This is a genomic window from Mycobacterium sp. SMC-11 (genome assembly GCF_046250095.1).
GTDB lineage: Bacteria > Actinomycetota > Actinomycetes > Mycobacteriales > Mycobacteriaceae > Mycobacterium > Mycobacterium heraklionense_A.
This window is the reverse complement of sequence record NZ_CP176430.1, coordinates 4,675,735-4,791,077: the sequence shown is the minus strand read 5'-3', so window position 1 is coordinate 4,791,077 and position 115,343 is coordinate 4,675,735. Positions and strand designations below refer to the sequence as shown.

General features: G+C 67.0%; 97 protein-coding genes and 1 riboswitch (2 of these 98 only partly in view). Of the genes, 42 read left to right on the top strand and 55 right to left on the bottom strand.

Going from position 1 to position 115,343, the window contains the following annotated elements; all coding sequences use genetic code 11:
- Both rplI and dnaB read left to right on the top strand, forming a co-directional pair.
- Positions 1 to 97: the 3' end of a 50S ribosomal protein L9 gene (gene rplI, locus ACKY0X_RS22240; protein WP_064888812.1), read on the top strand. The gene continues 362 nt to the left of window position 1, outside the view; the window shows 97 of its 459 coding nt (coding positions 363–459); the start codon falls outside the window, past its left edge; it ends in the stop codon at positions 95 to 97.
- Between the two features lie 498 nt (positions 98 to 595).
- The gene (gene dnaB / locus ACKY0X_RS22235; protein WP_409427754.1) at positions 596 to 1,972 is read left to right on the top strand and encodes a replicative DNA helicase; all 1,377 of its coding nucleotides are present in this window, start codon (positions 596 to 598) and stop codon (positions 1,970 to 1,972) included.
- Between the two features lie 115 nt (positions 1,973 to 2,087).
- Here dnaB and ACKY0X_RS22230 read toward each other — a convergent pair whose 3' ends face one another.
- On the bottom strand, positions 2,088 to 2,456 hold the full coding sequence (locus ACKY0X_RS22230; RefSeq protein ID WP_409427753.1) for a hypothetical protein: 369 nt from the start codon (positions 2,454 to 2,456) through the stop codon (positions 2,088 to 2,090).
- Between the two features lie 440 nt (positions 2,457 to 2,896).
- Between ACKY0X_RS22230 and ACKY0X_RS22225 the strand changes: the two genes are divergently transcribed.
- From ACKY0X_RS22225 to ACKY0X_RS22215, 3 genes are all read left to right on the top strand, one after another.
- Positions 2,897 to 3,130, top strand: coding sequence for a type II toxin-antitoxin system Phd/YefM family antitoxin (locus ACKY0X_RS22225; protein ID WP_046285285.1), 234 nt, complete (start codon positions 2,897 to 2,899; stop codon positions 3,128 to 3,130).
- Complete coding sequence (locus ACKY0X_RS22220; protein WP_409427752.1) at positions 3,127 to 3,516, top strand: type II toxin-antitoxin system VapC family toxin; 390 nt, start codon at positions 3,127 to 3,129, stop codon at positions 3,514 to 3,516. Before ACKY0X_RS22225 ends, ACKY0X_RS22220 begins: the two co-directional genes overlap by 4 nt.
- A 154-nt stretch (positions 3,517 to 3,670) precedes the next feature.
- A complete protein-coding gene (locus tag ACKY0X_RS22215; protein ID WP_409429744.1) occupies positions 3,671 to 4,549 on the top strand; it encodes an alpha/beta fold hydrolase in 879 nt (292 codons plus the stop codon).
- Between the two features lie 25 nt (positions 4,550 to 4,574).
- Here the strand turns inward: ACKY0X_RS22215 and ACKY0X_RS22210 are convergent, their stop codons facing one another.
- The 4 genes from ACKY0X_RS22210 to ACKY0X_RS22195 are packed head-to-tail and all read right to left on the bottom strand — an operon-like array spanning position 4,575 to position 9,253.
- Positions 4,575 to 5,591, bottom strand: a complete 1,017-nt coding sequence (locus ACKY0X_RS22210) for a CobW family GTP-binding protein (protein WP_409427751.1) — start codon at positions 5,589 to 5,591, stop codon at positions 4,575 to 4,577.
- A gap of 58 nt (positions 5,592 to 5,649) precedes the next feature.
- Positions 5,650 to 7,167 (bottom strand): serine hydrolase domain-containing protein, encoded by a 1,518-nt coding sequence (locus ACKY0X_RS22205; protein WP_409427750.1) that lies wholly within the window; start codon positions 7,165 to 7,167, stop codon positions 5,650 to 5,652.
- 44 nt (positions 7,168 to 7,211) lie between these two features.
- Positions 7,212 to 8,210: a PE-PPE domain-containing protein gene (locus ACKY0X_RS22200; RefSeq protein ID WP_409427749.1), complete on the bottom strand. Its 999-nt coding sequence runs from the start codon at positions 8,208 to 8,210 to the stop codon at positions 7,212 to 7,214.
- A 44-nt stretch (positions 8,211 to 8,254) separates the two neighbouring features.
- Positions 8,255 to 9,253 (bottom strand): PE-PPE domain-containing protein, encoded by a 999-nt coding sequence (locus ACKY0X_RS22195; RefSeq protein WP_409427748.1) that lies wholly within the window; start codon positions 9,251 to 9,253, stop codon positions 8,255 to 8,257.
- A 289-nt stretch (positions 9,254 to 9,542) separates the two neighbouring features.
- On the opposite strand from ACKY0X_RS22195, the gene ACKY0X_RS22190 reads away from it, so the two are divergent.
- The 4 genes from ACKY0X_RS22190 (at position 9,543) to ACKY0X_RS22175 (ending at position 12,904) form a co-directional block, all read left to right on the top strand.
- Positions 9,543 to 10,526 carry a PE-PPE domain-containing protein gene (locus ACKY0X_RS22190; protein WP_409427747.1) on the top strand — a complete coding sequence of 328 codons (984 nt, stop codon included), beginning with the start codon at positions 9,543 to 9,545 and terminating at the stop codon, positions 10,524 to 10,526.
- A 63-nt stretch (positions 10,527 to 10,589) separates the two neighbouring features.
- Positions 10,590 to 10,922, top strand: coding sequence for an ArsR/SmtB family transcription factor (locus ACKY0X_RS22185; RefSeq protein ID WP_409427746.1), 333 nt, complete (start codon positions 10,590 to 10,592; stop codon positions 10,920 to 10,922).
- Between the two features lie 12 nt (positions 10,923 to 10,934).
- The gene (locus ACKY0X_RS22180) at positions 10,935 to 11,420 is read left to right on the top strand and encodes an SRPBCC domain-containing protein (RefSeq protein WP_409427745.1); all 486 of its coding nucleotides are present in this window, start codon (positions 10,935 to 10,937) and stop codon (positions 11,418 to 11,420) included.
- A 104-nt stretch (positions 11,421 to 11,524) separates the two neighbouring features.
- On the top strand, positions 11,525 to 12,904 hold the full coding sequence (locus ACKY0X_RS22175; RefSeq protein ID WP_409427744.1) for an acyl-CoA dehydrogenase family protein: 1,380 nt from the start codon (positions 11,525 to 11,527) through the stop codon (positions 12,902 to 12,904).
- Positions 12,905 to 12,916: 12 nt separating this feature from the next.
- Here ACKY0X_RS22175 and ACKY0X_RS22170 read toward each other — a convergent pair whose 3' ends face one another.
- On the bottom strand, positions 12,917 to 14,416 hold the full coding sequence (locus tag ACKY0X_RS22170) for a bifunctional phosphatase PAP2/diacylglycerol kinase family protein (RefSeq protein ID WP_409429743.1): 1,500 nt from the start codon (positions 14,414 to 14,416) through the stop codon (positions 12,917 to 12,919).
- Between the two features lie 197 nt (positions 14,417 to 14,613).
- Between ACKY0X_RS22170 and ACKY0X_RS22165 the strand changes: the two genes are divergently transcribed.
- The 3 genes from ACKY0X_RS22165 (at position 14,614) to ACKY0X_RS22155 (ending at position 30,637) form a co-directional block, all read left to right on the top strand.
- Entirely contained in the window at positions 14,614 to 16,260 is a 1,647-nt protein-coding gene (locus tag ACKY0X_RS22165; RefSeq protein ID WP_409427743.1) for a PfaD family polyunsaturated fatty acid/polyketide biosynthesis protein, read from the top strand.
- 259 nt (positions 16,261 to 16,519) lie between these two features.
- A complete protein-coding gene (locus ACKY0X_RS22160; protein WP_409427742.1) occupies positions 16,520 to 23,278 on the top strand; it encodes an SDR family NAD(P)-dependent oxidoreductase in 6,759 nt (2,252 codons plus the stop codon).
- Between the two features lie 21 nt (positions 23,279 to 23,299).
- Complete coding sequence (locus ACKY0X_RS22155) at positions 23,300 to 30,637, top strand: beta-ketoacyl synthase N-terminal-like domain-containing protein (RefSeq protein ID WP_409427741.1); 7,338 nt, start codon at positions 23,300 to 23,302, stop codon at positions 30,635 to 30,637.
- 253 nt (positions 30,638 to 30,890) lie between these two features.
- Here ACKY0X_RS22155 and ACKY0X_RS22150 read toward each other — a convergent pair whose 3' ends face one another.
- Together ACKY0X_RS22150 and ACKY0X_RS22145 are read right to left on the bottom strand one after the other, a co-directional pair.
- On the bottom strand, positions 30,891 to 31,685 hold the full coding sequence (locus ACKY0X_RS22150; protein ID WP_065041909.1) for a DUF1906 domain-containing protein: 795 nt from the start codon (positions 31,683 to 31,685) through the stop codon (positions 30,891 to 30,893).
- Between the two features lie 55 nt (positions 31,686 to 31,740).
- A complete protein-coding gene (locus tag ACKY0X_RS22145) occupies positions 31,741 to 31,983 on the bottom strand; it encodes a hypothetical protein (protein ID WP_409427740.1) in 243 nt (80 codons plus the stop codon).
- Here ACKY0X_RS22145 and ACKY0X_RS22140 point away from each other — a divergent pair.
- A complete protein-coding gene (locus ACKY0X_RS22140) occupies positions 31,982 to 32,698 on the top strand; it encodes a carotenoid biosynthesis protein (RefSeq protein WP_409427739.1) in 717 nt (238 codons plus the stop codon). The genes ACKY0X_RS22145 and ACKY0X_RS22140 overlap by 2 nt on opposite strands.
- Here ACKY0X_RS22140 and ACKY0X_RS22135 read toward each other — a convergent pair.
- Both ACKY0X_RS22135 and ACKY0X_RS22130 read right to left on the bottom strand, forming a co-directional pair.
- A complete protein-coding gene (locus ACKY0X_RS22135) occupies positions 32,695 to 33,903 on the bottom strand; it encodes a PPE family protein (RefSeq protein ID WP_409427738.1) in 1,209 nt (402 codons plus the stop codon). The genes ACKY0X_RS22140 and ACKY0X_RS22135 overlap by 4 nt on opposite strands.
- 14 nt (positions 33,904 to 33,917) lie before the next feature.
- The gene (locus ACKY0X_RS22130; RefSeq protein WP_409427737.1) at positions 33,918 to 34,217 is read right to left on the bottom strand and encodes a PE family protein; all 300 of its coding nucleotides are present in this window, start codon (positions 34,215 to 34,217) and stop codon (positions 33,918 to 33,920) included.
- Between the two features lie 289 nt (positions 34,218 to 34,506).
- A riboswitch (M-box (ykoK) riboswitch) is annotated at positions 34,507 to 34,679 on the bottom strand.
- 470 nt (positions 34,680 to 35,149) lie between these two features.
- Here ACKY0X_RS22130 and ACKY0X_RS22125 point away from each other — a divergent pair.
- The 4 genes from ACKY0X_RS22125 to ACKY0X_RS22110 all read left to right on the top strand — a co-directional run bounded on the left by ACKY0X_RS22125 (position 35,150) and on the right by ACKY0X_RS22110 (position 38,810).
- Positions 35,150 to 36,121 (top strand): acyl-CoA thioesterase, encoded by a 972-nt coding sequence (locus ACKY0X_RS22125; RefSeq protein ID WP_409427736.1) that lies wholly within the window; start codon positions 35,150 to 35,152, stop codon positions 36,119 to 36,121.
- Between the two features lie 211 nt (positions 36,122 to 36,332).
- A complete protein-coding gene (locus ACKY0X_RS22120; RefSeq protein ID WP_409427735.1) occupies positions 36,333 to 37,253 on the top strand; it encodes an LLM class F420-dependent oxidoreductase in 921 nt (306 codons plus the stop codon).
- Positions 37,254 to 37,281: 28 nt separating this feature from the next.
- A complete protein-coding gene (locus ACKY0X_RS22115; protein ID WP_409427734.1) occupies positions 37,282 to 38,082 on the top strand; it encodes a DUF1906 domain-containing protein in 801 nt (266 codons plus the stop codon).
- Positions 38,079 to 38,810, top strand: coding sequence for a hypothetical protein (locus ACKY0X_RS22110; RefSeq protein ID WP_409427733.1), 732 nt, complete (start codon positions 38,079 to 38,081; stop codon positions 38,808 to 38,810). The genes ACKY0X_RS22115 and ACKY0X_RS22110 overlap by 4 nt, the downstream gene beginning before the upstream one ends.
- Here the strand turns inward: ACKY0X_RS22110 and ACKY0X_RS22105 are convergent.
- Both ACKY0X_RS22105 and ACKY0X_RS22100 read right to left on the bottom strand, forming a co-directional pair.
- Positions 38,760 to 39,377, bottom strand: a complete 618-nt coding sequence (locus ACKY0X_RS22105) for a TetR family transcriptional regulator (RefSeq protein ID WP_409427732.1) — start codon at positions 39,375 to 39,377, stop codon at positions 38,760 to 38,762. The genes ACKY0X_RS22110 and ACKY0X_RS22105 overlap by 51 nt on opposite strands.
- Entirely contained in the window at positions 39,377 to 40,198 is an 822-nt protein-coding gene (locus tag ACKY0X_RS22100) for an SDR family NAD(P)-dependent oxidoreductase (protein ID WP_409427731.1), read from the bottom strand. Before ACKY0X_RS22100 ends, ACKY0X_RS22105 begins: the two co-directional genes overlap by 1 nt.
- Positions 40,199 to 40,319: 121 nt before the next feature.
- Here ACKY0X_RS22100 and ACKY0X_RS22095 point away from each other — a divergent pair, with 121 nt between their 5' ends.
- The 4 genes from ACKY0X_RS22095 (at position 40,320) to ACKY0X_RS22080 (ending at position 44,170) form a co-directional block, all read left to right on the top strand.
- A complete protein-coding gene (locus ACKY0X_RS22095; RefSeq protein ID WP_409427730.1) occupies positions 40,320 to 41,177 on the top strand; it encodes an LLM class F420-dependent oxidoreductase in 858 nt (285 codons plus the stop codon).
- Positions 41,174 to 41,668, top strand: coding sequence for a nuclear transport factor 2 family protein (locus ACKY0X_RS22090; RefSeq protein WP_409427729.1), 495 nt, complete (start codon positions 41,174 to 41,176; stop codon positions 41,666 to 41,668). The genes ACKY0X_RS22095 and ACKY0X_RS22090 overlap by 4 nt, the downstream gene beginning before the upstream one ends.
- Positions 41,669 to 41,813: 145 nt before the next feature.
- Positions 41,814 to 43,046, top strand: coding sequence for an acyl-CoA dehydrogenase family protein (locus tag ACKY0X_RS22085; protein ID WP_409427728.1), 1,233 nt, complete (start codon positions 41,814 to 41,816; stop codon positions 43,044 to 43,046).
- The gene (locus ACKY0X_RS22080) at positions 43,046 to 44,170 is read left to right on the top strand and encodes an acyl-CoA dehydrogenase family protein (RefSeq protein WP_409427727.1); all 1,125 of its coding nucleotides are present in this window, start codon (positions 43,046 to 43,048) and stop codon (positions 44,168 to 44,170) included. Before ACKY0X_RS22085 ends, ACKY0X_RS22080 begins: the two co-directional genes overlap by 1 nt.
- A gap of 5 nt (positions 44,171 to 44,175) precedes the next feature.
- Here ACKY0X_RS22080 and ACKY0X_RS22075 read toward each other — a convergent pair whose 3' ends face one another.
- From ACKY0X_RS22075 to ACKY0X_RS22030, 10 genes are all read right to left on the bottom strand, one after another.
- Positions 44,176 to 44,496 carry a DUF732 domain-containing protein gene (locus ACKY0X_RS22075; RefSeq protein ID WP_409427726.1) on the bottom strand — a complete coding sequence of 107 codons (321 nt, stop codon included), beginning with the start codon at positions 44,494 to 44,496 and terminating at the stop codon, positions 44,176 to 44,178.
- A 57-nt stretch (positions 44,497 to 44,553) separates the two neighbouring features.
- A complete protein-coding gene (locus tag ACKY0X_RS22070; RefSeq protein WP_409427725.1) occupies positions 44,554 to 45,729 on the bottom strand; it encodes a sodium-dependent bicarbonate transport family permease in 1,176 nt (391 codons plus the stop codon).
- A 48-nt stretch (positions 45,730 to 45,777) separates the two neighbouring features.
- Positions 45,778 to 47,097, bottom strand: a complete 1,320-nt coding sequence (locus tag ACKY0X_RS22065) for a PPE family protein (RefSeq protein ID WP_409427724.1) — start codon at positions 47,095 to 47,097, stop codon at positions 45,778 to 45,780.
- A gap of 68 nt (positions 47,098 to 47,165) precedes the next feature.
- Positions 47,166 to 48,434, bottom strand: a complete 1,269-nt coding sequence (locus tag ACKY0X_RS22060) for a PPE family protein (protein ID WP_409427723.1) — start codon at positions 48,432 to 48,434, stop codon at positions 47,166 to 47,168.
- A 475-nt stretch (positions 48,435 to 48,909) separates the two neighbouring features.
- Positions 48,910 to 49,938 carry a fused (3R)-hydroxyacyl-ACP dehydratase subunits HadA/HadB gene (locus ACKY0X_RS22055; protein WP_409427722.1) on the bottom strand — a complete coding sequence of 343 codons (1,029 nt, stop codon included), beginning with the start codon at positions 49,936 to 49,938 and terminating at the stop codon, positions 48,910 to 48,912.
- A 108-nt stretch (positions 49,939 to 50,046) separates the two neighbouring features.
- On the bottom strand, positions 50,047 to 51,753 hold the full coding sequence (cydC, locus tag ACKY0X_RS22050; protein WP_409427721.1) for a thiol reductant ABC exporter subunit CydC: 1,707 nt from the start codon (positions 51,751 to 51,753) through the stop codon (positions 50,047 to 50,049).
- A complete protein-coding gene (cydD, locus tag ACKY0X_RS22045) occupies positions 51,740 to 53,353 on the bottom strand; it encodes a thiol reductant ABC exporter subunit CydD (RefSeq protein WP_409427720.1) in 1,614 nt (537 codons plus the stop codon). Before cydD ends, cydC begins: the two co-directional genes overlap by 14 nt.
- A 56-nt stretch (positions 53,354 to 53,409) precedes the next feature.
- Positions 53,410 to 54,462 (bottom strand): cytochrome d ubiquinol oxidase subunit II, encoded by a 1,053-nt coding sequence (gene cydB, locus ACKY0X_RS22040; protein WP_409427719.1) that lies wholly within the window; start codon positions 54,460 to 54,462, stop codon positions 53,410 to 53,412.
- 20 nt (positions 54,463 to 54,482) lie between these two features.
- Entirely contained in the window at positions 54,483 to 55,952 is a 1,470-nt protein-coding gene (locus ACKY0X_RS22035) for a cytochrome ubiquinol oxidase subunit I (protein WP_409427718.1), read from the bottom strand.
- A gap of 234 nt (positions 55,953 to 56,186) precedes the next feature.
- A complete protein-coding gene (locus tag ACKY0X_RS22030; RefSeq protein ID WP_409427717.1) occupies positions 56,187 to 56,789 on the bottom strand; it encodes a TetR/AcrR family transcriptional regulator in 603 nt (200 codons plus the stop codon).
- Between the two features lie 81 nt (positions 56,790 to 56,870).
- Here ACKY0X_RS22030 and ACKY0X_RS22025 point away from each other — a divergent pair, with 81 nt between their 5' ends.
- The 3 genes from ACKY0X_RS22025 to ACKY0X_RS22015 are packed head-to-tail and all read left to right on the top strand — an operon-like array spanning position 56,871 to position 60,119.
- Positions 56,871 to 58,634 (top strand): N-acyl-D-amino-acid deacylase family protein, encoded by a 1,764-nt coding sequence (locus tag ACKY0X_RS22025; protein WP_409427716.1) that lies wholly within the window; start codon positions 56,871 to 56,873, stop codon positions 58,632 to 58,634.
- Between the two features lie 36 nt (positions 58,635 to 58,670).
- On the top strand, positions 58,671 to 59,174 hold the full coding sequence (locus ACKY0X_RS22020) for an SRPBCC family protein (RefSeq protein ID WP_409429742.1): 504 nt from the start codon (positions 58,671 to 58,673) through the stop codon (positions 59,172 to 59,174).
- The gene (locus ACKY0X_RS22015; RefSeq protein ID WP_409427715.1) at positions 59,175 to 60,119 is read left to right on the top strand and encodes an oxidoreductase; all 945 of its coding nucleotides are present in this window, start codon (positions 59,175 to 59,177) and stop codon (positions 60,117 to 60,119) included.
- Here ACKY0X_RS22015 and ACKY0X_RS22010 read toward each other — a convergent pair.
- On the bottom strand, positions 60,088 to 60,708 hold the full coding sequence (locus ACKY0X_RS22010; protein ID WP_409427714.1) for a TetR/AcrR family transcriptional regulator: 621 nt from the start codon (positions 60,706 to 60,708) through the stop codon (positions 60,088 to 60,090). The genes ACKY0X_RS22015 and ACKY0X_RS22010 overlap by 32 nt on opposite strands.
- Positions 60,709 to 60,859: 151 nt before the next feature.
- Here ACKY0X_RS22010 and ACKY0X_RS22005 point away from each other — a divergent pair, with 151 nt between their 5' ends.
- A complete protein-coding gene (locus ACKY0X_RS22005) occupies positions 60,860 to 62,317 on the top strand; it encodes an aldehyde dehydrogenase family protein (RefSeq protein WP_409427713.1) in 1,458 nt (485 codons plus the stop codon).
- 3 nt (positions 62,318 to 62,320) lie between these two features.
- On the opposite strand, the gene ACKY0X_RS22000 is transcribed toward ACKY0X_RS22005, so the two are convergent.
- The gene (locus ACKY0X_RS22000) at positions 62,321 to 64,369 is read right to left on the bottom strand and encodes an MMPL family transporter (protein WP_409427712.1); all 2,049 of its coding nucleotides are present in this window, start codon (positions 64,367 to 64,369) and stop codon (positions 62,321 to 62,323) included.
- 67 nt (positions 64,370 to 64,436) lie between these two features.
- Between ACKY0X_RS22000 and ACKY0X_RS21995 the strand changes: the two genes are divergently transcribed.
- Positions 64,437 to 65,063 (top strand): hypothetical protein, encoded by a 627-nt coding sequence (locus ACKY0X_RS21995; RefSeq protein ID WP_409427711.1) that lies wholly within the window; start codon positions 64,437 to 64,439, stop codon positions 65,061 to 65,063.
- 79 nt (positions 65,064 to 65,142) lie between these two features.
- Positions 65,143 to 65,760: a hypothetical protein gene (locus ACKY0X_RS21990; RefSeq protein WP_409427710.1), complete on the top strand. Its 618-nt coding sequence runs from the start codon at positions 65,143 to 65,145 to the stop codon at positions 65,758 to 65,760.
- 1 nt (position 65,761) lies between these two features.
- Here the strand turns inward: ACKY0X_RS21990 and ACKY0X_RS21985 are convergent, their stop codons facing one another.
- From ACKY0X_RS21985 to ACKY0X_RS21965, 5 genes are all read right to left on the bottom strand, one after another.
- Positions 65,762 to 66,433, bottom strand: coding sequence for a maleylpyruvate isomerase family mycothiol-dependent enzyme (locus tag ACKY0X_RS21985; protein WP_409427709.1), 672 nt, complete (start codon positions 66,431 to 66,433; stop codon positions 65,762 to 65,764).
- Positions 66,426 to 66,875: an SgcJ/EcaC family oxidoreductase gene (locus ACKY0X_RS21980; protein WP_409427708.1), complete on the bottom strand. Its 450-nt coding sequence runs from the start codon at positions 66,873 to 66,875 to the stop codon at positions 66,426 to 66,428. The genes ACKY0X_RS21985 and ACKY0X_RS21980 overlap by 8 nt, the downstream gene beginning before the upstream one ends.
- Positions 66,872 to 68,221 (bottom strand): hypothetical protein, encoded by a 1,350-nt coding sequence (locus ACKY0X_RS21975; RefSeq protein WP_409427707.1) that lies wholly within the window; start codon positions 68,219 to 68,221, stop codon positions 66,872 to 66,874. Before ACKY0X_RS21975 ends, ACKY0X_RS21980 begins: the two co-directional genes overlap by 4 nt.
- Positions 68,222 to 68,306: 85 nt before the next feature.
- The gene (locus ACKY0X_RS21970; protein WP_409427706.1) at positions 68,307 to 71,261 is read right to left on the bottom strand and encodes an RND family transporter; all 2,955 of its coding nucleotides are present in this window, start codon (positions 71,259 to 71,261) and stop codon (positions 68,307 to 68,309) included.
- Positions 71,258 to 71,704, bottom strand: coding sequence for an MmpS family transport accessory protein (locus ACKY0X_RS21965; RefSeq protein WP_409427705.1), 447 nt, complete (start codon positions 71,702 to 71,704; stop codon positions 71,258 to 71,260). The genes ACKY0X_RS21970 and ACKY0X_RS21965 overlap by 4 nt, the downstream gene beginning before the upstream one ends.
- A 123-nt stretch (positions 71,705 to 71,827) precedes the next feature.
- Here ACKY0X_RS21965 and ACKY0X_RS21960 point away from each other — a divergent pair, with 123 nt between their 5' ends.
- Positions 71,828 to 72,445: a TetR/AcrR family transcriptional regulator gene (locus tag ACKY0X_RS21960; RefSeq protein ID WP_409427704.1), complete on the top strand. Its 618-nt coding sequence runs from the start codon at positions 71,828 to 71,830 to the stop codon at positions 72,443 to 72,445.
- Between the two features lie 211 nt (positions 72,446 to 72,656).
- Here the strand turns inward: ACKY0X_RS21960 and ACKY0X_RS21955 are convergent, their stop codons facing one another.
- Both ACKY0X_RS21955 and ACKY0X_RS21950 read right to left on the bottom strand, forming a co-directional pair.
- A complete protein-coding gene (locus ACKY0X_RS21955; RefSeq protein WP_409427703.1) occupies positions 72,657 to 73,106 on the bottom strand; it encodes a hypothetical protein in 450 nt (149 codons plus the stop codon).
- A 53-nt stretch (positions 73,107 to 73,159) separates the two neighbouring features.
- Positions 73,160 to 73,801 carry a class I SAM-dependent methyltransferase gene (locus ACKY0X_RS21950; protein WP_409427702.1) on the bottom strand — a complete coding sequence of 214 codons (642 nt, stop codon included), beginning with the start codon at positions 73,799 to 73,801 and terminating at the stop codon, positions 73,160 to 73,162.
- Between the two features lie 65 nt (positions 73,802 to 73,866).
- On the opposite strand from ACKY0X_RS21950, the gene ACKY0X_RS21945 reads away from it, so the two are divergent.
- The 4 genes from ACKY0X_RS21945 to ACKY0X_RS21930 all read left to right on the top strand — a co-directional run bounded on the left by ACKY0X_RS21945 (position 73,867) and on the right by ACKY0X_RS21930 (position 81,103).
- Positions 73,867 to 74,667, top strand: coding sequence for a rhomboid family intramembrane serine protease (locus ACKY0X_RS21945; protein ID WP_409427701.1), 801 nt, complete (start codon positions 73,867 to 73,869; stop codon positions 74,665 to 74,667).
- Positions 74,668 to 74,813: 146 nt separating this feature from the next.
- Positions 74,814 to 76,889 carry an acyltransferase family protein gene (locus tag ACKY0X_RS21940; protein ID WP_409429741.1) on the top strand — a complete coding sequence of 692 codons (2,076 nt, stop codon included), beginning with the start codon at positions 74,814 to 74,816 and terminating at the stop codon, positions 76,887 to 76,889.
- A gap of 154 nt (positions 76,890 to 77,043) precedes the next feature.
- On the top strand, positions 77,044 to 80,571 hold the full coding sequence (gene car, locus ACKY0X_RS21935; RefSeq protein WP_409427700.1) for a carboxylic acid reductase: 3,528 nt from the start codon (positions 77,044 to 77,046) through the stop codon (positions 80,569 to 80,571).
- 355 nt (positions 80,572 to 80,926) lie between these two features.
- On the top strand, positions 80,927 to 81,103 hold the full coding sequence (locus ACKY0X_RS21930) for a hypothetical protein (protein WP_165607569.1): 177 nt from the start codon (positions 80,927 to 80,929) through the stop codon (positions 81,101 to 81,103).
- A gap of 84 nt (positions 81,104 to 81,187) precedes the next feature.
- Here ACKY0X_RS21930 and ACKY0X_RS21925 read toward each other — a convergent pair whose 3' ends face one another.
- The 3 genes from ACKY0X_RS21925 to ACKY0X_RS21915 are packed head-to-tail and all read right to left on the bottom strand — an operon-like array spanning position 81,188 to position 84,606.
- A complete protein-coding gene (locus ACKY0X_RS21925) occupies positions 81,188 to 81,943 on the bottom strand; it encodes a L,D-transpeptidase family protein (RefSeq protein WP_409429740.1) in 756 nt (251 codons plus the stop codon).
- A 48-nt stretch (positions 81,944 to 81,991) separates the two neighbouring features.
- The gene (locus tag ACKY0X_RS21920) at positions 81,992 to 82,474 is read right to left on the bottom strand and encodes a hypothetical protein (protein ID WP_409427699.1); all 483 of its coding nucleotides are present in this window, start codon (positions 82,472 to 82,474) and stop codon (positions 81,992 to 81,994) included.
- A gap of 20 nt (positions 82,475 to 82,494) precedes the next feature.
- Entirely contained in the window at positions 82,495 to 84,606 is a 2,112-nt protein-coding gene (locus ACKY0X_RS21915; RefSeq protein ID WP_409427698.1) for an elongation factor G-like protein EF-G2, read from the bottom strand.
- A gap of 219 nt (positions 84,607 to 84,825) precedes the next feature.
- On the opposite strand from ACKY0X_RS21915, the gene ACKY0X_RS21910 reads away from it, so the two are divergent.
- A complete protein-coding gene (locus tag ACKY0X_RS21910; RefSeq protein ID WP_409427697.1) occupies positions 84,826 to 85,872 on the top strand; it encodes a S1C family serine protease in 1,047 nt (348 codons plus the stop codon).
- Positions 85,873 to 85,887: 15 nt separating this feature from the next.
- Positions 85,888 to 86,565, top strand: a complete 678-nt coding sequence (locus tag ACKY0X_RS21905) for a YoaK family protein (RefSeq protein WP_046282853.1) — start codon at positions 85,888 to 85,890, stop codon at positions 86,563 to 86,565.
- A 128-nt stretch (positions 86,566 to 86,693) separates the two neighbouring features.
- Here ACKY0X_RS21905 and ACKY0X_RS21900 read toward each other — a convergent pair whose 3' ends face one another.
- The gene (locus tag ACKY0X_RS21900) at positions 86,694 to 87,686 is read right to left on the bottom strand and encodes an esterase family protein (protein WP_409427696.1); all 993 of its coding nucleotides are present in this window, start codon (positions 87,684 to 87,686) and stop codon (positions 86,694 to 86,696) included.
- 201 nt (positions 87,687 to 87,887) lie between these two features.
- Here ACKY0X_RS21900 and ACKY0X_RS21895 point away from each other — a divergent pair, with 201 nt between their 5' ends.
- Positions 87,888 to 89,111 (top strand): CoA transferase, encoded by a 1,224-nt coding sequence (locus ACKY0X_RS21895; RefSeq protein WP_409427695.1) that lies wholly within the window; start codon positions 87,888 to 87,890, stop codon positions 89,109 to 89,111.
- Between the two features lie 17 nt (positions 89,112 to 89,128).
- Positions 89,129 to 89,584 (top strand): MaoC family dehydratase, encoded by a 456-nt coding sequence (locus ACKY0X_RS21890; RefSeq protein WP_409427694.1) that lies wholly within the window; start codon positions 89,129 to 89,131, stop codon positions 89,582 to 89,584.
- Here ACKY0X_RS21890 and ACKY0X_RS21885 read toward each other — a convergent pair.
- Together ACKY0X_RS21885 and glnA are read right to left on the bottom strand one after the other, a co-directional pair.
- Entirely contained in the window at positions 89,572 to 90,627 is a 1,056-nt protein-coding gene (locus ACKY0X_RS21885; RefSeq protein WP_409427693.1) for a MinD/ParA family protein, read from the bottom strand. The genes ACKY0X_RS21890 and ACKY0X_RS21885 overlap by 13 nt on opposite strands.
- 120 nt (positions 90,628 to 90,747) lie before the next feature.
- On the bottom strand, positions 90,748 to 92,172 hold the full coding sequence (gene glnA / locus ACKY0X_RS21880; protein WP_046282848.1) for a type I glutamate--ammonia ligase: 1,425 nt from the start codon (positions 92,170 to 92,172) through the stop codon (positions 90,748 to 90,750).
- 273 nt (positions 92,173 to 92,445) lie between these two features.
- On the opposite strand from glnA, the gene gltB reads away from it, so the two are divergent.
- Positions 92,446 to 97,050 (top strand): glutamate synthase large subunit, encoded by a 4,605-nt coding sequence (gene gltB / locus ACKY0X_RS21875; RefSeq protein WP_409429739.1) that lies wholly within the window; start codon positions 92,446 to 92,448, stop codon positions 97,048 to 97,050.
- Positions 97,043 to 98,494, top strand: coding sequence for a glutamate synthase subunit beta (locus ACKY0X_RS21870; protein ID WP_409427692.1), 1,452 nt, complete (start codon positions 97,043 to 97,045; stop codon positions 98,492 to 98,494). Before gltB ends, ACKY0X_RS21870 begins: the two co-directional genes overlap by 8 nt.
- A gap of 16 nt (positions 98,495 to 98,510) precedes the next feature.
- Here ACKY0X_RS21870 and ACKY0X_RS21865 read toward each other — a convergent pair whose 3' ends face one another.
- Genes ACKY0X_RS21865 through ACKY0X_RS21845 form a run of 5 tightly spaced genes read right to left on the bottom strand, consistent with a single transcriptional unit; the run spans position 98,511 to position 102,787 of the window.
- Positions 98,511 to 99,332, bottom strand: a complete 822-nt coding sequence (locus ACKY0X_RS21865) for an ABC transporter permease (RefSeq protein ID WP_409427691.1) — start codon at positions 99,330 to 99,332, stop codon at positions 98,511 to 98,513.
- A complete protein-coding gene (locus tag ACKY0X_RS21860) occupies positions 99,329 to 100,498 on the bottom strand; it encodes an ABC transporter substrate-binding protein (RefSeq protein ID WP_409427690.1) in 1,170 nt (389 codons plus the stop codon). Before ACKY0X_RS21860 ends, ACKY0X_RS21865 begins: the two co-directional genes overlap by 4 nt.
- Entirely contained in the window at positions 100,495 to 101,235 is a 741-nt protein-coding gene (locus ACKY0X_RS21855; protein WP_409427689.1) for an ABC transporter ATP-binding protein, read from the bottom strand. Before ACKY0X_RS21855 ends, ACKY0X_RS21860 begins: the two co-directional genes overlap by 4 nt.
- Positions 101,211 to 102,257 carry an acyl-CoA dehydrogenase gene (locus ACKY0X_RS21850; RefSeq protein WP_409427688.1) on the bottom strand — a complete coding sequence of 349 codons (1,047 nt, stop codon included), beginning with the start codon at positions 102,255 to 102,257 and terminating at the stop codon, positions 101,211 to 101,213. The genes ACKY0X_RS21855 and ACKY0X_RS21850 overlap by 25 nt, the downstream gene beginning before the upstream one ends.
- Positions 102,254 to 102,787 (bottom strand): DUF4242 domain-containing protein, encoded by a 534-nt coding sequence (locus ACKY0X_RS21845; RefSeq protein WP_409427687.1) that lies wholly within the window; start codon positions 102,785 to 102,787, stop codon positions 102,254 to 102,256. Before ACKY0X_RS21845 ends, ACKY0X_RS21850 begins: the two co-directional genes overlap by 4 nt.
- Positions 102,788 to 102,875: 88 nt before the next feature.
- Here ACKY0X_RS21845 and ACKY0X_RS21840 point away from each other — a divergent pair, with 88 nt between their 5' ends.
- Complete coding sequence (locus ACKY0X_RS21840; RefSeq protein WP_409427686.1) at positions 102,876 to 103,484, top strand: TetR/AcrR family transcriptional regulator; 609 nt, start codon at positions 102,876 to 102,878, stop codon at positions 103,482 to 103,484.
- Positions 103,485 to 103,835: 351 nt separating this feature from the next.
- Here the strand turns inward: ACKY0X_RS21840 and ACKY0X_RS21835 are convergent, their stop codons facing one another.
- On the bottom strand, positions 103,836 to 104,684 hold the full coding sequence (locus ACKY0X_RS21835; RefSeq protein WP_409427685.1) for an LLM class F420-dependent oxidoreductase: 849 nt from the start codon (positions 104,682 to 104,684) through the stop codon (positions 103,836 to 103,838).
- Positions 104,685 to 104,763: 79 nt separating this feature from the next.
- On the opposite strand from ACKY0X_RS21835, the gene ACKY0X_RS21830 reads away from it, so the two are divergent.
- Entirely contained in the window at positions 104,764 to 105,186 is a 423-nt protein-coding gene (locus ACKY0X_RS21830) for a hypothetical protein (RefSeq protein ID WP_409429738.1), read from the top strand.
- A 22-nt stretch (positions 105,187 to 105,208) separates the two neighbouring features.
- On the opposite strand, the gene ACKY0X_RS21825 is transcribed toward ACKY0X_RS21830, so the two are convergent.
- Complete coding sequence (locus ACKY0X_RS21825; protein WP_409427684.1) at positions 105,209 to 105,844, bottom strand: TetR/AcrR family transcriptional regulator; 636 nt, start codon at positions 105,842 to 105,844, stop codon at positions 105,209 to 105,211.
- Positions 105,845 to 105,920: 76 nt separating this feature from the next.
- Between ACKY0X_RS21825 and ACKY0X_RS21820 the strand changes: the two genes are divergently transcribed.
- Positions 105,921 to 107,390, top strand: coding sequence for a flavin-containing monooxygenase (locus ACKY0X_RS21820; RefSeq protein WP_409427683.1), 1,470 nt, complete (start codon positions 105,921 to 105,923; stop codon positions 107,388 to 107,390).
- Positions 107,391 to 107,407: 17 nt separating this feature from the next.
- On the opposite strand, the gene ACKY0X_RS21815 is transcribed toward ACKY0X_RS21820, so the two are convergent.
- The 11 genes from ACKY0X_RS21815 to ACKY0X_RS21765 form a co-directional block, all read right to left on the bottom strand.
- Complete coding sequence (locus ACKY0X_RS21815) at positions 107,408 to 108,127, bottom strand: YggS family pyridoxal phosphate-dependent enzyme (RefSeq protein WP_409427682.1); 720 nt, start codon at positions 108,125 to 108,127, stop codon at positions 107,408 to 107,410.
- A gap of 13 nt (positions 108,128 to 108,140) precedes the next feature.
- Positions 108,141 to 108,614: a ribonuclease E activity regulator RraA gene (gene rraA / locus ACKY0X_RS21810; RefSeq protein WP_046301938.1), complete on the bottom strand. Its 474-nt coding sequence runs from the start codon at positions 108,612 to 108,614 to the stop codon at positions 108,141 to 108,143.
- Between the two features lie 4 nt (positions 108,615 to 108,618).
- A complete protein-coding gene (locus tag ACKY0X_RS21805; RefSeq protein WP_409427681.1) occupies positions 108,619 to 109,098 on the bottom strand; it encodes a hypothetical protein in 480 nt (159 codons plus the stop codon).
- Between the two features lie 102 nt (positions 109,099 to 109,200).
- The gene (locus tag ACKY0X_RS21800) at positions 109,201 to 109,689 is read right to left on the bottom strand and encodes a copper resistance protein CopC (RefSeq protein ID WP_409429737.1); all 489 of its coding nucleotides are present in this window, start codon (positions 109,687 to 109,689) and stop codon (positions 109,201 to 109,203) included.
- Between the two features lie 44 nt (positions 109,690 to 109,733).
- Complete coding sequence (locus tag ACKY0X_RS21795; protein ID WP_409427680.1) at positions 109,734 to 110,411, bottom strand: YcnI family protein; 678 nt, start codon at positions 110,409 to 110,411, stop codon at positions 109,734 to 109,736.
- Positions 110,408 to 111,067 carry a DUF6474 family protein gene (locus ACKY0X_RS21790; protein ID WP_409427679.1) on the bottom strand — a complete coding sequence of 220 codons (660 nt, stop codon included), beginning with the start codon at positions 111,065 to 111,067 and terminating at the stop codon, positions 110,408 to 110,410. Before ACKY0X_RS21790 ends, ACKY0X_RS21795 begins: the two co-directional genes overlap by 4 nt.
- 64 nt (positions 111,068 to 111,131) lie before the next feature.
- Entirely contained in the window at positions 111,132 to 111,530 is a 399-nt protein-coding gene (locus ACKY0X_RS21785; RefSeq protein ID WP_065042198.1) for a helix-turn-helix transcriptional regulator, read from the bottom strand.
- Positions 111,531 to 111,871: 341 nt separating this feature from the next.
- The gene (locus ACKY0X_RS21780; protein WP_409427678.1) at positions 111,872 to 112,561 is read right to left on the bottom strand and encodes a TMEM165/GDT1 family protein; all 690 of its coding nucleotides are present in this window, start codon (positions 112,559 to 112,561) and stop codon (positions 111,872 to 111,874) included.
- 203 nt (positions 112,562 to 112,764) lie between these two features.
- Positions 112,765 to 113,301, bottom strand: coding sequence for a peptidase (locus ACKY0X_RS21775; RefSeq protein ID WP_065042196.1), 537 nt, complete (start codon positions 113,299 to 113,301; stop codon positions 112,765 to 112,767).
- A 309-nt stretch (positions 113,302 to 113,610) separates the two neighbouring features.
- On the bottom strand, positions 113,611 to 114,231 hold the full coding sequence (locus ACKY0X_RS21770; protein ID WP_046282829.1) for a superoxide dismutase: 621 nt from the start codon (positions 114,229 to 114,231) through the stop codon (positions 113,611 to 113,613).
- A gap of 205 nt (positions 114,232 to 114,436) precedes the next feature.
- Entirely contained in the window at positions 114,437 to 114,595 is a 159-nt protein-coding gene (locus ACKY0X_RS21765) for a hypothetical protein (protein ID WP_165607708.1), read from the bottom strand.
- A 504-nt stretch (positions 114,596 to 115,099) separates the two neighbouring features.
- On the opposite strand from ACKY0X_RS21765, the gene ACKY0X_RS21760 reads away from it, so the two are divergent.
- Positions 115,100 to 115,343, top strand: the 5' portion of a protein-coding gene (locus ACKY0X_RS21760) for a DUF4328 domain-containing protein (RefSeq protein WP_409427677.1). It continues 833 nt past the right edge of the window; only the first 244 of its 1,077 coding nucleotides appear in the window; it begins with the start codon at positions 115,100 to 115,102; the stop codon falls past the right edge of the window.

The following is a 115,343-nucleotide window of genomic DNA, read 5'->3' as shown; positions in this document are numbered from 1 at the left end:
GGCTCACATCAAGGCCGTCGGCAGCCACCCGGTGTCGGTGCACCTGCACCCCGAGGTGAACGTCGACGTCACCCTCGACGTCGCCGCGGCAAACTAAGCACGTACCTCAGCAGCCCCGGCAACGCCTCATTGGCGCTGCCGGGGCTTTGCTGTGTTCGGATAGCAGCCAGCCCGGGTTAGTGCTGGCTAACTTTTGGACCCGTCTGTCGGGGTGTGGGTGTTTACCTTGATGTGGAATCGCGTCTACCTGTCTGCAAAGCAACACGCCCAAGACGGCAACCTATGGCGACACGCCGAAGGGATTGTCTTCCACAATCAAAACACCCCTAGCTACCGCCCTCACCTGCGGGGATGACGTTGCTGGGAAGCGCAATCCACAAGTCTTCCCCACCGTCCCAAACAAATGGGGGACCGGTGTGCACACTTAATCCACACCTTTGTTCACAAGCTCGTTTTGTCCGGCCGCCAGCAACGCCTACCGTCAACGCGGCACGGCACAACGGGGGCGGCTGGAGATGTCACAGCCACCGGATATGTTCGGCGCTGATTAGCACCGAATAATCATTCGATCGTGCCAGTGGAGGAGGAGGGGCGCATGGCAGTAGTCGACGACCGTGGGCACTCTGAGCTTGAGGAGCCGCCGCGCGAGGACGTCGGACGCCAACCGCCCCAGGACATGGCCGCAGAGCAGTCGGTGCTCGGGGGCATGCTGCTGAGCAAGGACGCCATCGCCGACGTGCTGGAGCGGCTGCGGCCCAGTGACTTCTACCGCCCGGTGCACCAGAACATCTACGACGCGATCCTGGACCTCTACGGGCGCGGTGAGCCGGCCGACGCGGTCACCGTGGCCGCCGAGCTCGACCGCCGCGGCCTGCTGCGCCGGGTGGGCGGTGCCCCGTACCTGCACACGCTGATCTCCACGGTGCCCACCGCGGCCAACGCCGGCTACTACGCCACGATCGTCGCCGAGAAGGCCATCCTGCGCCGCCTGGTGGAAGCCGGCACCCGGGTGGTGCAGTACGGCTACGCGGGCGCAGAGGGCGCCGATGTCGCCGAGATCGTGGATCGGGCCCAGGCCGAGATCTACGAGGTCGCCGACCGGCGTGCTTCCGAGGACTTCGTCCCGCTCGAAGACCTGCTGCAGCCCACCATGGACGAGATCGACGCGATCGCTTCGCACGGCGGGGTGGCGCGCGGTGTGCCGACCGGCTTCACTGATCTCGACGAGGTGACCAACGGGCTGCACGCGGGCCAGATGATCATTATTGCGGCGCGGCCGGGTATGGGGAAGTCAACGCTCGCTTTGGATTTCATGCGATCCTGCTCGATCAAGAACCGGCTGCCCAGCGTCTTCTTCTCGCTGGAGATGGGCAAGTCCGAGATCGTCATGCGGCTGCTTTCGGCCGAGGCCAAGATCAAGCTCGGTGACATGCGCTCGGGCCGGATGACCGACGACGACTGGACCCGGCTGGCGCGCCGAATGAGCGAGATCAGCGAGGCGCCGCTCTACATCGACGACTCGCCCAACCTGACCATGATGGAGATCCGCGCCAAGGCCCGCCGGCTGAAACAGAAGGCCGACCTACGCCTGGTGGTGGTGGACTATCTGCAGCTGATGTCCTCGGGCAAGAAGGTCGAGTCCCGTCAGCTCGAGGTCTCCGAGTTCTCCCGGCAGCTCAAGCTGCTGGCCAAGGAGCTGGAACTTCCGGTGATTGCGCTCAGCCAGCTCAACCGTGGGCCCGAGCAGCGCACCGACAAGAAGCCGATGCTGTCCGATCTGCGTGAGTCGGGTTCCCTGGAGCAAGATGCGGACATGGTCATCCTGTTGCACCGTCCGGACGCCTTTGAGCGCGACGACCCGCGCGGTGGTGAAGCGGACCTGATTTTGGCCAAGCACCGTAACGGGCCGACGAAGACGGTGACGGTGGCACATCAGCTGCACTTGTCGCGTTTTACGAATATGGCGCACTGACGGAACGGGAGTTGTAGGGTCTCACGCTGCGTGTCACTTTCTCAGTGGCGGTGTCATGCCCTTGTCATATGTCTCACCAAGGTGTCATACAGACATGCGCATAGGACGATGACGATTACGCCTGACCCAAACTCGGCCGGTAATCAGTCGCCTCAGACTCGGCAGCAAGCAACCCACCCAGCTCACCCTCCTGCTGGGCGACAAACACACCGATCACCTGCCGGCATACCTCCGGCACGCTCACCCCACGTATATCCGCAATACGTTTCAACCCGAACAGCATTGACGTAGACACATGGAACTGAACAGCGAACTGACCGCATGAACCATCCTCAGGCGGCAACCCCGGACCCACCACCACAGGTTCGTCAACCCCGTATTGGCCCACCTCAGCACGCCGAGCTCGCTCGACAACCCCACCACGATCGCCGCCACCAATGCCGTCGGCCGGATCCCGGAACTCCTCATGACTGAACAAACCCATTCCGCCTACGCTAGACCTCGCAGAATTTCACGCAGCCTCACGCGAAGCGCCGGCTTCAATTGCGCGACCCCTCAAGACTTGACCGCGAACAGCAGATGCGGCCAGAGGCTTCCATCGCCGAACAGTCCGCATCCGACGAGGCCTTGTGCTCCGTCGATGCGCTGGTAGCGGTCGTTCCTCGGGGTCCCGAAGAAATGACACGACTTTGAGACAAAGTTCGGGTGACACCACGTGAGACACCCGGTATCCGCCAGCGCACAACCTCGTCGTATGACATGCAGCGTGAGACCTACAGGTGCCTTGTAAGGTCCTCGCCGCTAATCGCATTTTCGCAGCGGCGGCGGCCTCTCCTTGTCATGTGTCTGAACCGATGTCCTACAGGCAGGCGATCGCGCTAGTAACGCTAGCGCGATCGGCCTAATCTCGATACGATGCAACCGATGGAGACGATCAGCAGCACGGACGCTAAGAACCAGCTCAACCGGCTTTTGAATGACGTCAAGGCCGGCGCGTCATTCACCATCACCAGCCACGGTCAGCCCGTCGCGCAGCTCGTGCCGATCAGCGCTGTACCGCGCAGGTTTGGCCAGTTGCCGAGCCTCGTCGTACCGAGCGACTTCGATGACGCGCTACCGGCAGCAGAACTCGCGGCCTGGGAAGACGCCGAGGCGTGAACGTCCTGCTCGATACCCACACCCTGCTGTGGCTGGTCAGCAAGCCCTCGAACGTCGACGCCGACACGCTCGCGATCTTGAGCGATCCGGGAACCTCGGTGTGGGTTACCGCTGCCTCGGCATGGGAGATCGCGACCAAGACCAGGCTGGGCCGCCTCGACGGGGGAGCGCTGCTGTCGACCTGGACCGACGTCATCGCCGACATGAGCAGCACGGAACTGGCGATTGACTCCGCTGATGCGATCCTCGCCGGGCGGCTTCCTTGGGAGCACCGCGACCCGTTCGACCGCATCATCGTCGCCCAGGCGTTGCGCCGCAATCTGACCGTCGCCACGCGCGATACCTCGATCCTCGATGCGGCGATCACGCCAACCCTCAAGGCCTGAACCAGTGCCAGCTCGATGTTGGCTACCGACCGCATCACCTCGCTAACCTCGACATGTGCCGGAGTCAACGAACCCCTCGGCCGCTCGACAGGGCCTTCGCCGAGATCAAGCCAGTGCCGAGGGCGGCGATTCTCCCAGCCCGAGCGTTCTCGATGTGGAGGGCTCCGGTGTCCAACCGCCGGTCAGCCCGCGGGTGCGTCGGCTGTTCTGGCTACTGGAGCGAGTCGCGCCCGCCATCGGGTCGCGTTGGGCACTGGAACTGTGGTGCACCCCGCCGGTCCTCGAGTCGAGCCTGCGTATGCCGCCCGGCGTCCCACCCGGCCAGCCGCTGGAAGCGCACTGGGACGGGCACCGGATCGTGGGCGAGTCCTGGGGTGAGGGGCCGCCGGTCTACCTCGTGCACGGCTGGGGCGGGCGCCGGCCCCACCTGGGCATGTTCATCAAACCCCTCGTCGAATCCGGGCACCGCGTAATCGCGTTCGACCTGCCCAGCCATAACGAGTCCGAGCCGGGCGTACTGGCACCCGGTCGCACCACCGCCATCGAATGCGCCGAAGCGGTGGCAGCCATGATCCGGACACACGGGCCGGCCCGCGCGGTGGTCGCCCATTCCCTCGGGGCCAACGCGACCGCCTTCGCGGCGTCGTGGGGCACGACGGTCGGACGGTTGGTGTTCCTTGCGCCGATGGGCGAGTTCCCGATCTATCTGGATCTGTTTGCCGCCCGCCACAACTTCGGCCGGCGGATACGCGCCGGCCTCCATCGACGCCTGGAACGCCGTATCGGCATGCCGCTCGAGGACACCAACATGGTCCGGATCGCCGAGAAGACCGACTATCCGCCGCTGCTGCTTATCCACGACCCCGATGACCCCGATACTCCGTATGTGACGAGCGAGAAGGTCGTCGCGTCCTGGCCAGGCGCACGCTTGATGACGACGGCGGGCCTGGGCCGGTTGGCGCATTTCCGAATCTTGCGGCATCGCCCCGCGATTCGCGCGGGCATCGATTTCATCGGACCCGCAACGGAGTGAAGAACCCTGGTTGTACGGCTGCGGCCTAGATGCTGTATTGCCGCAATCGCTGCAACCGCCGCATGCCCGCGGCGGACACCTTCTCCCCGGCGGGCCGCAGTGCCTCCACGAGTCGGGCGCGAACGTCCGCGGTGTCGAGGTGTGTGCCGATCGCGACGAGGTGGCTGGCGCTCACGCTCGCAGGCGCGGTCACCACGTGCACCGACGCGCCGACGACGTTGACCAGGTAGTGACGCTTGCCGATCGCGACGGTGCCCTTGATCCGGTAGACGCCCTGCGGCGGCTGTTCTAGCAGGTCGATGAGCGGTCCCGGGTCAACGGCGCCGTCGCCGACGACGGTTACCGAGTCTGCATGCACGTGATCGTGGTGCTCGCCGGCGTCGTCGAGGAGCAGCTCCCGAAACGACATCTGTCCGGACTCCCCGCCGTCGCTGATGTCGTACAGCAGCCGGGGATCCACGCGTCCGGCCATCGCACCCACCACGTGAGCGTGTGGATTGAGTTCGCGCACACGGGCTTCCACCCGAGCAAGGGCCTGTTCGCGGGCGTCTTCGGCGATCCGATCCAGTTTGTTGACCACGACCAGGGAGGCCACGCCGTAGCGCTGTGGCGGGGCCGACTCGGTATCGACCGTGTCGAAGTGTTCCGCTACGTCGATGACGTCGACGACACCGCCGTGGCGTATTCGCTCCACCCCGCTGAACCGAATCACCCGCGAGACATCGGCGGGTTCGGCCACCCCGCTTGCCTCGATGATGATCGCGTCCAGCGCTAGCTTCGGGTCGGCCAGCTTCTCCAGCGCCTCGTCCAGTCCGCCCTCATCCGGCAGGTGGCAGATGCACCCACCGGCGATGGACACCGGCTCGTCGACCTGGCCCGTGACCAGGCCGGCGTCGACATTGAGTTCGCCGAAGTCGTTGATAATGACGCCGATTCGAGCGCCAGGCGCTCGCAGCACGTGGTTGAGCAGCGTGGTCTTTCCCGCCCCGAGGTAACCCGTCAGCGCGATGACGGGGATAGCGGGAGCGTTGCGATCGGCCACCCGGCCATTATCGCCAGGTGCGCGCGGCCGGTTGTGACCACGGGTAGAAGTTGACCCGTCAGCTGCCGTACAGATGCAGCGCCCGGCCGGTCACGGTGGCCACGTCGCCGCTGAGCCCTGCGATGGGCGGTCCGCCGCGCTGATGGATCACGTTGGCGAGCACGATCACGTAGGTGTTGGACCCCGGGTCGATCCACAGCGTCACTCCCGTGAACCCGGTATGCCCGAAGCTGCCGATCGGAAAGACCATCCCGCGCGGCCGGGAGTGCGGCGTATCGATGTCCCAGCCGAAACCGCGGAGATCCTGCCCGGCGATCGCCGGATAGTGCGCGGCGAGCAGGGGATCGGGCCGATTGGGCGACGTTGCATTCTCCTGTTGCGCAGCGGCGTTCGCAGCCACGAGCTGGGCTGGGTCGTGCCCGGGTTGCTGGGGTGTCGTCATCAATTCCAGGGTCGATTGCCGCAGCGGAAAGGGGCTCGGGCGCCCCGCCAGCCGATCAAGTAGGGCCTGGGCGTACCTGCCGATATCGGCGGCGGTCGAGAACACGCCGGCGCTGCCGGCCACCCCGCCCATGCGGCGCGCCGTCGGGTCGTTGACCGTGCCGCGCAGCAGCTGATCGAAGTCCGGGTTGTTCTCGGGGGTGTCTTCGTCATGCGACGTCGGCGCTATGCGGGCCAGCAGGTCGGTGCTCCAGCTCCCTACCGGGCACTGCCCGTCCTGGGATGCCCGCGCGTCGAGTGCAATGGCGGTACCGCGGACCTGGTGTGGGCCACAGGCTTTGGTGGCGGGCAGGTAGCGGGTGTCGGCCATGCCCAGCGGCGCAAAGACGTTGTCCTGCACGTAGGTGTCCAACGGTTGGCCGGTCATCGTCTCGACCAGCACGCCCAGGATGATGAAGCCGATGTCCGAGTAGTGAAAGATCTCGCCGGGACCGAACTCCAGCGGTGCGGTCAGTGCCCGATGAACACCACTCGCCTTGTCCGCCTCGGTCAGGCCCCACGGGCCCTGGTGGCTCAGATCGCCCCCGATGCCCGAGGTGTGGGTAAGCAGCATGCGTAACGTCACCTGGGCGCGCCGCGGGTCGTTGGTCTCGTTGAACTCCGGCAGGTAGGTCTGGACGGGTTCGTCGATTCCGACCCGGCCCTGTTCGTACAGCTGCAGGACCGCGACGGTCGTCGCGAGACACTTCGTCAACGACGCGATGTCGAACATGGTGTCTTCGGTCATCGGTTCGGCCGGCGAGAGTATGCCGTCGAGCCCCGGTTCGTCTGCGAGTTTGCGCGCGCCGAACGCCTGGCTGAAGACGATCGTGCCGGCGTGCCCGATCCGGACCACCGCACCCGGCAGCCGGGGAACTGCAATCGCGTCGTTGATCAATGTGGAGACCGGCGCAATCAGCTCCTCGCGGGGTGCGTAGGGCGCGTCCGGGCGAGGGATGACGGGCACCGTGGCGGACGGGGTGCTGGCCGGCGGCGGCGGATGCCCCGGCTGGCTGCACGACGGGACCGCCCCAAGTACGAGCGCGACGCTTCCCACTGCGCAGGCGTGGGTGATGCGCGATCTCGACACCGTCACAGCATCGACGGTAGCCAGCTGGGAGGAGCGTCGCGACGGCCGCGTTAAACCTCCGCCGGGAACCAGAAGTCGAGAGTGTCTTCCACCCCGCCCCAGTCGATGCCCAGCCAGTCACCGAAGAAGTCCTCGATGTTGCCGAAGACGCTGTAGAAGGACGCCACCAGCGAGTAGAACAGGCCCTCCCACCAGCCGCTGTCGATCAGGCCGTGGGGCCACGCGTTGAGCCAGGCGCCGAACTGGTCGAAGGCGCCGGAGATGTTGATGTCGGTGAGCATGCCGTCGATGGTCGCCGCGTGGTTGGCCACCTGATCGGGGGTGAGCCCCAGGTACATCATGTGCTCGTAGAGGATCCCCAACGCCGAGGTGGAGTTGGGGTCGGCGACCGGGTCGCCGGGGATCGTGTACACCGTCGTGGTGAACGCGTCGGTCGGGGTGTGGACGCCGGACAACAGGCCGGTGTCGAAGAAGTCGCCGGATGAGGAGCCTCCGCCGAGATCCGGTATCGCGGCGCCGGAGCCCACCGGGTTGCCGATGAACACGAAGTGCAGCAGCGACGGGTCGATGCCCTCGTGGGCCAACTGGGCCATCGCGATCGAACCGGCGGTTGCACCCTGCGACCAGCCGAACACCCACAGTGGGTGCTCGGCGTCGTAGGCGTCCGGGTTGGCGGCGAGTTGGGCGTGCACCTCGCGCACGATCTCGGCCGCCCCGACGAAGCTGCTGTGGCCCTGCTGAACCAGGGCAGGGGTGGACAGCAGCAGCAGCGGCGCGTCACATCCCGCGGAGCCGACCACGCATGCGCTCGCGTCGTCATCGAGGTCGAAGCCCAACGGGCGCAGGAAGAGATCGGCCGCGGTCCGGGCGAATGTCGCAGACGGTGTCGACAGGATCGTCGGACCGACGAAGATCGCGGTGTCGGCCAGCAGGTTCACGTCGACATGCGTGGCGTGCACTACCGGCGTCGACAGCACACCGCCCGCCACCGTGCCGGCCACCGCGATCGGCGCCAAGGTCTTGGTCAGCATCGTGGGACGTCCGTTCACCACTGGCCTGCCGCCTTTCCAAATCATTTGCGAAGCGCGATGTTTCAGACCGTCGGGAACCAGTAGTCCAGCGTTTCTTCGACCCCGCCCCAGTCCAGGCCCATCCAGTCGCCGAAGAAGTCCTCGAGCTTGCCGAAGGCGCTGTAGACGAACGCCACGGCGGAGTAGAACAGGCCATCCCACCAGCTGCTGTCGGCCAGTCCGTGGCCCCACGCGTTGAGCCAGGCGCCGAACTGGTCGAAGTCAGTAGAGATGTTGATGGTGGTGAGCAGGTCGTCGGTGGTGGCGGTGTGGTTGGCCACCTGATCGGGGGTGAGCCCCAGGTACATCATGTGCTCGTAGAAATCGCCGTACGGCGAGGTGGAGGTGTGGTCGGCGTTGGGGTCACCGGGGATGGTGTAGATCGTGGTCGGGAAGGCGTCGTTCGGGGTCTCTTTGCCGTACAGCATCCAGGTGTCGGAGAAGTTGGTGTGCGGCGACCCGTCGTCGACCGCATTCGGATACTTGCCGTCGGGAGCGGTCGGGTCGCCGATGAACACGAAGTGCAGGGCCTGCGGGTCGACGCCGTCATGGGCCAGTTGGGCCATCGCGATCGAGCCGGCGGTGGCGCCCTGGGAGTAGCCGAAAATCCACAACGGATGCTCGGCGTCGTAGGCGCCGGGGTTGGCGGCGAGTTCGGCCTGTACCGTCCGCACGATCTCGGCCGCACCGGCGAAACTGCTGTGGCCGACCTGGATGAGGCCCGGGGTGGCCAGCAGCTGCAGCGGCGCGTCACACGTGCCCGAACCGATCAGGCATGAAGCGGGGTCGTCGCCACCGTCGAAGCCCAGCGGCCGCAGGAACAGGTCGGCCGCGGTCCGGGCGAATGTCGCAGACGGCGTCGACAGGATCGTCGGACCGACGAAGATCGCGGTGTCGGCCAACAGGTCGACGTCGACCTGCAGGTTGACATCGGTATACGCGGCATGGACTAGCGGGGCGGCGAGCACACCGCCTGCCGCGATGCCGGCGATCGCGATCGGTGCGCAGAGCTTGGTCAGCATCGCGGGGCGTCCTTCACCACGGGCATGCCGCCTTTCCGAATCATTCGTGCCAGACCCACTCCGATGGTCATAGCTAAAAATCACACGAGTAAATCGAAAGCTAAACCTGAGGGCGATCATGGCAGGGTTAATCGGAGCAAGTCAACGGCTCTCGGATCAGATCGAACGTGGTGGGCAACGGCGTTCTCCCGGAGCGGTATGCCGATTGACGTGTCTGCGGCGAGACTGCCACTATGGGATCTTCAGGATTTCTTCCCTACCTCATACATAAACCTTAGGAGACTCGGGCATGAACGCAACCAAGGTTTTCGCGCCGCTTGCTGCCGCAAGCGTGATCGCGGCCGGTGTCGTCGGAACCCCGGTCGTCCAAACGGCGCACGCGCGCCAAATAGCCCTGCTGTCGGACACCGCGATCTTCGTCGGCGGGACCATGTTGACCACGCCGTCGGCGCAGTTCGCCCACACTGCGGCCGATCTGTTCCTGCGGCCGCTGGGCTTCGACGCCGGCGACGACGCGAGCGTGTGCGTGATCGGCTCCGCCGGCTGCGATTCTGCGCTTCAGGTGCTGACCACCCCGCAACTCATCCTGCAGGGGCACAGCAGTTTCGCCGGGGCGGCACTGATCGTCCAGGCCGTGGAGGCCGAATTTGCCGCCAACCCCGGCGCCTACGACGAAGAGCACCCGCTGTGGGTCTTCGGCTACTCGCAGGGCGCCACCGCCGGCTCGATCGCGATGGCCCAATTGGCCCATAACGATGTCATCCCGTCGGGGGCGTTGCACTTCGTTTTCATCGGTGATCCGTCCAGTACGACCGGCGTGTGGTCGGATCCCTCCGGCGCCACCAACACCTCCGACCTGTACCCACTGCTGAACGGCTTCCATACCCCCAACGACGCCTTCACCACCACGATCTACGAGTTCCCCGGTGACCCCGTTGCCGACTACGCGTCGAACTCCATGCTCGGCTTGCTCTGGGAGCACGTCATGTACTTGGGCCTAACGCCGGAAGAGGTCGCCAACCACACCTTCAGCACCGACGGGTTGATCACCAACATCGACCTCTCCGGTGATATCGACGAGTTCAGCACCTGGATCAGTGCGCTGACAAGCGGCGGGTTGATCGAAAGTGGTGTGTTCGTAGGACTGTTCAACTCGATCGTGGAGATGATCTACAACGCTTTCGGCAAGATCGAGGAGTTCTTCACCGACTGGATGGGCATCGACTGGGGAGGTGTCGAGGAGACTCTCGACTACTGGTTCCCGTTGGTCTGATCCGATCCCGGCTTCGCCGGCCCCCCTTGACAATCTACAACCAATCGGTTGTACGATTATTGGGTGATCACGCTCGACGACGACCGGGTGGACGCCCTGTTCCACGCACTTGCCGACCGCACTCGGCGTGACATCATGCGCCGGGTGCTGGCCGGAGAGCACTCGGTCTCCGACCTCGCGGTGAAGTACGAGATGAGCTTCGCCGCGGTGCAGAAGCACGTCGCCGTGTTGGAGAAGTCCGGCCTGCTCACCAAGCGCCGCAGCGGCCGCGAGCAGTTGGCCCGCGGTGACGTCGCCGCGGTGCGGTCGGTGGCGGCCATGCTCACCGAGTTGGAACAGGTTTGGCGTGGTCGCATCGCCCGTATCGACGAACTCATCTCGTCCGAGGAGACCTAGGAGGTCCGCACCATGCCTGTGATCGACGTCCAACACGACATCGAGGCCTTGACCTTGACCATCACCGCCGACTTCGCCGCGCCGGTGCAACGAATCTGGCAGATCTACGCCGACCCACGCCAGCTGGAAAAAGTCTGGGGTCCACCGACATTCCCCGCGACCGTGGTCGACCACGACCTCACCCCCGGCGGACGCACGAACTACTTCATGACCGGTCCCGACGGTGAGAAGTACGCCGGCTACTGGCAGATCGTCGCCGTCGACGAGCCGGGGAGCTTCACCTTCGACGACGGCTTCGCCGATCTGGACTTCAACCCGGATCCCGGGATGCCGACCTCCAGGAACGTCTACACCTTCGTCGAGCACGACGGTGGAACCCGCGCGACGTACGCGAGCACGTTCACCTCCGCCGCAGACCTGCACAAGGTGTTGGACATGGGTGTCGTCGAAGGCTCCACCTCGGCGCTCAACCAGATCGACACCCTGATCGCCTCCTGAATCACGGCGCCGGAGCCGGCCGACGCGTTTGGCCCGGCGATGGAGCGGCAATTCCAGGTGTTCGGGCGGCTACAGCGGGCCGCAAGGACGGCAAGGACCCTGCGATGGCCTTCGACCTCACGCCGACCACGGCACAGCACGACCTGGCCCGCCGCGCCCATCAGTTCGCTGAATCGGTCATCCGGCCGGTCGCACTCGACTATGACCAGCGCCAGGATTTCCCGTGGCCGGTGCTCGAAGAGGCTGCCGCGCAGGGCTTCTACAGCCCACTGTTCTACCGCGACCTGATCGGCGACTCGACGGGGTTGTCGTTGCCGATGTTCATGGAAGAGCTGTTCTGGGGCTGCGCCGGAATCGGGCTGGCGATCGTGATGCCGGCGCTGGCCCTGTCGGCGATCGGGCAGGCCGCCACCGCCGAACAGATGCTGCAATGGGCCCCTGAATGCTTCGGTACTCCAGGCGATCTCAAACTCGCAGCGCTGGCGATATCGGAGCCCGAAGGCGGCAGCGACGTTCGCAACCTACGCACCACCGCCCGCCGCGACGGCGACGACTGGATCATCGACGGCCACAAGATGTGGATCGGCAACGGCGGTATCGCGAACGTGCACGTGGTCAACGCCGTCGTCGACCCGGACCTGGGCCACCGCGGCCAGGCATTGTTCATCGTGCCGGGTGGCACGCCCGGGCTGGACATGGTCCGCAAACTCGACAAGCTGGGCTGCCGGGCCTCCCACACCGCCGAACTGCGATTGAACCACGTCCGCATCCCGTCCGAGAACCTGCTTGGCGGGCCGGACAAACTCGAGCACAAGCTTGCCAAGGCCCGCGAAATCCTGGCCGGTGCACCAACATCCGGCTCCGCGACCCTGGGGACTTTCGAGCAGACCCGGCCGATGGTCGCTGCGCAGGCTATCGGCATCGCCCGTGCTGCACTGGAATACGCGACCGACTATGCCACCCGGCGGGAGGCATTCGGCGGCCCGATCATCGACAACCAGGGCATTGCGTTCCCGCTGGCGGAGCTGGCCACCGCGATCGACGCAGCGCGGCTGCTGACCTGGCGGGCCTCCTGGATGGCGGCCAATGGGATCGGATTCAGTCGGGGCGAGGGATCGATGGCCAAGCTGGCCGCCAGCGAAGTCGCAGTGCGGGTCACCGAGCGGGCCGTGCAGACCCTGGGTGGCTGGGGATACATCACCGACCATCCGGTGGAGAAGTGGTATCGAGACGCCAAGCTGTACACCATCTTCGAAGGCACCAGCGAGATCCAGCGGATGGTGATCGCGCAGGCTTTGGGCGCCGCGGTCGGCACCCCGCCGCTGCACGTCGAGATCGAGCCGTCCGGCGGACCGCTCAACCGGATGTTCGGTCGCGGCACACCGCTGCGATCCCGGGCCGCCGCCGGCGCGCTGGCGATGCAGGACCGCATCCCCGCGCCGGTGCTACGGGCCGCGATGAAACTTCTGCGTCCGCCGAGATGACCGGCCGGGTCGCTACCGCGAGCCCGAGGGCATGGGCCGAAATACCTGTAATGCGCGGTAGCACGCGGTGAATTCGGCTTCCACGCACGGGGTGTCGACCTCTCCGTCGTGGGCGATCGGCACCGGTCCGTCGACTGCGGCGAAGCGGAACTGCGGAACCCGCAACTCGTGGTAGAGCCGACTGCGCTGCAGCCGTCCGGTCAGCAGCGCCGCCAGGATGCGCAACGTGGACCACGGCCGGCCGGTCTCCAGGATCCGCACATCCAACAACCCGTCGTCCATCCGGTGCCGTACCGCCGGCGCGAAGCCCTCGGGCTGATACGCCGAGTTGCCGAGGAAGAACAGCGACGTCTGCAGCGTCTTGTTGTCGTAGGAGATGCGCACCGGCCGTTCACGACGCAACGTCATCAGCATCGCATAAGCGCTGGCCACCGGCTTTCCGAGCTTGCCCTGCAACCGTTCCCGGCGGCGCACGAACGTCGGGTAGGCGCCGATGCTTGCCGTATTGATGACGGTTGTCTCGTCGTTGAATCGCACCACATCCACCCGCGACAAGCTGCCGTCGGCGATGGCCCGGATGGTCTTTGCGGTGGTGTCGCAGCCGATGTCCTTGGCGAAGTGGTTCAACGTCCCGCCGGGAAACACCGCCAGCGGCAGGTCGTGTTCCACCGCCACATGCGCGGCTGTTGCGACCGAGCCGTCACCGCCGGCGATCGCGAGCACCTCGGCGGAAGCGGCGGCGCGGCGCAACGATTCGGCCAGGTCGTCGTCGGGGCCGACCTCGACGATGGTGACGGCCGACAGGGCTTCGCGCACCTGCGCCGCGACCTGGCCCGCACGCCCGTCGCCGGACTCGGGATTGACCACCAACGTCATGCCCTTGCCGTCGGGACGTGCGGGGGAGGGGACTCGCAGGGCCGTGGTGTGCGGCGCGGGCGGAGAGGCTATCGGCGGCACTAGCCTTGCTCCGGCCACCGCGATCGACGCACCGATGCCCAGCCCGGCGAGTACGTCCCCGGGATAGTGGACGCCGGTGGCGACGCGGGACAGACCGACCAGGCCGGCCAGCCCCGCGACGGGCAGGCCCAACAGCGGGTTCTCCAGGCCCACCCCGGTGGCGAACGCCGCCGCGCTCGCGGAGTGTCCGGATGGCAGCGAGTTCGACAGCGGTAGCCGGTGGGCGCGGCGCAGCAGGGGCACCAGCAGGATGTTGGGGCGTGCGCGTGGTCGGATCCGTTTGATCACTTGGTTGGTCACCAAACTGGTCAGTGCCAGGCTGGCCACGCCGCGTACGGCGCCCCGCTGAGTTGCCGGGCCCCCGGTCGCGGCCATGGCGGCTGCCAGGGCCAGCCACAGTTTGGAGTGGTCGGCGGCGCGGGTCAGGACCGGCATGGTGGTGTCGAGTAGTCGGCTGGGCGAGTGGGCGATTGCCTCGAATACCTCGGCGTCGAGCTCGCCGAGACCGGCGGTGATTTGGCGCAGCCCGGAACGTCGGCGCAGCAAGGACGCCATCGATAGTTGACCCACGGCAGCGATTCCTCCGTCCACCGGCGCCGCCGCTGGCGCCGAATGGCAGCCCTATACCCGTTTGCCGGTGGGGAGACTCCCCGCCATCGCGGTCCATGAGAAACTCTCATCGTTTTCTCCGGTTCGTGCGCAGGCCCCTCGGCGCGAGCGCTCACAGCACCGGTGATCGAGAGGAACCGACTGTGAACGAGCGACCTGGCGTAGTACTGGATCAGCAGACCGACGCGAGCCCGGGCCTGGGTTGGCGCCCCGCCGCCGCGTCCGCCGTGTTCGCCCCGCAGGACATCGCCGACATGATCGGCGACGTACGCACCCCCCTGCACGTAGTGCGCGAAACGGCCACCGGGATGCTGGGACTGGCCCGGGGCGGTGAGGTGGTCGGGGCCGGGGAATCGGAATTCGCCCTGGAAGGGACCCTGCCCGCGATCTACCCCGAGTGGCTGGGAGACCGCGAATTCTGCGAGGCGCACGGCGTCCGCTTCCCCTATGTCACCGGTGCGATGGCCAACGGCATCGCGACGCCGGCGCTGGTCATCGCAATGGCCGAGGCCGGAATGATGGGCTTCTTCGGTGCGGGCGGGCTCTCCTACGAGGCGGTGGAGCGGGGCCTGGCCGAGATTCAGGCGGCGTTGGCCGGCCGGCCCGGCCTCGCCTGGGGAGCCAACCTGATCCACTCGCCCAATGAGGCCTCCCTCGAGACACGCGTCGCCGAACTGTTCATCGCGCGCGGCGTTCCCGTCGTCGAGGCCTCGGCATTCATGAAGTTGACCCCCGCGGTGGTGCACTACGCACTGTCGGGACTGGACACCGATCCGGCCGGCAACATCGTGCGCAGGAACCACGTGATGGCCAAGGTGTCGCGGCCCGAGGTGGCGCGCATGTTCATGGAGCCGGCACCGGCGGCACTGGTGTCCGCCTTGGTGGCGGCCGGAAAGCTGACCCAGCGCGAAGCCGACCTGTCCCGGTATGTGCCGGTGGCCGAGGACATCACCGTCGAATCCGACAGCGGTGGGCATACCGACAACCGCCCGCTGCCGGCGCTTTTCTCCGAGATCGTCATGCTGCGCGATTCGCTGGCCCAGCAGCACCAGCTGAACTGCCGGGTGCGGGTGGGTGCTGCGGGCGGCCTCGGCGCACCGCAGGCCGTCGCCGGCGCCTTCGCGATGGGCGCGGCCTACGTGCTGACCGGGACCGTCAACCAGGCCTGCGTGGAGTCGGGCCTGTCAGCGCCCGGGCGCGCCATGCTCGCCAAAGCCGGCATCGCGGACGTGATGATGGCCCCCGCCTCGGACATGTTCGAAATGGGCGTCAACCTGCAGGTACTCAAACGGGGAACGATGTTCGCCCCGCGCGGCAAGAAGCTCTACGAGTGGTACGCGGGCAACCCCGACCTGGCCAGCGTGGTCGCCAAGCACGGTCCCGAGCTGGAGAAGATCCTGGGCACCACCGTCGCCGAAGTATGGGCGGACACCCAGCGGTACTGGCAACAGCGTGACCCGGCGGTTCTCGAACTCGCTTCCAGGGACCCGAAGTACCAGATGGCACTGGTGTTCCGCTGGTACCTGGGGCAGTCGAGCCGGTGGGCCATCAGCGGCATCCCCGAGCGAGTGCTGGACTACCAGATCTGGTGCGGCCCGGCCATGGGCGCGTTCAACAGCTGGGTGGCCGGCAGCCACCTGGAGGCGTGCGAGAACCGACAGGCCGTCCAGGTCGCCCTTAATCTGCTTGAAGGTGCTGCCCACGTGACCCGCGCCAGTGCGGCGCGCTCCTGCGGGGTGCCTGTCCCGTCCGACGCGTTCGCCTACAGGCCCCGACCGCTGGCGGTCTGACCCGCTCGGCGCCATGCGCCGGCTGGCCGTTTTCTAGCAGTTCAGCGGCCCGCTGACGTGACATTCAGGCGGACGACTGTAATGCACCGCCGGCCCAGCGCGGACGTCTTCGATGTGTGATGGCGGCAACACTCTGATATTGTCCCGGCAGCGTCTGGCCATCGGGATGATCAGCGGACCCCCAGCTGCAACTCACCGTCTCTGGTGGCGAAACTTAGGCTTTCGATGCTTTGTGTCAAGGCTGTTCTTAAGGAGACCTGTGGTAGCCAAACATCCACCTGTCGCAGTGGTCGGCGTCAGCGCGCTGTTTCCCGGGTCCGAAGAAGCCGAGCGATTCTGGCGCAACATCGTCGAGGGCGCGGACCTGTTCTCCGACATACCGGAGTCCCACTGGCGGATCGACGACTATTTCGACGCAGATCCTCGCACGCCTGACAAGGTATACGCCCGTCGCGGGGGGTTCTTGCCCACCGTCGACTTCTCGCCGATGGATTTCGGCATTCCGCCGAACGTTGTGCCGGCGACCGACACCGCCCAGTTGCTGGCGCTGAGGGTCGCGCAGCAAGTGCTGGAGGACTACGCCGGCGGCGACATCTCCGGTATCGACCGCGAACGTGTCAGCGTGGTGCTGGGTTCGTCCGGCGGAACCGAGATGTCCGGCTACATGAGCGGTCGCCTGCATCGGCCGATCTGGGAACGCGGCCTGCGCGCAGCGGGCCTCTCCGACAACGAGCTCACCGCGTTCAGCGAGCGCGTCGCGTCGGGCTACACCCCGTGGCAGGAGAACACCTTCCCCGGCCTGCTTGGCAACGTCATCGCCGGGCGTATCGCCAACCGGTTTGACCTCGGCGGCACGAACTGCGTTGTCGACGCCGCATGCGCCAGTTCACTGGCCGCGATCGAGATCGCGCTGCACGAGCTGTACCTGCGCGAGGCCGACATGGTGATCGCCGGCGGCGTCGACGCCTTCAACGACATCTTCATGTTCATGTGCTTCGCCAAGGTCACCGCGCTGTCGCGTACCGGCGACTGCCGTCCGTTCTCCGACCAGTCGGACGGCACCATGCTCGGCGAGGGCCTGTCCATGCTGGCGCTCAAGCGCCTCGACGACGCGGAGCGCGACGGCGACCGGATCTACGCCGTGATCCGCGGCATCGGCACATCCTCGGATGGTCGGGCCAAGAGCATCTACGCCCCCAGTCCCGATGGTCAGGCCAAGGCCCTGCGCCGCGCCTATGAGGCCGCCGGCTACGGACCCGAGACGGTCGGTCTCGTCGAGGCCCACGGCACCGGCACCAAAGCCGGCGACGTCGCCGAGTTCACCGCCCTGCGCCGGGTGTTCGACGAGTCGGGCCGGACCGACCGGCAATGGTGCGCCGTCGGCTCGGTCAAGTCCCAGGTCGGGCACACCAAGGGAGCTGCCGGAGCCTGCGGGCTGTTCAAGACCGTGATGGCACTGCACCACAAGACCCTCCCGCCGACCATCAAGATCGACCGGCCCAATCCCGGGCTCGAGATCGAATCGTCGCCGTTCTACCTGTCGACGCAGACCAAGCCCTGGATCGCCGACCAGAATGTGCCGCGACGCGCGTCGGTCAGCGCGTTCGGCTTCGGCGGTACGAACTTTCACATCACGCTCGAGGAATACTCCGGCGCCGGAAAGCATGCACCGCGCTACCGCTCCTGGGACTCCGAGCTCGTGGTCCTCGGCGCGGAATCCGCGGCCGCACTGGCCGCGCAGGCTGGGGAACTGGCCGCCTCGCTGGTCGACTCGCCGGACATGCTCGGCTACCTCGCACGCAGCACGCAATCGGCGTATGACGCCACCCGCCCGCACCGCCTCGCCGTCGTCGCCAACAGCGTCGAGGGCCTGCGCACGATGCTCGGGGAAGCCGCGGCCAAGCTGCAAACCTCCAGCGGCGAGACGTCATTCAGCTCGCCCAAGGGCTACTACTACTCCTGCCAACAGGCGGGCCCGGTAGCGCTGCTGTTTCCCGGGCAGGGCAGCCAGTACGTCGGCATGGGTGCCGACATCCCGCAACTCTACGAACCCGCCTTGGCGCCTTGGGAACTCGCGCGCGCCGACCTGCTTAACGCAGACCGCGATCTGCACGATGTCGTCTGGCCGAAAACGGCATTCAGCGAGGAAGACCGGGCGGCCCAGGCCGCCGAGCTGACCAAGACCGAATGGGCACAGCCGGGCATCGGCGCACACAGCCTCAGCCTGCTGTCCGTCGTGCGCTCGCTGGGCATCGCGCCAGTCGCCGTCGGCGGCCACAGCTTCGGCGAGGTCAGCGCGCTGTGCGCCGCGGGAGTGATCAGTGACGACGTCGCGCTGCTCATCGCACGCGCGCGCGGTGCGCTGATGGCGCAGGCCGCCGCCAGCAGCGACGGCGCGATGTGCGCCGTGACCGCGCCGGCCGAACAGGTCAGCAGGCTGCTCGGCGAGTGGGGCCTGTCGGTGGTCATCGCCAACCACAACGCCCCCAACCAGGTCGTGCTCTCGGGCGACAGTGCGGCGATCGCCGATGCCGCGCAGCGGTTCAGCGCAGCGGGCATGAATGCGCGGCTCCTCGACGTCGCCACGGCGTTCCACTCCGAGATCGTCAGTTCGGCAGCGGCCCCGTTCGCCTCGTACCTGGCGGGCATTCCGTTCGGCGTGCCGCAGGTGCCCGTCTACGCCAACGCAACAGCCCAGCCGTACGTCGGCAGCGCCGAGCAGATGCAGGCCACGCTGGCCAACCAGATCGCACAGCCCGTGCGGTTCGTTGAGCAGGTTCAGGCGATGTGGTCCGCCGGCGCCCGAACCTTTGTCGAGGTCGGCCCCGGCAGCGTGCTCACCAACCTTGTCGGCAAGTGCCTGACCGGCCAGGACCACGTCGCAGTCTCCCTGGATGCCAAGGGCAGGAACGGGATTCGATCGCTGTGGATGGGCCTGGCCCAGCTGGTGGCCGCCGGCGTTCCGATGAACTTCGAAGCCCTGTGGGCCGACTACCGCCACGGTGACGATCCGCGAACCCGTCCGGCGCCCAAGCTGACGATGAAGCTCAACGGCACCAACTTCGGACGACCTGACATCAACGACGAGCCGGTGCAGCGGCCCTCGGAGAAATTTGAGATATCCGAAAAATTTGAGATATCCGAAAAATTTGAGAAAGCCACCCCCCGCAGTGACCACAACGGCCACGCGACCGTATCGGAGCCCCCAATGACAGCAACTCATCCAACCGTTCCCGCGGCGAACGGGTTGCCAGCACACGTCCCGACGCACGCCCCGGTGCCGGTTCAGGCCGCCGCGGTTCCGATGGTGACATCGCCGCTGATGTCCGGTCCCGGAGCCGAGATGGTGACGCACATGGTCGGTGCGCTGGGCAGCATGCAGCAGACCATCGCCCACCTGCAGGGCCTGCTGCAGACTCTGGTCTCCAGCACCGGGATGGCGCCGATGCCGGTCAACCAGCTGGCTTTCCCGGCCGCCACTACCGTGGTGCCGGCTCAGCCGGTAGCCCCCTATGGCGTGGCGGCCACTCCGGCTCCCCCGGCGGTCGCCCCGCCGCCGCCGGCCATGCCTGCGCCGCCCGCGGCTCCGGCCCCCGTCATCGCACCGCCTGCGCCGGCACCTGTGGCGCCGGCGCCGGTGGCCGCCCCTGCTGCGGTCGCAACCATGCCGGCGCCGCCTGCTGCGGCCCCCGTTGCTGTCGCTCCGGTTGCGGTGGCTGTTGCGCCCGCGCCGGCCGCTCCGGCGCCCGCTGCGGTGGCTGTTGCGCCGGCGGCGGCGGGTGTGGATCTGGTCGGGGACATGTTGGCGGTGGTTGCTGACAAGACTGGTTATCCGGTGGAGATGCTGGATCTGTCGATGGCGCTTGAGGCGGATCTGGGGATCGACTCGATCAAGCGGGTTGAGATTTTGTCGGCGGTGCAGGATCGGGTTCCGTCGTTGCCTGAGGTGGAGACGGCGACGATGGCGGCGTTGGTGACGCTGCAGGAGATCGTTGACTACCTGCAGTCGTTGATGGGTCCGGCGGCTGCACCTGCTGCGGCCCCTGTTGCTCCCGCTGCTCCGGCGCCCGCTGCGGTGGCGGTTGCGCCGGCGGCGGCGGGTGTGGATCTGGTCGGGGACATGTTGGCGGTGGTTGCTGACAAGACTGGTTATCCGGTGGAGATGCTGGATCTGTCGATGGCGCTTGAGGCGGATCTGGGGATCGACTCGATCAAGCGGGTTGAGATTTTGTCGGCGGTGCAGGATCGGGTTCCGTCGTTGCCTGAGGTGGAGACGGCGACGATGGCGGCGTTGGTGACGCTGCAGGAGATCGTTGACTACCTGCAGTCGTTGATGGGTCCGGCGGCTGCACCTGCTGCGGCCCCTGTTGCTCCCGCTGCTCCGGCGCCCGCTGCGGTGGCGGTTGCGCCGGCGGCGGCGGGTGTGGATCTGGTCGGGGACATGTTGGCGGTGGTTGCTGACAAGACTGGTTATCCGGTGGAGATGCTGGATCTGTCGATGGCGCTTGAGGCGGATCTGGGGATCGACTCGATCAAGCGGGTTGAGATTTTGTCGGCGGTGCAGGATCGGGTTCCGTCGTTGCCTGAGGTGGAGACGGCGACGATGGCGGCGTTGGTGACGCTGCAGGAGATCGTTGACTATTTGCAATCACTGATGGGTTCATCACCACCGGATCTGGTGGCGCCCAACGGATTGTCGGCAGGTGATCGCGCCCCTTTTGAGTTAACCGGAGCGGAGGTGGCGCGCTACGCGGTACGCGCCACCGCCGCTCCGGTGAGCGGAATGGGCATGCCCGGCCTGTATGCCGTCAGGACCGTCGAGATCGTGACGGCCGAGGCAGCGCAGGACGGGCTGACTGCGACGGCCGAGGCCCTGGCCGCAGTGCTGCGCACCCACGGCATTCGCACGGCGGTCGTGGCCCAACCCAGTCCCGACGCCGAGGCGGTCATTCACCTCGGCGGACTGCGGCCAATCGCCACTCGCGACGAGGCGCTTGCCGTCAACCGGGTGCTGTTCGCCGACGCACAGCGCGTCGCCGCGCAATTCGCGGAACATGGCGGCGTCTTCGTCACCGTTCAAGACACCGGTGGCACGTTCGGTCTGCTCACCGATCCCGGCCTGCGGGCCTGGTCGGGGGGAATCGGTGCGCTGGCCAAGACGGCTGCGCAGGAATGGACCAGCGCACAGGTCAAGGCAATAGACGTCGCCGTCGGCCACCGTTCCCCGCAAGAGGTCGCCGAGCAGATCGCCGACGAAGTACTGGCGGGCGGGGTGGAACTCGAAGTGGGCCTGGGTAGTTCACACGGGCGAACCACCGTCGTCGCGGGCGCACAGCAGGTGAGCACCCGCACGCACCGCATCGGTCCGCAAGACGTCATCGTGGTCTCCGGTGGTGCCCGCGGCGTGACCGCCGGTTCGGTGATCGCCTTGGCGCAGCAGACCCAGGCGGCGTTCGTGTTGATCGGGCGCACCGAACTCGCCGACGAACCGCCGGAAGTCCAGGGCCTGACCACCGATGCGGAGCTCAAGCGGGCGCTGCTCTCCGGCGCTGCGGCGCAAGGCCTCAAGGTCACACCGAAGCAGCTGGAGCAACAGGCGCAGCGGATCCTGGCCGACCGGGAGGTACGGGCCACCCTGGCCGCGCTGACCGCGGCCGGCTCCCGCGTCCGCTACGCCGCCGCCGACGTCCGCGACACCGCGCAGCTGGGTGCGTTGCTGGACAGCGTGCGAAACGAGTTCGGCCCCATCACCGGCCTGGTGCACGGCGCCGGCGTGCTGGCCGACGCGCCGCTGCACAAGAAGACCCTCGACGGGTTCGACCGCGTCTTCGAGACCAAGGTCGGCGGCGCGTGCGCGCTGCTGGATGCCACGGCCAACGACGCGCTCAAGGTGATCTGCCTGTTCTCGTCGGTGGCCGCGCGCAGCGGAAACGTCGGGCAAAGCGACTACGCCATGGCCAATGAAATCCTCAACAAGGTGGCCCTGGCGGAGCAGGCGCGCCGCGGGCCGTCCTGCCTGGTGCGGGCGCTGGGTTGGGGCCCTTGGGATTCCGGAATGGTGACACCCGGTCTCAAGGCGATGTTCGAGTCCCGTGGCATCTCCTTGATACCGCTTGCCGACGGCGCGCGTGCGTTCGCCGCGGAGGTTCTGGACGGTGACACCGCAAGTTCCGAGGTGACACTCGGCGACGGCGTGCTGGCCGGACTGCCCACGCACCCGATCCCGCCGGAAGGCCGGATCGCGCGGGTGCTCGCCCATGTGACGCAGCAGCCCTACCTGCTTGACCACCGGGTCCAGGGCAATGTCGTGTTGCCCGTCGTGCAGGCACTCGAATGGTTCATTCGGATGGCCGAGGCATGCCGGCCCGGCCACCACGTGGATCGGGTGCTCGACCTCAAGGTGCTGCGGGGTGTGACGCTCTACGAGTTCGAGAAGCACGGCAACCCCCTGCTGGTGCGGTGCGTGCCCGTCGACGACCGGCCCGAACTGCTGACGTTGACGCTCTCCGACATCGAAGACTCGACCGCCTATTACTCGGCCAAACTCGAGATGTGTTCGGGCGCAGCCGTAGTCCCGAGCGCCCCGGTGTCGGCACCGGGCAATCGCAGGATTGACCGCGACGCCTGCTACACCGGTGGGGCGCTGTTCCACGGTGCCGCATTCCGGGTGCTCGACGGCGTGGACTGCGCCGAGACGGCCGCGACGGCCTACCTGTCCGGATTGACGACCGTGGGCTGGGCGGGGGAGGGCTGGGCGACTGACCCGGCCGCCGTCGACGGATGTCTGCAGGCGGCACTGGTCTGGAGCTATGAGCTGCTCGGTCGCAATGTCCTTCCGCTGCGGGTGGGCGAGATCGTGCGCTACCGATCCGGCGCGCTGGGTGCGGGCCTGCGGTGCGTGCTCACCGGCGGGGACGCCAAGACCAGCCGTGCCGTCTGCGACCTTGATCTGGTCGATGCCGACAACCAGCTGGTGATCAGTCTCAAACGACTCGAGTTGTATCCCTACGGCGGCTGACTCGACGGCGGCTGATTCGAAGTGAAGTTTGATCCCATCGCGATCGTCGGGCAGGGCTGTGTCCTACCCGGGGGACTGAACGTGGGCGAGCTCTGGTCAACGGTGCGCGACGGCCGCGACGCACTGGGCTCACCCGGCCCGGATTACTGGGGCGTATCGCCGGCACGCGTCCTGTGTGCCCCGGCGGACGTACCCGAACTCGACCACACCTGGTCGGACCACGGCGGCTACGTCCGCGGGTTCGACGACGTATTCGACCCCCGCGGACTGTTCATCGACGCTGACGACCTCGCCGGACTCGACCCGCTCTACCGGTGGGGAATCGAGGCGGCCAGACAAGCCCTGGACAGCGCGGGATGGCGGGCAGGTGAGGTCCCCGGTTCCGCGGGGATCGTCCTGGGCAACCTGAGCTACCCGACAACGAAGATGACGGATCTCGCCGAAACGGTCTGGCGGGGACAAGAATCCAGCCTCGAATCCGGGGTGGACTGGCGCAACCGCTTCATGTCCGGGCTGCCGGCGCATCTCATCGCGCAGGCCCTGGGTCTGACCGGCGGCGCCACGGCGCTCGACGCCGCCTGCGCTTCGTCGCTGTACGCCATCAAGCTGGCCTGCGACCGCTTGCACGACCGCACCGCCGACGTCATGTTCGCCGGCGGCATCAACGGCGCCAGTGATCTGCTACTGCACATCGGCTTCACCGCGTTGCAGGCACTGAGCCGAACGGGGCGGTCACGACCGTTCAACAACGGCGCCGACGGGCTGGTGCCCGCCGAGGGCGCGGCCATCCTGGTGTTGCGGCGCCTGGACGATGCGATAGCCGACGGCGACACCATCCTGGGCGTCATCCGGGGCGTCGGCCTGAGCAACGACGGTCGGGGACATGGATTCCTGGTACCTTCCCAGGACGGCCAAGAACGCGCGATGCGGCTGGCCTACGAGATGGCCGGACTCGAGCCGCGCGACATCTCCCTCATCGAGTGCCACGCCACCGGAACATCGCGCGGCGACCTGACCGAACTGATGAGCATGTCGCGCATCTTCGCCGGCATGACCGACGTGCCCATCGGGTCACTGAAATCCAATCTGGGGCACTCGATCACAGCATCCGGCGCAGCGGGGGCCATTAAAGTCCTCGCAGCGATGCGCGCCGGGCTACGTCCGCCGACGCTGCACGCCGAGGATCCGCTGCCCTTCATCTCCGACTCGCCGTTCCGGCTGCTCACCGAGGCTGAGCCGTGGGACAGCGACGGCCCGCGTCGGGCCGCGGTCAACAACTTCGGCTTCGGCGGCAACAACGCCCATCTGCTGCTCGAAGAATGGGTCGACGGACAAGGCCCAACGCCGGCTCCACCGATCACCGCAACCCGGACCGAGCAGGAGATCGCGATCGTCGGACTGAGCCTTCTGCTCGGCGACGGACACGAAACCGCCTCCGTCGCCGAGCATTTGAAGACGTGCCAGCCGATCCCCACCGGCATGGCCGACGGAGCCCGCGGCGCACGCATGGATGAGGTCAGCCTGGACCTGACCCAAACCCGCTTCCCGCCTGCCGACCTCAAACAGACCCAACCCCAACAACTGGCGTTGCTCGGTGCGGCCCTGGGCATCGGCGAGCTGATCAAGAGCTTGCCACCGGAGACCACCAGCGTCGTCGTCGGAATGGGCTGCGACGCCGAAGTCGCCCGATTCGGGCAGCGCTGGCGGCTGGCAGACGAATTCGACGAGCCCGACCAGCTCGCCGCGGCTCGCGACGACGTCGTTGCGGGGTGGACCGCCGCCGGTGTGGTGGGAGCCATGCCCAACATCGTGGCGAATCGCCTCAATAGCCAATTCGATTTACGGGGACCCAGTTTCACGGTTTCGCGGGAACAACTCTCGGGCACCACCGCCCTCGAGCTGGCCGCGCGGGCATTGCGGCGCGGGGAGATCGACGCGGCAGTGGTCGGGGCGGTGGACCTCAGCTGCGAACCCGTGCATCAGGCAGCGGCGCGGGCATTACTGCACGCCGACGAGCAGATACCCGCGGACGCCGCTGTCGTGCTCGTGCTGAAGCGTGCCGCCGATGCGCGTCGTGACGGTAACCCGGTGTACGCGACGCTGCTGCCCGATCAGCCGGTGGACGCCGAATGTCTGCACCTGGGCACCGTTCCAGGTGCGGTGAACCTTTCGGCCCTGTTGGGTCACGCGCACGCCGCCTCGGGACTGCTGCATGTGGCCGCGGGTGTGCTCTACGGAGCGCTCGGAGTGTGGCCCGACGGCGAGCCCTGGACGTCCGAGCAACGGCGCGTCGCCGTGGAACTCACCGGAATGGCCGACCAGGGACAACACGTGACGCTGGTGTCCTCGGCGACCGGGCTCCAGGCCGCGGCCTTGACGGCGCCGGCAGCGGCCAACGCCGCCGCGAAACCCATCCGGCTCAACTTCCCCGCGCACCTGCCCGCGGTCCATCTGCCACCGCGCGGCACGGCCCCAGGAACGAACCCCCCTCATCAACTGGAGCAATTCATGCCAACACAACTCCCGATGCCTCCGGCACTGGCAACGGTCGCGGAGTCGCTGGCCCGGCTGCCGTTGGGTGTAGCCGCGGCGGCGCCGTCGCGTCCGGAGCCGCAGGCCGCAGCCACCGCGGAACCCGCCGTCGCCATGCCCGCCGCCGCTATGCCCGCGGGCGCAAGCCGGGCGAACCAGCCCGTCAAGCCGGCCGACAAGGTGGTCCCGGTCCCGACGGTCAAGCGCGAGCCGGTGGGCCTCAAGCTCGACAAGGACGGGCTGCGCGTGCACTCCTCGGGGAACATCTCCGAGATCTTCGGCCCGGCTTTCGCCGAGCAGGACCAGTATCCGCGACAGGTCCGGATGCCCGAACCGCCACTGCTGCTGGCGGATCGGTTGCTGGGCATCGACGCCGAGCCGGCCCGGCACGGCACCGGAACGTTGTGGACCGAAACCGATGTCACCGCCGACTCCTGGTGGCTCCAGCAGGATCGGATGCCCGCCGGCATCATGATCGAAAGCGGGCAGGCCGACCTGATGCTCATCTCCTGGATGGGCGCGGATCTGCTCAACAAGAGCGAGCGGGTCTACCGGCTGCTCGGCTGCGAGGTCACCTACCTCGGTGGTCTGCCGGAGATCGGCGACACCCTGCGCTTCGACATCCATGTGGACGGCCACGCCAGGCAAGGTGATGTGCGGCTGTTCTTCTTTCACTACGACTGCACGATCGACGGTGTCGAGCGGATGTCGATGCGTAACGGTCAAGCCGGTTTCTTCACCGACGAGGAGTTGGCGGCATCCGGCGGGATCTTGTGGCGCCCGGAGGAACAGACCGTCAGCGGACCGATGGAGCAGACGCCTGCCCAGACGTCGCGCACCTCACTGCAGCGCACCGACCTGGAGGCGATGGCCGCCGGCGAGATCTGGCGTACGTTCGGCGAGGGCTTCGAGCGCGCCGGCAGCCACACGCGCACGCCCAGCATCCACGCCGGCGACATGCTCTTCGTCGACGAAGTGACCGATCTGGACTTCACCGGTGGGCCGTGGGGCCGCGGGTACCTGCGGGCCGTCGCGCCCGTCACGCCGGAGAACTGCTTCTTCGCCGGCCATTTCAAGAACGACCCCTGCATGCCGGGCACCCTGATGTACGAGGCCACTATGCAGACCATGGCGATCTATATGACCGCCCTGGGCATGACGCTCGACTGCGACGGCTGGCGCTTCGAACCGGTTCCCTTCGAAACCTACAAGCTGCGCTGCCGGGGTCAGGTCACGCCGCAGTCGCGTGAGGTGGTCTACGAAGTGTTCGTTCGCGAGGTGATCGCCGGACCCGAGCCGACGCTCTTCGCCGACCTGCTGTGCACCGTCGACGGACTGCCCGCCTTCCACTGCGAGCGGATGGGCCTGAAGCTGTCGCCGGGATGGCCGATGGACTCCGGTGCCAAAGAACTCGAAGGCTACGTCGAGCCCAAGCAAGTCGCCGAGGTCAACGGATTCCGTTACGACTACCAGGCGATGCTCGCCAGTGCGATCGCCAAGCCGTCCATGGCCTTTGGGCCGCTGTTCGAGAAGTTCGATTCGCCCCGCAAGGCGGCACGGCTGCCCGGGCCGCCGTATCACTTCATGTCTCGGGTCACCGAGCTGGTCGGTGAGACCGGCGTGATGAAGGCCGGCGCTGAAGTCGTCGTGGAGTACGACGTCCCGGCCGACGCCTGGTACTTCGCCGAGAACGGCGCGGCCAACGGCCACGAGACGATGCCCAACGCGGTGCTGATGGAGGTCGCGCTGCAGCCGTGCGGCTGGCTGGCCAGCTACGTCGGCTGCCCGTTGGACGGTGAGGCGGACCTGTTCTTCCGCAACCTGGACGGGACGGGAACTCAACACCGTGAGGTGACCCCGGCGACCGGAACGCTGCGAATCAAGGTGAAGCTCAAGAGCCTCGCCAAGGCCGCGGGAACCATCATCGTCGGCTTCGACGGGGAGATCGTGGCCGACGACGGACCGGTCTACACCTTCGACACCGTGTTCGGCTACTTCAAACGCGAAGCGCTGCAGAACCAGGTGGGTCTGCCGGTCAGCGAGGAACAACGGGCCTCTCTGGCGCAGCCCTGCGAGGCTCCGCTGGTCGACTTGACCACGCAGCCCGCCGAGTTCTTCGGCGCGGGAGCGCGGTTGGCAGACCCGATGCTGCTGATGGTCGATCGGGTCACCGGCCGCTGGCCCACCGGCGGCGCCGCCGGACTGGGCCAATGGCGCGGCGTCAAGGACGTCAACCCCGGCGAGTGGTATTTCAAGGCGCACTTCTTCGGCGACCCGGTCCAGCCGGGGTCCCTGGGCATCGAGATGCTGTTGCAGCTCCTGCAATTCGGGATGCTCGACCTCGGACTCGGTAAGGAAGCCGGCCCGGCGGCCCGCTTCGAACCGGCTGCCCTGCACGACGCCATGACCTGGCGGTATCGCGGCCAGATCATCCCCACCAACAAGCAGATCGCCGCACAGGTCGAGATCACCCGGATCGTCCGCGAGGACGCCGGCATCCTCGCGGTGGCCGAGGCATCGCTGTGGGTGGACAACAAGCGGATCTACACCGCGAGCAACCTGGGTATGCGCATCGTCGCCGGCACGGGGGAACGGCGGTCCCCGGCCGATGCCGGCGCCATCACGACGCCCGCGGCCGTTACCGTGCCCGCGTCAGCCGCGGCCCCGGCGGCAGCGCCGCCGCCCGCGGCGGATACCGCTGCCGCGGTACAGAACACGGCGTCCGCGACCACCACGATGGAGGTCGCGCTCGATCCGATCAACGATTCCTGGATCGTCGATCATTGCCCGACGTACGTGATCCCGTCGCTGCCGATGATGTCGGTCATGGACCTGTTCGCGCAGGCGGCGGCCCGGGCCTCCGGCGGAGCCAAGGTCGTCGAGATCACCGATGTCCAGATGGTTCGGTGGGTCGTGGTCGACTCGCCGAAGCAGCTGCGGGTCGTGCTGGAGCAGGCGCAGGAGGCCGGGCGTTTCCAGGGCCGCCTCGAGGTCTGGCGTGATGCGCCGCGAGCCGAGTTGTCCCGCTGGGAGATTCACGCGCACGCCGTTGTCGTCACCGCCGCGCACTACAGCGGTGAACCAGAGCCGCCGGCCCCGCTGGAAGGTGCGGTGCCCTACGCCGACCCCTATGACGGAACGGTGTTCCACGGTCCGGCATTCGCGACCCTGACCGATGGCGCCCGTATCGGCCGCAACGGCTCAACCGGAGCCCTGGCGATCGACCGTTGTGCCGTGCCGGTCGGCGAACTGCAGCCCGGGCTGTTGGACGGCGCGTTGCACGTCGTACCGCACACCGCGATGAGTGTGTGGACCACCGACACCGCCGACCCCGCGTCGTATGCCGACGCGAGCGACCCCGACGTCGGGTTCCCGCGCCGCATCCTCTCGGCCCGGTTCTACTCCGACACCCCCGTGGCGGGAACCGTGGATGTCGAAGCCCGATTCGTGGGCTTCGACGACGACGAAGGCCGCATGCCGACCTTCGACCTGTGGCTCAGCGTCGCCGGAAAACCCTGGGCGCGTATCCGGATGGCCGAATTTCTGCTGAGCAAGGGGCCACTGGCCGAAGTCGGCGGCCCTGAACGGCGCGCTTTCATGGGCGACCGGCAGGCGGTCCCGGGACTGTCGCTGAGTGAGCGACTCGGCCGCGGCGTCCTCGAGCTCGACACTGCCCGGATGGCGACCCTTGACTGGTTCAAGGGCACGTTGCAGGCCGTGTACGGCACCGACAGTCAAGGCGATTCGCTGATGGTCGACATCGTCACCAAGGAAGCGGTCGCGGACGCAGTCCACAACGCGATCCACCCCGACCGGGTTCAGATCATCGACGGGCAGGTGAGCTGCCCCGCGCTGCCGCTGGAGCGCATCAGTGTCGACGTCGAGAAGCTCGGGCCGGGAGCGTGCCGGGCGAGCGCGTCAGCGGTCACGGACTGGGAGCCGGTCCGAGCCTGGTGGACCGAGAGCGCGGGCATGCCGGACGGCTGGTTCGGCGAGCTGGCTCTGGGGGCAGTGCTGTCGCGCTACGTACGCCACGTTGTGGTCACCGATCCGGCCGCGATGGCGGCCGTGCACGGTCGGCCGGTGTTGCTGCTGGCCAATCACCAGGTACAGGTCGAATCGCTGTTGGGCACCACGATCGGATCGTGGCTGACCGGCACGAAAGTCGTCACCATCGGCCACGCCAAACACGAAACCGGCTGGGTCGGCAACCTGTTGCGGATGATCGACGCGGCCGCAGGCAAGGAGCTGGGCCATCTCCGCTATTTCGATCAGCAGCAGCCGCAAGAGTTCTTCGGATTGGTCGACGAGCTCAAGCGGGAGAGTGCAGCCTCCGGAGTGTCGGTGATGGTGCACGCCGACGGGACACGCAGCGTGAGTTCGGGCCAGCGGGTCGAGAGACTGACATCGACACTGCTGGACATGGCGATCGAGATGTCGATGCCGATCGTGCCCGTGTACTTCGCGGGCGGGTTGCCCGAGGAGCCGTTGCCGCACAAGCTCGAAGTGCCCTACGGCCATGCCGCCCAGGACTACATCTTCGGCAGGCCCATCCTGCCCGAGGAGCTGCGTGGTCGGCCATACGCCGAGTTGCGGCGTTACGTCATGGACGCGATCAACGCGCTCGCACCCTTCAGCGATGCACCGCACGCCCCGAACTACGACGTGGAGAGCCGGATCACCGCCGCCGCGCCGGGTGCCTCGCCGCTGGAATCGGTGTGGTTCTGCATTGAGGACGCGCTGGACTCGCTGCCGGTCGACTGGCGAAACCTGATCGCCGACGAGGAATGGGAGATGGGCAAGACGGCTGAACTCAGTCCGTCCTGAGCGGGCGGCGCAGCGCCGGTCTTGTTGACGACGGCGCAGGCGGGCGGCTAGCTTAGTGGCGATCGCGGCACGGCCGTCCAGCTACGCAGCTGGGCGTAGATCGGCCTCAACGAATCAAGACCAACCAAGTCTTTGCAGACAGGAGCCCACTTATGGCGTCAGCATCTCTGGGCGTCTACACGTGCCTCGCGTGTGTCGTGATGCTTACCCTGGCACTCTTCTTGTCCAGCAAATCCTGATCGGTCGCACGACCTCACGGATGCAGATTCCACTGGCCGCAGTCCTGGGCCAGGACGTCGTTGACGTCGACTTCGATCCCGCCGACGATCGGGCCCGGGTTCGAGGCGGTACTCACAATCCGTTGGTAGAGCACCGCCCCGGGGTCGACCTGACCACGTGACCAGGATCGGGTCTGCCAGGCCCAGCGCTTACCCGGTGTGCGTGAGACCCCGATGACACCGTCGGCGGCCGCCCACTGGCACACGTTCACGCCCCCGTAGACGCCGGTGCGCTGCACTCCCAGTACCGAGTTGATTCCGCGAAACCACTGCAGTGCCACGGTGTTCCAGGTGTTGCGGTCGATGTCGTCGTCGACGCTGAAGAAGACCGGCGCACTTTGGCCGCCGCCGGCTGCGGTGTGCAGTTGCCAGGCGGTGCGCGCGTCAGCGACCCCGCCGGGGTATCCCCGGGTGAAGTCCGACGGAGCCGTCCCGCCCGGCTTGCCGTACTGGAAGTTGCTGACGATCACCAGCCCCGCGGCGGTCAGCGACTCGGCATAGGGCCGGGTGATCGGCTTAGCGCCGAAATTGGAACCGGGCCGCGACGTCGACACGTAGTTGATGACGCCGGCATGACCCGCGGCCCGGATGTCGTGCGCCGGAATCTGGCGCATCGCGTAGTCGATCAACGTGGGAGCCGCAGCCGAGGCCGGCGGCGCGCCGGCGGACGCTGCGCCCAGCCCGGTGAGGGCCGCGGCGGATGCGTACCGCAGTGCGTCACGTCGGGAAACGTGATTGGCAGGGCGGGAAGTCCGCGGAGAGTCAGGCACGGGCCGATGTTAACAATGTGACTGCTGTTAACGGTGTCGCCCGCGCCGAGAACGCTCAGATGCTTTGGGCGCAATCATCGTCGCTTTGCCCGGATAACCAGCCGCCGACGGATACGATTCGGTGCGTGTCGACGCCCGTGAGCAGCACATCGCCGACGACCCCGCGCGGTTCTAGGGCCGGGATGGTGATTACCGGCTGGTGCCTTGTCGCGATCTGGCTCGCCGCGACGGTAACGGCTGCGCTGAGCTCCGGATCATCGATATCTCCTGTGGCTGAAGCTATCTCGGGTGCCTCCATGCTGGTGTTCGTGTTGCTCCATGCACTGACGCTCTACAAGCCCGCCGGAGCTACCGCATACTTCGCCATCGCAGTGACCGTGGGTTTCGGTCTCGAGGCGTGCAGTATCGCGACCGGCTTCCCGTTCGGCTACTACGTCCATCACTTAGAAGGTCCCCGGGCGCTCGGCGTGCCGTTCACCGTTGTGGCGGCCTGGGTGATTCTGGCCTGGCTGGCGTGGATTCTGGCCCGGGTACTTGTGGGTGAGTGTCGCAGCCGACTCCTGTATGTGATCGTGACGCCCGTCGTCGCAACCCTCGTCGTCGCCGGCTATGACTTGGTGATCGATCCGATCGGGGCCTATGCGCGTCACCTCTTCACCTACCGATCACCGAGTGGGGTTCTGGGCGTGCCGTTGAGTAACTACACCGGTTGGTTGATCACGGGATGGTTGCTATTCCAGACGTTTGCCTTGATCGAACGTCGGTGGCGACGCGAACCCACCTCCACCACCCGATCGGCGTTGTTGATGCCGGCCGTCATCTGGTTCGGCATGGGCCTGCAGGTGAACCTCGGACTGCTGCGTGCCGGCGACGCCACGACGACCATTGCGGGCAAGCCCGTCGCACTGGCCGATATCTACCAGACGTGCTCCGAGATGACCTGGTTCATGATGGGCCTGGTGGTGGTCCTCAGCGTGGTCCGATTGGCTGCGCGCGACAACCGGGCCGCCTAACCGACCACAACGGGCCGCGGCATCACGGTCAGCTTGACGCCATAGCGCGGCGTGCCGAGGCCGTAGCTGCCGTTGCGACCGGCGCCACCCGGAGGAATCGGGGGAGGCATGGCGGTCATCGACCGGCTTTCCGGGGCGACGGTCCAGCCGCTACCCGTTCCAGTGGCAGGAGCTCCCGTCGGGGTTGCCGCCGCCCAGTTGGGCGGCGTCGACAACGAACCGACCAGGGTGGCCCGGCCCACTCCCGCGGCCACCGGGGAGGTGGTGCCGCCGGCGGCGCGGCCGGCGGACTCCAGCCCACCAGCGGCCGTCGACGCCAGGGTCATGCCCGGCGTGGGCCCGAGCCCGCCGCGGGCCAGGGCAGCGGTGCCGCCATCCATGCCGCGCGCGAGAAACCCGAGCGTGGCCAGCCCGGAAAACCCCTCGATGTTGCCGCCGGGATCGAAAATGCCGGTTGCGGCGATCGTGTTCCACAGCTGGGCATTGATGTTCAAACCCGACCCGTCGTCGTGGCCCCACGTCCCGTCGAAGAGGCCGTCGAAGAACTTCGTCCAGTGCCAGTCCGGATCCGTCGGACGCGAGCCCTCCGCCGGCGACGCCAGGCTCCGCAACGCATCCGGCAGCTGGGCGTGGGCATCAGCGGGGTCCACACCGCCGGCGGCCTGGGTGCCGTCGTCTTGATTGGTGGTCTCCGGCGCATCGGCGAAGGGGATCAGTTGGGTGGCGGTGGCGGAAGCCGCGGCGTAGCCATACATCGCCACCGCGTCTTGGGCCCACATCTGCGCGTAGCGAGCTTCGGTCGCTGCGATAGCCGGTGTGTTCTGTCCCAGCGCGTTGGTCTTGATCAATGACGCCAGCAGCACCCGGTTGGTCTCGATCGCCGCCGGCGGCACCGTCATGGCGTGGGCCGCGGCGTACGCTTCGGCCGCGGCGTAAGCCTGTGCCGCGGTCTGCTCAGCCTGCTCGGCGGTCACGCTCAGCCACACAAAGTAGGGTTCGGCAGCCGCTGTCATCGCCGTTGCGGATGGCCCCCACCAGCCTTGACTGGCCAGGCTCGCCACCAGCCATTCGAACGATGTTGCCGCCGACCGTAATTCCGCGGCCAGCAAGTTCCAGGACGCCGCGGCGGCCAGCATCGGACCTGATCCTGCGCCGGCGTACATGCGCGCCGAATTGATCTCTGGTGGCATCGATCCGTAGTCCATGATCCAAACCCCTTTCAGTAGACCGAGATAACGTTCGCGGCATCGGTCGCTGCGTATGACTGTGCGCTGTGCTGCAGGGTTTTGACGAACATCTCGTGCACCACCGCGGCGCGCTTACTGATCGCTTGGTACATCTGTGCATGCCGCGCGAATTGAGCTGCGGTCAGGGCGGAGACCTCGTCGGCGGCGGCGGGAATCACTCCGGTGGTCGGCGCTGCGGCAGCGGCGCTTTGCGCGGCCACCGTATCGCCGACACCGCGCAGATCGGCCGCTGTCGCGGTGAGGTCTTCGGGCAGTGCGTACACAAAAGACATCGGGGACTCTCCTTTGAGAGGGCATGACGAACTACGCCGCCGTACAAGAACAGTCGCGCGCAAGAGCAGCGCAGGTCCACGATGCAGACAGCGCTGATGCGGTACAGGCGGACCGATTCAGACGATGAAGGCGGCGCCGGGGCAGGGTTCGAACGAAATGGTCGTCGATCTCGGATAAGGACTATCGCTCGGACTCAATGTCGCTCTCACCTCCTCACGGCCAGGGCATACGGGGATGCCGTTGCAGTGGGCACAGCGGGACTAACCGAACCAGCGCAGAGTCGGCCGGACGGCACCCCTCTCGACAGAGTTTTGGCACTGCACGGCGTATCCAGTCATATGCCGAAAGCCACTTGGGCTCAACCCTTAAGCCGGGAAGAGCTGTCCTGACCCTGGGCGTCTCTCGACGTTTGAGGTCAGTGGCCTGTATCCGTACAGACGCCTCACCTAGCGAGGTGCGTTCGCGGCCATGGTGGCATCACTGTTGGTGATAGTCAACTCGAATGAGAACGTTTGCGCTGCCAGATGAGTTGCCCAAAGCGGAACCTGTATCGCGAATGATGCTGGCGTCCAGCCTAATTCGCGCTACAGAAACTTTGCCCATCCGCCATCGATGTGGGGTTGTTAAGAATGTCAAAGCAGCGGCAGGGGTGAACGGCAAGAATTACCAAGGCATCCCGACGCCAAGGGCTCGACCGGACCTCCAGACGGCCTCGTAGACCGGCGATTCGGCAGACCGATCCGGATGGAGCTCCTGTTACCTTCGAAAGTGTCCTCGGTCGATCTGAGTGCGCGTGGTTGCCTGAGCACGGTTCGGGTTTCACCCTTGACCTAGATCGCTCAGATTTACTTAAATGGGCTAGCAGTTACGTCACCGGCTACCCGTGTCGGCGGTCCGCCGCGGACGGGCCACAGCGGGTGAGGAGGAACTTGTGCAGACGTCGGCGTCCGAGGTCTCCGCTCATCCCGACTATGGCGGCCCCCTGCTCGGGTCCGGAAGCCAACTGGAACGCGCCACGCTCGACGCGCTGGATCGGCTGCAGCAAGTATTGACGCTGCACCCACTGGGCGATGACCGATACCTGGCCGACAACGAGGCCGGCCGGTTCGGCCGGATCTTCGGCGGCCAGCTCATCGCCCAGGCGATGACAGCAGCCGCGGCCACGGTCCCCGAGCTCACCGCCCATTCCATCCACGCGTCGTTTCTGCGTCCGGGCGACTCAGGCGTACCGCTGGAGATCGCCGTCGACCGCACTCGCGACGGGCGCACCATGTCGGCACGGCAGGTCACCATTCAGCAGGGCGGCCGCACACTCATGGTGGCGACGGTGTCCTTCGACACCAGCACGGAAAGCGCAGACGCCGCCCCCGTGCCGCTGCCCGGACCCGAACCGGAAGCCCTTCCGCTGCTACAGCACTGGGTGCAACACGCTCCGCCATACCTGGCCGGGCGAGGGAACACTTGGATAGAACGGCCCCCACCGCTGGAAGTCCGCACCGCCGAAGCCCCGGTGTTCCTCGGCGGCGCCCAAGCACCAGGTCCGCGTGCCCACTGGATGCGGTTGCCGTGCGGAATCGACGGCGACCCGCAACTACACGCGGTGCTGCTTGCCTACGCCAGCGACTACCTCCTGGTGGACACCGCGTTTCGCGCTCACCCGCAGCCGGTCGACCATGCCACGCACACCGGCCTGACCCTGGACCACAGCGTGTGGCTGCACCGCCCAGTCCACTTCGATCGATGGCACCTCTACACCCAGCAGACCGTCGCCACGGCCGGACATCGTGCCCTGGTGCACGGCACCATGGTGGATGCCGAAGGTCGGCATGTGGCCAGCACCGCGCAAGAAGTCCTCGTCCGGCCGATAGCCGAGCCGCCAGGGCCACAGAAACCCGAGGGGTAGTGGTCTTGCGCAGAGTGGCGAGCTTTGCGGAATTCGCTGCCAGAGTGGTGATCTGGGAATGCGATACCGAAGCGGCCCGAGCGACGGCGAAGCTGGTCGCCAGCGTCGAGGGCGTCCGTGCCGCGCCCGTGACGAAATGGCAGGTGCCGCAGTCTTTCTGGGTCCGGCACGGCCGACAACCACTTAGCAACTCCGCGCGAAGGAGAGCCGTATGCGGTTCGCGTTCACCTACCCGATCATCGCCCATCCATGCGATCCGGAGCTGGTCTCGGCGCAAGCGGTGACCACCATTGCGCAGGCCGCAGAAGCCGCCGGGTTTGGCGCCATGGGTTTCACTGACCACCCGGCGCCGACTCAGCGCTGGCTCGACGCCGGCGGCCACGACAGTCTCGATCCCTTCGTGGCGATGGGATTCGCCGCGGGGCACACCGAAAAGATCCGGTTCATCCCGAACGTCGTTGTCTTGCCCTACCGCAACCCGTTTGTGGTGGCGAAATCGGGCGCGACCCTGGATCTGTTGTCGGGCGGACGGTTCACCTTGGCCGTCGGTGTGGGCTACCTCAAGGGTGAATTCGCCGCCTTGGGGGTGGACTTCGATGAGCGCGCCGCACTGGTCGAAGAGAGCCTGGATGTCATCCGCGCTATCTGGACCGGTGACGACGTCGCATTCGAGGGCCGGCATTTTCGCGCTCGCGGGATCACCGCGCATCCGCGACCGGTCAGCAGTCCCCATCCGCCGATCTGGATCGGCGGCAACACCGGCAGAGCACGTCAGCGGGTGGCGGAGCGGGGTGAGGGCTGGGCGCCGTTCCCGGCGTCGGCCGGCCTGGCCAGCACCGCCCGCACCGCCGAGATGAATTCGGTCGAAGCCCTGGCAGCGGGCATCGACGACCTGAAACGGCGCTGCGACGAGGCCGGCCGTGACTGGGCCGCCATCGACGTGTGCTTCTCGAACCTCGTCGGCGGCCGTCCCGGCTACGACGACTTCGAGCCCGGCGCCTACCTGGACGGCCTGGGCCGGCTCGCCGAAGCCGGCGTGACCTGGGTACAGGTCGCCGTACCCGGCGACAGTCTCAGCCATACGGTGGAGGCTCTGGGCCACTTCGGCGAATCGGTGATCGGCACATTGTAGGGACGTGCGGCCGGTACCCTTGCCAGTTGTGACGCGTTCCGCTTCGCGGCGCGACGTGCTGAGGTATGCCGCGGTACTCGGCCCGGCGCTGGCCCTGCCCGGCGTTCTTGGGGCGACGGTCGGCGCTGCGCGGGCCGGTGCGGACGGGCTGCAGGTTATCGATTTCGCCCACCGGCTGGTGTCGCCCGAACAGATCAAGGCCGCCGGATTCGACGGGGCGCTGGTCTACGTCTCCGAGCTCCGGCCGGGCGCCACCTTCGACTTCAAGCCCGTCACCCGCGACTATGCCGATGGGCTTCGCGCCGCTGGGCTGCAGGTCGCCAGTTGCTACCAGTTCGGCAAACCGGGTTGGACGCAGTCGCCATCGGACTTCACCAGGGGCTACGACGGTGGTGTGGCCGATGCCCAGACGGCGCTTCGGCTGCACGCCGCAGCCGGTGGACCACCGTCGGCGCCGATTTTCTTCAGCGTCGATGAGGACATCGATGCCGCAACGTGGCAGAACGTGGCGGTGAAATGGTTTCGCGGGATCAACTCCGTACTGGGTGTTGACCGCACCGGAATCTACGGCGGCGCCCGGCAATGCAGCTGGGCGATCAACGACGGTGTGATCGGAAGGTCGACCAGCCCGGGTCACCGGTGGGCATGGCAGACCCGGGCATGGTCGCACGGAGACCGCGAACCGGCAGCCGTACTCTTCCAACGAGAAATCGTCACCGCGACCGAGCCGGGTTTCGTCATCGACGACGTGCATGTGGACGTCAACGACGTCCTTGCCGCGGACTTCGGTCAGTGGGACCTCGCCCGACAACAGGGGGAACTTTCGTGATCGGCACATCCTGGGACGCGCCACGTGTGGCCCGGTGGTCCGGCATACTCGGCGTCACCCTGCCCGCGACCACGTTGCTGGCCTACCCGATCTGGTCTTTTCCGGGGACCCGAACGCAGTCGATCGACGTGGCGCGGTGGGCCGCGGCTCACCACGACCGGTTGGTCGTGGCGATGGCGCTCAACACCGTCGGCGTCGCGCTCTTGTTCGTCTTCGGCGCCGCGGTGTGGGCGTATCTACGGGATCGCGTTCCCATGAAATCGATCCTTCCGACCTGTTTCGCCGCGGGATTCATCGGCTGCCTGACCCTGCTGCTCAGCGGGTTCACGGCCTTTGATCTCCTGCTGTACCGGCGCCGAAGTGCCGACGCGGCGTCAATGCTCTACGACCTGACGTTCGGATTGCTGGCCATGTCGGGGATGCCCCTGGTGGTGGCGCTGGGCGCATTCGTGGTCGCGGTCTATGCCCGCCAGGCGTTGCCGGCGTACGCCGGGCACCTCGCGCTCGCCGCCGCGGTGGTCCATCCGGCGCTGCTTCTGACGTTCGTCTTCCGCACCGGCCCGCTGTCGCTGGAAGGATTCGCGATCACCGCAATGCCGGCGTTCTTGTTCGCGTGGATCCTCGGGACCGCGCTGGCGATGCCACACTCCAGCGATAGCGCCACGGCGAGTCCGGCGTCAGCGCAGCGGCGCGGGCCCGGTGTGCGCACCACTACGCCAGGGCGCTAGCAGCAGCTCGCAGGCGCGCCGCATGTCGCGTTCGGCCTGCGCAGGGGTCGTTTCACCCATCACCGCCCAGGACAAGATCCCGTAGGCGCACTGCTCCACCAGTAGCGCCAACTGGATGTCGCGCGGTGCGGGCCGGGTGATCCCGGCGACCGACAAGATGTTGGCACGCAGGTCGAAGTCCCCGGTTGCCGACGACTCGGAGCGCCGGGCATTGACGGAGGTGATCATTGCGCGAGCCAGCCGGGGTCGCGCGAGCATCGAACGGCAGATGCCGACCATGAGATCGGTGACGTCGGCCGCCGGACAGCCCGTCGGTGGGTGCGACGGACCGGCGGTCTGGGTGTAGTGCAACAACAAGGCGCTGAACAAGTGATGCTTGGTGGGGTAGTAGCGGTAGAGGGTCGCGATCGATACCGCGGATTGGTCGGCCACATCCTGCATCCGGACGGCCTCAAGACCGTCGCGGGCACCGAGTCGGGCCGCCGTGGCAAGGATGCGTTCGCAGCGTTGCCGTTGTGCGGGCGTGGTGGGAACAGCGGCGTCGCGCTCAACCGGCGGGCGGGGCATCAGCGGCTCGGGGTGCCGCCTGAGAGCAGCTTCTGCATCAGCCGATGTGAGGCGAGGACGGCTTTGGCACGATCCGCGGTGGCGTGCAGGGCAGGACTGTCGGCGTGGGCCGAGATGACGTGCACCGGTCCCCGGGAAAGCTGGTCGAGGCCTTCGCGGGCGACCTCGGCCGGATCGGACACTCGCAGCCCCGGTACATCGAAGTTGAGGCCCGCCCGTGCCATGGCAGGCGTCCTGGTCACGCCGAGCACCAATTCCAAGACGTGCACGTTGTAGTCGCGCAACTCCAGCCAGAGGCCCTCGGCGTAGATCCGGGTGAACGCCTTCGCGCCTCCGTAAACGGTCTGCCGCGCCGAACCGAGATATCCGGTCAGCGACCCGACCAGCAGCAGACCGCCGCGGCGCCGGAGGCGCATCGGCCCCCCGAAATGGTGGATCAGCGCCAGCGGCGTCCGTACGTTCAGGTCGAGGACGCGCTCGAAGGCAGCCAGATCGCCGTCGAGGAATTCTGCGCTGTGCGTGTTGGCGCCCGCGTTGTAGATCAGCAATCCGACTTCGATGTCCGACGTCGCCTCGGCGATCCGGGTAACCGCTTCCGCGGCGGTCAGGTCGACCTCCAGCTCGCGGACGCGCACGCCGCGGGTCCTGCACCGATCGGCGGTCTCACGCAGCGGGTCTGGCTTGCGCGCGATCAGGACCAGATTGATACCGGCTTCGGCCAGCTGGAACGCGAACTCGGCGCCGACGCCTTCCGAGCCGCCGGCGACCACCGCCCAGGGGCCGTACTGCTGCGCCCACTCGGATCGATCACCGCTAGACAAGAGATGCCTCCATAACTAAAATTCATTCTAGTTTCACTTCGATGAGGCTACCTCACTAGCGCGGCGCAACGAAAGGCGTAGAGCCCTTGCGGTACAACGGTCCCCGGATTCGGTCCCGCTGATGCGGCTTGGCTTGGCGACGCCGATCGTCATCCAGGTCCCTGGCGCAGCGTCGAGCTGGGAGGCCGAGGGCAGCGTCGAGGACATCGCCCAAATCGCCTCGACCGCCGATGAACTCGGATTCGCCTACCTCACCTGCTCGGAACATGTCGCGGTACCCGCCGAGGCCGCGGCCGGTCGGGGGACGACCTACTGGGATCCGTTGGCAACACTGGCGTTTCTCGCCGCTCGCACGCACTCGATTCGATTGGTGACATCGGTTGTGGTGCTGGGCTATCACCATCCGCTGGAGCTCGCCAAACGCTACGGGACCCTCGACCGGCTCAGCGGTGGCCGGCTGACCCTGGGCGTCGGGGTCGGATCGCTGCGTGAGGAGTTCGACCTGCTCGGCTGCGCGTGGGATGACCGCGGTGCCCGTGCTGACGACGCGATGAAGGCGTTGCGGGCGTCGCTGTCGACCACCCAGCCCGCCTATCACGGCGCCTTCTACCGATTCGACTCGATGGTCGTGCAGCCGTGCGCGGTGCAACAGCGGGTGCCGATCTGGGTGGGGGGACGCACCCGCCGATCGCTTAGGCGGGCGGTGAACTTGGGCGACGGCTGGACACCGTTCGGCCTCACCATCGACGAGCTGACGAAATATCTTGGCTCCGTGGATCTCCCGGACGGGTTCGCAGTAGTGTTGTCGACGCCGCCGCTGGATCCGATCGATGCCCCGCAGCAGACCCTCGATCGGGTCGGCCGGCTTGCCGACATCGGTGCCACGGACGTCAGCTGCGTGATCGCGGCGCGCTCTGCGGCGCACTTCCGTGACCAGCTGATCGCACTGGCCGAGCTGTGGCGCCGGGAGGGGCGATGATCGAGCAACGGCTGGCCGAACTGGAGCGGCGCCTACAGCAGATCGAGGACGAGCGCGCCATCGAGCGGCTGATCGCGTCCTATGGCCCGCTGGTGGACGCCGGCGACCCCGAATCCACCGCAGCACTGTGGCAACACGATGGCGTCTACGACGTCGAGAACTGGCTGATGAACGGCCGCGAGGACATTGCGGCGATGGTGCGCTCTCGTGGGCACCAGGATCTGATCGCGCGGGGATGCACGCACTTTCTCGGCCCGGCGGTGGTCACCGTGAACGGTGACGAGGCGGTCGCCGTATGCGAGTCGACACTGCTGGTCAAGCAGGGCAACCAGTTTCGCGTCGCGCGCGGCGGCGCCAACTACTTTCACCTCAAGCGGGCGGCCGGATCGCCCGGCCAGTGGCAGATCGCCAAGCGGATCACCCGGATGCTCGACGGCACCGAGGAGGGGCGCGCGCTGTTGGTGGACGGTATTGCCGGACGAATCCGATAGGCGCGGTCAACGGTGGCGGAGGGCTTCGGTCTCCCCTTCGCGGCTGGACCGCGTGATGGCCTGACGCGGGCGGAATCGCCGCTCACAAACTGGACGCTAGACTTCGCGGAAAAGCGTCTATCCGCCGGTACGGCAGGGGAGATTAATGGATTTGCGGTGGTCGGAGGAAGACCGGGCGTTTCAAGCAGAGGTGCGGGATTTTCTCGACCAGAAGCTGACCCCGGAGCTGCGTCGCGCGGGTCGGCTGATGACCAGTGTCTACGCCGATCACGAGGCCAGCATGGCGTGGCAGGCGATTCTGCACGAGCGGGGTTGGGCGGCGCCGGCGTGGCCGGTGGAGCACGGCGGCTGTGACTGGAGCCTGACTCAGCACTACATCTTCAGTCGCGAGTCGACGCTTGCCGGCGCACCGTCGTTGTCGCCGATGGGAATCCGGATGGTCGCGCACGCGATCGTCCGGTACGGAACCGACGCACAGAAGGACTACTTCTTGCCCCGGATCCTCACCGGCGAAGTGTTCTTCTGTCAGGGGTATTCCGAGCCGGAGGCCGGATCGGACTTGGCCGCCTTGTCGATGGCGGCCACGGTCGACGGCGACGACTTGGTCTGCACCGGCAGCAAGATCTGGACCACGCACGCGGGCGAGGCGAACTGGATGTTCGCCCTGGTGCGCACCTCCCGGACCGCCAAGAAGCAGCAAGGCATCACGTTCGTGCTGATCGACATGACCTCGCCCGGTATCGAGATCCGGCCGCTGGTGATGACCTCCGGTGAAGAGATCCAGAATCAGGTGTTCTTCGACGAGGTGCGGGTCCCCAAGACCAACGTCATCGGCGAGATCGACAGCGGCTGGACGGTCGCGAAGTATCTGCTCGAATTCGAGCGCGGTGGCGGCGCGGTGGCGCCGGGCCTGCAGGTGGTGGCCGAGGAGATCGCCACGGCGGCCAAGAGCCAGCCGGGACCGGGCGGTGGCAAGCTCGCCGACGACGACGCCTTCATGCGCAAGCTGGCGGACGCACGGATTCGCGCCGAGGTATTGGAGATCCTGGAATACCAGGTGCTCACCGCCGTCGCCGAGGGACGCAACCCGGGTGCCTCGTCGTCGATGCTCAAGATCTTGGGCACCGAGCTGAGCCAGGAACTGACCGCCCTGGCGTTGGAGGCGGCCGGCCCGCGCGGACGCATCTATCAGCCGCATGTCACCGCGCCTGGGGGGCCGATCGCCGACTACCAGCCGCCCGCCGACGGATATGCGTCTGGCGAACCGTGGCAGGCGGTAGCTCCACTGCGCTACTTCAACGACCGGGCCGGCTCGATCTACGCCGGTAGCAACGAAATTCAGCGGAATATTCTGGCCAAAGCGGCATTGGGGCTCTAATGGACTTCAACGTGAACAATGAGCAGCAGATGCTGCGTGACGGCATCACCAAGTTCCTCGCTGCGCGCTACGACCTCGAGACGAGCCGCGCCGCAGCCAAGACTGGCGCCGGTTGGCAGCCCGAGATCTGGCGTGCTTTCGCCGGCGAACTGGGCATTCTGGGCGCCACGCTTCCCGAAGAATTCGACGGAATAGGCGGCGGCGCAGTCGAACTCATGGTCATCACCGAGGCGCTCGGGCATGCGCTGGTGATCGAACCGTATGTCGACACCGTCGTCGTTGCCGGAGGTCTGCTGCGCCGTTCCGGCAGCCCGGTGGCAGCCGGCGTGCTCAAGGAACTGGTGGCCGGGACCGCGGTTGCCGCATTGGCTGCCGCAGAACCGGGTTCGGCCGAGCGGTGGCAGGATGCGGAGACCCTGGCGCGCCCCGATGGGGACGGCTGGGTGCTGAACGGCTCGAAGATCATGGTCGTCGCGGCACCTCTGGCCACGCACCTGCTGGTCACCGCCCGCATCGAGGGCGAAGACGGAATCTCGTTGTTCCTCACCGCGGCCGACGCTGCGGGAATCACCCTGCATCCGTACCGCACCATCGACGACCGGAGCGCGGCTGACGTCACCTTCACCGATCTGCGGCTCGGTGCCGACGCCCTGCTGGGTGAGCGCGGCGGGGCGTGGCCGTCATTGGCGCAGGCGCGAGACGAGGGCGCCGCGGCGATCTGCTCCGAGGCGGTCGGCTGCATGCGGAAAGTCTTGGCGGACACCGTCGAATACTGCAAGCAGCGTCAGCAGTTCGGGCAGCCCATCGGCAGCTTCCAGGCTCTGCAGCACCGGATGGTCGACATGTTCATGGAGGTTGAACAGTCGGCCGCCGCGGTCTACCTGGCGATCCTCAACCTCGAGGCCGACGAGGCCACCCGCGCCCGCGCGGTGTCGGCGGGCAAAGCCACCATCGGCCGGGCAGCCCGGTTCGTCGGCCAAGAGGCGGTGCAATTGCACGGCGGGATGGGCATGACCGAAGAGTTGGCGATCGGCCACTACTTCAAGCGACTCACCGCGATTCAATACGAGTTCGGAACCACCGACTCCCACATCGCCCGCTACGCCGAACTCACGAAGGCGTAGGCCGACTACTTCCGCAAGTGCTGCGGGCAGTAAGCGTTGGCGGCGACCGCCGCGAACTGCGAAGCGGCGTCCATGCTCAGTCCCGGGTTGTCGGCCGTGAGTTGTTTGACGACCTGCAATCCGGATTCACCGTTGTTGGCCATGCTGCAGACGGCATGGCCGGCCACAATGGCCTGATCGCCACTGTTGAAGGTCAGCCCGACCGCCTTCAGGGAAGCCAGGAAGGCGGCATCGCCTCCGCCATCGCCGGCATCGGGATCCGCGTACGCCGGCGCGGCAAACCCGATGACGGCGGCAATGCTCAATACCGATAACACGCTGCGCATGTCGTTCCTCCTACTCTTCACTCGGCTGACTGGGGGCTTGCATGCTGTACGAGCTCCCTACTGCGACGTGATGAGGTGTGCAATCTCGATGTAGAGCGGGATGCCGATCGTGACGTTGTAGGCGAACGTCAGGCCCAGCGATGCGGCCAACGGCAAGCTGGGACTGGCTTCCGGGATGGCCAGTCGCTGGATCGCCGGCACCGCGATGTATGAGGCCGCGCCGCACAGCACGGCGAACAGCACGTAGGTGCCCAGCTGGAAGTGGACGCCGGTCAGCTGCGAGTAGGTGTGTGCGACAAACAGCCCCAGCGTCGCGAACAGGTTGGGCACCAGTAGACCAAACAGGATGAAGCCACGGCCGGCGGACTTAAGGTCCTTCAGCTTGCGTGCGGCGGTCAGCCCCATCTCGAGCAGGAAGAGGCACAGCACGCCCTGGAACGCGGTCACGAAGACCGGGTCGTCGACGCCGGTGACCTTCGAGCCCTGCAGGCCAGAGATGAAACCGATCGCGATACCACCGAGCAGCAGGCAGATGCCCGGGTTGAGGAAGACCTCCCGCACCAGCTCCCGGCTGAGCAGGCGACCGTTCGAGGATCCTTCGGTCTCCGCGCGACGCTCGGGGCTCATCTGGATGGCCAGGCCGCCGGTGGGGTCACCGGCCTGGGTGGCGCCGACGGCTGCCGGGACCGAACCGGCCGGCACCGTGTAGCCCGGCTCGTGGGGCATGTTTCCGGCAGCGTCCATACCCTTGTGGCGCAGCCGGGCGACCAGGAACAGCGCCACCAAGCAGCCGGGGATCTCCATGATGGCCAGCATCACGGGCATGTAGGCGTCGAATGCCATGCCGATGGTGGCCAGCACGCCCATGCAGGTGGCGAAGGTTCCGGCCGAATCGGAGCCGTAGTAGCCGGCGACCGTTGCGCGGTCGACTTCGCGCATCTTGGTCAGGTACTTCAGCAACACGTAGGCGATCGTGCCGATCACGAAGTTCAGCACGAAGCCGGTGAGCATGAATCCCAGGATTCCGCCGACCTGGGAGAGGTCGATGCCGGCGAGTTCCTCGCCCCCGTGCCAACCGATGGCCAGCAGCAGGTACATGGTCAGGCCCTGATACACCGCGTTCGGAAACTCGAACGGCACCTTGGCCAGTGCGAGCAGAAAGCCGAAGTAGAAGAACAACAGCAGCGGCTTGAACAGGTTGTGTGTGAAGTTCTGCCAGAACTCGAGAAGCATGACTCTCTCTTTCAGGGAAGGGGAAGGTTTTGGCGCCGCAGGTGGGCGTCAGCTCAGCGGGGTTGCGGCTTTCTTGGCGCCCTTGAGGTGCACGGCGTGAACGCCGGGTTTCCGGGACAGCTCGTCAAGCAGTTCGTCGAGTCCGGCCTGGTCGACGTTCCAGTGTTGGACCGCCTCGGGCTGGCTCTGCAGCTTGGCGATCACCGCGTCGAGCTTGACCGGAGTCTTCGCCTTGCCACCCTGAATCCGGATCCGCCCACTGGGCACGGCGCGGGGGCTGGCGCTTCCCAGGGCGCCGCCGGCCATGCTGCCCAGCGCCGCCTGGTTGAGCAGACCACCGGCCATCCCCGAGGCGGGGGCGGCGGCCAGGGCTGCGGTGGGGGCGCCGGTTGCCGCCAGCCGGATCGCTGGGCTGGCAGAGGCCCAGCTCGGCGGGACGGACAGGTTGCCCACCAGGTTCGCCTCGGACATGGTGGCCGACACCGATGAGGTCAGGCCGGCCATGCCGCCCACCCGAAGCCCGGCGCCGAGGCCGCTGAGCGGCAGGCCTTCGAAAACCCGGCCGACCGGAGTTCCGAACTTGAGGGCGTTCTGGATGGGGAAGTTGGTCAGCAACGAAATGTCGTTGAACGGTGTGGTCAGCCCCGCCGGGCCCTTGAACGCCGCGAACAGCGACGCGAAGTTGGCCGGCGCACTGGGATTGCCGGTTAGCTGGGTGAGCAGGTTGTTGACGAAGGTGTTGTACTGCGTCGCCAGGTTGCCCAGGAAATCCATGATCGAGTTGCTGCCCGAGGTGGCTGCCGCCGACCCTGCGTTGGCCGCCGACGTGGCTTCGGCGGTCCCGGTGGTGGTCTGCGGAGGCTCGGTGAACGCGGTGATCTTGGTGGCCGCGGCGGCCGATGCGGCGTAGGTCTGCATGGCAGCGGCGTCCTGCGCCCACATCTCCAGGTACTGGGCTTCGTTGGCGGCGATGGCCGCGAGATTCTGGCCGAGGAAGTTCGTGGCGTACAGCATCTGGTTCTGGGTGCGGTTGGCCGTAACGACTTCCGGCGGAACGACCGCCGCGTGCGCCGCTTCGTAGGCGGTGGCCGCGGCCTGCGCCTGGGCGGCCGCTTGAGTCGCGGTGGCCGCGGTCGTCGACATCCAGGCGACGTAAGGCTCGGCGGCGGCCGTCATCGCCGTCGCCGACGGGCCGGTCCACGATTCACCGGTGAGGGAAGCGAGCACCGCGTTGTATTCGGATGCGGCGGTGCTTAATTCGCTGGCGAGACGCCCCCACGCCGTGGCAGCGGCTATGAGCGATCCGGATCCGGGGCCGGCGTACATGTTGGTCGAGATGATCTCCGGCGGGAGCAAAGAGAAGTACATTTCGACACCCTTATCTGGTCGAGTGCGACTGAGTCAGCTGGGGGAGGCCACGTTTCGTCATCGCTGGGTCACTCATCCAGTGCCGGGATCACGATGATGGTGGCGGCCGCGGGATCGGCTTCACCGGGCGGAATGGGCCCGAAGGCATCGGACCCGCCGCTGTTGCGTAGCGAACGGGTTGCCGCGCCCACGGTTTGGTTTGCGGTGCCGCCGATGCCGCGGCCCAACAGGCTGGACAGTGCCATCTCACCGAACATGGCGTCCTGACCGGCGACCGCCGCCATCGGGGCGGCCTCAAGGGTTGCCGGCAGTGACGAAGCCATGCTGACCAGCTTGGTCGCGGGTGCCGCAACCGCCCATGATGCCGGCACCGAGAGCTTGCCGACCGATGCCGCGCTGCCCAGTGCACCTGTGGCACTGCTCAGGCTTGCCGCCGGTAGTGCTGTTTGTGCGAGGGGTGCCAGCGGTAGCAGCGCTCCGGTAATGGCTTTCGGGCCGGCGAAGAAGGACTGCGCTGCCATCCCGTTCATGATCCAGGAGTACATCTGTCCGAACGCCAACCAATAGCCACCGGGGATTGTCGACCAGCCGAGCGGGGTGGTGGGCCCGGTCAGGGTGGAGAAGATCAAGTTCCAGTTCTCCAGGAATGAACTCGATGTTGTGGCCGCTGCGGTACCTACGGGGTTGGAGGCCAACGACTGCAGCGCCTGGGGCATCGCATTGAGCAGCTGGGAGACCTGCTGCGAGATGTTCGATGCCGCCGAGTTTCCGGTTGCCTCAGCCGATGCCGCCGCCTGATTGGCCGCGCCAGTCGGGTTGGTGGTCTCCGGGGGCTGATTGAACGGGGCGAGCTGCGTTGCCGCCGCGGCCGATCCGGCGTAGCCGTACATCGCCCCGGCGTCCTGCGCCCACATCTCCGCGTAGTGAATTTCGGTGGCCGCGATCGCCGGCGTGTTCTGCCCCAGGAAGTTCGTCGCGATCAGGGTTGCCAGCTGCGTCCGGTTTGCCGCGACCACCGGCGGCGGCACGGTGGCGGCGAAGGCCGCCTCGTAGGCTGCCGCGGCGGCGCGGGCCTGGTTGGCCGAAAGCTCGGCTTGTGCGGCGGTCGTGCTCATCCATGTCACGTAGGGTTCGGCTGCGGCGGCCATCGAAGTGGATGACGGACCGGACCATTCCCCGGTAAGGCTCGAAACCACCGACTCGTAGGACGAAGCCGCAGAACCCAATTCCGCCGCGAGTGCGTCCCAAGCCGAAGCGGCCGCCAGCAGGGGGCCGGAGCCCGCACCCGCGTACATCCGGCCGGAGTTGATCTCCGGTGGCAATGCAGCAAAATCCATCTCGGGTGACTCCTTACGTCACGCGTTTCCAACCGCCGACGCTCGAAACTCGCCGTCGAACCCCAAACCCTAGACGGCCGTTGTCTATTCAAGGTTCCTGCGATGTAAAAAGCGTGCGACTTCTTCAGTTAATAGTGGTACCAGTACATCTTTGAAAACTGTTGTGAGGCAGCTGTCATCAAGCTAGCCGCAACGGTTCCCCGCTTACATCAAGCTTTTTGACGGCCCTAATGCCGTTAATTCCAAACAAGAGAAATCGCAGCCGGTTCGAGTTATCCGGCTGCGTCATCAGCCGGTTTGTCGCGTCCGGTCCACGCCTCTACGTTCGGGCGGAATTTTCTTCACAAGCGTCATCTCAGTCGGACTGATAGTACGCAGTGTTTACTGGAAACTGGCTGTCAGCGAACTGGGTCTTCCCTGTCGCTGTGCTGCAGGCGGCCTGTCAGAGTTGCAGGTATCCGCGCTGGGCCGGAAGTCAGCTGAAGCGGACGTTCATGGTCGCGAGGCCGAAGATCTTCCGGTTCTCGGACTTTGCTGCGACCAGAATGATACCGCTGCGGGTCTGCGGGTCCAGCGACTTGATCCGGCCGCTGAATTCGATGTCGGAGCCTTCCTTGGCGGACACGATCGCCGGTGCGGACAGTCGTACGGCGTAGCGGGTGACCGCGCCCGGGTCGCCGGTCCAGGAGGAGGCGAAGCCCGCGCCCAGACCCATAGTGAGCATGCCGTGCGCAATCACGTCGGGGAGACCGGCCAGCTTGGCGATGTCCTCGTCCCAGTGGATGGGGTTGGCGTCGCCGGCCACGCCGGCATAGTTCACCAGGTCACCCCGGGACAGCCGGGTGTGATGCACCGGCAGTGCGTCGCCGACTTTCACGTCATCGAAGGACGGTGTCGCCGGGGTGCGGGTCAGGCCGCCCTCGGAGATCCGGATCTCGCCGGCGGGCCGCACCGTCTTTTCGTAGCGGGCGGCCGATTCGCCGACATCAAGGATGTTGACGTCGTGCATCATTGCGCGCTGCACCGCTGTCTTGACCTCCGGGCCGATGTCCTCGGCGGTGACACCGACGACGGTGGTGTGCAGGGTGTGCACCACTTCGCCCGCCGTGTCGGTGAAGGTATTGGTGACGGTGATCAGGTCGCGGCCGGCGATCCGGCGCACCGAGGTCAGCTCGACGTCGATGGTCAGTTCGTCGCCGTCGACGATCGGGCGGTGCTGCTCGAAGACCTCTTCGGTCTGCATGTAGGTGTCGTAGCCGACGACGACGGATTCGAACATGCGCCGGTTGCACGCCATGCCCGGGGTCGAGGTGAACGTCAACGGCGCCACCAGACCCGAATAGCCCATTTCCGCGGCAGCGGCGACATCCCAGTGTGCGGGGTGATAGTCCTGCACGGCGCGCGCGTACTCGCGAACCTTCTCCCGGCCCACCAGGTAGGTGCCGTCCATCTGGTAGTAGTGGCCGACCCGCGATTCCAGCGCCGACGTCTCTGCTGTGGTCATGAGTTGACTCAACCGTTCTATCGGCGGGTTTGCGGAAAGCCGACTAATGCACACTAGCGGGGATCGCAAGCGCGGCGAAGCCGGGCGCTGCGGGTCTCCGCCGTCGGGTCAGCGGGGATCGCAAGCGCGGCGAAGCCGGGCGCTGCGGGTCTCCGCCGTCGGGTCAGCGGGGATCGCAAGCGCGGCGAAGCCGGGCGCTGCGTCGTAGTCCGGCAGATGGTGGGTGGCCACCACCACGGTCCGGCCGGCTCCAAACAGCCCGGGCACGGCCAAGACGTCGCGCAGGAGGTCGTCCGCGTCGGCGGCGTGCAGGTGCTCGGTGGGTTCGTCGAGCAGCACGATCCGGGCAGGTGAGAGCAGGGCCCGGGCCAGCAATAGGCGCCGCCGCTGACCTGCCGACACTGCCTCGGCGCCGCCGGCCAGCACGGTTGCCAGACCGTCGGGCAGACCGGCCAGCCAGGGACCGAGTCCCACCCGGCCCAAGGTGGCCGACAGTTCGTCGTCTCGACAATCGCCCCGAGCCACCAGCAGGTTGTCGCGGACTGTGGTCGCGAAGATATGCGCGTCCTCGGCAAAAAAGCTGATCGCCAATCGCAGGTCTGTTTCGGATAGCTCCTGCAGTGCGGTCCCGTCGAGGGAAACGCGACCGGTCAGCGGTGCCAGCAGGCCGGCCAGGGTCATCAGCAGTGTGGTCTTGCCGGCCCCACTGGGACCGGTGATCGCTAATCGGTCTCCGGGAGGCAGATCAAGCCGCACCGGGACGCACTGATCTTCTCGATGTCCGGAACGCAGCTCGGCGTGCAGTGCCGGGGTACGGGTCGAATCCGCCCGTGGGGCCACCGGCGGGTCCGCAGCCACGGGCTCCGCCGGTGCCAGGTCGAGCAGCCGCCGCGCCGCGATCCGTGCCCGGGTCAGCGCGACGGCGGCCCCGGGCAGGGCGGTGGTCGCCTCAAACGCGGACAGCGGCAACAGCATGAGCACGGCCAGGGTGGTGGGCGCCACGGCATCGGCGAGTCCGATCCCGGCCACGACCGCGCCCAGCACACTGACCCCGATCGCGGCGGTGGGCAGAGCAGCGGCAATCGCGGCCGGTTTGGCGGCCCCGTCCAGGGCTGCAGCCCACGCCCGCTGCCGGCGTTGGGACTCACCGATGACGGCGGGCAGCAGCCCGGCGATCCGCAGCTCGGGGGCGTAGTCGAGCGCCTCCATCGCCGCGACGTCGCGCTCGGCGAGGTGGTCGCGGGCCGTATGTTCCTGGGCCGCGGCGGCCCGCGCGGCGAGCCACGGTGCCACCGCACCGGCGACCAGCAGGCAGGCGCCCAGGACCACCGCTGCGACCGGCGAGATCGAGGCGATCACCGCCGTGGCGACCACGCCGAGCACCGCGGCGACCGCGATCGGCAATAGGGCACGTACCAGGACGTCTGCCAGTTCGTCGACGTCGGCGCCCACCCGCGCCACCAGCTCACCACTGGGCAACCGCACCGCGGCCTGCGCCGGCCCGTGGGCCAGCCGCCGGTAGAGCCCCCCGCGGGCGCTGTCGGCGGCCCGCAGCGCGGCGTCGTGGCTTACCAGCCGCTCGCAGTAGTGCAGTACGCCGCGCGAGATCGCAAACGTCCGCACCGCCACCACGGCGATCGACAGGTCCAGCACCGGCGGCATCTGCCAGGCCCGAGTGATCAGCCAGGCCGAGATCGCGGCCAACGCGAGCGCGCTGCCCAGTGACAGCGTTCCGAGCAGGCCCGCCAACAGCAGCCGGGGCAGGCGCGGCCGCAGTAGCCCGAGGGCTTCCCGCAGCGGATCAGGCCGGCGCATGGTCTGCGACCCCTTCGCTGTGCACGGTCACAATCCGATCGCCGATTGCCAGCACTGGAGCGCGGTGGCCCACCACTACCACCGTTGCGCCGGCGCGAGCACGTCGCACCAGTGCAGCCAGGACCCGTTGTTCGGTTGCGGCGTCCAGGTGGGCCGTCGGCTCGTCGAGCAACAGCACCGGGGCCGTCGAACCCAGCGCTCGCGCCAACCCCAGCCGCTGTCGCTGGCCCAGTGACAAACCGACACCGCCGCGCCCCAACACGGTGTGCAGCCCGTCGGGAAGTCCCGCAATCACCTCGTCGAATCCGGCTGCAGCGCACGCCTCTTCGGTGTCATAGAGTTCGCCGAACAACGCCAGGTTCTGCGCCACCGTGCCCGGGATCAGCGCCGGACGCTGTGGCAGCCAAGACAATTGGGCCCACCACGCCGGCAGTTCCAGGTCGGCGATGTCGACACCGGCCACCGTGATGCGCCCGGACCTGGGTTGGGTGAGGCCGGCGACAGCCGTCAGCGCGGTGCTCTTGCCGGCCCCATTGGCTCCGGTCAGCACGGTGACTTGGCCGGATTCGATCAGCGCGGTCAGGCCGGCCGGCGCATCGCCGTCTCGGCCGGCCACGCAGAGCGAATCGAGGCGAATCTGCGCGCCGCGTGCGGATACCGTGCGGCTACCCGGCGCTGGGCGAGGCGGTTCGCCGATCAGCGCAAATGCCCGCTCCGCGGCGGCACGCCCATCCTCGGCGGCGTGAAACTCCACCCCGATCCGGCGCAGGGGCCAATACACGTCGGGGACCAGCAGCAAGACCGTCAGTCCGGCGGTCAGGCTCATCTCGCCGAACACCAGTCGCAGGCCGATGCTGACGGCCACCACCGCCACGCTCAGGGTGGCCAGCAGTTCGAGCACCAGGGCCGACAGGAACGCGATCCGCAGGGTGGCCATCGTCGACCGACGATGCGCGTCGGACAGTTCGGCGATGCGCCGCTCCGGCCCGGCCGCCCGCCCGAGGGCGCGCAGGGTCGGGATGCCGGCGATCAGATCCAGCAGCCGTGCCTGCAATGTCGTCATGGCCGCCAACGCCGCTGCCGAGCGATCCGCGGTGGCCAGGCCGATCAACACCATGAACACCGGGATCAGCGGAAGTGTGATCATGACGAGCACCGCGGCGCGTCGGTCGTAGAGGGCGATCACCAGCACGGTCACCGGGGTCAGAATCGCCGCCAGCAACAGCGCGGGCAGGTAAGCGGTGAAATAGGGTCGCAGGCCGTCCAATCCCCGGGTGACTACGGTTGCGGCGGCGTCTCGTTCGGCAGCCAGCCGGCGGGGGGAGCGTGCGGTGACCGCGGCCAACACCTGCCCACTCAGGTCGGCGATCACCGCGCTGGCTCCGCGCTGGCCAAGGCGAGCCTGCAGCCAATGCGCCAGGGTGCGCACCGCCCACAACAGCGCAAGTGTCACCAGCAGTGGTGACCAGTGCGCGACGCTACGTGTCGACGGTTCGGTGATCACGTGAGACACGATGTCGGCCAACACGATTGCGGACCCGATTGCGCAGGCCGAAATCAACACTCCGCAGCCCACCATAGCCAGCAGGAAGCGGCGCACCGCCGTGGATGCCTGCCAGAGCCGCGGGTCCAGCGGCGCCCGAGACGCCCGGGCGCTCAGGACGGCTGCCTCGCCAACCCGATGGACGGCGGAATCTGATCCGCTGAGATCCGTTGCCGGAAAACCCAGTACGTCCAGCCCTGGTACACCATCGCCAGCGGAGCGAAGATCACCGCGGCCCAGGTCATGATCTTCAACGTGTAGGGGGTCGACGACGCGTTGTAGATCGTCAGGCTCCACTGCGGGTCCAATGTGGAGGGCAGTAGGGCCGGGTACAGGGCGCCGAACAACAAGATGACCACGGCTGCGACAACCACTGCGCTGCAGGCGAACGCCCAGCCGTCGGACACCCGGCGCCACACCAGCGCCACCGCGGCCAACTGCGCGACCACCGCGACGCCCAGAACCAGCCACGTCCACCCGGTGCCGTAAGCGAGTTGAGTCCACAACCCGAAGCCGCCGACCAGCGCGGTCACCGGCAGTGCCAGCTTGGTCGCGAAGCGGTGTGCGTCGTCACGGATCGCCCCGGCCGTTTTCAACGCGGTGAAGACCGCGCCGTAAAACAGGAACAGTCCACCGGTGGCCAGACCCCCCAGCAGGGTGTAGGCGTTGATCACGTCGCTGAAGGCCACGTGGACATGGTGATCGGCGTCCACCGGCAGGCCACGGACCAGGACCGCGAACGCCACACCCCACAGAATCGCCGGCAGCCAGGAACCGGCGGCGATCCCGAGGTCCGCCCAGGCACGCCACTTCGGGTCATCGACCTTGCCGCGCCACTCGATCGCGACGGCCCGCACGATCATGCCGAACAGGATTGCCAGCAGCGGCAGGTACAGCGTCGAGAACACCGTGGCATACCAGCCCGGGAACGCGGCGAACATTGCACCGCCGGCGGTGATCAACCAGACCTCGTTGCCGTCCCAGACCGGACCGATGGTGTTCAGCGCGGCCCGACGGTGGGCTTCCGCGTCACCGGCACCGGTACCGGCGCCGGCCCGGCCGAATGGCGCCATCAGCATCCCCACCCCGAAGTCGAAGCCCTCCAAGACGAAGAATCCGAGAAACAGCACCGCGACCAGTACGAACCACACCTGTTGTAGGTCCATCGCGATGACCCCCTTCTACATCAGTAGGCGAACGACAGTGGCGCCACATCGGTCTCGGCGGGTGGCGCCGGCGGCGCGGGTTCGGCGTCGTGTTCCAGTGGTCCCTCGGCCACGTAGCGTCTGATCAACCAGAACCAGATCACCGCGAGCACCGCATAAACCAGGGTGAACATCACCAGCGAGGTGACCACCACGCCCACGCTGTTCCCCGACACACCTTGGGCGACGGTAAGTCGGACATTCGGGTCCCCGGTCGGGTTGGGGACGACAACCCAAGGCTGGCGCCCCATTTCGGTGAAGACCCAGCCGGCACTGTTGGCCAGGAACGGGGTGGGGATGGTCAGCAGCGCCAACCAGGAGAACCAGCGTTGCTGGGGGATCTGTCCGCGACGCGTCAGCCACAAAGCGACCATCGCGAACAGCACCGGCAACAGCAGGAGCCCGATCATCGCGCGGAACGACCAGTACGTGACGAACAGGTTCGGCCGGTAGTCGCCCGGGCCGAACTTCTGCTCGTAGTGCTGCTGGATGTCCCGGACCCCGTCGAGCCGAACGCCGTTGAATCGGCCCTCGGCCAGGAACGGCAGGACATAGGGCACTTCGATCACCCGGGTCAGGTGGTCGCAGTTGTTCTGTCGTCCGACGGTCAGAACCGAGAAACTGGGGTCGGTGGCGGTGTCGCACAACGATTCTGCTGACGCCATCTTCATCGGTTGCTGGACGAACATCAGCTTGCCCTGGATGTCGCCGGTGAAGAACAGCCCAACCGCGGCGACCAACGCGACCCAACACCCGAGGATGGTCGCCGGCCGGTACATGGTTGCCGCGTCACTGTCGGCGCTCTGCGGGGCGCCGCCGGCACGGGACCGGACCATCCACCAGGCGCTTACCGCGGCGACGAACGTCCCGGCAGTCAAGAATGCGCCGGCGACCGCGTGCGACAACGCGGCCTGGGCGGTGTTGTTGGTGAACAGCGCCATGATGCTGTCCAATTCGGCGCGCTTGGTTTCCGGATTGAAGTGAGCGCCGACCGGGTGTTGCATGAACGAGTTGGCGGCGATGATGAAGAACGCCGACACGTTGGTGGCGATCGCGACCACCCAGATACACAGCAGGTGCACGACGCGCGGCAGTCGGCTCCAGCCGAAGATCCACAGCCCGATGAAGGTGGACTCGAAGAAGAAAGCGGCCAGTCCTTCCATCGCCAGCGGTGCGCCGAACACGTCGCCGACGAATCGCGAGTACTCGCTCCAGTTCATTCCGAACTGGAATTCCTGCACGATCCCGGTCGCAACTCCCAGGGCGAAGTTGATCAAGAACAGTTTGCCGAAGAATTTCGTCAGCCGATACCAGGCCACGTTGTCGGTGAACACCCACACCGTCTGCATGACCGCGACCAACGGGGCCAAACCGATGGTCAACGGCACAAATATGAAGTGATAGACGGTGGTGATCCCGAACTGCCACCGCGATACGTCGACAACATCCATGGCTGATCTCCCGGTAGCCGCTGGGCCGTACTACGACCGAGCGTAGTAGTAGTGGCGGGCTGGTAACAGGCCGTTGTTGTACGGATAACGATGCCACGTCAAAGGTGGCCTGAGTCGCTAAATCGGAACCGGCACGCTGTGCTCGAAGATCCGCTGTATCGGCCTGCTGCTCGACACCCTGATCGTGCGGTCGCTCAGCGTGCCGTCACCGGTGCGGACCGCGGCAACGGACCGCTAGGCCGGTGGCGAAGGCTGCGGTCCCAGACCAGTGATGATGTGGTCGCTAACGAAGCGGCGCACCGCACGGGGGTTGTCCAGGTTTACCCGCATCGGCGGAAGCAGTTCGAAGCTGAACAGCATCCGCACGATCCATTCCCCGGCCCGGCCCGCATCGAGAGTGTCGTCGACTTCACCGCGGCGTTGCGCGGCACGCACCAGCGGCATCCACAGCGCCACCGAACGCTGCATCAGGTCGTCGCCGCCATGCTCGAGCAGCAGGACCAGCACGCTCTGATTGATCGTGCGTGGCTCGGCCGCCGATCTGCGCCGATGCGCCGAGATCAGCACCGCCGCGGCCGCGACCTGTTCGGCCAGGGTGTCTAGCTCATTGACCTCGGCGGCCATGGCCGCGATGAATGCCGCGGACAGATGGTCGAGTGCGGCGGCGATGGCGTCATCGCGGGTGCCGAAGGCGTTGTGCACCGTGCCGCGTGACACGCCCGCCGTTTCGGCGACCGCGGTCAGGCTGAAGCGCCGGGGGCCCAGGTGGCGCAGGGTCTCGGTGGCGGCCAGGAGCAGCGGCGCGGGGAGCGGTTTCGACGACTTCTCACCGGGCACTTGCACACATTATCGAGATGTGTACAAATTGATCAACACCGTTCTTGGGTGCGCCCGACACCACTATTGAAGGAGACGGCTGTGTACGACCTCACGATCACCGGTGGCACCGTCGTGGACGGGACGGGAGAACAGCGCTACCTCGCCGACGTCGGCATTCGGGACGGACGCATCGTGGCGGTGCAGCGCCGCACCGGAACCGCTGATCCGGGACTGACGGGGCCGGCGACCGAAACGATCGATGCCACGGGCAAAGTCGTCGCACCCGGGTTCGTCGACATCCACACCCACTACGACGGGCAGGTCAGCTGGGACAACCTCCTGGAGCCGTCCAGCGGTCACGGCGTGACGACGGTCGTCAGCGGCAACTGCGGGGTCGGGTTCGCGCCCGTCCGGCCCGGCAGCGAGGAATGGCTGATCAAGCTGATGGAGGGCGTCGAGGACATTCCGGGCACCGCGCTCACCGAAGGCATCACCTGGGGATGGGAGAGCTATCCCGAGTACCTCGACGTACTTGACGGCAAGAACTTCGCCGTCGACGTCGGCAGTCAGGTCGCCCACGGGGCGATCCGCGCCTACGCCATGGGCGAGCGCGGTGCCCGCAACGAGCCGGCGACGCCCGACGACATCGCGGCGATGAGCCGCTTGGTGCAGGAGGCCATCGAGGCTGGGGCGTTGGGATTCTCGACGTCACGGACGTTGACCCACCGGGCGATGGACGGCGAGCCGGTGCCGGGAACCTTCGCCGCCGAAGACGAACTGTTCGGGCTGGGCCGGGCGATGGCGGCCGGCGGGCAGGCGGTCTTCGAGCTGGCGCCGCAGGGCACGGCCGGGGAGGACATCGTCGCGCCGAAGAAGGAACTCGAGTGGATGCAGCGCCTGGCCGCCGAGGTCGACCGGCCGGTGTCGTTCGCACTGATCCAGGTCGACGCCGACCCGAACCTGTGGCGTGAGCAGCTCGACATCTCCGCGGCCGCACACCAGGCCGGTAGTGCGCTGTACCCACAGGTAGCCGCCCGCCCGTTCGGCATGCTGCTCGGTTTCGCCGGCCATCACGCCTTCACGCACCGGCCGACCTACCGGCGGCTGAAAGCCGAGTGCAGCCGCGCCGAACTCGCGCAACGCCTTGCCGAACCGGCGGTCAAGGCCGCGATCCTGTCCGAACAGGACCTGCCCGTGGACACCTCGCTGCAGTTCGACGGGATGTTCGCGCTGGTGCAGCACTCACTGCATCGCATCTACGACCTGGGCGACCCACCGGACTACGAGCCGACCCCGGACCGTTCGGTCGCGGCGATCGCCGCGGCGCGCGGCGACGACCCGTTATCGACGCTGTATGACCTGATGTTGCAGGCCGACGCCGGCGCCATGCTGATGCTGCCGTTCTTCAACTACGCCGACGGCAATCACGACGCGATCCGCGAGATGCTCACCCATCCCGCCGGGGTGCTGGGGCTCTCCGACGGCGGCGCGCACTGCGGAATGATCTGCGACGCTTCTTATCCCACTTATCTGCTCACACACTGGGCGCGCGACCGCCATCGCGGAGACAAGCTGCCCCTGGAGTACGTGGTGCGCAAACAGTGCCGCGACACCGCCCAGCTGTTCGGCCTCACCGATCGCGGCGTCATCGAGGTCGGCAAGAAGGCCGACATCAACGTGATCGACATGGACGCGCTGACCCTGCTCCCGGCTCGGATGGCTTATGACCTGCCGGCCGGTGGGCGCCGCCTGCTGCAGGGGGCGAGCGGGTATGTTGCGACGATCGTCAGCGGTACCGTCACCCGGCGCAACGGCGCCGACACCGGTGCACGGCCCGGGCGTCTGGTACGCGGAGCGCGCTAGTCGGCCATCACCGAAAGGAACCAGCAGTTGTCTCGGATGCATCCGTGTGAGCAGGTCGGCCTCGACTTCCTCGAGCGTGCGCCGCAGCGGTTCAGCAACAGCGTTGACCTGGCCGTGACGCCCGATGAGATCTGGGAGGTGCTGGCCGACGCGGAAGCTTGGCCGTACTGGGCCAGTGTCATCACCAACGTGACCTGGACCAGCCCCGAACCGCACGGAGTCGGCACCACCCGTGTCGTCGACATGCGGGGTGGCATCATCGGCGACGAGGAGTTTCTGGCCTGGGAACCCGGACGGCACATGGCCTTTCGCTTCAATGCGAGTTCGACCTCGGCGCTGGCGGTTTTCGTCGAGGACTACCTCATCGAACCCACCCCGCAGGGGTGTCGGCTCACCTGGACCCTGGCCAATCGGTTGACCGGCCCGGCGGCGTGGTTTTCGCCGATCAGCGGCCCGCTGATGAACCTGGCGTTTCGCCGCTTCCTGTCCAATCTTCGCCGCTACACCGACCAGCGTTTCGCGACGGCGAGCCGCGGGTAGATGAGCGCGTCCGGATGGTCGCTGGAGCAGGGCGCTTCGCAGGCCGGCCGGGTAGCCGTCGTCACCGGCGCGAACACCGGGGTTGGCCTCGAAGTCGCGCGGGGACTGGCGATCCTCGGTGCCACGGTCGTGTTGGCTTGCCGCAACACCGAAGCGGCGGCCGCGGCCCGGCAAGACATTCTCCGATCGGCTCCGGGCGCCCGCGTCGACGTCGTCCATCTGGACGTCAGTGACCTGGCGTCGGTACGGGCTTGCGCGGACGAGCTGCGGGCCGGCCAGCCGGTCATCGACATCCTGGTCAACAACGCCGGCGTCATGCACCAGACCCGGCAGCTGACGGTCGACGGCTTCGAGGGTGACTTCGGCACGAACTTCCTTGGGCCGTTTGCGCTCACGGGGCTGCTGCTAGATCGCGTGCTCGCCTCCGAAGCGGGACGGATCATCGCGGTGAGCAGCAAGACCCACCGCAGTGGCCGGATCGCATTCGACGATCTGCAGTCGACCACGTCGTTCACTCCGGCCAGGGCCTACACCCAGTCCAAGCTCGCCCAACTGATGGCCACCTATGAACTGCAGCGGCGGCTGGAATCGGCTGCCAGCCCGGCGATCGCGTTGGCGGCACACCCCGGTGGGACTCGTACCTCGATCCTGCGCGAGCAGCCCAGGGCGGTGCGCTGGGTGTTCAACAGCCGGTCTCGTTATGTGACGGGGTGGTTCACCCAAGGTCCTTCCGAGGGCGCTCTGCCGATGTTGCGGGCGGCGACCGACCCAGCCGCCACGGGTGGCGAGTTCTACGGCCCGGGTGGACGTTTCGAGCAGATCGGCCCGCCGGTGTTGGTGCGCGCCGCCGGCCGAGCCGGAGACACCGAGGCGCAGCAGCGGTTGTGGGCGATCGCCGAAGCGCTGACCGGTGTCACCTATTCGCTGACGCGCGATCCGGCGTAGCGCTGCGCGCCGCGCTTACCGCCGGGGCGATCCACCGGCGCAGCAGGCGCCGAAGTTCGTCGCCCGATGCGGGCAGCGGAGCCAGGATGAACGACTGCAACGTGCGCAGCACCATCTCGATGACGTCATCGATGCTCTGATCGTCGAAGCCGGTCCAGTCGACATCGAGACGGTCGAGCAGGGAGTGCCCGAAGTTTCGGCCGGTGTCGGTCGTGACGGTCACGGCGAAGGCACTGGCTTGTTGGGAGCGCAGCAACAGGCCTACATAGGGATCGTGGGGGAGGCGTTCCAGGGTGAGTGCGACGCCCTCGGCGACCGCCTCGCCGGGATCGGTCATTCCGGCCAGGGCGTCGGCCAGCTGATCCAGAAAGGCGCCGGCACCGTCGGCGGCGGTCGCCGCCAGCAGCTGCTCGGTGCTGGGGAAATAGCGATAGACCGTCTGCCGGGTGACGCCGAGCGTGCGTGCGACGTCGGCAATGCTGGTCTGCTCGCCGCGCTCGTCGATGGTCTGGCGGGTGGCCTGCAGGATCCGTGCCACCGCCTCCTCGTCGCTGGCGGGCACATTCCCGCCCCAACCGCGGGTGCGCATCAGAACCTCCGTGCCAGGGTTCGACGCCGATTCATAGCCGGAACCGTAACCCCGGACGTCGCAGGTCGCCCCATGCCCGCTGTTGACCACGCCGTGTCCGCAATGCTAAGCAGGTGCACAGCATCTGCCGTCGCGATCAAAGGACCCGTCAATGACATTGCAATCGGTAATCGACGATCTTGCGAAGCGGCCCGGTACCGGTGAAGTCATCCCGGTCATTGACCCGGCCACCGAAGAGCAGATCACCGAGTTCCGCGACGCCGGTCCCCAAGCCGTCAACGAAGCCGTCGCCCGCGCCAAGGCGACCTATCAATCCGGTGCGTGGACTGACCTCCCGGCCCGCCAGCGCGCCAAGGTGTTGTGGCGGCTTGCCGACCTGATCGATGAGCACGCCGCGGAGTTCGCCGAGCTGGAGTCCCTGGACGCCGGCATGCCGCCGGCGCAGGCCGAGATGATCGTGTCCACCTGTGCGGAGTTCTACCGGTATTACGCAGGCTGGTGCACCAAGCTCAACGGCAGCAGCTACCAGGTGCAGATGGAGGGCGGCGTCAACAGCACCTACGCCAACATGCACGCCTACACCGTGAAGGAACCCTACGGCGTGGTGGGCCTGATCTATCCGTGGAACGGCCCGCTGTTCAACGCTTGTGCCAAGGTCGCCCCGGCGCTGGCGGCCGGCTGCAGCAGCGTCGTCAAGCCGGCGGAGGAGACGCCGCTGTCGGCGGTGCTGCTGGAACGGCTGATCGCGCAGGCCGGGGTTCCCGATGGTGTCACCAACTTCGTCATCGGCTACGGCGCCACCGCCGGCGCGGCGATCACCGCGCACCCCGATGTGGAGAAGGTCGCTTTCACCGGCTCGACCGATGTCGGCAAGGAGATCATGCGCAACTCCGCGGACAGCCTGAAGAAGGTGACGCTGGAGCTGGGCGGTAAGTCCCCGGTGCTGATCTACGAGGATGCCGATCTGGACATGGCGATCATGATGGCCGCGATGGGCATCTTCGTGCACTCCGGTCAGGGGTGTGTCTGCGGCTCACGGATCTTCGTGCAGCGCAGCGTCTATGAGCGAGTGGTCGCGGGTATCGCGATGATCGGCGAGAACCTGGTGCTCGGCGGTCCCAAGGACGAGGGCGCCATGATCAGCCCGTTGGTCAGCGCCAAACAGCTCGAGCGCGTGATGGGCTACATCGATCAGGGGAAAAAGGACGGTGTCGAGGTGGTGTCCGGCGGCTACCGGGTGGACCGTAGGGGCTACTTCGTGAAGCCGACCGTGCTGACCAACGTCGACCCGGCCACCAGCCGGCTGTACCGGGAAGAGATCTTCGGGCCGGTCGTCACCATCTTGCCGTTCGACGACGACGACGAGGCCGTGGCGATGGCCAACGACACCAGCTACGGCCTGGCGGCCACGGCGTGGACCACCAACCTGGCCCGCGCCCACAACCTGGGTAAGCGCCTGCAGGCCGGCACGGTGACGTTGAACTGTCAGCTGGTCTTCGACCACAACGTGCCGTTCGGCGGTTACAAGCAGTCCGGGATGGGCCACGAGTTCGGCTACGAGGGCATCGACGGCTACCTCAAGACCAAGTCGATCTGGGCGGCGCTGTAGAGGTCAGCGTGGCAGATTGGGCCACCAGAGCCGATCGCCGATCAGTGCGAACAGCGCTGGAATCACCAGGGTACGAACGACGAACGTGTCCAACAGAATTCCCAAGCCCACGATGATGCCCAGCTGAGTCAGCACGATCAACGGCAGCACCCCGAGCACGCAGAACACCGCTGCCAGCACGATGCCCGCGCTGGTGATGACTCCGCCGGTGGCTGACACCGCGCGCACCATGCCGTCGCGGGTGCCGTGTGCGGGCGTCTCTTCGCGGGCGCGGGTCACCAAGAAGATGGTGTAGTCCACGCCCAGCGCTACCAGGAACAGGAACGCGAACAGGGGAGTGCTGTTGTCCAGCGCCGGAAATCCGAACAGGTGCAGGCTGGCCCAGCAACCCAGCCCGAGTGCGGCGACCGCGCTGAGCACCGTCGCCGCCACCAGGATCGGTGGGGCCAACACCGCCCGAAGCAGCACGAACAGCACGGTGAGCACCACCAGCAGGATCAGCGGGATCAGCACTGCGCGGTCGCGCACCGCCGCGTCGCGCACATCGAGGGCTTGCGCGTCGGCGCCACCCACCAGCGTGCGTGCGTCTACCGCACTGACCGAATCGCGAAGTCCGGCAACGGTGTTGAAAGCCGCATCGGTCGCCGGGGCGGCGTCGAGCACCACCGACCACATGGTTCGTCCGGTTTCGGACGCGCCCGTCTGGACCACCGAGACGACGCCGGGGACGGTGGTGATCGCCTGTTTGAGCTGCCGCGTCCGGGCGGTGGGGCCGATCACGACGGTCGGACTCGCCGCGCCGTCCGGAAAGTGTGCCGCCAGCGTGTCGAATCCGGTCACCGAGTCGGCCTGTAACCGGAACTGCTCGGTCTGCGACAACCCGATCCCGGCGCCCAGCAGGCCGCTGGCCGACACCGCCAGGACGGCGATCGCCGCCGTGCACACCAAGGCCGGGCGGCGTGAGACGGCCTCGGCGACGCGGTGCCACGGGCCCACCTTCGCCACCGCATCGCCGGTGGCTCGGGGAATGAACGGCCAGAACACCTTCCGGCCGACCAATGCCAACAGCGGAGGCAAGACCAACAGCACGAATAGGGCGGCCACGACCAAGCCGCAGCTGGCACAGATCCCCAGACTGCGGGTGCTCGGGGTGACCGCCAAGACCAACGTCAGCAGCGCCAGCACCACGGTGGCATTGCTGGCCAGGATCGCCGGGGCGGCGGCGGCCACCGCACGGCGCAGCGCGGTGCGATGCTCGGGCTCGGTGCGTAGCTCTTCGCGGTAGCGCGAAATCAGCAGTAGCGCATAGTTGGTGCCAGCCCCGAAGACCAAGACACTGGTAATGCCTGCGGTGGAGCCGTCAAAGGTCACGCCCGCGGCGCGCACGACAGCAGAGCCCACCACGGTGGCCACCCGATCGGCGAACGCGATCACCAACAGCGGTGCCAGCCACAACACCGGCGACCGGTAAGTGACGATCAACAGCAATGCCACCACCAGCGCGGTGACTACCAACAGGGTGATGTTGGCGCCGGTGAAGGCATCAGCGATGTCGGCGCCGAACGCCGGGCCACCGGTGACGTGGGTCGACAGCGTCGGTGGCAAGCCGTCGGCGGCCGCCGCTCGCAGGGCATTGACCGCATCGGTGAGGCCGAAACCGGACAAGTCGGTAGCCAAGGGCACCGTGGCCAGGGCCGCCTGGTGGTCGGTGGACAGCATCGCCGGTGGCACCGGGCCGGTGAGCACCTGGGGCAGCCGCGTCATGCGATCGCGGGCCGCGTTCACCGCCGTGACGTCGGCCGGCGTCAGCGGCGTACCGTCGCCGCGGGTGGCGACCAGCAGTGCGGTCGCCCGTGCCCCGCCGGCGAAGGTGGACTGCACCGCTGCGGCGCGAGCGGATTCGGCGCTGGCCGGCAGCGTCTCGGGTGATTGGGTCGCCGCCGCGTTGTCGTTGCTGAGTGCCATCAGTGCGACGGCGATCAGGATCGGGACGAGCGCAACGAGCCAGGAACGGCGGCCGGTGACGGCCGCGGACAAGCGCTCCGACACCATCCGGCGAGCATGGCACCGAATCATCGGCCGAACAACCAAGGCGCTCTGATCGCCTACTGTGAGGCTCGTGACCGGCAGTGCGAAGACGGCGATCTCGCGCCGCATCTTTCTGCGCGGTGCCGCTTGGTCGGTGCCGGTCTTCGGCGCGGCGCTGGCCGGGCCGCGGGCGCTGGCCGCGCCGGCCGGCTCACCCGGGTGCAGCGATCCCTACGCGGCGATCGACAACTGCGGTGTGGAGCTGCCGGAGGAATTCAGCTGGACCAGCTTCTCCACCACCAGGGCGATTGGCGGCGGAACCAACTACGCAATCCAGTTCACCACCAGGATTCAGCCCGGGCCGCCGGTACCGGCGGAAGCGACCGGCTACCGCATCGACAGCCTCAGCATCGCCGGTACCAGACCCGACGGCTCCGCCTTTTCGGTAGCGCCGTCGATCGGGGAGACCGGTGTGCGCGCAATTTGGATCCGGACGATGGACTCATCGCTGGGTTTCGTGCTGGATGTGCCTTGGGATGCCAAGCAGTTGGTCCGCACGTTCGCCTACACCTACAACGTGGTCTACCTGAATTTATCCACCGAGATTCAAACCTGTACCTACGTGACGACGATGCAACTCGCCAACAACGGAGCCGTCGACGGCGGGGTCGGGTCGGTGGCCTTCTCCCCGCCGCGGTTGACCTCCTGCGGCGGGTGAGTTCAGCCAGAAACACCGACCATGGCATCGAATCGTCGACCGAACAACGAAAGTCGCTTCGGTCGGTACTGTTGATGCCATGACCGACTCGCCGACCACGGTTACGCGGCGCATCTTCATGCGCGGCGCGCTCTGGTCGGTCCCGGCGCTTGGTGTGGCACTCGCTGCGCCGCGTGCGCTGGCGGTGCCACCCGGCTCGCAGGATTGCGGCGATCCGAACGAGGTGATCGAGGACTGCGTGGTGCAGCTGCCCGAAGAGTTCACCTCGACCAGTTTCAGCACCACCGCCGTGGTCGGCGGCACCAACTACTCCATCTTGTTCAGCACCAATATCCGGTCGGGGCCGCTCGTGCCCCCAGCTGCCACCGGGTATCGAATCAATAGCATCGGTCTGGACGGCACCAAGCGCGACGGGGTGCCCTTCTCGATCAAGCCGCACATCGGGGAGAGGGGTCCGCGGGTACTGGGCGCACGGTCCGGATCATCGCTGGGTTTCGTCGTCGACCACCCGTGGGCGGCCGGACAGCTGGTTCGCAACTTCGCGTACACCTTTGACGTGGTGTACCTCAACGGGCTGACCGAGATCCAGACCTGCTCGTACGTGACCGCGATGACGCTGGCGGAGAACGGCATGATCGTCGGCGGGGTCGGGTCGGTGTCGTTCGCCCCGCCGCGGTTGACCTCCTGCGGCGGGTGAATCAGCAGACCGGGATCGGCTGATCGTCGTCGCGGTGGCCGAAGACCCCGAAGTTGTCGACCAGTTGGGCCGACGGCTCGGGGGACCAATCCCATCCGGCTATCTGGCTGCGGGAGCGCCGGCTGAACAGGCCGCGCATCAGCTCGTAGCCGTCGGCCCGCAAAGTGGTGACGGATTCACCTGAACCGCAACGCCATTGCTGTCCCAGCTCATCGCTGATCACCAAGGTGGCGGTGTCGCGCAGCAGCCGGCCGGGCAGCCGACCCAGCACGTCCAGGAAGGGCTGCCAGTGTTCGCGGTCGGTTCGCGGCAGACCCAGTGCCTCGCGCAGATCCCCTTCGTGGCAGATCACGTCCGCGGCCAGGTTCGGGCCGGTGAACCGCTGCGGCAGACTCGCCTCGGCCGCCACGGCGGCGCGCTCCCATTCGTCGAGCAGCTCGCCGACCGGGCGGTCGCGCCGTTCCGCCACGTGCCGTGCGGTCCAGAACTCACCCGGCGCGCCGTCGAGCCGCTGCGCCAAGACATCTGCCGCACCACCGGTGAGGTGGGCCAACACATCGTGCACCGACCATCCCGGTGTCGCCGGAACCGCGAGGTTCAGCTGGTCCTCGGTGAGCCCGATAGCCAGGGTGCTGACCCTGCCGCGTGCGGCCCGGTAGATGGCGTCAAGCAAGGGAGCCTCCTGTGTCGCGATGTCGGGAAACCAGTGTGCGCATGAGTCTTTGGGCCAGGTGTCGGAGGGTGGTGTTCTGCGACGAGGTCAACATCCAGCCGGTATCGGTTCGTACCGCAACGCTGGTGTTGATCCGCACACCACGGCTGCGGCGCCGCGCAGTCTTGGTCACCACGGCGTGGGAGTGGATAAGCGCGACGTCCGGTGTCACGAACCGCGGCGTGGATGCGTCGAGTTCCAGCCGTGTCCCTCGCAGCAGTTTCGCGAACAGCGGGGCATACGACGCGGCAATAGCCTCCCGGCCTTGGTAGCGGTCGCCCAGGAAGGTGACGTAGTACGCGTCGGAGGTGAAGACCGACGCATACGCTGCGGCATCTCCCGCATTCCAGCCGGCGACCTGCCGGGCGAACAACTCCCGGATCGCGGCTTCGTCATCATTCACGACACGAACCCCGGGCCCCGCAGGTTGGCCAGCAGGATGCGGGCCAGCAGCACCGGATCACGCAGGCGCGATGGGGAGTCCACCAGATTGCGTACCCGCAAGAACCGCTCGGTGACGGCGATGTCGCGCGATGCGGCGGTCCCCACCGCGTCGGTGAACCACCCGCCGAGCCGGCGGCGGATCGGGTGCGGTCGGTCGTTGGCGGCGGGACGATCCTGGGTTGCGTTTGCTGCCCAGATCGGTGCGATCTGGGCAGCTGCCGCGCGGAAGAAGCGCTGTGACAGTTCCGGACCGCCGTCACGGAGACAGTCGCGCAGCGCCAGCGCCTGCAGTGCTGCCATGGTCATGCCTTGGCCGTGCAGTGGATTGAGGCGGCAGAGTCCGTCGCCGATCACCACGAGTCCTTCGGGGAAGCGGGGCATCTGGTGGTAGCGGTGCCACAGCGCGCCGGTGTCGTGGGAGACGGCGATGTCGCCCGCCGGTGTGGCGTCGCGCAGCCCAGCCATGATCGATGCCGGAAGCATCTGCCTGGCTGCGACCTGCATGGCGGTGAAATTTCTTGGGGGAGAGCCGTAGTCACCATGGCGGGCGATCGACAGCATCCACGTGTCGTGCTCGTAGGCCACCAGCAGCAGGCCGGGATAGGCGCGCCCCTGGTTCACGAAGACCATCTGGTCGTCGAGCCTGCCCGGCGGGATGCGCAGCAACTGGCTGGAATAGGCCCACGCGGGGCGCAGGCGGTGGTCCGGCACGCAGCCGAAACCGTGGCCGGCCAGGAAGTCGGCGGTCCGCGAGGCCCGCCCCGTTGCGTCGATGACGAGGTCGGCGGGCAGAACCTGGGTGAGCTTGTTGTCCCGATTCCTGACCTGCACACCGCGGACGACCCCGCGCACGTGCACCGGCTCGATCGCGTCGTGGCCGTCGAGGAAGGCGACATTGGTGAGCTTGTCGACGCGCCGCCGGACGTGGAACTCCATGAACGGGCGGCTCGCGCTGTAGATCGCCAAGGCTTGGGGATCAGCGAGCGTGCCCGTGCGGTTGAGCTCGTGGCGGCCGATGCGGGCGTAACGCCCCGACAGATCTCCGTTGTCGATCACCACTGCGCCGGCCGTGGCGAGCTCGTCGAGAATCCCCGGAAACAGTTCGCCAAGGATGCCGGTGCCGCGGGTGAGGAAGCTGTGCAGGTGCCGTCCCTGTGGGACGCCCCTGCGTTGGGCAGGGTGATCGGGGAGCCGATCGCGGTCCACGATCGTGACCGAGTCGTAGGACTCCGATGCCACTCGGGCGGCCAGCAGCCCGGCTATCCCGGCTCCCAGCACCACCGCCGACGTACCCGAACTGACCATCGCAAGCCCCTCTCCGTGACGCCAGGGACCCACGATACAGACAAATTAAGAAAAATAAGAGTATCTTGGCGTAACAGTAAGATTCTCAGCCGGCGGGGACGGGTGGTGGCGTCAGGGCGGGCGGTGCCGGCGCGACGGTGGAGTTGCCTTCACGTTCGGCGCCCACCGTGAGCGCAGCGTCACGCTCGGGGGACGGCGGCTCGGCTGGGATGGGGGCCGGACGCCGGTGCACGTTGATCGGCCACCAGAACCACCGGCCCAACAGTGCCGCGATCGACGGGGTGATCAGGCTGCGGACGATGAACGTGTCGAACAGCAGGCCCAGTCCGATCGTGGTGCCGATCTGCCCGACGGACCGCAGGTCGCTGGCAATCATCGCGATCATGGTGAAGGCGAACACCATGCCGGCCGCTGTCACGACCTTGCCGGTGGCGCCCATCGCCCGGATCAGGCCGGTGCGCAGACCCGTCGCAGTACCGCTGTAGATCTCTTCCTTCATCCGCGAGACCACCAGCAGGTTGTAGTCCGACCCCACTGCCAGCAGCACGATCACCGACATCGCGATCACCAGCCACTGCAGCTCGATGCCGAACACGTACTGCCACAACAACACCGACAGCCCGAACGACGAGGCCAGCGAGAGCACCACGGTCCCCACGATCACGATCGAGGCCACCAGCGCCCGGGTGATCAGCAGCATCACCACGAAGATCAACACGATGGCCGCGATCGCCGCGATCAGCAGGTCGTAGTGCGCCCCGGTCTGGATGTCGGCGTAGGTGGCGGCGGTGCCGCCCAGATAGAACTTCGCCTTGGCCAGCGGCGTGCCCTTGACGGCTTCCTTGGCGGCCTGCAGTTCGGCGCTGACGTGCGAGATGCCGTCGACGGTCGCCGGATCGGTGTCATGGGTGATCAGGATGCGGGCCGCCTGGCCGTCCGGCGACATCATCAACTCCATCCCGCGCTGAAAGTCGGGACTGTCGAACGCCTCCGGCGGCAGGTAGAACATGTCGTCGTTGCGGGCGTCGTCGAAAACCTGGCCCATCACCGCCGCGGTGTCGGTCATCTGCTCCAGCTGCGTGACCACCTGGCTGAAGCTGCTGTGCATGGTCAACATCAGGTCGCGCATGTTGGTGGTGATGGCGATCATCGGCGGGATCTGCTCGGCGATCGCCGGCGTGATCTCGTCGACCCGGTCCATCTGCTGGGCCAGCGCCGTGGTGTTCTCCGCCAGTTTGTCGAAGCCGTCGGTGGCGTCGAACGCCGACCGGAACGCGTTGCAGATGCCGATGTTGAAGCAGTGCGGCTCCCAATAGAAGTAGTTACGCAGCGGGCGGAACTGGTCGTCGAAGTCGGCGATGCGGTCCCGGACCTCGGCCATGGTTCCTTCCATGTCGTGGGTCGCCTCGTCGGTGCCGTGCGTGGCATCGGAGAGCTGCACGGTCAGGCCGTGCAGCCGGTCCATCACCGTGATCATCGACGAGAGCTGGTCGGCCATGGTCTGGGTGTCGTCGAGGCGGGCGTGCAAGAACTGCAGGTTCTCCCGCATCGTGACGCCCTGGGCGCTGATCTGGAACGGCACCGATCCGTGTTCCATGGGCGGGCCCAGCGGTCGAGTGATGCTCTGCACCCGTTCGATGCCGGGCACCCGAAAGATATTGCGGGCGATCCGGTCCAGCACCAGCATGTCGCGGGGATTGCGCATGTCGTGATCGGACTCGACCATCAGCATGTCGGGGTTCATCCGCGCGGAGCTGAAATGCTTCTCGGCTGCGGCGTAGCCGATGTTGGACGGTACGTCGGCGGGGATGTAGTGCCGGTTGTCATAGCTGGTCTTGTAGCCGGGCAGCACCAGGACGCCCACGGCTGCAACGGCACTGGCAGCGGCCAGAATCGGCAGCGGCCAGCGCACCACGGCGGTGCCCACCTTGCGCCACCCGCCGGTCTTGGTGACCTGTTTGGGGTCCAGCAACCCGAAGCGGCTGCTGACCGCAAGGACAGCCGGAGCGAAGGTCAATCCCATCGCCAGGATGGTGAACATGCCCAGGGCGCACGGCACCGCCAGGGTGTTGAAGTAGTTCAGCCGGGTGAAGTGCAGGCACAGCATCGCCCCGGCGATGGTCAGGCCGGAGCCCAGGATGACGTGGCTGACGCTGGACAGCGTTGTGTTCTGGGCGGTTTCGCGCTCTTCACCGGCATTGCGTGCCTCGTGGTAGCGCCCGATCAAGAAGATCCAGTAGTCGGTTCCAGCTGCGATGGCCAGTGCGGTCAGGATGCTCACCACGAACGTCGAGATCGCGAAGACGTGGGCGTTGCTCAGCACCGCGATCAGTCCACGGGCCACGCTCATCTCGGTGACGACCACGAGCAGCCCGATCAGCGTGGTCGCGATCGAGCGGTAGACCACCAACAGCATCACCGCGATGACGGCCATGGTGATGCCGGTCATCTTCACCATCGAGGCGTCGCCGGCCTCGTTGGTGTCGGCCACCAGGGCCGCCTGGCCTGTCACGTACGAGCGCAGACCGGCCGGCGGGTGGGAGTCCTCGACGATCTCGCGCACCGCGTCCACCGATGCCACGCCCTGCGCCGAGCCCTGGTTTCCCGCCAGATGCACCTGCACGTAGGCGGCCCGGCCGTCCTCGCTCTGCGAACCCGCCGAGGTGACCCGGTCACCCCAGAAGTCCTGCACGTGTTCGACGTGGGTGGTGTCGGCTCGCAGGGTCGTCACCAGTTGGTCGTAGTAGCGGTGTGCGTCTTCTGCTAACTCGGCATCGCTCTCCAGCACGATCATCAGCACGCTGTCGCTGGCGAACTCGCCGAACTTGTCCCCGATGTGCTTCATCGCGATCACCGACGGGGCGTCCTGCGGGGAGAGCGAGACGGCGTTACGGGCGCCGACGACCTCCAGTTGCGGCACCAGCAGATTGGTCGCCGCGGCCGCGGCAAGCCAGAACAGGATGATCGGGATGGACAGCGCTCGGATCAGCCGCGGGAACCACGGTGCTCCTTTGCCGGTCGGGCTGTGGTGGCCGCTCATGCCGCTTTCACCACGCAGAATGTCGCGGCGCTGTGGCCATCGGCCTGGTGTTCGTCGCGCAGTTCGCCGTTGACGGTGATCCGGCAGCCCAGCTCGTGGCTGTCGCCCTGGGCCATGACGTTGGCGAACACGCTGGGCTGCGTGGTGGTCAGAGTCAGTGACCAGGGCAGCGAGTGGAACTGGGCTTCCTGGGACTGGGCGCGCTCGTCGACGTAGCTGACCATGCCCGACGTCGACTCCGGGCCGTAGAGCTCGTAGGTGACATATTTCGGCACGGTGGAGACGATCTCGCCACCGGTGCCGCCGGCGACCGCCGCCCCGTCTGCGCCGAACACGCCGTGGAACCGGTAGATGACCAGGCCGCCGATCGCGGCTACCGGGACGATCACCAGCACGATCCACAGGCGCTCGAGCGGACCACGCAGCTTTTTCAATGCGCTCATGCCGGTTAACCTTACGAGCGTAAAGAAACGCGTGTAAAGTTAAAAGGTGCCAGCTCACACTTGCGCGGAAGATGTTATGCAGAACGCAAGTGAGGACAACTAACAAACCGTTAGGATCACCGCGTGCCCACTCCCCCTCGTCGGCGCAATTTGCGAGGTCACGGCGCGCTGCTGCGCGACGAGATCCTCGCTGCCGCTGTTCGGGTTATCGACGGTGCAGACAGCGAAGCCGAGGTTTCGCTGCGCGGTATCGCCCGGGAGGCCGGCATCGCCGCCCCCTCGGTGTATGCGCACTTCGACGACCTGGACCGAGTGCTCGAGGCGGTCGCCGAATCGAGCTGGGTCCAGGTCTCCGACGAGATCGCCGAGCACGTCCAGCAGGCCAGTGACCCGCGGGAACGTCTGCTGATCGGCTGCCGGGTATATGTGTCATTCGCGCAGCGCCATCCGCTGCGCTACGCATTGATGACCCAGGACGGTCACGCCCCGCCGGCGGCCCGCCGGGCGCTGGCCGTGGTGACCAGAGGATTGCTGGCCTGCCGGGGAGAGGTCCCGTATTCGGACTCGGATCCCGATTCGGACCGGATTGCCGCGGCGTTGTCGGTGGCGTTGCACGGCGTCGCGATGCTGCACCGCACCGACGCCCCAAATCTGTGGCTCAGCGATTTCAGCACCGACGAGGTGATCGGAACATTGGTTGACGGCGCAACGTTACTGCTGGCCGAGGCGGAACCAGTCTGAGCTGACGACCACCCGTGGTCTGTCCGTTGCAAGGGCGGGATCTCGAGCGACTTACAGGAAATTTTCACCGAATGCTCAGCCCAAGAAGGCTTCCAGGCGTTGGCCGGTCGTCAGTGGTGTGGCGCCTGGTCGAGTGGCATCTTGGCGACGCGTCCACGGCGCGTCACGTCGTCAGATTCACACTCGCGTTTGGGAGCCGGCGGCTCGAGTGCTAGCCGCCGCTGGGAGCGGGGGACGGGGCGGGCGGCCGAGCCTGCGGCACGAAGCCTTTCAACACATCGGGCAGGCCCACCGATTGTTGCGGTACCGGCGCGCAGGTGGGTGGGCATTCGGTCAGCTGCCAGGTCTGGCAGCGGTCGGTTCGGAACGCGGTGTCGCTCGGCTCGATCAGCACGACCTGTGACTTCTTGGTCATCGCGCTATCGAGCGTCTTGTCGCCGCCGATACGGCGCCAGTAGCAGGCGGCGCCGTCACGCGGGCCGTCGGAGCGGTAGGTGCCCGGCACGATGTCCTTGCCGACCGCGAAGGTTCCATCGCCGTCGATAACCTGCTTAGGCGCGGGCGGGGGAGGAGGAGCCGGATCAGCCCCGGCGATCCCGGCCGCAGTGCACCAGGTTGCCAGCGCGATCGCCGTCGTCCCGGCCAGCTTCATCGATCTCATACCTAACGAAGGTACCGGGAAGGAATCGCAGGGGCCGGGTCGTCGCCAGCCGTTTACGGTTTGACGCCGACCGTGATCAGATCCGACACGACCAGCGTCCAGGCCGGACGCACGACGCGATGCTGGTCGGGAACGGTGAAACCGGCGTCGGTGAACAACGTGCGCATCTCACTGGGCGTCGGCTGGCGCGCCGGGTTCCACCGGATCCCGGTCAGCGCCTTGAGCGGGTCGGACAGGCGGGGGCTCATCGCCGTGACCGCGGCCATCCCGCCCGGCGCCAACACCCGGTAAAACTCGCGCACCGCGGCCGGCTGGTTGAAGAAGTGAAACGCCGAGCTGGTGACCACCGCGTCGAGCGCGCCGTCTTCAAACGGCAGCTGCTCGGCGGGCCCGGTCAGCCACTGCACGCGCGACGAGCGTTCCCGTGCCTCGTTGAGCATGCCGTCGGACATGTCCACCCCGTAGACCGCCGCCGGGGACAGCTCACGTTCGATGCGGTCGGCCAGGATGCCGGTGCCGCAGGCGATGTCGGCCACCCGGGCCGGTTTGTGCGATCGCAGTGCGGCGATCAGCTCATCCTGGGCCGGACGGTAGACCCAGCGTTGCAGAAATCGGGCGTCATAGGCCGGAGCTGCGAAGCTCCAAAACCGGGTGACGACGTCATTGAACGCTTGGCGCGGAGCTTGAGACGACATGGCCTGAAATCTACCGGCAGCACTCGGGCACAAGTGCTCCGAGAGGGTTCTGACAGGGTATAGCCATGGACGTCTGCTACCGGCACCCCGACCGGGCCACTGCGCTGCGCTGCACCCGGTGTGACCGCTACATCTGTGGCGACTGCATGCGCAGCGCGGCAGTCGGCCAGCATTGCGTGGAGTGCGCGCAGGCGGGCGGAACGCCGGTGCGCCGGGCGGCGCGGCCGCTGGTCGGCGCCGCCGCGGGAACACCGGTGGTCACCTACGGGCTGATTGCGCTGAGTGTGCTGGCCTTCATCGCGCAGATGGCGTCGCGTGAGATCGAGTCCGAGTTGGTGCTCTGGACACCGGCGGTGGCCGACGGGCAGATCTACCGCCTGCTGACGTCGGCGTTCCTGCATTACGGCCCGATGCACCTGCTGCTCAACATGTGGGCGCTGTATGTGGTGGGACCCGAGCTCGAGGGCCTGTTGGGGCGGGTGCGATACAGCGCCCTGTACCTGCTCAGCGCGCTGGGCGGCTCCGTTGCCGTCTACCTGTTGGCGCCGATCACCACCGCGACCGCGGGCGCTTCGGGCGCCATCTTCGGCTTGTTCGGCGCCACGCTGGTCATCGGGCGCCGCCTGCGGATGGACGTCCGCGCGGTGGGCGCGGTGATCGTGGTCAACCTGATCTTCACCTTCACCATTCCGCACATCAGTTGGCAGGGACACGTCGGTGGTCTGATCACCGGAGTACTGGTCGCGTTCGCCTACGTCTATCCGCCGCAGTCGAACCGGACCCGGATTCAGGCGGTGGCCAGCCTTGTGCTGTTGGCACTGTTCATCGCGCTGATCTGGTGGCGCACTGCCGAATTGGTCTACTGATCGCGAGCGTGTCATCCGGCTGAGATGCCCGCTCGCCCCCTAAGCTTTCGGTGGTCCACCAGCGAGAGGATCGACCAATCGGCGCCAACGGCGACCAAGATGACATGAGTCGACCGGCCGGGAACCGGACTCGCCAGGCCACTTCGATGCGTACCTCGGGTAAATCCCGCTGGGTTGCGCCGGCCCCGCGTGCCGCCCGGTTGACCACCGCGCGCGCCGCCGACCGGGTTCGGCGGGAGCGACGACGCCCGGGCATTCACGCCCTCGACGGTCTGCGCGCGATAGCCGTCGCGTTGGTGTTGGCCGACCACGGCGGCATCCCTGGACTGTCGGGTGGGTTCTTGGGCGTGGACCTGTTCTTTGTGCTCAGTGGCTTCCTGATCACCTCGCTGCTCATCGACGAGCTGGGCCGGACCGGCCGCATCGACCTCACCGGGTTCTGGATCCGGCGCATCCGCAGATTGCTCCCGGCGCTGGTGCTCATGGTGCTGACCGTCGCGATCGCGCACGAGCTGCTGCCGTCGGAGGCGGTCGTCGGCCTGCGCGAGGATGCCGTTGCCGCCTTCTTCTGGGTGGCCAACTGGCGGTTCGTCGCCCAACACACGGACTACTTCACCGAGGCAGGCACCCCGTCGCCGTTGCAGCACACCTGGTCGCTGGGCGTCGAGGAGCAGTACTACTTTTTCTGGCCGCTGCTGCTGATCGCGATCGCGTTGCTGTTGGGGGCCCGCGCCAGGCGTCGCGGCGGGTGGGCCACCGTCGGCGGGGTGCGGCTGACGGTCTTCCTGTTGGCGAGCGCGGGGGCGGCGGCGTCGGCGACGGCCGCGGAGATGCTGGCGTCGGAAGCCACCCGCGATCGCGTCTATTTCGGCACCGACACGCGTGCGCAGGCCCTGCTGATCGGTGCCGCGGCCGCGGCGCTGCTGGTGGGGGACTGGCCGGCGCTGACCGCCGGCTGGTCGGTGGTGCGAACTCGCCGCGCCCTGTGGGTCGCCCGCCTGTTGCCGTTGGCCGGACTCGCAGTGCTGGCGACGGCGGTCCACCGCGCCACCGGCACGGCCGCGGAGTTCCGCGGCGGCCTGCTGACCCTGGTGGCCGTTGCCGCCATCGCGGTGATCGCACCGGTCGCCCTGCATCAGAGCGGCCTGATCGCCCGGGCGTTGGCCTGGTCCCCGCTGGTGTGGCTGGGAACCATCTCCTACGGCGTGTACCTGTGGCATTGGCCGGTCTTCCTGGTCCTCAACGGTGAGCGCACCGGCTGGTCGGGGTGGGCGCTGTTCGGGGTGCGCTGCGCCGCCACGCTGCTGCTGGCGGCGGTGTCGTGGTGGGCCATCGAGGAACCGATCCGCCGATGGCGCCCGGCGCGGGTCTCGCTGCTGCCGCTGGGTGCGGCCGTTAGCGGCACCGCCGTCGCGGTCACCGTGCTAGTGGTCCCGGTCGTCGAGCGGCCCACGGCCGAGAACGGGGTGACCCCGGATGTGGCCGCGGCCGCGGCGATTTCCCCTTCACCGCCGGCGCGGCTGTCGGAGTCCAAAAAGCCACGCCCGCAGCCCGTGCGGCGCGACCCGAATCGGCCGCGCACCGTGTCGGTGTTCGGGGATTCGATCGGCTGGACCCTGATGCACTATCTGCCGGAAACCCCCGGCTACGACTTCATCGATCACACCGTCGTCGGCTGCAGCATCGTGCGAGCCGGCCCATACCGCTGGGCCGGCAAGACCATCGATCAGGGCAAGGAGTGTGACGGCTGGCCGGCCCGCTGGACTCGGCAGGTCAAGGCGGACCAGCCCGACGTTGTGCTGTTGTTCGTTGGCCGCTGGGAGACCGTGGACCGGGTCAACGAGGGCCAGTGGTCGCACATCGGCGATCCGACCTTCGACGCCTACCTGACCGCGGAGCTGCGCCGTGCGCTCGACGTGCTGGAGTCCGCCGGCAGCCGGGTCGTGGTGACGACCGTGCCCTACAGCCGTTATGGCGAGCGGCCCGACGGCAGTCTGTGGCCGGAGGATAATCCGGAGCGCGTGGACCGCTGGAACACCCTGCTGCGCCGGGAGGTCGCCGAGCGGGATTCCGTCACGGTGATGGACCTGAACAAGAAGCTGGGGCCGGCCGGCACCTATACCGCCAAAGTCGACGGCATCAAGGTCCGCAGTGACGGCATTCACCTGACGCCCGAAGGGGTCAAGTGGCTGCTTCCGTGGCTGGAGGAATCCCTGAGCTGACCCTCACGGGCAAACGCCTCGTGAGTGCAACGTCACACCCACTGAGGGATCCTAAATTAAGTTAGTTTTGCTAACGTAGTTTACATCGGCGCAGACCGCGCCCTTGAAAGCCCAGAAAAATCCCTTACGCGAGATATCCATTAGAGGTTTGAACATGTCCACTGTTTCCATCACCGCAGACGAGGAGCAACTCGCCCGCCGCATCACCGACCTAGTCGCCACCGACCCGCAGTTCGCCGCTGCCCGACCCGACCCGGCCGTCGCCGCCGCGGTCGAAGGACAGTCGCGGCTGGCGCAGATCGCCAGGACCGTCTTCGACGGCTACGCCGAGCGTCCGGCGCTCGGCCAGCGTGCCGTCGAGTACGTCACCGATCCGGCCACCGGCCGTACCGGCGCCGCGCTACTGCCGCATTACGAGACCATCACCTACGCCGAGCTGGGGGAGCGAGTCCGCGCCGCGGCCGCCGCCCTGTCCGCCGGCGCGGTGCGGCCCGGCGACCGGGTTGCGGTGCTGGGGTTCACCAGCGTCGACTACACCGTCATCGACGTGGCGCTGGGCCAGATCGGCGCGGTTTCGGTGCCGCTGCAGACCTCGGCGGCGATCAGCACGTTGGTGCCGATCGTGACCGAGACCGAGCCTCGGGTCATCGCTGCCAGTGTTGACTCGCTGTCCGATGCGGTCGAGTTGGTGCGGACGGGCCCGGCTCCCACCCGTCTGGTGGTCTTCGACTACCACGAGCAGGTCGACGACCACCGCGAGGCGCTTGCCGACGCTCGGGCGCAACTGGCCGGCGTCGAGGTAGTTGTCGAGCCGCTTGCCGATCTACTGGCCCGGGGTCGCGCGCTGTCTCTTCCGGCCCAGACGGACTCCGGCGACGACGCCAACCCGCTGGCATTGCTGGTCTACACCTCAGGCAGCACCGGCGCCCCCAAGGGTGCGATGTACCCGGAGAGCAACGTGGCCCGGATGTGGGTGCGGTCGACCAAGAACTGGTTCGGCCCGACTGCCGTCTCGATCACGCTGAACTTCATGCCGATGAGCCACATCATGGGCCGCGGCATCTTGTACGGCACCCTCGGCAACGGTGGTACCGCCTACTTCAGCGCACGCAGCGACCTGTCCACCTTCCTCGAAGACCTCGCCCTGGTCCGCCCGACCGAACTGAACTTCGTGCCCCGGATCTGGGAGATGCTCTACCAGCACTTCCGCAGCGAAGTCGACGGTGTCAGCGGAGACCGGGCTGCCGCCGAGGCGCAGGTCTTGGCGCAGATGCGCGCCGAGTTGCTCGGCGGGCGGTGCGTGTTCGCGATGACCGGCTCGGCGCCGATCTCCGATGAGCTGCGGTCTTGGGTCGATCAGCTCACCGAGCAGCATGTGCTCAACGGCTACGGCTCCACCGAAGCGGGCATGGTGCTCTTCGACGGCGAAGTGCAGCGGCCGCCGGTTCTCGACTACAAGCTGGTCGATGTGCCGGACCTGGGCTACTTCGGCACCGACACCCCACACCCGCGCGGCGAACTGCTGCTCAAGACCGAGAACCTGTTCCCCGGCTACTACAAGCGTCCTGAGGTGACCGCCGAGGTGTTCGACGCCGACGGCTACTACCGGACCGGCGACGTGGTGGCCGAGATCGCACCGGACCACTTGGTCTACGTCGACCGGCGCAACAACGTGCTCAAGCTGGCCCAGGGCGAGTTCGTCACCCTGGCCAAGCTGGAGGCGGTGTTCGGGAACAGTCCACTGGTGCGCCAGATCTACGTCTACGGCAACAGCGCTCAGCCGTACCTGTTGGCCGTGGTGGTACCGACCCCGGAAGCTGCGGTGCGCTTTGAATCCGAGGCCGCCCTCAAGGCCGCTATCGCCGAGTCGCTGCAGCAGGTGGCCAAAGACGCCGACCTGCAGTCGTACGAAGTTCCGCGTGACTTCATCGTCGAGACCGAGCCGTTCACGCTGGAGAACGGACTGCTGACCGGAATCCGCAAGCTGGCCTGGCCGAAGCTGAAGGCGCACTACGGCGATCGCCTTGAGCGTCGTTACGCCGAGCTGGCCGAGGGGCAGGCCAGTGAGTTGAGCGAACTGCGTCAACGCGGAGCGCAGCGCCCGGCGCTGGAGACCGTCAGTCGCGCCGCCGCGGCGCTGTTGGGGGCTTCGGCCGGCGACCTGGCCCCGGAGGCCCACTTCACCGACCTCGGTGGGGACTCGCTGTCGGCGCTGACGTTCGGCAACCTGCTGCGTGACATCTTCGACGTCGACGTGCCGGTGGGCGTGATCGTCAGCCCGGCAAACGATTTGGCGGCGATCGCGGATTACATCACCGCGGAGCGCAGCGGCGCTCAAGCCGGTTCCAGACGGCCCAGCTTCGCCTCGGTGCACGGCCGTGACGCGGTCGAAGTGGCTGCGGCCGACCTGACGCTGGACAAGTTCCTCGACGAGGCGACCCTGGCCGCGGCTCCGTCGCTGCCCGGTCCCTCCGAGCAGGTGCGCACCGTGCTGCTGACCGGTGCGACGGGCTTCCTCGGTCGCTACCTGGCGCTGGAGTGGTTGCAGCGGCTGGCCCCGGTGGACGGAAAACTGATCTGCCTGGTGCGGGCGAAGTCCGACGAGGACGCCCGCCGACGGCTGGACAACGTCTTCGACAGCGGAGACGAGCACCTGCTGGCCCACTACACCGAGCTGGCCGCTAAGCATCTCGAGGTGATCGCCGGTGACAAGGGCGAGGCGAATCTTGGTCTGGACCAAGATGTTTGGCAGCGTCTGGCGGACACCGTCGACGTGATCGTCGACCCGGCGGCGCTGGTCAACCACGTGTTGCCCTACAGCGAGCTGTTCGGCCCGAACGCGCTCGGTACCGCCGAGCTGATCCGGGTCGCGCTCACCAGCAAGATCAAGCCGTTCACCTACTTCTCCACAATTGGTGTGGGCGACCAGATTCCGCTGGGCAAGTTCACCGAGGACGCCGATGTCCGGGTGATGAGTGCAGTCCGGGCGATCAACGATGGCTACGCCAACGGTTACGGCACCAGCAAGTGGGCCGGCGAGGTGCTGTTGCGTGAAGCCAACGACCTGTGCGGCCTGCCGGTCGCGGTGTTCCGCTGCGACATGATCCTGGCCGACACCAGCTACGCCGGCCAGCTGAACCTGCCCGACATGTTCACCCGAATGATGTTCAGCCTGGTCGCGACCGGCGTGGCGCCCGGTTCGTTCTACGAACTCAGCGCCGACGGTCAGCGGCAACGCGCGCATTACGACGGACTGCCGGTGGAGTTCATCGCCGAGGCATCCACCACGCTGGGGTCCTTCGCGACCGGCGGGTACACCACCTACCACGTGATGAACCCGTACGACGATGGTCTGGGAATGGACGAATTCGTCGACTGGCTGATCGAGGCCGGTTACCCGATCCGGCGGATCGCCGACTACGGCGACTGGTTGCAGCGCTTCGAGACCACGCTGCGAGCGCTGCCGGAGAACCAGCGCCAGGCGTCGCTGCTGCCGCTGCTGCACAACTACCAGAAGCCGCAGCCGCCGATCTGCGGGTCGATCGCACCGACGGACAGGTTCCGGGCTGCGGTGCAGTCGGCCGGGATCGGGCCTGACCCCGAGCATCCCGACATCCCGCATGTCACGCCGGCGGTGATCGTCAAGTACGTCACCGACCTGCAACTGCTCGGGCTGCTCTGAGTGAAGCGCTGAATAGCGCCTTCTGCGAACGAGTTTCGGGACGGTGTTGGTCGCCGCCAGTTGGGCGGACGACACCCCCGGAACCCGTTTGCGTTTGACGGTCCCGTATTTCGATGCCACCATGGTGGACAATGCCACGACATGCCCGTGTGTCCCGACCGGAAGGAGGTGAGGGCGAAGTGAGTTCTAGTGACGGTCCGCATCCGTATCCGTGTTCCACTATCGATCTGTTCCTCACCGGTTCCGGCGCCTCCGCTGCGGTATTTTCAGTACTCTCCAGGGCCTGAACCAACGAGTTCCGCCGACCCGTAGTACGGGTTGTGTCGGCCGGTGAGTTTCCCGGCAGGAGAAAATCATGGCTTTCATCACCATTAGTGTTCTGGCTCTCGACGGCGCGACGGACTACCAGGCGGGCAACCGCATGGTGAGCCGGCTGCGCAGCCGGCTGGCGGCTCGTCGCGAACTGCGTCGTGAGCAGCGCGCTCAGCGCTACGTGGCGCACATGCCCACAGCGGTGCTCGGCGCCTGCTGACGCGGTGCATCCCAGGTCAGGCCCAAGGCGATCGTAGAGGCGGTGAACAATCGCCGCATCTACGATCGCCTTAGGCCCTAAGTCCTAGGCCTGCACGATGATTGGGTCGCCTAGATGCACCGAGTTGAAGTACCACGCGGCGTCGTCGGGGCTCAGGTTGATGCAGCCGTGGCTGACGTTCGAATAGCCCTGCGAACCCACTGACCAAGGGGCGGAGTGCACATAAACGCCGCTCCAGGTGACCCGAACGGCGTACTCGCCGTTGAGCAGGTAGCCCTCCGGGTCATTGAGCGGGATGCCGATCGTGCGCGAATCGAACTTGATGGTGCGCTCTTTCGACAACGCGGTGAAGGAACCGATTGGCGTGGGGCGCTTGGGTTTACCCATGGACGCGGCCATGATCCGCTGGATCTCGCCGTTGACGCTGACGGTAAAGGTGTGGTCGGAGATGTCGGCGAGTCCCACGACCGCGTCGCCGGTCTCGAAGCCCGTTGACATCCCGTGGGCCTCGACGCTGATCTTGCTGTGCGGTGACCAGTAGCCGTCCGGGACCCACTGAACGACATCGCTGCTTGTCCACTCAAAATGACCGGCATTGTTGCCGGTGGAGCTGATGCGGATCCCACGTTCGGCGGCCGCCCGGTCTCCGACCGGTCCGTTGAAGGTCACGATCACCGGGTAGGCCACCCCCACGACCGAGCCGGCGGCCGGCTCGATCGCCGCGACGGCCAGCCCCCGTGCCGGCGAGCTCTGAGCCGCTTCGCTGATTCCAGCCGACGCCCCTATAGACCCGAGAGCCAGGGCCACCGACCCGGCAATCGCCACAATTCCCCGCCTCACGTTGCGCATGCCGTCCATTGTGCCAACAGCAACGCCATAAGCGCAGGTTTAGCCGTCCTCTGACGCGGTGAGCAGGTCTCCCCAGGCTGCCTCGGTCCCGGTCGAGCCGATGTTGTGGATGGCGAGCATCGAACCGCCGGCCAGTGCGATCACCACGGTGACGATTCCCAGCCGCAGCAGCGAACCGACATTGCTGCCGCGCGACAGCGCCACGTGTAAACCGGCCAGTAGTGCCGCGGCGACCGCAAGGCCCAACGCCATATAGAGGCCGTACTCGCCGGCGGCCATGTGCGCATCCAGCTTGGGCGACGGGGCGAACTTGCCGGTGTCGGCCAGCCATTCGCCAGCGGTGACGGTGAGCGGTGTCACCAGCAGCGTGACGGCGGAAAATGTCACGACCAGCCAGACCAATCGCCGTCGGGCCGCCGGCCATACCGCGCACACGATCAGCAGGACCGCGGTCAGCGGGACCAGCGAGACCACCACGTGCAGCAACAGGACGTGTGCGGGCAACCCGGCGATTGTCGACATGAACGTCCTTTCTGCGGTGATCAGGCGGTGCTGGCGGCGTGCGCGGCCGCCGACTCCGACAGCGGCTCGTAGCGCGCGAAGCCGCGGGTGAACGAACCGGCGCCGTGGGTCAACGATCGCAGGTCGACCGCGTACCGGATGAGCTCGGTCTGCGGTACTTCGGCCTTCACGCAGGTGCGGTCGGTGCCGACTTTATCGGTGCCCAGCACCCGGGCGCGGCGGGCGGACAGATCGCCCATCACCGCGCCGACCAGTTCGTCGGGTATCAGCACGGTGACATCGTCGATCGGCTCGAGCAGTCGCACCGCCCCGATGGTCGCGGCGTCACGAAGTGCGGCTGCGCCCGCCATCTGGAAGGCAAAGTCCGAGGAGTCGACGCTGTGCGCCTTGCCGTCGGTCAGGGTGACCCGGATGTCGACCACCGGATAACCGCCGCCGGCGTCGCCGGTCAGTCCCCGCTCCATCTGGGCGCGAATACCCTTCTCCACACTGGCAATGAACTGGCGGGGCACGGCCCCGCCGACCACGCGGTCGACGAACTCGAAGCCGGCTCCCTGCTTCACCGGCTCCACTTCGATGTCGCAGATCGCGTATTGACCGTGTCCTCCGGACTGCTTGACATGACGGCCGTGGCCTTTGGCCTTGGTAGCGAACGTCTCTCGCAGAGCCACCCGCAGGGCGACGGTGTCCACCGATACCGCATAGCGGTGGGCCAGCGCGTCAAGCACAATCCCCGAGTGTGCTTCACCCATGCACCACAGCACGGTCTGATGGGTTTCCGGGTTCCGCTCGATGCGCAGGCTGGGGTCCTCGGCGGCCAGCCGGGCCAGCCCCACCGCAAGCTTGTCCTCGTCGGTCTTGGCGTGCGGAATGACCGCCACGGGCAGTAGCGGATCCGGCAACGACCACGGTTTGCACACCAGCGGTTCATCCTTGCCCGACAAGGTGTCTCCGGTCTCGGCGTGGCTGAGCCGGCCGATGGTGCAGATGTCCCCGGCCATCACGACCGTGGCCGGGCGCTGTTGTCTGCCGAGCGGAAACGCCAGGGTCCCGATCCGATCGTCTTCGTCGTGGTCGCACCGACCGGTCCCATCGCCGAAGAAGCCCGCGCAGTGACCGCTGACATGGATTCCGCTGTCGGGCTTGATGGTTCCGGAGAACACCCGCACCAGGCTGACTCGGCCCAGGTAGGGGTCCGACGTCGTGCGGACGACTTCGGCCAGCAGCGGCCCGTCCGGGTCGCAACTGAGCCCGGTGCGCGCCACTCCGTTCGGGTTGAACACCTCCGGAAGCAGATGTTCCGGCGGCGCGGAGAAGCCCGTCGTGATTACTTCAAGCAGTTCGGGCACGCCGATGCCGGTGAGGCTGCATGCCGGGATCACCGGGAAGAACGAACCCTGTGCCACCGCCCGCTCCAGATCGGCGGTGAGCACGCCCGGTTCGATCTGTTCGCCGCCCAGGTAGCGGTCCAGCAGCGACTCGTCTTCCGATTCCTCGATGATCGCCTCGATCAGCGCGCCACGCTGGTGCTCGGCCTCGGACAAGTCGACGGATTCGGGCGTCAGCACCCCGATCAGGCCGGCGCCTTCGGCGGGCGCGGGTAGATACAGCGGCAGCACGGTATCGCCGAACGCCTCCTGGGCAGCGGCCAGGCGGGCCGGGAAGTCGGCCCGCGCATGGTCCAGCTTCGTGACGACGACCGCGCGCGGCATGGCGACCCTGCTGCACTCCTGCCACAGTGCGGCAGTCGCGTCGTCGACGTCTTCATTGGCCGCGATCACGAACAGTGCACAGTCGGCGGCCCGCAGCCCGGCGCGCAGTTCACCTACGAAGTCGGCATAGCCCGGGGTGTCGATCAGGTTGACCTTGACATCGTTGTGCGCCAGCGAGGCGCACGCGACTCCGACCGAACGCTGCTGACGAAGCTCCGCGTCGTCGTAGTCGCAGACCGTGCTGCCGTCGGCGATGCAACCAGCTCGAGGCAACACCCCGGCGGCCACCAACATCGCCTCGACGAGAGTGGTCTTTCCGGAGCCGGGTGGACCGACCAGAACGACATTGCGGATGGCGGCCGGCGTGGCCGCGATTGGGGCTGCAGCGCCGCCCCGCGAAGTCCCGGTCTTGTCTGCCATGGCAGCCTCCTCCGGAGTTCAGCCTTCCCTCAACGGGCGCTGAGCACAAGAGTTGCTCCCCGGCGACGGTTGCCCTGCTGGCGTATAGCGTTTGCCAGGCGGACTCGCGGTTCCGGTAAGCTGGGCATTCTTGTTTCGCGGGTCCAACGTCTGCGACGTCCCGGGACGTGCCGGGTCGAAGGCGCCTGGCCCGTGCCCTGACTGCAGGAGGTATGACGTATGAGCAGAGCGCATCGCCCCGGCCGGTGGTGGCTGCTCAGCGTGATGACCACGGCGGTCGCCACCGCCGGGTTGGTAGCGGTGCCGGCTCAGGCGTCCCCGACTCTGCCCGCTCCTCCGCTCGACCCGTCGGCGATGGTTGCCCAGGTCAGTCCGGCAGTGGTCAACATCGACGCCCAGATGGGCTACCAGAGCGCGGTCGGTGCCGGCACCGGCATCGTGTTGGACCCCAGCGGCGTGGTGCTGACCAACAACCACGTCATCGCCGGCGCCACCGGGCTCACGGCGGTCTCGGTCGCCAACGGCCAGACCTACGAGGTCGACGTGCTCGGCTTCGACCGCAGCCATGACGTCGCAGTGTTGCAGTTGCGCGGCGCCGACGGACTGCCCGCTGCCAACATCGGCAATTCCTCGCGGGTCGCCATCGGTGACCCGGTGGTCGCGATGGGCAATGCCGGCGGCCACGGCGGCACGCCGAGTGCGGTGCCCGGACGCGTCATCGGTCTGAACCAGACCGTCTCCGCGGCCGACGAGCTGACCGGCAGCACGGAGACCTTGACCAACATGATCAAGGCCGACACCGCGATCCGTCCCGGTGACTCGGGCGGTCCGATGGTGAACGCCGCCGGCCAGGTGATCGGAATGAACACCGCGGCGTCGGACAACTACAAATTCGCCCAGCCCGGCGGTGAAGGCTATGCGATCCCGATCGACCAGGCGATGGCCATCGCCGGCCAGATCCGGGCCGGCATCTCGTCGAACACCGTGCACATCGGTGAGACGGCGTTCATGGGTGTCGGCGTGGTCGACAGCAACGGCGGCGCGCGGGTCGCCCAGGTGCTCGACGGCACCCCGGCCGCGGGCAGTGGCATCGCCCGCGACGACATCATCACCTCGGTCAACGGCCGACCGGTGAACTCGGCCACCGACCTGACCGACGTACTCGACCAGCGCCACCCGGGTGACACCGTCACGCTGACGTGGCGTAATCCGGGCGGCGGCGAACACAGTGCCACCGTGACCCTGGTTCCGGGTCCGGTCGGCTGACGCACTTAGGCGCGCGTGCTAGATAAACGCTATGGCAGTGAAGCCAGACTGTCGTGGGTCCTTGCCGGGCTGGCCGGAGTGCTGGCTGCCACGGCCTACACACATTCCGAGGGCTACTTCGTCACCTTCATGACCGGCAACGCCGGGCGCGCAGCACTGGGCTTGTTCACCGACAGCCAGTGGATGTCGATTTCGGCCGCAGCCCTGTTGGTGTCTTTCATCTCCGGTGTGGTGATCGCGTCGCTGTGCCATCGCCACGTGTGGCGCAGCCGGCCACACGGCGCGTTGCGGCTGACCGCGGTGTCGCTGCTGGCCGCGACCGTGACCGACTGGATCGAGGGCGGGCCCGCGCTGCCGGTGCCCCTGCTGCCGATTCTGCTCGTCGCGTTCGGGGTGGGCGCGCTGAACACGACGTTCGTCCGCGACGGCGAAGTGTCGATTCCCCTGAGCTACGTGACCGGCACGGTGGTGAAGCTGGGGCAAGGCATCGAGCGCCACATCAGCGGCGGATCCATTCATGACTGGTTCTTCAATTTCATGCTGCTGACCGGCTACATCTCGGGGGCGGCTGTCGGTGGTGTGATCAGCCTTTTCGTCGGCGGTACCTGGATGCTGGCCACCGCCACCGCCATCTGCCTGATGGCCACCTGGTACAGCCATCGCTATGTCGACCGCCGCGGGTTGTGGCGCTGACGGCTCGCCCGCTTTAGGCGCACACCGGTTTTCCCACCAACCTGCCTTTCCCTACAAACACGTCGGCCCCTACAAACACGTCGGCGGCAGTGCTGGATTGCACTGCCGCCGACGTGTTGGGGGGTCGATCAGGTCGGGTCGACGCCCACGCCCAGGGCGCGCTGGATGTCGGCCTTCATCGCGACCAGCTGCTGGTTCCAGTACGGCCAGTCATGGGTGCCGTCGGCCGGGAAGTTGAAGACCCCGTTGTTGCCGCCGGCTGCGGTGTAGTTCTGCTGGAACGTCTTGTTGGTGCTCAGTGTCATGCCCTCCAGGAACTTGGCGGGCAGGTTGTCGCCGCCGAGCTCGCTGGGCGTGCCGTTGCCGCAGTAGATCCAGATCCGGGTGCGGTTGGCCACCAGCCGCGGGATCTGCACCATCGGGTCGTTGCGCTTCCACGCCGGGTCGGACGACGGACCCCACATGTTGGAGGCGTTGTAGCCGCCGGCGTCACTCATGGCCATCCCGATCAAGGTCGGCCACCAGCCTTCGGACGGGTTCAGGAAGCCGGAAAGCGCTGCCGCGTAGGGGAACTGCTGCGGGTAGTAAGCCGCCAGTGTCAGCGACGAGCTACCCGCCATCGAAAGGCCGACGACGGCGTTGCCGAACGGCGACACGCTCTTGTTGGCCTGCAGCCAGGCCGGCAGCTCCCGGCTCAGGAAGGTCTCCCACTTGTAGGTCTGGCAGCCGGACTTGCCGCATGCCGGCTGGTACCAGTCCGAGTAGAAGCTGGACTGCCCGCCCACCGGCATGATCACCGACAACCCGGACTGGTAGTACTCCTCGAACGCCGGAGTATTGATGTCCCAGCCGTTGAAGTCGTCCTGGGCGCGCAGGCCGTCCAGGAGGTAGACGGCGTGGGTGCCGCCGGGCTGGAACTGCACCTTGATCTCACGGCCCATCGCCGCTGACGGCACCTGCAGGTACTCCACCGGCAGGCCCGGGCGGGAGAACGCTGACGCGTCACCCGCACCACCGACAGCCCCGACGAGGCCGCTCAGCAGCGCGGCCCCCACCGCCGCGACCGTCAGCCGGCGCGGTAGCCGACTGGCCGCGTTACGCAACTTCTCAACGCTCTTCATAGCTCTTGTCCCATCCCAATGTCGTGCGGTCTAGCCCTTCTGAACGGAGTCAAACACGGGGCGGTGCCGTGTCCTGTTCGCCGCCACGGGTTTTCATATCGCGGTTCGGCAACGATTGAGATTCAGCGCGGACTCGCCATCTCACCGGGTGGGCGTTTTGGTAGGCATATAGTCGACGTAATCATCGACGAAGGGCAGGTCATGCAGGCCAGTGCTCGTGTCTTGGGGAGCGCTGGGGCTCCGTTGGCCGGGGTGCGCGTCATCGAGATCGCCAGTTTCGTCGCCGTCCCGCTCGCCGGAATGACGCTGGCACAACTGGGCTGCGATGTGGTGCGCATCGACCCGCTCGGCGGTGCGGCCGACTACCGGCGCTGGCCCGTCACCGACGACGGCACCTCGATCTACTGGACGGGACTTAACAAGGGTAAGCGCTCCGTGGTCGCCGATCTGCGCGCACCCGACGGACAGCGTGTGGTGCAGCAACTGATCGCCGACAGTGGCGTGCTGATTACGAATATGTCTGGCCGACAATGGCTTTCCTACGAAACGCTAGTGGCGCAGCGTCCCGACCTGATTCACCTCGAGGTGCTCGGACGTGCTGACGGCTCCACCGCGGTGGACTACACCATTAATGCTGGTGTCGGCTTTCCACTGGTCACCGGGCCCAGCGATCACGCCGCCCCGATCAACCATGTACTGCCGGCCTGGGATATCGCCTGCGGGCTGCACGCCGCGCTGGCGGTGTCCGCCGCGCTGCGCCGCCGCGACCACACCGGCGAGGGCTGCCGGATCCGGCTGGCCCTGGAGGACGTGGCACTGGGCACCGCCAGCGCCCTGGGCTTCCTCACCGAGGCCATGGTGAACGGCGACCGGCGGGAACGCATCGGCAATGCGGTCTATGGGCAGTACGGGCAGAGCTTCGCCAGCGGTGACGGGGCGGCGTTCATGGTCGTCACGCTGACCGATCGGCACTTCCGCGATCTTGCCGAGCTGACCGGATCGACGAAAGTCCTTGCGGCACTGTCCGGGGCGCGCGGCATCGACTTCGGTGACGAAGGACAGCGCTATCGTCACCGCGACCTGCTGACCGGACTGTTCAGTGGCTGGTTTGCTGAGCGGCCGGCTGAGCAGATCGAAGCCGCCCTGGCAGGGACGTCGCTGCTGTGGGACCGGTACCGCAGCTTTGCCGAGGTGGCCGCCGATGAGCGCCTACGCGACAACCCGATGTTCGCGACGCTGCATCAGCCCGGGGTGGGGGAGTACTTGGCGGCCGGGCTGCCGGCGTCGATCGACGGTGCCCATCCGCCCGCCGTCGCGGCACCTGCGCTGGGTGCCGACACCGAGCAGGTGCTGGCTTCCCGGCTGGGTATGAGCGCCGACGAAATCGACCGGCTGCGCCAAAGCGGCGCGGTGGCAACGGATTAGTAAAGGAGCGAGACCAAGTGCGTACTTTCGCATCGATCGATGAACTTGCCGCATGCCAGGGCCAGGTGATCGGGCACAGCGACTGGGTGACCATCACCCAGGACGCCGTCAACCTGTTCGCCGACGCGACGGGTGACCATCAGTGGATTCACGTCGACCCCGAGCGTGCTGCTACCGGACCGTTCGGCACCACGATCGCTCACGGATACCTGACCCTGGCCATGCTGCCGCAGTTGATGGCGCAGATCAGCCGCCTTGACGGGGTCAAGTTGGCGATCAACTACGGACTGAACAAGGTGCGCTTCCCGGCGCCGGTGCCGGTCGGCTCCAAGATCCGGGCCGAGACCTCCGTGGTCGAGGTCGCCGATGTGGGCGGTGGTGCCCACCAGGTGACCTTCTCGACCACGGTGTCTATCGACGGCCATGCCAAGCCGGCCTGCGTCGCCGAGAGTGTCGTGCGCTACGTGCTCTGAGGACGGCCCGGCTTCGCGTCCCGGCCCCGAGGTCGGGACGCGAAGTAGTGCGAGACGATCGCGGCGATCTGTAGGAATCGGCGGCGGGTTGCCGGTGCCATCTCGCTCATCACGTCGATCACCCCGCCCGGGCGCAGGTGCGGGTCGAAGGGCACCTCAACCACCGCCTGGCCGTGCTGCAGGAACTGCGCCGTCAACGCGGAGCGGGTGCGCCGGTCGGCATGGCCGTCGGAGTCGTTGAGCACCACCACGGTGCGCTGTAGCAACCCACCCTGGCCGCGGTCGGCCAGCCATTCCATGGTCTTGGCGGCCGCGCCGGCACCGTCCGCCCACGGCGAAGAGACCACGATCAGCGCGTCCAAGTCGCGCAGCGCCTCCTGGGTCACCGGCGAGTCCATCGTCGAACCGCAGTCGATGATCGAGATGGTGAAGTGCCGGTCCAGGCGCAGCGCGGCCTCCCGGTACAACGCCGCGTCAAGGATCCGGCGGCTTCCCGCGGCGGGCTCGCCCACCAGGACGTAGAGCCCCGCCGCGTTGGCGCCGACACGGCTGCTGATGTCGGCGAACGACTGCACGCTCTGATCGGCGGCCAGATCCCAATAGGAGCTGGTGGCGCGCGGGTCGATGCGGCTGCCGAGGCGGCCGAACGCGGTGTCGGCGTCCACGGCCACCACGTGGTCGGCCCGGCGTAGTGCGGCGAACACCGACCCGACGCTGGCGGCCACCGTCGTCTTGCCGACACCGCCCTTGCCGAGCACGCCGACCTTGTAGCTGCCGTTGGGCAGGGATCGGATGGCCACCTGGTAGGCCATTTCTTCCCGCTCGGCCGGTGACGGGCCCAAGTTGACCAAACCCAGCGTCGCGGACAGGACCACGCGGCGCCAGCCACGGGCCGGCTGGGGCCGCGGCATGGGCGCCGGCGGCGGGGGCTGCGGCATGGGCTGCTGCGGCTGCTGCTGCTGCTGGGGAGGCGGCGTCCAGGACCCGGGGTGGTGCTGCTGCGGCGGCATCCGCTGCCGCAGAAAGTCGTCGTCTGCGTTCATCGGCTCCTCGAGGCATACGGCGGCGGTACGGCCAGGTGGCCCAACAACCGCAGCCTAGTCGCGGAGGCGCCCATCTACCGTGAGCCAGCCCGAGAAGCGCGAGTCGGGCCGGCTCACCGGTCAGCAGTCGTAATAGAGGGCGAACTCGTAGGGGTGCGGACGCAGGTTGACGGGGGTGATCTCGTTGTCCCGCTTGTAGTTGATCCAGGTCTGAATCACGTCCGGAGTGAAAACCCCGCCTTCGGTGAGGTATTCATGGTCGGCCTCGAGGTTGTCCATCACCTCGGCCAGCGTGGTGGGGGCCTGTGAGATCGACGCCGCCTCGTCGGCCGGCAGGTCGTAGAGGTCCTTGTCGACCGGGGCGGCCGGTTCGATCTTGTTCTTGATGCCGTCGATGCCGGCCATCAACATGGCCGAGAACGCCAGGTACGGGTTGCCGGACGAGTCCGGGCAGCGGAACTCCAGGCGCTTGGCCTTGGGGTTGGTGCCGGTGATCGGGATGCGCACGCAGGCCGAACGGTTGCGCTGGCTGTAGACCAGGTTGATCGGCGCCTCGTAGCCGGGCACCAGCCGCTTGTAGGAGTTGATGGTGGGGTTGGTGAACGCCAGCAGCGACGGTGCATGGTGCAGGATGCCGCCGATGTAGTGCCGGGCGGTGTCTGACAGTCCGGCATAGCCGATCTCGTCGTAGAACAGCGGCTCACCGTCCTGCCATACCGACTGGTGTACGTGCATACCTGAACCGTTGTCTCCGAAAAGCGGCTTGGGCATGAACGTCACCGTCTTGCCGTGCGCCCAGGCGGTGTTCTTGATGATGTATTTGAACAGCATCAAATCGTCGGCGGCGTGCAGCAGAGTGTTGAACTTGTAGTTGATCTCCGTTTGCCCGCCGGTACCGACCTCGTGGTGGCCGCGTTCGACAGTGAAACCGGCGTTGGTGAGGTTGGTCGCCATTGCATCGCGCAGGTCGACGTATTGATCGGTCGGCGCGACCGGGAAATAGCCGCCCTTGGGGCGAACCTTGTATCCGAGGTTGGGGCTGCCGTCGGCTTCGGTTGTCCGGCCGGTGTTCCACCAGCCGGCGACCGAATCCACTTTGTGGAAAGAGCCGTTGATCTGTGAGTCGAAGCTCACGGAGTCGAAGATGTAGAACTCGGCCTCGGCGCCGAAGTAAGCGGTGTCGGCAATGCCCGTGCTGGTGAGGTAGCTCTCGGCCTTGCGTGCGATGTTGCGCGGGTCGCGCGAGTAGGGCTCGCGGGTGAACGGGTCGTGGACGAAAAAGTTGAGGTTCAGCGTCTTTGCGGCCCGGAACGGATCGATGCGGGCGGTTTCCGGGTCGGGCAGCAGCAGCATGTCCGACTCGTGGATGGACTGGAAGCCGCGGATCGACGAACCGTCGAAGGCGAGCCCATCCTCGAATACGCTTTCATCGAGCGCTGCGGCCGGGATCGAGAAATGCTGCATAACCCCCGGCAGGTCGCAGAATCGAATGTCGACGTACTCAACCGACTCGTCGGCGACGAGCTTGAAAATGTCGGCGGCCATATTGGTCTCCTTCGCGTGCAGACAGCCAAACGATAGGCAGCGCACATTTCCTGGACATCATCCAGTTATTGCGTTGGCGTAACACAAACCTCACCGCAAGCTCGCTGTCCAGCGAACTAGCACGTTTGCTAGGTCGGGGTATATCGTGGCGTTGCCTGTGAGTGTTTTCAGGCAGGAACGCCGTTCAACGTCGCACGGACCAACCCCCTTGACCGCTTGTCCATATCGGGCGACGGGCAAGAACGTGCGAAGGGTCAGGTGACTCAGGTGGCGATGGCACCCAGTCGGGTGGGGCTCTACAACCCCGCGTTCGAACATGACGCGTGTGGGGTGGCCATGGTGGTCGATATACATGGCCGGCGCAGTCGCGACATCGTCGACAAGTCGATCACCGCGCTGCTCAACCTTGAGCACCGCGGCGCTGCCGGAGCCGAACCGAACAGCGGTGACGGCGCTGGGATCCTGATTCAGATTCCGGACCTATTCCTACGTGCCGTAACCGATTTCGACCTTCCGCCCGAGGGCAGCTACGCCACCGGGATCGCATTTCTGCCGCAGTCGGCCAAAGAGTCGGCGGCAGCCTGTGTCGGCATGGAGAAGATCGTCGAGGCCGAGGGTCTCCAGGTGCTCGGCTGGCGCGAGGTGCCGATCGACGACTCATCGTTGGGGGCGCTGGCTCGAGATGCGATGCCGACCTTCCGGCAGCTTTTCATCGGTGGGGCCTCCGGCATGGCTCTGGAGCGCCGGGCCTATGTGGTGCGCAAGCGCGCCGAACACGAGCTGGGCAGCAAGGGGCCCGGTCAGGACGGACCGGGTCGGGAATCCGTTTATTTCCCAAGCCTTTCCAGCCGAACCATGGTGTACAAGGGCATGTTGACCACGCCGCAGCTCAAGGCGTTCTACCCCGACCTGGCCGACGAGCGGATGCAGAGCGCACTGGGCCTCGTGCATTCACGCTTCTCCACCAACACGTTTCCGTCGTGGCCGCTGGCCCACCCGTTCCGGCGTATCGCCCACAACGGCGAGATCAACACGGTCACCGGCAACGAGAACTGGATGCGCGCCCGGGAGGCGTTGATCCGCACCGACGTCTTCGGTACCGAAGGTGGCCACCGTAGCGCGGACAAACTGTTCCCGATCTGCACGCCGGGCGCCTCCGACACCGCCCGGTTCGACGAGGTGCTCGAACTGCTGCACCTGGGCGGCCGCAGCCTGCCGCACGCGGTGCTGATGATGATCCCGGAGGCCTGGGAACGGCACGAAAGCATGGATGGGCCTACCCGAGCTTTCTACGAGTACCACGACTCGCTCATGGAGCCCTGGGATGGCCCGGCCTCGATGACCTTCACCGACGGCACCGTGGTGGGTGCGGTGTTGGACCGCAACGGCCTGCGGCCGTCGCGTATTTGGGTCACCGAAGACGGGCTGGTGGTGATGGCCTCCGAGGCCGGTGTGCTCGACCTGGACCCGGCTACGGTGGTGCACCGACAGCGGCTGCAGCCGGGCAAGATGTTCCTGGTCGACACCGCCGCGGGGCGGATCATCTCCGATCGCGAGATCAAGTCGACGCTGGCCGGCGAACGGCCGTACCAGCAGTGGATCGATGAGTGCCTGATCGGAATCGGCGAGCTGCCCCCCGGCGATGCGCCCCGGATGGAACGTCACCGGGTTCTGTTGCGGCAGCATATGTTCGGCTACACCTACGAAGAACTCAACCTGGTGCTCGCGCCCATGGCGCGCTCCGGCGCTGAGCCGATCGGATCCATGGGCACCGACACCCCGGTGGCGGTGCTCTCGGCGCGACCCCGGCTGCTGTTCGACTACTTTCAGCAGTTGTTCGCCCAGGTCACCAACCCGCCGTTGGACGCCATCCGCGAAGAGGTGATCACCAGCCTGCAAGGTGCGCTCGGACCGGAAGGCGACCTGCTCAACACCGACGAACCCACCTGGCGGCAGATCGTGCTGTCCCAGCCGATCCTGAGCAACGCCGAGCTCGCGAAGCTGCTGAAATTGAGCCCGGACCAGCGGATCGGTTCCCGGGGCCCGCACGGCCTGTCCACGGCCGTCATCAGCTGCCTGTATCCGCCCGCGGCAGGCGGTGCCGGGTTGCGTGCAGCGCTCAAGCAGGTGTGCGCCCGCGCCTCGGAGGCGATCGCCGAGGGTGCCAGCTTCTTGGTGATCTCCGACCGGGAGTCCGACGAGACGATGGCCCCCATTCCGTCATTGCTGGCCACCGCGGCGGTGCATCACCACCTGGTCGCCGAGCGGACCCGCACCAAGGTGGGCCTGGTGGTGGAGTCCGGCGACGCCCGCGAGGTGCACCACATGGCGGCGTTGATCGGGTTCGGCGCCGCCGCGGTCAACCCGTACCTGGCTTTCGAGTCCGTCGAGGACATGCTCGATCGGGGCCTGATCGAAGGCCTCGATCGCGACAAGGCCTTGGCCAACTATGCCAAGGCCGCCGGCAAGGGCGTGCTCAAAGTCATGTCCAAGATGGGGATCTCGACGCGGGCGTCCTACACCGGGGCGCAGCTGTTCCAGCCGATAGGTATCTCGCAGGACGTTCTCGATGAGTACTTCACCGGCCTGTACTGCCCGATCGGTGGGATCACCCTCGACGACATCGCCGCTGATGTCGCCGCCCGCCACACGCTGGCTTACCTGGACCGCCCAGAAGAGCGGGCGCACCGCGAACTGCCGGTGGGCGGGGAGTACCAGTGGCGCCGCGAGGGCGAACATCACCTGTTCAACCCGGAGACGGTGTTCAAACTGCAGCACTCCACCCGAACGGGCCAGTACGCGGTCTTCAAGGAGTACACGAAGCTGGTCGACGACCAGAGTGAACGCCTGGCCACGCTGCGCGGGTTGTTGCGATTCAAGGCCGGGGAGCGGCCACCGGTTCCGCTTGACGAGGTGGAACCGGCCACCGAGATCGTCAAACGGTTCGCGACCGGCGCGATGAGCTACGGTTCGATCTCCGCCGAGGCGCACGAAACCCTGGCAATCGCCATGAACCGGATCGGCGGCCGCTCCAACTGCGGTGAGGGCGGCGAGCATGCCGGCCGCTTCCTGCCCGACGCCGACGGCTCCTGGCGGCGTAGCGCGATCAAGCAGGTCGCCTCGGCGCGTTTCGGCGTGACGAGCGAATACCTGGTCAACTGCACCGACCTGCAGATCAAGATCGCGCAGGGGGCCAAGCCCGGCGAGGGTGGTCAGCTGCCGGGCAACAAGGTGTACCCGTGGATCGCCGAGGTTCGGCATGCCACCCCGGGTGTCGGGCTGATCTCGCCGCCGCCGCACCACGACATCTACTCCATCGAGGACCTCAAGCAGCTGATCCACGACCTGAAGAACGCCAACCCGGAGGCTCGCATCCATGTGAAGCTGGTCGCCGAGAACGGTGTCGGAACGGTGGCGGCGGGAGTGTCCAAGGCACACGCCGACGTGGTGTTGATCTCCGGCCACGACGGGGGCACCGGGGCGGCGCCGTTGACCTCACTCAAGCACGCCGGAGCGCCGTGGGAACTCGGCCTGGCCGAAACACAGCAGACCCTGCTGCTCAACGGACTTCGGGACCGGATCGTGGTGCAGGTGGACGGCCAGCTCAAGACCGGCCGCGACGTGGTGATCGCGGCGCTGCTGGGGGCCGAGGAATTCGGCTTCGCCACCGCGCCGTTGGTGGTGTCGGGCTGCATCATGATGCGGGTCTGTCACCTGGACACCTGCCCGGTGGGTGTGGCAACTCAGAACCCGGAATTGCGTGAACGGTTCAGCGGACAACCCGAGTTCGTCGAGAACTTCTTCTGGTTCATCGCCGAAGAGGTCCGCGAGTACCTTGCGGCCTTGGGATTCCGCACCATCAACGAGGCGGTCGGACAGGTCAATGCGCTGGACACCACGCTGGCCCGCGCCCACTGGAAGGCCCACAAGCTCGACCTCACGCCGGTCCTGCATGAACCGGAGTCAGCGTTCATGAACCAGGATCTGTACTGCACCTCCGGCCAGGATCACGGTCTGGACAAAGCCTTGGACCAGCAGCTGATCGTCATGAGCCGCGAGGCCCTCGATGCGGGCACCCCGGTCAAGTTCACCAGCGCGATATCCAACGTGAACCGGACCGTCGGCACCATGCTCGGCTATGAGGTCACCAAAGCCTATGGCGCCCAAGGGCTGCCGGAAGGAACCATCGACATCACCTTCACCGGGTCGGCGGGCAACAGCTTCGGGGCGTTTCTGCCGCCGGGAATCAACCTGCGGGTCTTTGGTGACGCCAACGACTACGTCGCCAAGGGGCTGTCCGGGGGCCGGATCGTGGTCCGCCCCCCGCTGGATGCGCCCGACGGCTACGTCGCGGAGGAAAACATCATCGGCGGCAACGTGATTCTGTTCGGCGCCACGTCCGGCGAGGTGTTCCTACGCGGGGTGGTCGGGGAACGGTTCGCGGTCCGCAACTCCGGTGCGGTAGCAGTGGTCGAGGGAGTCGGCGACCACGGCTGTGAGTACATGACCGGGGGCAAAGTGGTGGTGTTGGGCCCGACCGGGCGCAACTTCGCCGCCGGCATGTCCGGGGGCGTGGCCTACGTCTATGACCCGGACCGGCAGCTGGGTGACCGGCTGAACACCGAGATGGTGGACCTCGACACATTCGACGCTTTCGACGCCGACGACGTGGCCTGGCTGCGTGACGTGCTGGCGGCACACGCCGCCGCCACCGACTCGGTGCCCGCCCGCGCGATCCTGGCCGATTGGGCCAACCGCGGAAGGGACTTCGTCAAAGTGATGCCGCGCGACTACCGGCGGGTGCTCGCCGCGGTCGCCGAGGCAAAAGCCAGTGGCACAGATCCTGAGGAGGCAATTATGGCGGCGGCTCATGGCTGACCCGAGAGGATTCATCACCAACACCCAGCGCATCCTGCCGTTGCGCCGCCCGGTCTCCGAGCGGGTGAGCGACTGGAACGAGGTGTATCAGGATTTCGCCGAAGACACCGTCCGCCAGCAGGCGGGACGCTGCATGGACTGCGGTATCCCGTTCTGCCACCACGGGTGTCCGCTGGGCAACCTCATCCCGGAATGGAACGACTTGGTACGTACCGGGCGCTGGCGCGAGGCGTTCGACAGGCTGCACGCCACGAACAACTTCCCGGACTTCACCGGCCGGCTCTGCCCCGCGCCGTGTGAACCGGCCTGTGTGCTGGGCATCAACCAGCCGCCGGTGACCATCAAGCAGGTCGAGTACGAGATCGTCGAGCGCGGCTTCGCCGAGGGCTGGGCGCAGCCGATCCCGCCGTCGGTCCGCACCGGGAAGTCGGTTGCGGTGGTGGGCTCGGGGCCGGCCGGACTGGCCGCCGCCCAGCAACTCACCCGGGGCGGGCACGCGGTGACGGTCTTCGAGCGCGATGACCGCATTGGTGGACTGCTGCGTTACGGCATACCGGAATTCAAGATGGAGAAGCGAATTCTGGACCGGCGGCTGGAGCAGATGGTCGGCGAGGGAACGACGTTCAAGACGGGCGTGAATGTCGGGGTGGATCTGACCGTCGAGCAGCTGCGCGAAGACTTCGACGCTGTTGTGCTGGCCGGTGGCGCTACCGCCTGGCGAGACCTGCCGATCCCGGGCCGCGAGCTCGAAGGCATCCATCAGGCGATGGAGTACCTGCCGTGGGCGAACCGGGTGCAGGCCGGCGACCTGGCTCAGCCGCCGATCACCGCGCAGGGCAAGAAAGTCGTCATCATCGGCGGCGGTGACACCGGCGCCGATTGCCTGGGCACGGTGCACCGCCAGGGCGGGACGTGCGTGCACCAGTTCGAGATCATGCCGCGTCCTCCGGAGATCCGTGATCCGTCCACCCCGTGGCCGACCTACCCGCTGATCATGCGAACCACGTCGGCGCATGAAGAGGGCGGTGATCGGGTGTTCTCGGTCAACACCGAGGCATTCACCGGCCGTGACGGTCGGGTGACCGGGTTGCGGGCCCACGAAGTGCGCCGCCGCAACGGCACCTTCGAGAAGGTCGACGGCACCGACTTCGAACTCGAAGCCGACCTGGTGCTGCTCGCAATGGGATTCGTCGGGCCGGAACGGTCGCCGCTGCTGGCCGATCTGGGCGTGGAGTTCACCGAACGCGGCAGCGTGGCGCGCGATGCGGATTACGCGACCGCGGTGCCGGGTGTCTACGTCGCCGGCGACATGGGTCGCGGTCAATCCCTCATCGTGTGGGCAATCGCCGAAGGGCGCGGTGCCGCAGCCAGCGTGGACCGGTACCTGATGGGTCGCACCGCATTGCCCTCGCCGATCACCGCGACCGCGGCGCCGCTTCGCTGAGCCGACCAGCCCGCATTCAGCTCGCGGCGCTACGACGCGGCGCGAGAAGGATGCGGGCTGCCAGGTCGAGCAGGTAGCCGAGAACGCCGATCACGGCGATCACCGCGACGACCTGGTCGTAGGCAAGCTGGTCGCGGGCGTTGAGGATCTGATACCCCAGACCCGATCGCACGCCGAGCATTTCGGCGGGCACCAGCACCACCCAGGCGATGCCCAGAGCCAGCCGCAGACCGTTCTGCACCGGCACCCGGACCGCCGGCAGCACAACAGCGGTCAACTGCTCGAACCGGCTGGCGTGCAACGACCGCGCGACGTGCAGAAACCCCGGGTCGATCGCATGCACGCCGGCGACGGTTCCGAGCAGCACCGGCCAGACCGCCGCGGCGGCGATCAGGAAGATCACCGGCTGGCTGCCGATGCCGAAGACCGCCACGATGATCGGGGTCCACGACAGCGGAGAGATCATCCGCAGGAACGCCACCACCGGTCCGGCCGCCCGCTCCGCGGTGCGGCTCAAGCCGATGAGCAGGCCGGTCGGGATGCCGACCAGCGCAGCGATCAGCAGTCCGATCAGCAGACGGTAGAGGCTCACGGCGGTGTCAGACACCAGCACGCCCCGGCCGATCAGGTCCACCAGTGCCGTAACGACATGCTGCGGCGCCGTTTGTCGCAGTAGCGACTGCGGGGCGCAGAGTACCGAGGTTGCCGCCCACCACAGCGCGATGGCCACGGCGACGCTGACGACTGGGGGCCAGACCCGCGGCCACCACACAGACCGGGTGCCGGCATCGGCGGGTGGGGGCGGTTGGTCAGTGGGCTGCACTGCGATGGTGGTCATGAGGCGTGTACCTGTTCTTCTCGGGTCAATGATGTGGCCAAGCCGAACGCTGCGGGACCGCCGTGTTGCGCCAGGGCGGAGCGCACGAAGTGGTCGTCGACCAGGTCCTCGTGCACCCGGGCGGGATCCAGCCGGTCCAGGAAGCGGCGATCGCCGTCGATGACCGTCTCGCCCATGGCTTCCACGAGGCGGTGCGTGAAGCTGGCGAACGGAAACGGGGTGAAGCCCAGCCGTTGCGGTTGCCAGTCCGGATGCGCGAGCGGATACGGGGGATCGGGATAGGTCAGCGCCAACTGCACCGCCGGCACCGGCTGGGGCAGGTAGTGGCCTCCGCCAAGGGCTTTGGCTGCCTTGACTCGATCGGTGTTCAGCAGCAGCTGCGCGCCGATCACGGCGTCGGTCACCTGCTGGATGGCGTTGGGCCGCTGGGCGATCACGTCGTCGCGGGTAAGGAGCACACAGCAGGCGTGGTCACGCCACACATCGCCGAGGAAGGTGTGGATGCGGCCGATCTTTTTGATCTGGGCGACCGCGTTGAATGGGTCCGCGACGACGTAGCCGCCGATCGAGCGGTTCGCCAGTGCCGGCACCATGTCCGACGGGCTCATCACGATCAGCTCCACGGTGCGTGCAGCGCGAGAAGCACTGCGCCGCACCACCGGTCGCAGGCCGTGAGCGCGCAGCAGCTGCTGCAGCACGATGTTGTGAATGGACCACCAGAACGGGATCGCCACTTGGGTACCGGCCAGGTCGGCCAGGTCCTTGATGTGCGGCGCCACGGTCAGGGCCGAACCGTTGGTGTGATTCCAGCCCAATACCCGCACGCCACCGCCCAAGGCGTAGCGCAGCTGGACGGCCATCGGCATCAGCAGATGCACCACATCGACCTTGCCCGTGACGAAGGCCTCGCCCAGCGATGCCCAACTGCGGAACAGCACCGGTTTGGCCGAACTGACCAACCCCGCCGGATACAGCGCGGCGCTGTGCGCCAGCAACAGTGGCGCAGCATCGGTGATCGGTAGGTAACCGATCCGCAGCGGGCCACCGGTATCGGCTGCGCGGCTGGCGGTGGCGCTGCGGGCCAGGTCACCGATCCCGAAAACGCCGCCGGCCGCCGCAGCCGCCGCGGCACCGACCAGCAAACCGCGCCGGGTCAGCGTGGTCACGACCGCACTCCGGCAACGCCGATGCGGTCGGCGTCGTAGTGCGCCAAGATGTCCTGGCGCAGGTCGGCATGAGCGTCGGGCGTGGTGGCGCCGACCGCCCACTGGTTGCGCAGCCGCCCGTCGGCGCCCAGGAGCACGACTCGTTCGGCCAGCCGCAGCGCCTCGTCGACGTCGTGCGTCACCAAGACAACCGTCACCTGCAACTCGGCCGCCAACTGGGCCAGCCAGCCCTGTAGGTCGGTGCGGGTGGTCGGGTCCAGTGCGCTGAACGGTTCGTCGAGCAGCAACAGCCGCGGGTTGGTGGCCACTGCCCGCAGAATGGCGACGCGTTGAGCCTGACCTCCGGACAGCTGATCGGGATAACGATCGGCCAGCTGGTCGACACCGAATCGGGTCATCAACTCGGCGGCGCGCGCCTGGTCGAAGTCTGCCCGGTGGGCGGCGAACCGCCGTGCGTAAGCGACATTCTCGGCGACACTGAGCCAGGGCATCAGCAACGGACGCTGGAAAACCACGCCGGTACGTGGCCGGTTGCCGTCGGAATTCCAGGTGACGGTACCGCCATCCAGTGACTCCAGCCCGGCCAGCACTCGCAGCAGCGTCGACTTGCCGCTGCCACTGCTGCCCAGGACCGCGACGAATTCACCGTCTCCGACCGCGAAGTTGATATCACGCAAGACGGTGACGGGGCCAAACCGCTTGCTGCCCTGGGCTACACGTACCGACTCAGTTCCCACCGCAGTTGTCCTTCCGATGGAGATTGGATAGGGAGAAACGCCGCTTCCCGAAAGCGTCGATTGGCCGCGCTGCGGGTGGCGTAGCCGGCGCCGCCGGCCAACGTCGATTCCAGCCGGGTGGCGTCCACCGCGGTCGTCGCGGCATCCAGGCGCAGCCGAATGATCTCGGCGAGACCAGCCGCCTGCGGGTCACGGGCCAACGCGAACAGCTTGTCGCGCAGCCGGTGAAGCTGTCGGCCGAGCTCGATGCGCTCGGTACTGAACTGCTCGGCCAGCTGGCCGGTCGCTTGCTCGGCGCCCTCGCGCGCAGCGGCCGCCACGCCGACACAGAAGGCGGTCTGCAGCAACAGAAATGTCGGTCGAATCGTACTGACGAAGAACGCCAGATCGTCAGCGAGGATCTGCTCAGGTGAGACCGGGACTTCATGGAGGCGCAGCGACGTCGACGCGGTGGCCCCCAGTGCCATCAGGTCGGGAGCGGGGTTGACCGTGATACCCGGAAGATCCGCATCGACCACCGCTACCAGGGTTGTGCCATCGGGGCGGCGGGCCGGCAACACGATCAGGGAATCGTCGAAGACGTTGGACGCCCAGTGAATCGGTCCGGTGATCCGCAGCTGGTCACCGGAACCGTCGGCGACCAGTGGAACCGGGCCCAGGCCGGCAACCTGCTTGAGTCCGGCCGCCATTGCTGTCACGCCCGCACGGCTACCGCTGCTCAGTGCCGCTAAGCGTCCCTCACGGGCTGGTTCGGGCGCGTGGGCCAGATAGGTCACCGCCATGGTGTGCGCCCACAATGAGAATCCGACCGCCAGGCTGGCCGCCGCGGTGTGTTCGATCACCGAAACCAATTCCGGCAGACCGTCGTCGCGTAGCGCGGCCTCGAACAATCCCGCAGACCCGAACCGCGCCAGGTCGTCGCGCACGTCGAGGCGACCGGCGTCGAGCGCCTCGGCGCGATCCGCGACGATCGCCGTGAGGTCGGCCAGTCCGGTGTGCACCAGGTGCACCGGAGCGCTCACCGCTGCTCGCCTTCCAGGCGGTGCAGTCGGTCGATCGGGGTGGTGACGGCTTCCCGAGCCCGGCGGACCGCGGTCTCGTCGGGGGCGTCGTAGAAGCACAGGCACTTGTCCATGTCTTCACGCACGTAGGTGCGTAAGAAGGTCACTTCGGGGACATCGGCGTACTTCGGGGACTTGGCCTTCTTACGAGCCAGGTAGGTGTCCATGTCGAGATCGGCGGGCAGGTCCCATTCGACGAGATAGCCAGCGGCGGGGCGGGCGGCCTTGAGTTGAGCGAGCTCAGCGCCGACCAGCCGTACCTGGTGGGGGCCACTGGCCTCGGCCACCGCCAACGTTTCCGCGTCCACCGAAGGGGCCTGACAGGAGCCGAATTCCGCGATCGCGAAGATTCGGTGTGCCTCCCCGGTCACCTGGGCTTCGATCAGCTCACCACCCTCGCGGTGGATGACAGCGTCGAGTTCCTTGATCGCGCGGTCGGCGTCGGAGCGGTCGAGGCGCAGCGGAGCGATCTCGTAGAGGTACAGAGTCATTGGGTTTTTCCTTTCGCCGTCGAATGGCTACGACGGTGCCAGCGATAGACAACCCTGTCTATCGAGGTGGCTGGGTTAATCTGCTGCCATGACGCGCACGACCGGACCGGGCCGCGAGCATGCCTCGCGCGCCACGCGCGGCGCGCCGCCCGCACAACGACTGCTCGAAACGGCAACGGAACTCTTTGCAGCACAGGACATTCGAGAAGTGGGTATCGACCGGATCCTGGCCGAAGCCGGGGTTGCGAAGGCGAGTCTCTACAGCCTCTACGGCTCGAAGGAAGCGCTCGTGCTGGCCTACCTGACCGCTTTGGATCAGGCTGATCGCAAGCGATACCACGGGGCCGCGGCGCGACTCGACAATCCCGTCGAGCAGATCCTGCTGTTCTTCGACCTCGCCGCGGCGGCCGCGAAGAAGCGCCGCTACCGCGGATGCCTGTATGTCAACGCGGCCGGCGCGTATTCCGGTACCGAACTCGAGCCAGTGGTGGCTCATCGGCGCTGGATGCATACGACGTTGGCGGGGCTACTTGCTCAAGCCGGTGTTACCGATGCGCAGCAGCGCGCGAGTGACCTTCAGTTGCTTTATGACGGCGCGCTGGTGGGCTCCAAAGTCGAACGGTCCGTTGCGCCGATCGTCCGGGCCCGTCGGCTGGCCGCCGACCAGATAGCCGCTACAGCTACTCATATCACTTAGGCAACTTCTGCCCCAAGGGTCGGCGCGTCGGGTTTTGTTTGCCATGCGCCCGGTGTCTAATGGACAGCTATGTGATCCGCGTTAACAACGTGTTAACATGGTCCGCATTATTCCAATCTGGTCCGAACCGGGGCGGGGGTTAGCGCCGTGTACATCAACCCGATATACCGATACCGGATGGGCCGTATGGCCTGGTCACTGCTGCGGCATCCGCGCCGGAGCCGAGAGTTCCCCGCCAAGCACGAGCGCTTGATCACCGCCGACGAACTTCTGCGCTTCGCGACGTAGTCCGATCGAGCCGGTGGCCGCGGTCCCCGAGGGAGAGTTTGCTGACCGTTATCAGTTCGTGATCTATGTCAGCAGTCCGGAATCGCGGATCGCTTCGGCCAACGGCTCGAGAACTGCCGGGTCGTGGGGAGCTGGCAAATAGACGATCGCCAGATCCAGGCCCTCGGCGCCGAGCGCTGCGGCGTCCTCGATCAGCTGCCCGTAATCGAGATCCGGCTGCAACCGCAGGTGCGCCGACAGGGTGATCTGCTTCGGGTCGCGCCCGATGTCGGCGCAATGCGCGGCCAGCACGTCGCGCTTGCGGGCGAACTCCGCAGGAGTGCCGCCGACGAAGTTCCAATGTTGGGCGTATTTCGCCGCGATCTTCAGCGTGCGCTTCTCGCCGTTGCCGCCGATGCAGATCGGCGGGTGGGGGCGCTGCGGTCCCTTGGGCTCGTTGCGGGCGTCGGTGAGTTGGTAATAGGTGCCGGCAAAGGTGGTGGTGTCCGCGCTCAACAGGCCGATCAGGACCTGGCAGGCCTCCTCGAAACGGTCGAAGCGCTCGGAGATGCTGCCCAACTCGATCCCGTAGGCGCCCGACTCCTCTTCGTTCCAGCCCGCGCCGATCCCCAGCTCCAACCGGCCGCCGGAGATGATGTCGAGCGCGGCGGCCATGTTGGCCAGCACCGCGGGGTGGCGGTAGTGGATGCCGGTCACCAACGTGCCTACGCGCAAGCGGGTGGTGGCCTGGGCCAACGCCGTCAGGGTGGTCCAGCCCTCCAGGCACGGCCCGGTCGGATCGGAGAAGATCGGGTAGAAGTGGTCGAAGGTCCAGCCGGACTCGTAGACGTCGATATCGTCTGCGGCTCGCCAGACGGCCAGCATGTCGGACCAGGTGGTGTTCTGCGGTGAAGTCTTGAACGCGAAGCGCATCCCGCCGAGCCTAGCGGCGATCGCAAGGCCGGCGGAGCCGCAACTTCAGGTGCCGGGAAGTAGGCTCACCCGGGTGGTCATGAATCTGGACATCGACACCAAGGTGACTTTGTTGTCCGCGGGCCTGATCTTTCTGCTCGCGTTGCTGTTGGGTGCGTGGAAGTACCAACAGATCGCCACATCGGAGAATCGCCAGGCGCACGTCTACGTTGACATCGCGCATCGAGCGGCGTTGATGTACTCCTTCGCGACCATGCTGGTCGCGGTGTTCGTGGAACTCAGTGCCTGGCCGACCTGGGTGAACATGGCCGCGGCAATGGTCATCGTGTTCTTCTTCGTCGTCGCGATCGGCAGCTACATGCTGCACGGCGCGTTGCGCGACACCACCAACCAGTTCGAGCAGCTCGGTTGGCGTCTGCACGTCGGCATGGTGCTGCTGATCATCGGCGAGGTCGGCGGCTTTGCGGTGCTGCTGGCCGGGTTCGGCGTCGGCGGGTTCTGACGGCGTCTGGCTGCGGCCGGCGTCAGGACGCCTGGCCGTAGATGCTGCTGACCCAGACGTGGGTCAGCGTGTCGACCACCTTCTCGTGGGGCACCGAGGGCTGCTCGGCCACCAGCGCCGCCATCATGGTGCGCTCGTTCATCTGATTCAGTGACGTCGCCAGATCCAGGGCGTCGATGGTCGTCGGCGCGGCGCCACGCTCGCGTTCCGCGGTGATCATCGCGGCGGTCTGCTCGATCCATTTCTGCATGAAGCCGTTCCACATCGCCTTGAATTCCGGGCTGGTGGCCAGTGCCTCGGTTCCGGCCCGGGCGATCGCGCGGTGCGAGCTGAACGCGATGAAGAACGCTTTGATGCCACTGCGCCAGATCCGGCGCGGGTCGGTGGGCAGTCGTTGCACCGCTCCGACGAACTCCGAGTCGGCCGCTGCGATCATCGGCTCCAACAGCGAGAGCAGCACCGCGTCTTTGGACTTGAAATAGAAGTAGAAGGTGGGCCGCGAGATCCCGGCGCCCTTGGCCAGGTCGTCGACCGAGATCTCGGCCAGCGGGCGCTGCTCAAGCAGTCGTTCGGCGGTGGCCAGGATGGCCAGCTCCCGATCGTCGCCGGATGGCCGCGTTCCTCGGCGTCCATGACGGGTCGCATTTGGGCTGGTCATGGCGGCTACTTTACACGACGTTGAGTAACTCAACAGGGTGTTGACTCACTCAACACACCGTTGATAACCTGGCGCCATGACTGAACACCTCGATGTTGTGATCGTCGGCGCCGGCATCTCCGGTATCAGCGCGGCCTGGCACCTGCAGAACCGCTGCCCGAACAAGAGCTACGCCATCCTGGAAAGCCGGGACAACCTCGGCGGCACCTGGGACCTGTTCAAATACCCCGGCATCCGCTCGGACTCCGACATGTTCACCCTGGGCTTCCGATTCAAGCCGTGGCGGTCGGCGCACTCGATCGCCGAAGGCGCTGACATCTGGAACTACATCAATGAGGCCGCCGTCGAGAACGGCATCGACAAGCACATCCGCTACCGGCACCGGGTCGTTTCGGCCGACTGGTCGGACGCCGACAACCAGTGGACGGTCACCGTCGACAACAACGGCGAGCAAGAGCAGATCACCGCGTCGTTCGTGTTCGCGTGCAGCGGCTACTACAACTACGCGGAGGGCTACTCGCCGGAGTTCCCCGGTGCCGAGGACTTCGCGGGAACCATCGTGCACCCGCAGCACTGGCCGGAGGACCTGGACTACGCCGGCAAGAAGATCGTGGTGATCGGCAGCGGCGCCACCGCGGTGACCTTGATTCCCGCGCTGGCCAACTCCGGCGCCGGACACGTGACCATGCTGCAGCGGTCGCCGACCTACATCGGCGCGCTGCCCCTGGTCGACCCGTTCGCGGTGCAGGCAAACCGGTTCCTGCCGACCAAAGCGGCGCACTTCGCCAACCGCTGGAAGGCGATCGGCTTCAGCACCCTGCAGTACCAGCTGGCGCGCAAGTTCCCGAAGTACATGCGCAAGACGCTGATGACGATGGCCAAGCACCGGCTGCCGGAAGGCTTCGATGTGCAGAAGCACTTCGGGCCGCGGTACAACCCGTGGGACGAGCGGTTGTGCTTGGCGCCCAACGGCGATCTGTTCAAGACCATCCGCAGCGGCAAGGCCGACGTCGTCACCGACACGATCGAGACCTTCACCAAGACCGGGATTCGGCTGACCTCCGGCCAGGAACTCGACGCCGACATCATCATCACCGCAACCGGCCTGAACATGCAGCTGCTGGGCGGAGCCTCGCTGCTGCGCAACGGTGAGCCGATCGATCTGCCCAAGGCGATGACCTACAAGGGCTTGATGTTCTCCGGCGTGCCCAACGCCGCGGTGACCTTTGGCTACACCAACGCGTCGTGGACGCTCAAGGCCGACCTGGTCTCGGAGTTCGTCTGCCGGGTGCTCAACTACATGGACGACAACGGCTTCGACCGGGTGGAGCCGCAGCACCCCGGTGCCGCGGTGAAGGAAGAGCCGTTCATGGACTTCAGCCCCGGCTACTTCCGCCGGGCGATGGACGACCTGCCGCGCTCGGGGTCGGAGGCCCCGTGGCGGCTCAAGCAGAACTATCTGCTGGACCTGCGGCTGATCCGGCACGGCAAGGTGGACGAGAAGTCGCTGAAGTTCAGCAAGCACCGGGCGCCGGTGAGCGTCTAACGGGCCGCCGCGCTTTCTTAAGCGCGCTCTGGCCAGTAGTAGGAGTCGGGGTAGGGTCGGGACCCGAACAGCGCGGTCCCGATCCGTACCTCGGTAGCGCCCTCGGCGATCGCCAGTGCGAAGTCGCCGCTCATCCCCATCGACAACCGCGGCACGTCATGGCCGCGCTCGGCGGCGGTGTCGCGTAGCTGGCGCAGCCGGCGAAAACACCCGCGGACGGCATCGGGGTCGTCGGTGTTGATGGCCAGCGTCATCAGGCCGCGCACCCGCATAGTGGAATAGCCGGCCAGCTCGTCGAGGAATGGCAGCAGCTGATCGGGTTCCAGACCGTACTTGCTGGGCTCGTCGGAGGTCTTGACCTGCACCAGCACGTCGATGATGCGGTTCTCGGCGCGCAGGTGGCGGTCCAGCGCCACCGCCAATTTGGGCCGGTCCAAAGACTGCACCTCGGCGGCCAACCGCGCCACCACGCCGGCCTTGTTGGTCTGCAGGTGTCCGATCATCACCCAGTCGATCCCGCAGTCGGACAGCGGCTCGGTTTTGTCCTTGATCTCTTGGACCTTGTTCTCGCCAAACCGGTGCATGCCCAGATCGACGGCCTCCCGGATCAGCTCGGGACCGAAGGTCTTGCTCACCGGCAGCACTTCGACGTCCGCGGGCGAACGTCCCGCAGCGCGGCACGCGTCGTCGACGCGGGCGCGGAGCTGTTCCCAACGCGCCCGCAAGGTGGCGTCCATCGGTGTGCCCGTCCTAGACGACGACGATGCCGTCGTCGTCGCTGTGGGCGATCGCGCCGGGCACGAACGCGGTGCCGCCGAACTCGACGACGACGTCACGCTCGCCGGCGCCGGTCTTGGTGCTCTTACGGGGATTGGTGCCCAGCGCCTTGATGCCGATGTCGAGGGTGCGCAGGGTCGAGGCGTCGCGCACCGCGCCGTGCACGATCAGCCCTGCCCAGCCGTTGCTGCGCGCCAGCTCGGCGATGACGTCACCGACCAGCGCGGTGTGCAGCGAGCCGCCGCCATCGATCACCAGCACCCCGCCGTCACCCGGCTCAGAGAGCACCGATTTGAGCAGCGCGTTGTCCTGGAAGCAACGCACCGTGCTGATGCGACCGGCGAACTCCGTGCGGCCGCCGAGTTGGCGGAACTGAACGTCGCAGCTGCGTACGTCGGGGCCGATCTCGTCGACCAGGTCGGCGGTGGGCCGGAAGCGTGCCGTCACGCCGTCAGCCCCGGCGCGCGCGCCGCAGCCGGCGAAGCAGCAGCAGTGCGAACACGCCGAGGATTCCGGCGGCCAACAGCGGGCCGGGCGAACGTCGTGCCGGTGGCACCGGCGTGCTCAGCGGATTGCGGGCCGAGTCCACCGTGGACTTCGCCTGGGCAGCCGTTTCTTTGGCGCCCTCAGCGAGGTGTCCCGAGCCATTGGCGGCGACCGCAGGCGAGGCGGGGACTGGCGAGGCCGGGGCAGGCGCCGCGGGGGCGCTCTTGGCGGGTGCCTTTTTCGCAGGTGCCTTCTTGGCGGCCTTGGCCGGGGCCTTCTTGGCGACAGCCTTCTTCGCCGGGGCCTTCTTGGCCGGTGCCTTCTTCGCGGGAGTCTTCTGCGGCGCCGGAGCCGGCGGCTCGGCCGGCAGGTCAGCTGCAGCCGGCGCAACCGGCTCAGGCGCAGCGGCGGGTTCGTGGTCGGGCTGGCCTTGCGGTTCGGTCATACGGCAGCTCCTCTGGCGGGTTCTCGTCTGGAGATCAACTCGGCGTCACCGGCAACGTTCCCATCATGCCAGCATCTGCCAGCGGCGACCGCTGGCCGAAAGTCACGAGCGAGGCCGGTTGAACCACAGACCGACCCCGACGAGCACCACCGCACCGGCGACGAACGGCCAAATCGGCAGGTCACCCTGGGGGTCGGCGTAGCGGCGCGGAACGGCGGGTGCGGCGTCGGTGCGGTCGGTGACCGCGGGGCCGGGCTCGCCGGTGCCGGCCACCGTCAGCTGGAACGGCCACGAACCGGACACCACATGCCCGTCGGCGGAGGTGACCCGATAGTGGACCGTGTAGGTGCCGGTGGGCCCCAGCGGACGCACCGCGACACTGGCGACCGCGCCGTCCACCCGGGTGTCCCCGGTGGACCACAGGTGCCCGTCGGGACCCACCACTGTCATGGCGGCGAAGTCGGACTGCAGTTGCTCGTTGAAGGTGGCGCTGACGCGCTCCGGGCCGCGCGACAGTTCCGCGTCGCGTGCCGGGTCCGTCGACACCAGCACGGCGTGTGCGGCGGCCACCCCGGTGGCCGCGAACAGCATCCCCAGCAGGAACAAGCCCGCCAGCGCGCTGCGCAACGCCCGCCTCACGCGCGCCGCCTGCCCAGGGCGATCGTGGCAGCCAGAGCCGCGATCAATAGTGCGGCGCCACCGAGCAGCCGGGCCGCATTGTCGCCGTGATGCTCGCCGGCCTCGGAACCCGCCTCGGGCGCCGGGCCGGCGGACACGGCCGGCTCCGGGTGCTGGGCATGGTGTTCGGTCGCCGACGCGGGGCCGGTCCCCAGTTGCAGCGTGGGGACCGGGTGCTGCGCCTCACCGCCGCCGGGCGGGGGAGTCTCGTCCCAGCGCACCTCGGTGCCATCGGCGTACCGCTGCGCTGACGGGAAGTTCACCGTATCTGCGTCGGGCAATCGCATGGCGATCCGGAACAGTCCGAACTGGTCGGCGCCGATGCCGGCGCCGGCAGTAGCGGTCCAGGTCACCGAACGCACCGCCCCGGATTTGGGGTCGCGGTCCAGGCGTGCGGTCCAGCCGGGCTTGGTTTCCGTGCGAGCCGAGGCCACATCGGGCAACGTCACGGTGAGTTCCGTTGTGGCAGAACCGCTCGGTGACTCATTGGGAACCTCAAAAGTGACCATCGCAACCCCGCCGCGCACCGCGCCGGGGCTGCTGGCGTGCACATGCGCCCAGGCGGGCGTAGCGCCGGCGACGGACGCTGCGGTGATCACCGCGGCCAGTGCCAGGGCGCGCATCCGGGCGCTCATGACGGCAGCCCCAGCCGAGCCATCAGATCGGCGTCGATCCCATCGAGCTGGTCGCTGATCGAGGCGGAGGCCACGCGGCGACGATCTCCCGGCATGGTCTCGATGGCAGTCACCGCCGTCGACAGGTCCGACAACCGATCGGTGATCGCCGCGACGAACTGCCTGGTTTCGGAGTCCTTGGGCTTGCGGTCTTGCACCAGGCGCAGGGTCTTCTCTGCCCCGGCGATTCGCGCCGAGAGCCGGGCGCCATTTCCGGAGAACTCGCCCACGCGGGCCAGCGGCACCCCGAGCCGGGCTGCGCGCTGCTCGTCGATCAGGCCGCGCACGGCCATCGCGGCCCGGTACACCAGCGGCACAACGACCGGCGCCAGCATTCTGGTGACCACCAGCGTGCGGCGGACGCGGGCGGGCGAAAGGAGCCGGCCGTCGCGGGCGGCTTTGAGCTGGCTCTCGGCGGCCTTGCGTGCGGTGCGGTCGCGGTTGCGATCCGACTTGATCTGAGCCTTCAGTGCACGGGCGTCCGCGCGCTGGCTGGCTCTGAAGCGTTTCGCCTCACCCTTGGCGGCCAATCGCGCCTCGAGCTTGGCGCCGGCCTTCAGCGCCCGTGCTTCGGCACGCCGGGTCGCGCGGCTCTTGCGTTTTCTGAACAGGCCCATCGCGGCCGCCTCCCCGGTGTCTCGCTGGAACCGATCAAGCCACCCTAATCGCGGCGCCGACGCCTCAGGCGCTGAGGTGCTCCTTGCGACGAAGCTCGTCGATGCGGGCCAGGACGTCCTCCTGGGCCTCCGGCGAGAGCCCCACAGCTTGGGTCGCGATGCGCCGTACTCCGGCGTCGCGGACGCTGTCCAGCCATGACAACTCGGCGTCGAGCTTGGCGTAGTAGTCGTCGTCGGTGAAGAACGCCGGCTTGATCCGGAAGAAGTTGGCCAGCGCGGCCATGGTGGCGGTGGACGGGTTCGTCCGATTTCCCGAGCGCAACTGGGAAAGGTAGGGGGCCGACATCGTGACGCCCTCCGCTTTGAGTGCCGCAATTACCTCGGCGGACGTATGCGGTCCGCGGCCGGGTGGATAGACCACATCGAAAAGGCGATTCAAGCGGACAGCGAACGTCGCGCTCATCGATAGGACCTCCAGGGGGTAGGCAGGCGGCCGACAGGCGCTCCGCGAGGGGGAAGCGGTAGCGCCTGATGATTTGCTGATCATCGTAGCGATAGTTACCGACACAACCAAGGGTGTTTCCGTAGCGAGTTCGATCTTGAAGCACGAGATTGGGCTTGGTGCAGTTCATTCGGCTCTCCGTAGAGATCGCTGTGGCCCGATTTTCGTGTCGTACCAAGCACAATTGCGTCGACAGTGACGAACGTGGAGATCCACCAACGCCGGCCCGTTGGTCCTCGCTGCTGGAAGCCACTCCGGCGAAGTGAAGTTTCCACCGTGTGTTGGGCTGTCGGCGGGATTTGCTACCGAGTGGTGGAATCGTCTCCGGCGGTCTGTCCGGAACAGCGGAGCGAAGCCCGCCAAAGCGCTGACCCCAATGCCACCGAGACCAATCCCGCAACCGAGGCGATGGCCACCGGTCGCCAGCCCAGCGCCTCATCGAAGAGAATCCACAAGCCGCACGCAAGGAAGAGCAGTCCGGCCGCGGCGTGGAGCAAGTGTTCGGGCAGTCGCCGGTGCAACACCGTCCCGACCGCGATCGCGACAGCGTCGGCGAGCACCATTCCGATCGTCGCGCCCAGCCACACGCCCAGCCAGTTGCGGTCACTGGCCAGCGCAACCGTCGCCAACATCGTCTTGTCCCCGAGCTCGGCCAACAGCACCGAGGACACCACCGCGAACAGTACGAATCGAGGCTCGCGGACGGCGGTTTCCCCAGGTGCGGCGTTGGTTCCCTCGCGCCACGTCCACGCCGCGAAACCGATGAAGGCAACACCGGCGACGGCGGCGATCGGACGGGCGGGCAATGTCAGCCCGAGAAAGTGCCCCACCGTCACCGAGATGCCGTGGATGGCGAAAGCCGCGATGGCCACTCCGCTGAGAACCACCCACCAGCGGTGCCGCAGCGCGTACGTCATGGTGATCAGTTGCGACTTGTCGCCGAGCTCGGCGAGGAAGACCACGCCCAGGCTGATCAGCATGGCGGCAAGCATGCGGGGACGCCCTTTCGTCAGCTGCCGAGGCTAATGACTCCGCAGCCCGGCCGCCAGCCGACAGGGAATTTCGGCGGGCCGAACTCGGCGGTTCGGCAAGGGTCGCCGGAGTTGGCCCCGGGGGCCGGCGGAGGCGAGGCGAAGCCGGGACTGCCGAATCAACCCCGACGATCCGGCGACGGGACAATTCGGCGCGAATTGCTTTATGCGGCAAGCAGCATGGCCAGCACCGCGGTATCGGGGTGGCTGACCGGGTCAACGCCGACCCGGCTCACCATCGAGGTGACGGTGCCGTCGGATTCGGCTTCGACCCAGGCCGCGCGATGCTCCAGGCCCAGGTAGGGCAGGCCGGGCAGCAAAATGCATCCCGATGCCGCGCCGCGGCATTCGGGCAGTGAGGGAATGGTCTCCGACGGCGGATGCAGCATCAGCAGCGCGGAGGGTTGGCGGCCAGCGAAGTACCCCGGGGCGATCGCCGATTCGCCGGCGACAGTGCCCTCGGCCAGTAACAATCCGACGGTGCCCGGACCGGGATTGTCGGGCAGTTCCTCGTGAGTGCCGAACACCGTTGTGGTGGGCAGCAATCCGGGCATCGACGCGACTCGGACGGTGATGCTGAGCAGTTGTGCCCATTCCTTGGTCGAATCCGGCCAGCGGCCGAAAACTACGAATCCGCGGAGCTCGCCGCGGGAGTGAAACGGGGCGACTTCGATCGCCCGGCCGGAACCTGTCGTCTCCATCGCGCACCCTCCGCGACCTTTTGGCTTGTTGGCTGATTCGCCTGCTCGCATTTCAGCGGGTGGGTTCTTTGGCAGCATGCGGCACCCGCCAAGCGGATTCAAGGTGACACGGCGAGGCAGTGGATAACGATACGGTGAAAAAACCCGGCGGTTTAGCGAGGCTCGACGGAGGAGAGGCGAAGCTGGAATCGCCGTATAACCCGGCGGTTTAGCGAGGCTCGACGGAGGAGAGGCGAAGCTGGAATCGCCGTATAAAACAGTGGGGCGCCACGCCAACGGCGCGACGCCCCACCCATGCCGGCGGTCCGGCTAGAAGATCAGCCCCGAAGTCTTCGAGGTGGCGGCCGCGAAACGCGACTGCACGTCGGCCCAGTTGACCACGTTCCAGAACGCCTTGACGTAGTCGGCCTTGACGTTCTTGTACTGCAGGTAGAAAGCGTGCTCCCACATGTCGACCTGCAGCAGCGGGATGATGCCTAGCGGCACGTTGGCCTGCTGGTCGTAGAGCTGGAAGGTCAGCAGCTTCCCGCCCAGGGTGTCGTAGCCGAGCACCGCCCAGCCCGAGCCCTGCAGGCCGTTGGCGGCCGCGGTGAACTGCGCACGGAACTTGTCGAACGATCCGAACGCGTCGTCGATGGCGGCGGCCAGTTCGCCCGTCGGCTTGTCACCACCGTTGGGGGACAAGTTCTTCCACCAGATCGAGTGGTTGACGTGACCGCCGAGGTGGAACGCCAGGTTCTTCTCGTTCAAGAAGATCGCGCCGTGGTCGTCGTTGGCCCGAGCCTCCGCGAGCTTCTCCAGTGCGGAGTTGGCGCCGGAGACGTAGGCGGCGTGGTGCTTGCTGTGGTGCAGTTCGTTGATCTGGCCCGAGATGTGCGGCTCAAGGGCTCCGTAATCCCAGTCCAAGTCCGGCAAGGTGTAGTCGGCCACGGGGTTCCTTCCTTCGGTACTGATCCGGTGTCAATCACCGTTGATCATTGTCGACAGGCGTTGACGGTCTAGCGGCACCCCACTTCACCGCGGTCGCGGTGTGATGGGGCCACCGTCACCCACATTGCTCCAACACCCGGTGTACCGCAACAAACAGGTGGAGCTGACGCGCCACGTCAGCCGATCGCAATACTCAGGCTGAGGTTCAGGTCAGGACGAGCACAACCAGGAAAGACAGCAGCACGAGGGCGATCACTCCGGCGCGCAGCGACGCCAGCAGATAGGCCCGCTTGTAGGTGGATGATCCCGCATGCCAGCCCGACGCCGCTGCGACGGGACCGGGTCCGATCGGCCGTGCCGTCATCTGTGCTGCCCCCAACCTCACCGTGCGCCCACCCCCGTGAGGCGCATCACATCTGTTCTGTGACGGCGATCATAGCGCTTTGTCCGTCCAGTGGAAAAATTCACCTGGATAACCCGACTTACCTGCACTGATGCGTTCCGGGTCCTCCTGGTCGTCAAATGCGGGCGGCAGGCGGCTGCTTAGCCGATCAAGCGATTTCGCTCGACGCTGTTAGTCGGTTCGCTTCGACGACGCTGCGTTATCCACAACCGATGCGTCTGTCGGCATGTAAGAAGCACATCACGCCCCTGCGGCTGTCGGTCGGTGTGTGGATAAACCTGTGGAAACTGTGGATAGCCGGTGGTAGCTGCCGAGTCGCGACCGGGCCGCACGGGGTGTCTGCGGCGCCGATTACCGATGGCTTTGGCCGCGACCCCGCCGACCTTGCGGTCTCCGCGGTGTTGATGGCGTCGACGCGGCTGCGGTCGGCTTCGCCGACCTTGCGGTCGCCGCTAGGCTGGTGCGGTGATCCAGGTGTGTTCTCGCTGCAAGACGCGGTGGAACGTGCGTGACCAGCAGCGGGCCTGGTGCCCACGCTGCAACGGTGCGCTGTGGGCGCCGCTGACACCCGAGCAAGAAGCCGAGTTGCAGTGGACCCAACCCGGGCCCCCCGCACCGCCGGCAGCACCCGGGCAGGCGCCGCCGCGGCCGGGGCCCGGCTACCGCTGGATCGCGGTGCGGCCCGGTCCGCCGCCTCCGCAGTCGCCGG

What these genes read in the sequence shown, in the direction of transcription:
- dnaB (WP_409427754.1), top strand. Translation starts at nt 596, where the DNA reads ATGGCAGTAGTCGACGACCGTGGGCACTCTGAGCTTGAGGAGCCGCCG.
- ACKY0X_RS22230 (WP_409427753.1), bottom strand. Translation starts at nt 2,456, where the DNA reads ATGGGTTTGTTCAGTCATGAGGAGTTCCGGGATCCGGCCGACGGCATT.
- ACKY0X_RS22225 (WP_046285285.1), top strand. Translation starts at nt 2,897, where the DNA reads ATGGAGACGATCAGCAGCACGGACGCTAAGAACCAGCTCAACCGGCTT.
- ACKY0X_RS22195 (WP_409427748.1), bottom strand. Translation starts at nt 9,253, where the DNA reads ATGCTGACCAAGCTCTGCGCACCGATCGCGATCGCCGGCATCGCGGCA.
- ACKY0X_RS22190 (WP_409427747.1), top strand. Translation starts at nt 9,543, where the DNA reads ATGAACGCAACCAAGGTTTTCGCGCCGCTTGCTGCCGCAAGCGTGATC.
- ACKY0X_RS22180 (WP_409427745.1), top strand. Translation starts at nt 10,935, where the DNA reads ATGCCTGTGATCGACGTCCAACACGACATCGAGGCCTTGACCTTGACC.
- ACKY0X_RS22175 (WP_409427744.1), top strand. Translation starts at nt 11,525, where the DNA reads ATGGCCTTCGACCTCACGCCGACCACGGCACAGCACGACCTGGCCCGC.
- ACKY0X_RS22170 (WP_409429743.1), bottom strand. Translation starts at nt 14,416, where the DNA reads ATGGCGTCCTTGCTGCGCCGACGTTCCGGGCTGCGCCAAATCACCGCC.
- ACKY0X_RS22140 (WP_409427739.1), top strand. Translation starts at nt 31,982, where the DNA reads ATGCTGGTGTTCGTGTTGCTCCATGCACTGACGCTCTACAAGCCCGCC.
- ACKY0X_RS22145 (WP_409427740.1), bottom strand. Translation starts at nt 31,983, where the DNA reads ATGGAGGCACCCGAGATAGCTTCAGCCACAGGAGATATCGATGATCCG.
- ACKY0X_RS22135 (WP_409427738.1), bottom strand. Translation starts at nt 33,903, where the DNA reads ATGGACTACGGATCGATGCCACCAGAGATCAATTCGGCGCGCATGTAC.
- ACKY0X_RS22130 (WP_409427737.1), bottom strand. Translation starts at nt 34,217, where the DNA reads ATGTCTTTTGTGTACGCACTGCCCGAAGACCTCACCGCGACAGCGGCC.
- ACKY0X_RS22120 (WP_409427735.1), top strand. Translation starts at nt 36,333, where the DNA reads ATGCGGTTCGCGTTCACCTACCCGATCATCGCCCATCCATGCGATCCG.
- ACKY0X_RS22105 (WP_409427732.1), bottom strand. Translation starts at nt 39,377, where the DNA reads ATGCCCCGCCCGCCGGTTGAGCGCGACGCCGCTGTTCCCACCACGCCC.
- ACKY0X_RS22095 (WP_409427730.1), top strand. Translation starts at nt 40,320, where the DNA reads ATGCGGCTTGGCTTGGCGACGCCGATCGTCATCCAGGTCCCTGGCGCA.
- ACKY0X_RS22090 (WP_409427729.1), top strand. Translation starts at nt 41,174, where the DNA reads ATGATCGAGCAACGGCTGGCCGAACTGGAGCGGCGCCTACAGCAGATC.
- ACKY0X_RS22085 (WP_409427728.1), top strand. Translation starts at nt 41,814, where the DNA reads ATGGATTTGCGGTGGTCGGAGGAAGACCGGGCGTTTCAAGCAGAGGTG.
- ACKY0X_RS22080 (WP_409427727.1), top strand. Translation starts at nt 43,046, where the DNA reads ATGGACTTCAACGTGAACAATGAGCAGCAGATGCTGCGTGACGGCATC.
- ACKY0X_RS22075 (WP_409427726.1), bottom strand. Translation starts at nt 44,496, where the DNA reads ATGCGCAGCGTGTTATCGGTATTGAGCATTGCCGCCGTCATCGGGTTT.
- ACKY0X_RS22070 (WP_409427725.1), bottom strand. Translation starts at nt 45,729, where the DNA reads ATGCTTCTCGAGTTCTGGCAGAACTTCACACACAACCTGTTCAAGCCG.
- ACKY0X_RS22065 (WP_409427724.1), bottom strand. Translation starts at nt 47,097, where the DNA reads ATGTACTTCTCTTTGCTCCCGCCGGAGATCATCTCGACCAACATGTAC.
- ACKY0X_RS22060 (WP_409427723.1), bottom strand. Translation starts at nt 48,434, where the DNA reads ATGGATTTTGCTGCATTGCCACCGGAGATCAACTCCGGCCGGATGTAC.
- ACKY0X_RS22055 (WP_409427722.1), bottom strand. Translation starts at nt 49,938, where the DNA reads ATGACCACAGCAGAGACGTCGGCGCTGGAATCGCGGGTCGGCCACTAC.
- cydC (WP_409427721.1), bottom strand. Translation starts at nt 51,753, where the DNA reads ATGCGCCGGCCTGATCCGCTGCGGGAAGCCCTCGGGCTACTGCGGCCG.
- cydB (WP_409427719.1), bottom strand. Translation starts at nt 54,462, where the DNA reads ATGGACCTACAACAGGTGTGGTTCGTACTGGTCGCGGTGCTGTTTCTC.
- ACKY0X_RS22035 (WP_409427718.1), bottom strand. Translation starts at nt 55,952, where the DNA reads ATGGATGTTGTCGACGTATCGCGGTGGCAGTTCGGGATCACCACCGTC.
- ACKY0X_RS22020 (WP_409429742.1), top strand. Translation starts at nt 58,671, where the DNA reads ATGCATCCGTGTGAGCAGGTCGGCCTCGACTTCCTCGAGCGTGCGCCG.
- ACKY0X_RS22015 (WP_409427715.1), top strand. Translation starts at nt 59,175, where the DNA reads ATGAGCGCGTCCGGATGGTCGCTGGAGCAGGGCGCTTCGCAGGCCGGC.
- ACKY0X_RS22010 (WP_409427714.1), bottom strand. Translation starts at nt 60,708, where the DNA reads ATGCGCACCCGCGGTTGGGGCGGGAATGTGCCCGCCAGCGACGAGGAG.
- ACKY0X_RS22005 (WP_409427713.1), top strand. Translation starts at nt 60,860, where the DNA reads ATGACATTGCAATCGGTAATCGACGATCTTGCGAAGCGGCCCGGTACC.
- ACKY0X_RS22000 (WP_409427712.1), bottom strand. Translation starts at nt 64,369, where the DNA reads ATGGTGTCGGAGCGCTTGTCCGCGGCCGTCACCGGCCGCCGTTCCTGG.
- ACKY0X_RS21990 (WP_409427710.1), top strand. Translation starts at nt 65,143, where the DNA reads ATGACCGACTCGCCGACCACGGTTACGCGGCGCATCTTCATGCGCGGC.
- ACKY0X_RS21975 (WP_409427707.1), bottom strand. Translation starts at nt 68,221, where the DNA reads ATGGTCAGTTCGGGTACGTCGGCGGTGGTGCTGGGAGCCGGGATAGCC.
- ACKY0X_RS21970 (WP_409427706.1), bottom strand. Translation starts at nt 71,261, where the DNA reads ATGAGCGGCCACCACAGCCCGACCGGCAAAGGAGCACCGTGGTTCCCG.
- ACKY0X_RS21965 (WP_409427705.1), bottom strand. Translation starts at nt 71,704, where the DNA reads ATGAGCGCATTGAAAAAGCTGCGTGGTCCGCTCGAGCGCCTGTGGATC.
- ACKY0X_RS21955 (WP_409427703.1), bottom strand. Translation starts at nt 73,106, where the DNA reads ATGAGATCGATGAAGCTGGCCGGGACGACGGCGATCGCGCTGGCAACC.
- ACKY0X_RS21950 (WP_409427702.1), bottom strand. Translation starts at nt 73,801, where the DNA reads ATGTCGTCTCAAGCTCCGCGCCAAGCGTTCAATGACGTCGTCACCCGG.
- ACKY0X_RS21945 (WP_409427701.1), top strand. Translation starts at nt 73,867, where the DNA reads ATGGACGTCTGCTACCGGCACCCCGACCGGGCCACTGCGCTGCGCTGC.
- ACKY0X_RS21940 (WP_409429741.1), top strand. Translation starts at nt 74,814, where the DNA reads ATGCGTACCTCGGGTAAATCCCGCTGGGTTGCGCCGGCCCCGCGTGCC.
- car (WP_409427700.1), top strand. Translation starts at nt 77,044, where the DNA reads ATGTCCACTGTTTCCATCACCGCAGACGAGGAGCAACTCGCCCGCCGC.
- ACKY0X_RS21930 (WP_165607569.1), top strand. Translation starts at nt 80,927, where the DNA reads ATGGCTTTCATCACCATTAGTGTTCTGGCTCTCGACGGCGCGACGGAC.
- ACKY0X_RS21920 (WP_409427699.1), bottom strand. Translation starts at nt 82,474, where the DNA reads ATGTCGACAATCGCCGGGTTGCCCGCACACGTCCTGTTGCTGCACGTG.
- ACKY0X_RS21915 (WP_409427698.1), bottom strand. Translation starts at nt 84,606, where the DNA reads ATGGCAGACAAGACCGGGACTTCGCGGGGCGGCGCTGCAGCCCCAATC.
- ACKY0X_RS21910 (WP_409427697.1), top strand. Translation starts at nt 84,826, where the DNA reads ATGAGCAGAGCGCATCGCCCCGGCCGGTGGTGGCTGCTCAGCGTGATG.
- ACKY0X_RS21900 (WP_409427696.1), bottom strand. Translation starts at nt 87,686, where the DNA reads ATGAAGAGCGTTGAGAAGTTGCGTAACGCGGCCAGTCGGCTACCGCGC.
- ACKY0X_RS21895 (WP_409427695.1), top strand. Translation starts at nt 87,888, where the DNA reads ATGCAGGCCAGTGCTCGTGTCTTGGGGAGCGCTGGGGCTCCGTTGGCC.
- ACKY0X_RS21885 (WP_409427693.1), bottom strand. Translation starts at nt 90,627, where the DNA reads ATGAACGCAGACGACGACTTTCTGCGGCAGCGGATGCCGCCGCAGCAG.
- glnA (WP_046282848.1), bottom strand. Translation starts at nt 92,172, where the DNA reads ATGGCCGCCGACATTTTCAAGCTCGTCGCCGACGAGTCGGTTGAGTAC.
- gltB (WP_409429739.1), top strand. Translation starts at nt 92,446, where the DNA reads ATGGCACCCAGTCGGGTGGGGCTCTACAACCCCGCGTTCGAACATGAC.
- ACKY0X_RS21870 (WP_409427692.1), top strand. Translation starts at nt 97,043, where the DNA reads ATGGCTGACCCGAGAGGATTCATCACCAACACCCAGCGCATCCTGCCG.
- ACKY0X_RS21865 (WP_409427691.1), bottom strand. Translation starts at nt 99,332, where the DNA reads ATGACCACCATCGCAGTGCAGCCCACTGACCAACCGCCCCCACCCGCC.
- ACKY0X_RS21845 (WP_409427687.1), bottom strand. Translation starts at nt 102,787, where the DNA reads ATGACTCTGTACCTCTACGAGATCGCTCCGCTGCGCCTCGACCGCTCC.
- ACKY0X_RS21840 (WP_409427686.1), top strand. Translation starts at nt 102,876, where the DNA reads ATGACGCGCACGACCGGACCGGGCCGCGAGCATGCCTCGCGCGCCACG.
- ACKY0X_RS21835 (WP_409427685.1), bottom strand. Translation starts at nt 104,684, where the DNA reads ATGCGCTTCGCGTTCAAGACTTCACCGCAGAACACCACCTGGTCCGAC.
- ACKY0X_RS21830 (WP_409429738.1), top strand. Translation starts at nt 104,764, where the DNA reads ATGAATCTGGACATCGACACCAAGGTGACTTTGTTGTCCGCGGGCCTG.
- ACKY0X_RS21825 (WP_409427684.1), bottom strand. Translation starts at nt 105,844, where the DNA reads ATGACCAGCCCAAATGCGACCCGTCATGGACGCCGAGGAACGCGGCCA.
- ACKY0X_RS21820 (WP_409427683.1), top strand. Translation starts at nt 105,921, where the DNA reads ATGACTGAACACCTCGATGTTGTGATCGTCGGCGCCGGCATCTCCGGT.
- ACKY0X_RS21815 (WP_409427682.1), bottom strand. Translation starts at nt 108,127, where the DNA reads ATGGACGCCACCTTGCGGGCGCGTTGGGAACAGCTCCGCGCCCGCGTC.
- ACKY0X_RS21805 (WP_409427681.1), bottom strand. Translation starts at nt 109,098, where the DNA reads ATGACCGAACCGCAAGGCCAGCCCGACCACGAACCCGCCGCTGCGCCT.
- ACKY0X_RS21800 (WP_409429737.1), bottom strand. Translation starts at nt 109,689, where the DNA reads ATGCTGTTCGCGGCCACCGGGGTGGCCGCCGCACACGCCGTGCTGGTG.
- ACKY0X_RS21795 (WP_409427680.1), bottom strand. Translation starts at nt 110,411, where the DNA reads ATGAGCGCCCGGATGCGCGCCCTGGCACTGGCCGCGGTGATCACCGCA.
- ACKY0X_RS21790 (WP_409427679.1), bottom strand. Translation starts at nt 111,067, where the DNA reads ATGGGCCTGTTCAGAAAACGCAAGAGCCGCGCGACCCGGCGTGCCGAA.
- ACKY0X_RS21785 (WP_065042198.1), bottom strand. Translation starts at nt 111,530, where the DNA reads ATGAGCGCGACGTTCGCTGTCCGCTTGAATCGCCTTTTCGATGTGGTC.
- ACKY0X_RS21780 (WP_409427678.1), bottom strand. Translation starts at nt 112,561, where the DNA reads ATGCTTGCCGCCATGCTGATCAGCCTGGGCGTGGTCTTCCTCGCCGAG.
- ACKY0X_RS21775 (WP_065042196.1), bottom strand. Translation starts at nt 113,301, where the DNA reads ATGGAGACGACAGGTTCCGGCCGGGCGATCGAAGTCGCCCCGTTTCAC.
- ACKY0X_RS21765 (WP_165607708.1), bottom strand. Translation starts at nt 114,595, where the DNA reads ATGACGGCACGGCCGATCGGACCCGGTCCCGTCGCAGCGGCGTCGGGC.